Annotated in this window: 103 protein-coding genes and 1 pseudogene (2 of these 104 running past the window's edge); 50 read left to right on the forward strand and 54 right to left on the reverse strand. The window is 73.1% G+C overall.

Going from position 1 to position 111,460, the window contains the following annotated elements; genetic code table 11:
- Positions 1 to 2,075, forward strand: the 3' portion of a protein-coding gene (locus OG730_RS39195) for a CARDB domain-containing protein (RefSeq protein ID WP_327308763.1). It extends 1,318 nt beyond the left edge of the window; the window shows 2,075 of its 3,393 coding nt (coding positions 1,319-3,393); the start codon falls outside the window, past its left edge; the stop codon is at positions 2,073 to 2,075.
- A 12-nt stretch (positions 2,076 to 2,087) separates the two neighbouring features.
- Here OG730_RS39195 and OG730_RS39200 read toward each other — a convergent pair whose 3' ends face one another.
- Positions 2,088 to 3,935 carry a galactose oxidase early set domain-containing protein gene (locus OG730_RS39200; RefSeq protein WP_327308764.1) on the reverse strand — a complete coding sequence of 616 codons (1,848 nt, stop codon included), beginning with the start codon at positions 3,933 to 3,935 and terminating at the stop codon, positions 2,088 to 2,090.
- 215 nt (positions 3,936 to 4,150) lie between these two features.
- Here OG730_RS39200 and OG730_RS39205 point away from each other — a divergent pair, with 215 nt between their 5' ends.
- A complete protein-coding gene (locus tag OG730_RS39205; protein WP_442815151.1) occupies positions 4,151 to 4,822 on the forward strand; it encodes a DUF4360 domain-containing protein in 672 nt (223 codons plus the stop codon).
- 61 nt (positions 4,823 to 4,883) lie between these two features.
- Here OG730_RS39205 and OG730_RS39210 read toward each other — a convergent pair whose 3' ends face one another.
- The gene (locus OG730_RS39210; RefSeq protein WP_327308765.1) at positions 4,884 to 5,243 is read right to left on the reverse strand and encodes a DUF6204 family protein; all 360 of its coding nucleotides are present in this window, start codon (positions 5,241 to 5,243) and stop codon (positions 4,884 to 4,886) included.
- A 283-nt stretch (positions 5,244 to 5,526) separates the two neighbouring features.
- Between OG730_RS39210 and OG730_RS39215 the strand changes: the two genes are divergently transcribed.
- A complete protein-coding gene (locus OG730_RS39215; RefSeq protein WP_327308766.1) occupies positions 5,527 to 5,736 on the forward strand; it encodes an acyl-CoA carboxylase epsilon subunit in 210 nt (69 codons plus the stop codon).
- 125 nt (positions 5,737 to 5,861) lie between these two features.
- Here OG730_RS39215 and OG730_RS39220 read toward each other — a convergent pair whose 3' ends face one another.
- Positions 5,862 to 7,502 (reverse strand): FAD-dependent oxidoreductase, encoded by a 1,641-nt coding sequence (locus tag OG730_RS39220; protein WP_327308767.1) that lies wholly within the window; start codon positions 7,500 to 7,502, stop codon positions 5,862 to 5,864.
- A 285-nt stretch (positions 7,503 to 7,787) separates the two neighbouring features.
- Between OG730_RS39220 and OG730_RS39225 the strand changes: the two genes are divergently transcribed.
- The 9 genes from OG730_RS39225 (at position 7,788) to OG730_RS39265 (ending at position 16,031) form a co-directional block, all read left to right on the forward strand.
- Complete coding sequence (locus OG730_RS39225) at positions 7,788 to 8,909, forward strand: SchA/CurD-like domain-containing protein (RefSeq protein WP_327308768.1); 1,122 nt, start codon at positions 7,788 to 7,790, stop codon at positions 8,907 to 8,909.
- Between the two features lie 129 nt (positions 8,910 to 9,038).
- Entirely contained in the window at positions 9,039 to 9,485 is a 447-nt protein-coding gene (locus OG730_RS39230; protein ID WP_243333070.1) for a cupin domain-containing protein, read from the forward strand.
- Positions 9,482 to 10,765, forward strand: coding sequence for a beta-ketoacyl-[acyl-carrier-protein] synthase family protein (locus OG730_RS39235; protein WP_327308769.1), 1,284 nt, complete (start codon positions 9,482 to 9,484; stop codon positions 10,763 to 10,765). Before OG730_RS39230 ends, OG730_RS39235 begins: the two co-directional genes overlap by 4 nt.
- The gene (locus tag OG730_RS39240) at positions 10,762 to 11,997 is read left to right on the forward strand and encodes a ketosynthase chain-length factor (RefSeq protein WP_327308770.1); all 1,236 of its coding nucleotides are present in this window, start codon (positions 10,762 to 10,764) and stop codon (positions 11,995 to 11,997) included. Before OG730_RS39235 ends, OG730_RS39240 begins: the two co-directional genes overlap by 4 nt.
- A gap of 18 nt (positions 11,998 to 12,015) precedes the next feature.
- Entirely contained in the window at positions 12,016 to 12,273 is a 258-nt protein-coding gene (locus OG730_RS39245) for a phosphopantetheine-binding protein (RefSeq protein WP_112448182.1), read from the forward strand.
- A gap of 1 nt (position 12,274) precedes the next feature.
- Positions 12,275 to 12,754 (forward strand): SRPBCC family protein, encoded by a 480-nt coding sequence (locus OG730_RS39250; protein ID WP_327308771.1) that lies wholly within the window; start codon positions 12,275 to 12,277, stop codon positions 12,752 to 12,754.
- Positions 12,755 to 12,774: 20 nt separating this feature from the next.
- Complete coding sequence (locus tag OG730_RS39255; RefSeq protein WP_327308772.1) at positions 12,775 to 13,116, forward strand: TcmI family type II polyketide cyclase; 342 nt, start codon at positions 12,775 to 12,777, stop codon at positions 13,114 to 13,116.
- A gap of 361 nt (positions 13,117 to 13,477) precedes the next feature.
- Complete coding sequence (locus tag OG730_RS39260; RefSeq protein WP_327308773.1) at positions 13,478 to 14,971, forward strand: IMP dehydrogenase; 1,494 nt, start codon at positions 13,478 to 13,480, stop codon at positions 14,969 to 14,971.
- A gap of 223 nt (positions 14,972 to 15,194) precedes the next feature.
- A complete protein-coding gene (locus OG730_RS39265; RefSeq protein ID WP_327308774.1) occupies positions 15,195 to 16,031 on the forward strand; it encodes a S1 family peptidase in 837 nt (278 codons plus the stop codon).
- A gap of 66 nt (positions 16,032 to 16,097) precedes the next feature.
- Here OG730_RS39265 and OG730_RS39270 read toward each other — a convergent pair whose 3' ends face one another.
- The 4 genes from OG730_RS39270 to OG730_RS39285 form a co-directional block, all read right to left on the reverse strand.
- A complete protein-coding gene (locus OG730_RS39270) occupies positions 16,098 to 16,715 on the reverse strand; it encodes an RDD family protein (protein ID WP_327308775.1) in 618 nt (205 codons plus the stop codon).
- 294 nt (positions 16,716 to 17,009) lie between these two features.
- A complete protein-coding gene (locus tag OG730_RS39275) occupies positions 17,010 to 17,663 on the reverse strand; it encodes a fasciclin domain-containing protein (protein ID WP_327308776.1) in 654 nt (217 codons plus the stop codon).
- Positions 17,664 to 17,754: 91 nt separating this feature from the next.
- Positions 17,755 to 17,892, reverse strand: coding sequence for a hypothetical protein (locus tag OG730_RS39280; protein ID WP_327308777.1), 138 nt, complete (start codon positions 17,890 to 17,892; stop codon positions 17,755 to 17,757).
- 336 nt (positions 17,893 to 18,228) lie between these two features.
- Positions 18,229 to 18,468 (reverse strand): chaplin, encoded by a 240-nt coding sequence (locus tag OG730_RS39285; RefSeq protein WP_327308778.1) that lies wholly within the window; start codon positions 18,466 to 18,468, stop codon positions 18,229 to 18,231.
- 366 nt (positions 18,469 to 18,834) lie between these two features.
- Here OG730_RS39285 and sigK point away from each other — a divergent pair, with 366 nt between their 5' ends.
- Positions 18,835 to 19,458 carry an ECF RNA polymerase sigma factor SigK gene (gene sigK, locus OG730_RS39290; RefSeq protein WP_442815152.1) on the forward strand — a complete coding sequence of 208 codons (624 nt, stop codon included), beginning with the start codon at positions 18,835 to 18,837 and terminating at the stop codon, positions 19,456 to 19,458.
- Entirely contained in the window at positions 19,455 to 20,201 is a 747-nt protein-coding gene (locus tag OG730_RS39295) for an anti-sigma factor (RefSeq protein WP_327308779.1), read from the forward strand. Before sigK ends, OG730_RS39295 begins: the two co-directional genes overlap by 4 nt.
- Positions 20,202 to 20,246: 45 nt before the next feature.
- On the opposite strand, the gene OG730_RS39300 is transcribed toward OG730_RS39295, so the two are convergent.
- Positions 20,247 to 20,396, reverse strand: coding sequence for a hypothetical protein (locus tag OG730_RS39300; RefSeq protein ID WP_327308780.1), 150 nt, complete (start codon positions 20,394 to 20,396; stop codon positions 20,247 to 20,249).
- On the opposite strand from OG730_RS39300, the gene OG730_RS39305 reads away from it, so the two are divergent.
- Entirely contained in the window at positions 20,397 to 22,037 is a 1,641-nt protein-coding gene (locus OG730_RS39305) for an AMP-binding protein (RefSeq protein ID WP_327308781.1), read from the forward strand.
- Between the two features lie 172 nt (positions 22,038 to 22,209).
- Here the strand turns inward: OG730_RS39305 and OG730_RS39310 are convergent, their stop codons facing one another.
- On the reverse strand, positions 22,210 to 22,929 hold the full coding sequence (locus tag OG730_RS39310) for a PepSY domain-containing protein (protein WP_327308782.1): 720 nt from the start codon (positions 22,927 to 22,929) through the stop codon (positions 22,210 to 22,212).
- Between the two features lie 132 nt (positions 22,930 to 23,061).
- On the opposite strand from OG730_RS39310, the gene OG730_RS39315 reads away from it, so the two are divergent.
- Both OG730_RS39315 and OG730_RS39320 read left to right on the forward strand, forming a co-directional pair.
- On the forward strand, positions 23,062 to 23,739 hold the full coding sequence (locus OG730_RS39315; protein ID WP_243333090.1) for a response regulator transcription factor: 678 nt from the start codon (positions 23,062 to 23,064) through the stop codon (positions 23,737 to 23,739).
- A gap of 151 nt (positions 23,740 to 23,890) precedes the next feature.
- Positions 23,891 to 25,285 carry a sensor histidine kinase gene (locus OG730_RS39320; RefSeq protein ID WP_327309597.1) on the forward strand — a complete coding sequence of 465 codons (1,395 nt, stop codon included), beginning with the start codon at positions 23,891 to 23,893 and terminating at the stop codon, positions 25,283 to 25,285.
- Between the two features lie 62 nt (positions 25,286 to 25,347).
- Here OG730_RS39320 and OG730_RS39325 read toward each other — a convergent pair whose 3' ends face one another.
- Entirely contained in the window at positions 25,348 to 25,641 is a 294-nt protein-coding gene (locus tag OG730_RS39325; protein WP_327308783.1) for a hypothetical protein, read from the reverse strand.
- A 314-nt stretch (positions 25,642 to 25,955) separates the two neighbouring features.
- Between OG730_RS39325 and OG730_RS39330 the strand changes: the two genes are divergently transcribed.
- Complete coding sequence (locus tag OG730_RS39330; protein WP_327308784.1) at positions 25,956 to 27,857, forward strand: ATP-binding cassette domain-containing protein; 1,902 nt, start codon at positions 25,956 to 25,958, stop codon at positions 27,855 to 27,857.
- A 105-nt stretch (positions 27,858 to 27,962) separates the two neighbouring features.
- Here OG730_RS39330 and OG730_RS39335 read toward each other — a convergent pair whose 3' ends face one another.
- Both OG730_RS39335 and OG730_RS39340 read right to left on the reverse strand, forming a co-directional pair.
- Entirely contained in the window at positions 27,963 to 28,634 is a 672-nt protein-coding gene (locus OG730_RS39335) for a TetR/AcrR family transcriptional regulator (protein WP_327308785.1), read from the reverse strand.
- Positions 28,635 to 28,755: 121 nt separating this feature from the next.
- Entirely contained in the window at positions 28,756 to 29,577 is an 822-nt protein-coding gene (locus tag OG730_RS39340) for an SCO4651 family lipoprotein (RefSeq protein ID WP_327308786.1), read from the reverse strand.
- A gap of 182 nt (positions 29,578 to 29,759) precedes the next feature.
- Between OG730_RS39340 and OG730_RS39345 the strand changes: the two genes are divergently transcribed.
- The 4 genes from OG730_RS39345 (at position 29,760) to OG730_RS39360 (ending at position 34,166) form a co-directional block, all read left to right on the forward strand.
- A complete protein-coding gene (locus OG730_RS39345) occupies positions 29,760 to 30,251 on the forward strand; it encodes a GNAT family N-acetyltransferase (protein WP_327308787.1) in 492 nt (163 codons plus the stop codon).
- Between the two features lie 386 nt (positions 30,252 to 30,637).
- Positions 30,638 to 30,919, forward strand: coding sequence for a hypothetical protein (locus OG730_RS39350; protein ID WP_327308788.1), 282 nt, complete (start codon positions 30,638 to 30,640; stop codon positions 30,917 to 30,919).
- Positions 30,920 to 31,187: 268 nt separating this feature from the next.
- Positions 31,188 to 33,197, forward strand: a complete 2,010-nt coding sequence (locus OG730_RS39355; protein WP_327308789.1) for a peroxidase — start codon at positions 31,188 to 31,190, stop codon at positions 33,195 to 33,197.
- Positions 33,198 to 33,206: 9 nt separating this feature from the next.
- A complete protein-coding gene (locus OG730_RS39360) occupies positions 33,207 to 34,166 on the forward strand; it encodes an aldo/keto reductase (RefSeq protein ID WP_327308790.1) in 960 nt (319 codons plus the stop codon).
- A gap of 177 nt (positions 34,167 to 34,343) precedes the next feature.
- On the opposite strand, the gene OG730_RS39365 is transcribed toward OG730_RS39360, so the two are convergent.
- The gene (locus tag OG730_RS39365; RefSeq protein ID WP_327308791.1) at positions 34,344 to 35,234 is read right to left on the reverse strand and encodes an esterase/lipase family protein; all 891 of its coding nucleotides are present in this window, start codon (positions 35,232 to 35,234) and stop codon (positions 34,344 to 34,346) included.
- A gap of 128 nt (positions 35,235 to 35,362) precedes the next feature.
- On the opposite strand from OG730_RS39365, the gene OG730_RS39370 reads away from it, so the two are divergent.
- Positions 35,363 to 36,604 carry an RsbRD N-terminal domain-containing protein gene (locus OG730_RS39370; protein ID WP_327308792.1) on the forward strand — a complete coding sequence of 414 codons (1,242 nt, stop codon included), beginning with the start codon at positions 35,363 to 35,365 and terminating at the stop codon, positions 36,602 to 36,604.
- A gap of 37 nt (positions 36,605 to 36,641) precedes the next feature.
- On the opposite strand, the gene OG730_RS39375 is transcribed toward OG730_RS39370, so the two are convergent.
- From OG730_RS39375 to OG730_RS39385, 3 genes are all read right to left on the reverse strand, one after another.
- Positions 36,642 to 37,550 carry a glycosyltransferase family 2 protein gene (locus OG730_RS39375; RefSeq protein ID WP_327308793.1) on the reverse strand — a complete coding sequence of 303 codons (909 nt, stop codon included), beginning with the start codon at positions 37,548 to 37,550 and terminating at the stop codon, positions 36,642 to 36,644.
- Positions 37,551 to 37,604: 54 nt separating this feature from the next.
- The gene (locus tag OG730_RS39380; RefSeq protein ID WP_327308794.1) at positions 37,605 to 39,005 is read right to left on the reverse strand and encodes a L,D-transpeptidase; all 1,401 of its coding nucleotides are present in this window, start codon (positions 39,003 to 39,005) and stop codon (positions 37,605 to 37,607) included.
- A gap of 264 nt (positions 39,006 to 39,269) precedes the next feature.
- Complete coding sequence (locus OG730_RS39385; protein WP_327308795.1) at positions 39,270 to 39,785, reverse strand: FBP domain-containing protein; 516 nt, start codon at positions 39,783 to 39,785, stop codon at positions 39,270 to 39,272.
- A 71-nt stretch (positions 39,786 to 39,856) separates the two neighbouring features.
- Between OG730_RS39385 and OG730_RS39390 the strand changes: the two genes are divergently transcribed.
- The 3 genes from OG730_RS39390 (at position 39,857) to argG (ending at position 43,288) form a co-directional block, all read left to right on the forward strand.
- Positions 39,857 to 40,426 carry a TetR/AcrR family transcriptional regulator gene (locus OG730_RS39390; RefSeq protein ID WP_327309598.1) on the forward strand — a complete coding sequence of 190 codons (570 nt, stop codon included), beginning with the start codon at positions 39,857 to 39,859 and terminating at the stop codon, positions 40,424 to 40,426.
- 78 nt (positions 40,427 to 40,504) lie between these two features.
- Positions 40,505 to 41,680, forward strand: a complete 1,176-nt coding sequence (locus OG730_RS39395) for an SGNH/GDSL hydrolase family protein (protein WP_327308796.1) — start codon at positions 40,505 to 40,507, stop codon at positions 41,678 to 41,680.
- A 159-nt stretch (positions 41,681 to 41,839) separates the two neighbouring features.
- Positions 41,840 to 43,288: an argininosuccinate synthase gene (gene argG, locus OG730_RS39400; protein ID WP_327308797.1), complete on the forward strand. Its 1,449-nt coding sequence runs from the start codon at positions 41,840 to 41,842 to the stop codon at positions 43,286 to 43,288.
- A 103-nt stretch (positions 43,289 to 43,391) separates the two neighbouring features.
- Here the strand turns inward: argG and OG730_RS39405 are convergent, their stop codons facing one another.
- On the reverse strand, positions 43,392 to 43,631 hold the full coding sequence (locus OG730_RS39405) for a DeoR family transcriptional regulator (RefSeq protein ID WP_327308798.1): 240 nt from the start codon (positions 43,629 to 43,631) through the stop codon (positions 43,392 to 43,394).
- A 2-nt stretch (positions 43,632 to 43,633) separates the two neighbouring features.
- Here OG730_RS39405 and OG730_RS39410 point away from each other — a divergent pair, with 2 nt between their 5' ends.
- Both OG730_RS39410 and OG730_RS39415 read left to right on the forward strand, forming a co-directional pair.
- A complete protein-coding gene (locus OG730_RS39410) occupies positions 43,634 to 44,074 on the forward strand; it encodes a GntR family transcriptional regulator (RefSeq protein ID WP_327308799.1) in 441 nt (146 codons plus the stop codon).
- A 23-nt stretch (positions 44,075 to 44,097) separates the two neighbouring features.
- Positions 44,098 to 44,451 (forward strand): VOC family protein, encoded by a 354-nt coding sequence (locus OG730_RS39415; RefSeq protein WP_327308800.1) that lies wholly within the window; start codon positions 44,098 to 44,100, stop codon positions 44,449 to 44,451.
- 9 nt (positions 44,452 to 44,460) lie between these two features.
- Here OG730_RS39415 and OG730_RS39420 read toward each other — a convergent pair whose 3' ends face one another.
- From OG730_RS39420 to OG730_RS39435, 4 genes are all read right to left on the reverse strand, one after another.
- The gene (locus OG730_RS39420) at positions 44,461 to 45,768 is read right to left on the reverse strand and encodes an MFS transporter (RefSeq protein WP_327308801.1); all 1,308 of its coding nucleotides are present in this window, start codon (positions 45,766 to 45,768) and stop codon (positions 44,461 to 44,463) included.
- 58 nt (positions 45,769 to 45,826) lie between these two features.
- On the reverse strand, positions 45,827 to 46,417 hold the full coding sequence (thpR, locus tag OG730_RS39425; protein ID WP_327309599.1) for an RNA 2',3'-cyclic phosphodiesterase: 591 nt from the start codon (positions 46,415 to 46,417) through the stop codon (positions 45,827 to 45,829).
- Between the two features lie 23 nt (positions 46,418 to 46,440).
- Complete coding sequence (locus tag OG730_RS39430; protein WP_327308802.1) at positions 46,441 to 46,941, reverse strand: isochorismatase family protein; 501 nt, start codon at positions 46,939 to 46,941, stop codon at positions 46,441 to 46,443.
- 84 nt (positions 46,942 to 47,025) lie between these two features.
- On the reverse strand, positions 47,026 to 47,934 hold the full coding sequence (locus tag OG730_RS39435) for a GlxA family transcriptional regulator (RefSeq protein ID WP_327309600.1): 909 nt from the start codon (positions 47,932 to 47,934) through the stop codon (positions 47,026 to 47,028).
- A gap of 139 nt (positions 47,935 to 48,073) precedes the next feature.
- Between OG730_RS39435 and OG730_RS39440 the strand changes: the two genes are divergently transcribed.
- Entirely contained in the window at positions 48,074 to 48,739 is a 666-nt protein-coding gene (locus OG730_RS39440) for an MBL fold metallo-hydrolase (RefSeq protein WP_327308803.1), read from the forward strand.
- A 123-nt stretch (positions 48,740 to 48,862) separates the two neighbouring features.
- Complete coding sequence (locus OG730_RS39445) at positions 48,863 to 50,941, forward strand: galactose oxidase family protein (RefSeq protein ID WP_327308804.1); 2,079 nt, start codon at positions 48,863 to 48,865, stop codon at positions 50,939 to 50,941.
- 122 nt (positions 50,942 to 51,063) lie between these two features.
- Here the strand turns inward: OG730_RS39445 and OG730_RS39450 are convergent, their stop codons facing one another.
- From OG730_RS39450 to OG730_RS39490, 9 genes are all read right to left on the reverse strand, one after another.
- Positions 51,064 to 54,408, reverse strand: coding sequence for a S8 family peptidase (locus tag OG730_RS39450; RefSeq protein ID WP_327308805.1), 3,345 nt, complete (start codon positions 54,406 to 54,408; stop codon positions 51,064 to 51,066).
- A gap of 123 nt (positions 54,409 to 54,531) precedes the next feature.
- Positions 54,532 to 55,854 carry a cytochrome P450 gene (locus OG730_RS39455; protein ID WP_327308806.1) on the reverse strand — a complete coding sequence of 441 codons (1,323 nt, stop codon included), beginning with the start codon at positions 55,852 to 55,854 and terminating at the stop codon, positions 54,532 to 54,534.
- An 11-nt stretch (positions 55,855 to 55,865) separates the two neighbouring features.
- A complete protein-coding gene (locus tag OG730_RS39460) occupies positions 55,866 to 56,432 on the reverse strand; it encodes a carboxymuconolactone decarboxylase family protein (protein ID WP_327308807.1) in 567 nt (188 codons plus the stop codon).
- 5 nt (positions 56,433 to 56,437) lie between these two features.
- Positions 56,438 to 57,433, reverse strand: coding sequence for a 3-oxoacyl-ACP synthase III family protein (locus OG730_RS39465; protein WP_327308809.1), 996 nt, complete (start codon positions 57,431 to 57,433; stop codon positions 56,438 to 56,440).
- Between the two features lie 37 nt (positions 57,434 to 57,470).
- Entirely contained in the window at positions 57,471 to 58,739 is a 1,269-nt protein-coding gene (locus OG730_RS39470; RefSeq protein ID WP_327308810.1) for a beta-ketoacyl-[acyl-carrier-protein] synthase family protein, read from the reverse strand.
- On the reverse strand, positions 58,736 to 58,984 hold the full coding sequence (locus OG730_RS39475) for a phosphopantetheine-binding protein (protein ID WP_327308811.1): 249 nt from the start codon (positions 58,982 to 58,984) through the stop codon (positions 58,736 to 58,738). The genes OG730_RS39470 and OG730_RS39475 overlap by 4 nt, the downstream gene beginning before the upstream one ends.
- Positions 58,985 to 59,281: 297 nt before the next feature.
- Positions 59,282 to 60,331 carry a beta-ketoacyl-ACP synthase 3 gene (locus OG730_RS39480; protein WP_327308812.1) on the reverse strand — a complete coding sequence of 350 codons (1,050 nt, stop codon included), beginning with the start codon at positions 60,329 to 60,331 and terminating at the stop codon, positions 59,282 to 59,284.
- 421 nt (positions 60,332 to 60,752) lie between these two features.
- Positions 60,753 to 61,076, reverse strand: a complete 324-nt coding sequence (locus OG730_RS39485) for a putative quinol monooxygenase (RefSeq protein ID WP_327308813.1) — start codon at positions 61,074 to 61,076, stop codon at positions 60,753 to 60,755.
- A gap of 41 nt (positions 61,077 to 61,117) precedes the next feature.
- Complete coding sequence (locus OG730_RS39490; RefSeq protein ID WP_327308814.1) at positions 61,118 to 62,155, reverse strand: hypothetical protein; 1,038 nt, start codon at positions 62,153 to 62,155, stop codon at positions 61,118 to 61,120.
- A gap of 252 nt (positions 62,156 to 62,407) precedes the next feature.
- Here OG730_RS39490 and OG730_RS39495 point away from each other — a divergent pair, with 252 nt between their 5' ends.
- Complete coding sequence (locus OG730_RS39495; RefSeq protein ID WP_327308815.1) at positions 62,408 to 63,862, forward strand: purine-cytosine permease family protein; 1,455 nt, start codon at positions 62,408 to 62,410, stop codon at positions 63,860 to 63,862.
- A gap of 26 nt (positions 63,863 to 63,888) precedes the next feature.
- Here OG730_RS39495 and OG730_RS39500 read toward each other — a convergent pair.
- Both OG730_RS39500 and OG730_RS39505 read right to left on the reverse strand, forming a co-directional pair.
- Positions 63,889 to 64,083: pseudogene (locus OG730_RS39500) on the reverse strand (family 1 glycosylhydrolase); the annotation flags it as partial.
- 81 nt (positions 64,084 to 64,164) lie between these two features.
- Positions 64,165 to 64,689 (reverse strand): MarR family winged helix-turn-helix transcriptional regulator, encoded by a 525-nt coding sequence (locus OG730_RS39505; RefSeq protein ID WP_327308816.1) that lies wholly within the window; start codon positions 64,687 to 64,689, stop codon positions 64,165 to 64,167.
- A 116-nt stretch (positions 64,690 to 64,805) separates the two neighbouring features.
- Between OG730_RS39505 and OG730_RS39510 the strand changes: the two genes are divergently transcribed.
- Positions 64,806 to 66,311, forward strand: a complete 1,506-nt coding sequence (locus tag OG730_RS39510) for an MFS transporter (RefSeq protein WP_442815153.1) — start codon at positions 64,806 to 64,808, stop codon at positions 66,309 to 66,311.
- Between the two features lie 88 nt (positions 66,312 to 66,399).
- On the opposite strand, the gene OG730_RS39515 is transcribed toward OG730_RS39510, so the two are convergent.
- From OG730_RS39515 to OG730_RS39525, 3 genes are all read right to left on the reverse strand, one after another.
- Entirely contained in the window at positions 66,400 to 68,199 is a 1,800-nt protein-coding gene (locus OG730_RS39515) for a glycoside hydrolase family 6 protein (protein WP_327308818.1), read from the reverse strand.
- Between the two features lie 16 nt (positions 68,200 to 68,215).
- Positions 68,216 to 69,769, reverse strand: a complete 1,554-nt coding sequence (locus OG730_RS39520) for a cellulase family glycosylhydrolase (protein WP_327308819.1) — start codon at positions 69,767 to 69,769, stop codon at positions 68,216 to 68,218.
- 285 nt (positions 69,770 to 70,054) lie between these two features.
- On the reverse strand, positions 70,055 to 70,963 hold the full coding sequence (locus OG730_RS39525; RefSeq protein ID WP_327308820.1) for a LysR family transcriptional regulator: 909 nt from the start codon (positions 70,961 to 70,963) through the stop codon (positions 70,055 to 70,057).
- A 116-nt stretch (positions 70,964 to 71,079) separates the two neighbouring features.
- Here OG730_RS39525 and OG730_RS39530 point away from each other — a divergent pair, with 116 nt between their 5' ends.
- Together OG730_RS39530 and OG730_RS39535 are read left to right on the forward strand one after the other, a co-directional pair.
- Positions 71,080 to 71,877, forward strand: a complete 798-nt coding sequence (locus tag OG730_RS39530; protein WP_327308821.1) for an SDR family NAD(P)-dependent oxidoreductase — start codon at positions 71,080 to 71,082, stop codon at positions 71,875 to 71,877.
- Between the two features lie 79 nt (positions 71,878 to 71,956).
- Positions 71,957 to 72,169 carry a tautomerase family protein gene (locus tag OG730_RS39535; protein WP_327308822.1) on the forward strand — a complete coding sequence of 71 codons (213 nt, stop codon included), beginning with the start codon at positions 71,957 to 71,959 and terminating at the stop codon, positions 72,167 to 72,169.
- Between the two features lie 100 nt (positions 72,170 to 72,269).
- Here the strand turns inward: OG730_RS39535 and OG730_RS39540 are convergent, their stop codons facing one another.
- Positions 72,270 to 72,920, reverse strand: coding sequence for a helix-turn-helix transcriptional regulator (locus OG730_RS39540; RefSeq protein WP_327308823.1), 651 nt, complete (start codon positions 72,918 to 72,920; stop codon positions 72,270 to 72,272).
- Between the two features lie 109 nt (positions 72,921 to 73,029).
- Here OG730_RS39540 and OG730_RS39545 point away from each other — a divergent pair, with 109 nt between their 5' ends.
- Positions 73,030 to 73,554 (forward strand): GNAT family N-acetyltransferase, encoded by a 525-nt coding sequence (locus tag OG730_RS39545; RefSeq protein ID WP_327308824.1) that lies wholly within the window; start codon positions 73,030 to 73,032, stop codon positions 73,552 to 73,554.
- 39 nt (positions 73,555 to 73,593) lie between these two features.
- Here the strand turns inward: OG730_RS39545 and OG730_RS39550 are convergent, their stop codons facing one another.
- The gene (locus tag OG730_RS39550; protein WP_327308825.1) at positions 73,594 to 74,004 is read right to left on the reverse strand and encodes a RidA family protein; all 411 of its coding nucleotides are present in this window, start codon (positions 74,002 to 74,004) and stop codon (positions 73,594 to 73,596) included.
- A gap of 66 nt (positions 74,005 to 74,070) precedes the next feature.
- Here OG730_RS39550 and OG730_RS39555 point away from each other — a divergent pair, with 66 nt between their 5' ends.
- Positions 74,071 to 74,769: an alpha/beta fold hydrolase gene (locus OG730_RS39555; protein ID WP_327308826.1), complete on the forward strand. Its 699-nt coding sequence runs from the start codon at positions 74,071 to 74,073 to the stop codon at positions 74,767 to 74,769.
- Between the two features lie 21 nt (positions 74,770 to 74,790).
- Here the strand turns inward: OG730_RS39555 and OG730_RS39560 are convergent, their stop codons facing one another.
- A complete protein-coding gene (locus OG730_RS39560; protein WP_327308827.1) occupies positions 74,791 to 76,152 on the reverse strand; it encodes a helix-turn-helix domain-containing protein in 1,362 nt (453 codons plus the stop codon).
- A gap of 162 nt (positions 76,153 to 76,314) precedes the next feature.
- On the opposite strand from OG730_RS39560, the gene OG730_RS39565 reads away from it, so the two are divergent.
- A complete protein-coding gene (locus OG730_RS39565) occupies positions 76,315 to 77,676 on the forward strand; it encodes a M64 family metallopeptidase (RefSeq protein WP_327308828.1) in 1,362 nt (453 codons plus the stop codon).
- Between the two features lie 33 nt (positions 77,677 to 77,709).
- On the opposite strand, the gene OG730_RS39570 is transcribed toward OG730_RS39565, so the two are convergent.
- Positions 77,710 to 79,284, reverse strand: coding sequence for a hypothetical protein (locus tag OG730_RS39570; protein WP_327308829.1), 1,575 nt, complete (start codon positions 79,282 to 79,284; stop codon positions 77,710 to 77,712).
- A 111-nt stretch (positions 79,285 to 79,395) separates the two neighbouring features.
- On the opposite strand from OG730_RS39570, the gene OG730_RS39575 reads away from it, so the two are divergent.
- From OG730_RS39575 to OG730_RS39585, 3 genes are read left to right on the forward strand one after another with little or no spacing between them, the layout of a single operon-like run.
- Positions 79,396 to 80,631: a sensor histidine kinase gene (locus OG730_RS39575; protein WP_327308830.1), complete on the forward strand. Its 1,236-nt coding sequence runs from the start codon at positions 79,396 to 79,398 to the stop codon at positions 80,629 to 80,631.
- Positions 80,628 to 81,308 (forward strand): response regulator transcription factor, encoded by a 681-nt coding sequence (locus tag OG730_RS39580; RefSeq protein WP_327308831.1) that lies wholly within the window; start codon positions 80,628 to 80,630, stop codon positions 81,306 to 81,308. Before OG730_RS39575 ends, OG730_RS39580 begins: the two co-directional genes overlap by 4 nt.
- 52 nt (positions 81,309 to 81,360) lie before the next feature.
- Positions 81,361 to 81,753: a hypothetical protein gene (locus tag OG730_RS39585; protein ID WP_327308832.1), complete on the forward strand. Its 393-nt coding sequence runs from the start codon at positions 81,361 to 81,363 to the stop codon at positions 81,751 to 81,753.
- Positions 81,754 to 81,775: 22 nt separating this feature from the next.
- Here the strand turns inward: OG730_RS39585 and OG730_RS39590 are convergent, their stop codons facing one another.
- Genes OG730_RS39590 through OG730_RS39600 form a run of 3 tightly spaced genes read right to left on the reverse strand, consistent with a single transcriptional unit; the run spans position 81,776 to position 85,139 of the window.
- Positions 81,776 to 82,468: an aspartate/glutamate racemase family protein gene (locus OG730_RS39590; RefSeq protein ID WP_327308833.1), complete on the reverse strand. Its 693-nt coding sequence runs from the start codon at positions 82,466 to 82,468 to the stop codon at positions 81,776 to 81,778.
- A 34-nt stretch (positions 82,469 to 82,502) separates the two neighbouring features.
- Positions 82,503 to 83,567 (reverse strand): FUSC family protein, encoded by a 1,065-nt coding sequence (locus OG730_RS39595; protein ID WP_327308834.1) that lies wholly within the window; start codon positions 83,565 to 83,567, stop codon positions 82,503 to 82,505.
- 15 nt (positions 83,568 to 83,582) lie between these two features.
- A complete protein-coding gene (locus OG730_RS39600) occupies positions 83,583 to 85,139 on the reverse strand; it encodes a DUF6056 family protein (protein ID WP_327308835.1) in 1,557 nt (518 codons plus the stop codon).
- Positions 85,140 to 85,404: 265 nt separating this feature from the next.
- Here OG730_RS39600 and OG730_RS39605 point away from each other — a divergent pair, with 265 nt between their 5' ends.
- Positions 85,405 to 86,910, forward strand: a complete 1,506-nt coding sequence (locus OG730_RS39605) for a glycoside hydrolase family 15 protein (RefSeq protein ID WP_327308836.1) — start codon at positions 85,405 to 85,407, stop codon at positions 86,908 to 86,910.
- A 4-nt stretch (positions 86,911 to 86,914) separates the two neighbouring features.
- Here OG730_RS39605 and OG730_RS39610 read toward each other — a convergent pair whose 3' ends face one another.
- Both OG730_RS39610 and OG730_RS39615 read right to left on the reverse strand, forming a co-directional pair.
- Positions 86,915 to 87,379, reverse strand: coding sequence for a hypothetical protein (locus OG730_RS39610; RefSeq protein WP_327308837.1), 465 nt, complete (start codon positions 87,377 to 87,379; stop codon positions 86,915 to 86,917).
- Between the two features lie 177 nt (positions 87,380 to 87,556).
- Complete coding sequence (locus tag OG730_RS39615; protein ID WP_327308838.1) at positions 87,557 to 89,692, reverse strand: PIG-L family deacetylase; 2,136 nt, start codon at positions 89,690 to 89,692, stop codon at positions 87,557 to 87,559.
- 667 nt (positions 89,693 to 90,359) lie between these two features.
- Between OG730_RS39615 and OG730_RS39620 the strand changes: the two genes are divergently transcribed.
- The 3 genes from OG730_RS39620 to OG730_RS39630 all read left to right on the forward strand — a co-directional run bounded on the left by OG730_RS39620 (position 90,360) and on the right by OG730_RS39630 (position 94,623).
- Positions 90,360 to 91,589 carry a glycosyltransferase gene (locus OG730_RS39620; RefSeq protein ID WP_327308839.1) on the forward strand — a complete coding sequence of 410 codons (1,230 nt, stop codon included), beginning with the start codon at positions 90,360 to 90,362 and terminating at the stop codon, positions 91,587 to 91,589.
- Between the two features lie 103 nt (positions 91,590 to 91,692).
- On the forward strand, positions 91,693 to 92,583 hold the full coding sequence (locus tag OG730_RS39625; RefSeq protein ID WP_327308840.1) for a patatin-like phospholipase family protein: 891 nt from the start codon (positions 91,693 to 91,695) through the stop codon (positions 92,581 to 92,583).
- A 423-nt stretch (positions 92,584 to 93,006) separates the two neighbouring features.
- Positions 93,007 to 94,623, forward strand: coding sequence for an alpha/beta hydrolase (locus OG730_RS39630; RefSeq protein ID WP_327308841.1), 1,617 nt, complete (start codon positions 93,007 to 93,009; stop codon positions 94,621 to 94,623).
- A 30-nt stretch (positions 94,624 to 94,653) separates the two neighbouring features.
- On the opposite strand, the gene OG730_RS39635 is transcribed toward OG730_RS39630, so the two are convergent.
- On the reverse strand, positions 94,654 to 96,093 hold the full coding sequence (locus OG730_RS39635; RefSeq protein ID WP_327308842.1) for an FAD-dependent monooxygenase: 1,440 nt from the start codon (positions 96,091 to 96,093) through the stop codon (positions 94,654 to 94,656).
- 92 nt (positions 96,094 to 96,185) lie between these two features.
- Here OG730_RS39635 and OG730_RS39640 point away from each other — a divergent pair, with 92 nt between their 5' ends.
- The gene (locus OG730_RS39640) at positions 96,186 to 96,830 is read left to right on the forward strand and encodes a TetR/AcrR family transcriptional regulator C-terminal domain-containing protein (RefSeq protein ID WP_327308843.1); all 645 of its coding nucleotides are present in this window, start codon (positions 96,186 to 96,188) and stop codon (positions 96,828 to 96,830) included.
- A gap of 90 nt (positions 96,831 to 96,920) precedes the next feature.
- Here the strand turns inward: OG730_RS39640 and OG730_RS39645 are convergent, their stop codons facing one another.
- The 3 genes from OG730_RS39645 to nadE form a co-directional block, all read right to left on the reverse strand.
- Positions 96,921 to 98,441, reverse strand: coding sequence for an MFS transporter (locus OG730_RS39645; RefSeq protein ID WP_442815154.1), 1,521 nt, complete (start codon positions 98,439 to 98,441; stop codon positions 96,921 to 96,923).
- Positions 98,442 to 98,469: 28 nt separating this feature from the next.
- Positions 98,470 to 98,730: a hypothetical protein gene (locus OG730_RS39650; protein ID WP_327308844.1), complete on the reverse strand. Its 261-nt coding sequence runs from the start codon at positions 98,728 to 98,730 to the stop codon at positions 98,470 to 98,472.
- A gap of 176 nt (positions 98,731 to 98,906) precedes the next feature.
- On the reverse strand, positions 98,907 to 99,737 hold the full coding sequence (gene nadE, locus OG730_RS39655; protein WP_327308845.1) for an NAD(+) synthase: 831 nt from the start codon (positions 99,735 to 99,737) through the stop codon (positions 98,907 to 98,909).
- A 148-nt stretch (positions 99,738 to 99,885) separates the two neighbouring features.
- Between nadE and OG730_RS39660 the strand changes: the two genes are divergently transcribed.
- Both OG730_RS39660 and OG730_RS39665 read left to right on the forward strand, forming a co-directional pair.
- Positions 99,886 to 100,446 carry a PadR family transcriptional regulator gene (locus OG730_RS39660; protein WP_327308846.1) on the forward strand — a complete coding sequence of 187 codons (561 nt, stop codon included), beginning with the start codon at positions 99,886 to 99,888 and terminating at the stop codon, positions 100,444 to 100,446.
- A gap of 81 nt (positions 100,447 to 100,527) precedes the next feature.
- Complete coding sequence (locus OG730_RS39665; protein WP_327308847.1) at positions 100,528 to 102,264, forward strand: acyl-CoA dehydrogenase family protein; 1,737 nt, start codon at positions 100,528 to 100,530, stop codon at positions 102,262 to 102,264.
- A gap of 48 nt (positions 102,265 to 102,312) precedes the next feature.
- On the opposite strand, the gene OG730_RS39670 is transcribed toward OG730_RS39665, so the two are convergent.
- Positions 102,313 to 103,047: a TetR/AcrR family transcriptional regulator gene (locus tag OG730_RS39670; protein WP_327308848.1), complete on the reverse strand. Its 735-nt coding sequence runs from the start codon at positions 103,045 to 103,047 to the stop codon at positions 102,313 to 102,315.
- Between the two features lie 106 nt (positions 103,048 to 103,153).
- Here OG730_RS39670 and OG730_RS39675 point away from each other — a divergent pair, with 106 nt between their 5' ends.
- Complete coding sequence (locus tag OG730_RS39675) at positions 103,154 to 104,029, forward strand: NAD(P)H-binding protein (protein ID WP_327308849.1); 876 nt, start codon at positions 103,154 to 103,156, stop codon at positions 104,027 to 104,029.
- A 47-nt stretch (positions 104,030 to 104,076) separates the two neighbouring features.
- Here OG730_RS39675 and OG730_RS39680 read toward each other — a convergent pair whose 3' ends face one another.
- Positions 104,077 to 105,195 carry a glycosyltransferase gene (locus OG730_RS39680; protein WP_327308850.1) on the reverse strand — a complete coding sequence of 373 codons (1,119 nt, stop codon included), beginning with the start codon at positions 105,193 to 105,195 and terminating at the stop codon, positions 104,077 to 104,079.
- Positions 105,196 to 105,472: 277 nt separating this feature from the next.
- On the opposite strand from OG730_RS39680, the gene OG730_RS39685 reads away from it, so the two are divergent.
- Positions 105,473 to 106,456 carry a hypothetical protein gene (locus OG730_RS39685; protein WP_327308851.1) on the forward strand — a complete coding sequence of 328 codons (984 nt, stop codon included), beginning with the start codon at positions 105,473 to 105,475 and terminating at the stop codon, positions 106,454 to 106,456.
- A 39-nt stretch (positions 106,457 to 106,495) separates the two neighbouring features.
- Here the strand turns inward: OG730_RS39685 and OG730_RS39690 are convergent, their stop codons facing one another.
- From OG730_RS39690 to OG730_RS39705, 4 genes are all read right to left on the reverse strand, one after another.
- Entirely contained in the window at positions 106,496 to 107,332 is an 837-nt protein-coding gene (locus OG730_RS39690; RefSeq protein ID WP_327308852.1) for an SDR family oxidoreductase, read from the reverse strand.
- A gap of 189 nt (positions 107,333 to 107,521) precedes the next feature.
- Positions 107,522 to 108,058, reverse strand: coding sequence for a GNAT family N-acetyltransferase (locus tag OG730_RS39695; RefSeq protein WP_327308853.1), 537 nt, complete (start codon positions 108,056 to 108,058; stop codon positions 107,522 to 107,524).
- A gap of 49 nt (positions 108,059 to 108,107) precedes the next feature.
- Positions 108,108 to 109,769, reverse strand: coding sequence for an MFS transporter (locus OG730_RS39700; RefSeq protein WP_327308854.1), 1,662 nt, complete (start codon positions 109,767 to 109,769; stop codon positions 108,108 to 108,110).
- Between the two features lie 85 nt (positions 109,770 to 109,854).
- Positions 109,855 to 110,895 (reverse strand): NAD(P)/FAD-dependent oxidoreductase, encoded by a 1,041-nt coding sequence (locus OG730_RS39705; RefSeq protein WP_442815237.1) that lies wholly within the window; start codon positions 110,893 to 110,895, stop codon positions 109,855 to 109,857.
- Positions 110,896 to 111,002: 107 nt separating this feature from the next.
- Here OG730_RS39705 and OG730_RS39710 point away from each other — a divergent pair, with 107 nt between their 5' ends.
- On the forward strand, positions 111,003 to 111,460 hold the 5' portion of the coding sequence (locus tag OG730_RS39710) for a helix-turn-helix domain-containing protein (protein WP_442815155.1). 145 nt of this gene lie beyond the right edge of the window; only the first 458 of its 603 coding nucleotides appear in the window; the start codon lies at positions 111,003 to 111,005; the stop codon falls past the right edge of the window.

Here is a 111,460-nt window from a genome sequence, read left to right on the forward strand (position 1 = left end):
CTCCGGGCCCCGACCTGGAAGCGCTCTCCATCACCACCAACCCGGCCAACCCGGCCGTGGGCGCCCCGGTCTCCTTCACCGTGGCCGTCCGCAACCGCGGCACCGCCGCGGTGAGCGCGGGCAGCATCACCCGGCTGGTCGCCGGCTCCACCACCCTGAACGGCCCCACCCCGGCGATCGCCGCCGGTGAAACCGTCAACGTGCCGATCAACGGCACCTGGACGGCGGTCAGCGGCGGGGCCACCCTCACTGCCACCGCCGACGCGACCGGCCTGGTCGCGGAGACCAACGAGACCAACAACGGCACCTCCCGCGCCGTGGTCGTCGGCCGCGGGGCGGCGCTCCCGTACACCGAGTACGAGGCGGAGGCCGGCAGTTACACCGGCACGCTGCTGCAGAGCGACGCCAAGCGCACCTTCGGGCACACCAACTTCGCCACCGAGTCCTCGGGCCGCGAGTCCGTGCGCCTCTCCTCGGCCGGCCAGTACGTGCAGTTCACCTCCACCAACCAGGCCAACTCCATCGTCGTGCGCAACTCGATCCCGGACGCCGCGAACGGCGGCGGCGCCGACGCCACGATCAGCCTGTACGTCAACGGCAGCTTCGCCCAGAAGCTGAACCTCTCCTCGAAGCACAGCTGGCTCTACGGCAGCACCGACAGCCCCGAGGGTCTGACCAACACCCCCGGCGGCGACGCCCGCAGGCTCTTCGACGAGTCCCACGCCCTGCTCGCGCAGAGCTACCCGCCCGGCACCACCTTCCGCCTCCAGCGCGACGCGGGCGACACGGCCTCGTACTACGTCATCGACCTGATCGACCTGGAGCAGGTGGCCCCGGCGGCGTCCAAGCCCGCCGAGTGCACCTCGATCACCGACTACGGCGCGATCCCGAACGACGGCACCGACGACACGCTCGCCATCCAGAAGGCCGTGACGGCGGACCAGAACGGGCAGATCGCCTGCGTCTGGATCCCGCAGGGCCAGTGGCGCCAGGAGCAGAAGATCCTCACCGACGACCCGCTGAACCGGGGCCAGTTCAACCAGGTGGGCATCAGCAACGTCTCCATCCGCGGCGCGGGCATGTGGCACTCCCAGCTCTACACCCTGACCGAGCCGCAGAACGCGGGCGGCATCAACCACCCGCACGAGGGCAACTTCGGCTTCGAGATCGACGACAACACACAGATCTCCGACATCGCCATCTTCGGATCGGGCCGGATCCGCGGCGGGGACGGCAACGCCGAGGGCGGCGTGGGCCTGAACGGGCGCTTCGGCAAGAACACGAAGATCACCAACGTGTGGATCGAGCACGCCAACGTCGGTGTCTGGGTCGGCCGCGACTACGACAACATCCCGGCCCTGTGGGGTCCCGGCGACGGCATCGAGTTCAACGGGGTGCGGATCCGCGACACCTACGCCGACGGCATCAACTTCGCCAACGGCACCCGCAACTCCACCGTCTTCAACTCCTCCTTCCGCACGACCGGTGACGACGCCCTCGCGGTGTGGTCCAGCAAGTACGTGAAGGACCAGTCCGTCGACATCGGCCACGACAACCACTTCCGCAACAACACGATCCAGCTGCCCTGGCGCGCCAACGGCATCGCCATCTACGGCGGTTACGGCAACACCATCGAGAACAACCTGATCTACGACACCATGAACTACCCCGGCATCATGCTGGCCACCGACCACGACCCGCTGCCCTTCTCCGGGCAGACCCTGATCGCGGGCAACGGCCTCTTCCGCACCGGCGGCGCGTTCTGGAACGAGGACCAGGAGTTCGGCGCGATCACCCTGTTCCCGTCGAACCTGCCCATCCCGGGTGTCGTCATCCGCGACACCGACATCCACGACTCCACCTACGACGGGATCCAGTTCAAGACCGGCGGCGGGGTCATGCCCGACGTCAAGATCACGAACGTGACCATCAGCAAGTCCAACAACGGGTCCGGAATCCTGGCCATGGGCGGGGCGCGCGGCAACGCCGTCCTGTCCAACGTCACCATCACCGGATCCGCCCAGGGCAACGTCCTGATCGAACCCGGATCGCAGTTCCTGATCAGCGGCAACTAGCCGCGGGCGGGTTCACCGCTTCCCGAGCTTGACCCACCTCGCCGGACCGGGGACACCCTTCGCGTCGAGGAGGAACAGCAGGTAGTACCCGGGCGGGGCGTCGGCCGAAGTGGCCGGCGCCCGCAGCCCGATGGTGTGTCCGCGGACGCCCGTCATCCGCAGCTCCAGATGGCGCTGACTGGTGTTCACCGCATGGGTGACGGTGGTCGGCGCCAGCAGCACGGCCCGCCGTACGCCGGCGGCCGTCGGGCTCTCCACCGAGAACTCCGCGCCGTGGGCGATCTCGCCCCCCGGGACCCGGTCCAGCGCGGGCCGGGCGCCCCGGTGCAGGTAGGCGGGCTCGTAGATCTCGATCGAGCCGTCCATCCCGTCCTTGATGTCAGGGTCGTTGGCGATCTGCTGGAGCTCGTCCCCGGTGACCATGACCCGGCCGTCCGGCAGCACCAGGGCGTTGGAGTGGTAGCCCCGCGGCAGCCGCTGGGCCGGCCCCAGCCTCCACCGGCCGTCGGCGCCCCGCAGTTCGGTCCGGCGGAACTTCAGGTCGGCCTTCGGGTTGAACGGCCCGAACCCGTAATCCCGGGTGTCCTTCGCCCCGTTGACCGTCAGCAGCGTCCCGTCCGGCAGGATCAGCGTGTCGTCCTGGGTCCGGCCGAAGGCGCGCGGTTCCTCCGTGGTCCAGGCGCCGCCCGACAGCCGGTAGGTGTTCGGGTCCAGCGGATCCCCGCCCAGGACGAGGACCGAGTCGGGCCCGCGGAACCCCGCCGGCAGCGGCACGGCGGAGCCGTACCCCCGGAAGTCGGCGGGCCGCCTGGGCAGGTCCGTACGGGTCTGCGCGCGCGGGTCGAAGAGCCACTGCTGGTCGGCGTCGCGCCCCAGGCCGTAGATCATCCCGTCGCGCAGCGAGAACAGGTGCGGGTAGTCGTTGCGGAACGGCGCGTCGAAGCGCATCCGCTCCACGGGTACGTCCAGCGGGATGTCGTACGGGCGCCAGGGCACCGGCTGCCCCGGCGCGGGGAACCGCTCCACCACCGGGGTGGGCGTCCCCGTGCCGCGCTCCGACTGGCCCGACATGACGATCTGGCGGCCGTCCGCGCCGGTCACCACCGACGGGTACCAGCGGCCCACCGCCATGTCGCGGTTGCGGTACCAGCCCTCGGTCCACGGGTCGAAGACGAAGGACAGCTTCGCTCCGCTGCCGCCCTTGCCGCCCGTGTTGCCGCCGAACACGCCCAGCATCCCGTTGGGCAGGAAGGAGTGCCCGGCGCAGAAGAACGGCGCCGGGCGCGGGGCGTGCGTACCGTCGGGCATCAGCACGACGGGCGGGGTGACCTTCTTGAACGAGCGTGCCCCGGTGCCCTTCGCCGGATCCCACAGGTAGGCGCGGCCCGCGTTCGCCGGTCCGATCCGGTCCGTGGGACCGGTCTCCTTGGTGGGGTCGGTCTCCACCCGCGAGAAGGAGAAGAGGAGCACCTTGCCGGTGGGCAGCAGGGCGAGGTGCACGCCGAAGTCGGGGGAGGGGAAGTACTCGGCGAACCGGCCCGAAACCGCCGCCTCGAAAGCGGAGTTGGCCTCGCGCTGCGAGGCGGCGAGCGAGGCCAGGCTCGCGCTGCGCCGGGACTGGGGGTACTCCACGGCCCCCTTGGCCGCCCGGCGGAGCTCGGAGTGGGCGCGCGCGTGCCCGGCGCCGATCACGGCGGCCTCGGCCGCGTCGGTCCCGCCGTGTGTGCCGCCGTGCGTGCCGCCGTCCGTCCCGTCCGTGCCATGGCCCGGCGCCCCCGCGGCGGGCGGTGCGGTGGCGAGGACCAGGGCGGAGACGACCGCGGTCGCGGAGAGCAGGGCGGACCGGTACAGGCGGCGCATGGGGCTCCTCGGCGCGGGCGGTTCCGTAGGGCGCTCATCATAGGAAATACCGGGAGGAACCGGGTGGCACGACGTGCTCGCCATCCCGCCGATGCGCCGTTCGGCCCTCCCCGGAGCGCTGCCCGAACGTTTCTCCGGTGAAAGGCCCCGGCCATCCGAGTGAGGCCGCGCATCCGTTCACCGATCGGCCCGGCAGGGAGCGCTTCCATGGCCGGGTGATCACAACACTGCGCACCGCGCTCGGCACCGTCCTCGCGACCGGCGGCCTCCTCGCCCTCCTGCCCGCCTCCGCCGCCGGGGCGGCGGGCGGCCCCGGCGCACCCGCCGCGCCGGAGGACCGGGTGACCGTCGACGTCGGCACGGTCAACGGCTCGGGATGCCGGCCGGGCAGCGCCACCGTCGCCGTGGCCGAGGACAACTCGGCCTTCACCGTCACCTACAGCGAGTACCTGGCCATGGCCGGCGGCAACAGCGCCCCGACCGACGGCCGCAAGAACTGTCTGCTCTCCCTGGTCGTCCACGTCCCGCAGGGGTACACCTACGCCGTCGCCCAGGTGGACTACCGGGGGTTCGGCAGCCTCCAGCAGGGCGCGATCGGCACCCAGAAGGCCAGCTACTACTTCCAGGGCATGAAGCAGACCGACTACCGCACCCACAAGTTCCAGGGCAAGTTCGACGACAACTGGCAGGCCTCCGACAGCACGGGCATCGAGGCCCTGGTCTTCGCCCCCTGCGGAGAACAGCGCAACTTCAACATCAACACCGAGCTGCGCGCCGAGGTCGGCACCTCGGACCCGTCGACGACCAGCTACATGGCGCTGGACTCCACCGACGGCAGCATCAACAGCGTCTACCACTTCGCCTGGAAGAAGTGCCAGGCCCGCTGAGCCGGCCCTGAGCGCTCCTCGGGGGCGGCCGCGCGGGGCCTGTGCTCAGGAATGCCTGCGTTCAGGAATCCCCCCGCGCGGCCGCCTGCCGCTGCCGCTTGCTCAAGGGGGCCAGCGTGAGGTCCTGGGCCTGCGAGCGCATCCGCTTGAAGCCGTACCCGTGCTCCGTCAGCCAGCTCTCGGCGGTGAGCTCGGCCTGGGCGGTCGCGTCCAGGATGTCCTCCTCGGCCTCGCCCTCGGCAAGGAACCGGAAGGTGAAGGAGGGCCGGGCCGCCACGTCGTAGGTGAGGTGCCCCTCGGGAGTGAACTCGGCCGTCAGTATGTCGTGCCGGGCCGCGTCCGCGAGGAGCGTGGCGCGCTGCTCCTCGGTGAGGCCGTCGAAGGCCCCCCGGACGGTGATGCGGAAGGTGCGGGTGCTCATCCCCTCACCCTAGGCCGCCCCCCGAGCGGTCCGCACCGGGATTTCCGGGGGCCCGCCACTCCGACGGCCCAATCGCCGAGCGCCCGCGCGCCCCCGGTGTCACCCGGTCGGCGCGGCCGCGACCTGGGCTTTCGCGCAACTGCCCGGCGTGCCGGGCGTGTCGCGCCCCGCTAGCGTCGGCAGCGTCCGGAGTCCTTGGATTCCGCGAGGGGGGTCCCGCTATCCGCCTGTGCGAGAGGCCGAGCCGATGCTGAAGGACGCTCCGATAGCCCCGATAGCCCCCGTGCCCCCGATATCCAGCCTGATCCGTGTGGAGAAGGGCGTGGCGGCCCCCGAGGAACTCGCCGCGATCGCGGTGGTCGTCGCCTGCTTCGCCCGCCGCAACTCCGCCGGAGCCGGCGCGGGCACGGCCTCCGCCCGGGCCGCCGCCCGCCGCCCGCGTCCCGCGCACCACGGCTCCGGCTGCTGGTCCGGCTGCTGGGCCTGCGGCTGACGCGGACCGGCGAGGACCGGCACGGGTCGGCACCGACCGGCGCCGACCAGCACCACCCATGAACGCCCCTGCCCCCGGCCCGCTTACGGGCCGGCGGCAGGGGGACCACTCGGCGTACGGGCCGCTCAGGCCCGGCGCAGCACCGTGGACAGCGCCTCGGTCAGCGCGGCCTGCGCATCGGCCGCCGGACCCTGCGAGCGCCACGCGACGAACCCGTCGGGCCGCACCAGTACGGCGCCCTCCGCGGACATGGCGTGCACCTCGCTCCAGTCGGCGCCCTCCTCCTGCACCAGATCCGTGCCGGGAGCGCCCGCGGACCCGATGGCATAGGCGTCCAACCGGACCGACAGCCGCTCGGCCACCCGTTCGGCCGCGGCCCGCCAGGGCGAGCCCGCGCCGCACAGCAGCACGAACGCGCGCTCGTACAGGTCCACCGTGGAGACCCGCTCGCCGTCGGGCCGCGTCAGCCACATGTGGGGGGCCCGCGTGCCGGGGTCACCCTTCATGCGCATCCCCTCCGGGATGACGGGCCGGTCCGGAGCCCCGCCGACGAAGGCACCGCTCGGGTACGCGTAGGCCATCGCCGTCGTCAGGACCCCGCTGCCGGGTCCGCCGCCCATCGTGGGCGGGGGAGCGTACCCGGGGTGGCTGTGCTCCGCCGAACGGGCCGAGGCGCGCTGGGCGGTCGCCACGGCCACCGGGTGCCGCTCCTCCCCGTAGGTCTCCAGCAGTCCCGTGTCCGCCGATCCGTTCAGGACCGCCGCGATCTTCCAGGCCAGGTTGTGCGCGTCCTGGATGCCGGTGTTGGAGCCGAAGGCGCCGGTGGGGGACATCTCGTGGGCCGCGTCGCCGGCCAGGAACACCCGCCCGGAGGAGTACTGCTCGGCGATCCGTTCCGCCGCGTGCCAGGGCGCCTTGCCGCCGATCTCCACGTCCAGGTCCGGCACGCCGATCGCGGCCCGGATCTGCTCCCGGCACCGCTCCTCGGTGAAGTCCTCCAGGGTTTCCCCCTGGTCCGGGTGCCACGGCAGGTGGAAGACCCACTGGGTGTCGTTGTCCACCGGCAGCAGCGCCCCGTCCGCACCCGGCTTCATCAGGTAGCAGACGATGAACCGCAGGTCGCCCAGCACCTCGACGAGCCGGCGCGAGCGGAAGGTGACGCTGACGTTGTGGAACAGCTCGCCGCTGCCCGTCTGGGTGATGCGCAACTGCTCGCGCACGGGGCTGCGCGGGCCGTCCGCCGCGATCAGGAAGTCGGCGCGCACGGTGATGTGCTCCCCGGTCTCCCGGTCCTTGACCAGCGCGTTCACCCCGGTCTCGTCCTGATCGAAGCTCATCAGCTCCGTCGAGAACCGCACGTCGGCGCCCTGCGCGCGGCTCTGCGCGGCGAGGATCGGCTCGATGTTGTTCTGGCTGCACACGCACCAGCCGGTCGGGCTGAACTTGCTGAGCGCCCCGGCCGGGTCGATGGCCTTGACCAGCCATTTGTGCTCGCCGCCGAGCAGGGACTCGGTTTGCAGGATGCCCATGTTGTTCTCCAGGGCGGACGCCGCCTGCCGGATGGCACCCTCCGCCCCGGCCACCCGGAACAGCTCCATGGTCCGGGCGTTGATACCGCGCCCGCGCGGGTGGTCGGAGGTACCGGCGTGCTTCTCCACTACCAGGTGCCTGATGCCGTGACGGCTCAGGAACAGCGAGGTGGACAGACCCACGAGGGAGCCGCCCACGACGAGAACCGGTACGCGAACATCTGCCGTGTCTTCCATCAGCTGCGAGCTCCTGAGTCTGTGTGGGGGAAGTGCACTCTTTTATGCCCCCGATCGCCGGCCAAGCCCAGGAGATACGCCGGTTGTCACCCGCTTGATCCGGAGATGTAGCGCTACGTCCGCACCCGGATGACGATGAGCGACAGCGGTTCCCCCGAAGACACGCCGGCCTGCCGTCCCCGTGACGGCCGCCGGTCCGGGGCGGCCACCGCCGATGACGGACGAGGGTCCGTACGCGATGACCATCCCCGCCCTCCCCCAGGGCCCTCACGAAGGAGTGAGCAGATGACGACCACCCTGTCCGAACGGGTGTCACAGTCCGCCTTCGACGGATCCATGCTCCGGGTCGTCCTGCTGATGGACCTCCACGAAGGAGCCCAGCAGCGGTTCTTCGAGGCGTACGAGCAACTGCGCCACGACATCGCGTCCGAACCGGGCCACATCAGCGACCAGCTCTGCCAGTCCTTCGAGAACCCCTCGCAGTGGCTCATCACCAGCGAGTGGGAGAGCGCGCCCCAGTACCTCGCCTGGGTCAACAGCGAGCACCACGCCGAGCAGGTCCGCCCGCTCGGCGCCTGCGCCCGCGCCATGCGCCCGCTGAAGTACACCGTCCTGCGCGAGACCGGCCGCGGCTACCAGGACGCTCAGCGGCCCAGGGGCGCCCGGCTGCAGGAAGCGCCACGGCTAGGCGCCGACATCGTCCGCCACGCCCTGACCTTCACGGTCAAGCCCGGCAGCGAGAAGGAGGTCGCGGCCCTCCTCTCCAGCTACGCCTCCCCGGCGGCCGACGTGGACGGTCACACCCGGCTCTGCCGCACCACCCTGTTCATGCACGGCAACCGGGTCGTGCGTACGGTGGAGGTCCGCGGCGACCTGATGTCCGCGCTGCGGCACGTCTCCGAGCAGCCCGAGGTACGGGCCGTCGAGGAGGCCATCAACCCCCACCTCGAACAGGACCGCGACCTCGGCAACCCCGAGTCCGCCCGGATGTTCTTCATGAAGGCCGCGCTCCCGGCCGTCCACCACGTCGCCGCCCGCGAGGCCGGCGCCGCGGACCGCTCCGACGTACGGCGCCACGCGCTGTTCTACCCGGCCAAGCCCGGCTGTGGACCGGCACTGGCCCGGTTCCTCGCCCGGCAGGACGAGGAAGCGGCCCACCGGCCCGACGCCCCGACCGTGAGCAGCAGCATCTTCCAGCGCGACGACATCGTCGTACGCCTCATCGACGTGCGCAGCCCGCACGACGCCGGGCTGGAGACCGCCTTCGGCGTCAAGGGGCCGCGCAAGGCCGCCGTCCTCGCCCGCCTGATGGCCGGACCCGTCAGCGGGTCCGACGGGGCCGCCGCGTCGGCGGTCCGCCACACCATGAGCCTGATCACCGACCGCCGGGCCCCCGCCGAAAGCTGACGCGCGGCGGCATCCCCCGGCCGGCCCCCCGGCCCCGGCCGCCGGCCCCTGCCCCCCGGACCCCACATCCCGGGACCCCTCACCCACCAGCCCCGTCCAGGCTCCCCACTGCCAGGAGGAACCCCCGCCATGACCAGACAACGCCCACCGCACATCGTGGACCTCAGCGAGACGCAGCCCAACACGCGGCGCGGCGGCGACCTGAGGGCCGTCCTCACACCCACCTCGGTGGGCTGCACCAGCGGCTTCATGGGCCTGGCCGTCATGGCGCCGGGCGAGCACATCGCCGAGCACTACCACCCGTACTCCGAGGAGTTCGTGTACGTGGTCGCCGGCGAGCTGGAGGTCGATCTCGACGGCGAGGCCCACCCGCTCCTCACCGACCAGGGACTCCTCGTCCCGATGAACGTGCGCCACCGGTTCCGCAACGTGGGCGGCACCGAGGCCCGCATGGTCTTCCACCTCGGACCGCTCGCCCCCGACCCGAAGCTCGGGCACGTGGACACGGAGGAGGCCGTCCACCCGGAGGGCTCCGCCTGGGAGCGGCCCCCGGACCGCGCGGGAGCGGTCTCGTGACCCGCCGACGCGTGGCCGTCACCGGGGTCGGCGTCGTCGCCCCCGGTGGGATCGGCGCCTCCGCCTTCTGGGAGCTGCTCTCCAACGGCCGTACGGCGACCCGCGGCATCACCCTCTTCGACCCGACCGGCTTCCGCTCCCGGATAGCCGCGGAGGTCGACTTCGATCCCGCCGCACACGGCCTGGGCGCCGAGGAGGCGGCCCGCGCGGACCGGTACATCCAGTTCGCGCTGGTCGCCGCCGCCGAAGCCGTGCGCGACGCCGGACTCGACCTCACCACGGACCAGGCCTGGCGCACCGGAGTCTCCCTCGGCACCGCCGTGGGCGGCACCACCCGCCTGGAGAACGACTACGTGGCCGTCAGCCAGTCGGGCGACTGGTGGGACGTGGACCACCGGCTCGCCGGGGCCCACCTGCACCGCGCTTTCACCCCGGCCACCCTGGCCTCCGCCGTCGCGGAGAAGACGGGGGCCCGCGGACCGGTCCAGACGGTTTCCACCGGCTGCACCTCCGGACTCGACGCCATCGGCTACGCCTTCCACTCCATCGCCGAGGGCAAGATGGACGTCTGCATCGCCGGCGCCTCCGACTCGCCCGTCTCGCCGATCACCGTGGCCTGCTTCGACGCCATCAAGGCCACCTCCCCCAACAACGACGACCCCGCCCACGCCTCCCGGCCCTTCGACGCCGACCGCGACGGCTTCGTCCTGGGCGAAGGCGGAGCCGTCCTCGTCCTGGAGGAGCTGGAACACGCGCGGGCGCGCGGCGCGACCGTGTACTGCGAGATCGGCGGCTACGCCACCTTCGGCAATGCCCACCACATGACGGGGCTGACCACCGAGGGCCTGGAGATGGCCCGAGCCATCGAAACCGCCCTCGCCCAGGCCCGTACCGACGCCCGCGAGATCGACTACGTCAACGCGCACGGCTCCGGGACCAAGCAGAACGACCGCCACGAGACCGCGGCCGTCAAGAAGGTCCTGGGAGACCACGCCTACAAGACGCCGATGACCTCCATCAAGTCCATGGTGGGGCACTCCCTCGGCGCCATCGGGGCGATCGAACTGGCCGCCTGCGTCCTGGCGATGACCCACCAGGTCGTCCCTCCCACGGCCAACTACGAGACCCCCGACCCCGAATGCGACCTGGACTACGTCCCGCGCGTCGCCCGGGAGCGCACCCTGCGCAACGTGCTCTCCGTCGGCAGCGGCTTCGGCGGCTTCCAGTCCGCGGTCGTCATGACCCGCCCCGACGAGCGCAAGGAGGAGGTGGTCTCGTGAGCGTCCGTACGGTCATCACCGGCATCGGAGTCGTCGCACCCAACGGCATCGGCGCCGAGGCCTTCTGGAAGGCCACCCAGTCGGGTGCCTCGGTCCTGGGCCGGGTCACCCGGGAGGGCTGCGAACACCTCCCGCTGCGCGTGGCGGGCGAGGTACGGGGCTTCGACCCGGCCTCGATGGTCGAGGAGCGCTATCTCGTCCAGACCGACCGCTACACCCACCACGCCCTCGCCGCGGCCGACCTCGCCCTGGAGGACGGCCGGCTCGGCCGGGCCGACTACGAGGACGACCCCTTCTCCGTCGGCGTGGTCACCGCCGCCGGATCGGGCGGCGGCGAGTTCGGCCAGCGCGAGCTGCAGCACCTCTGGGGCCAGGGCCCGCGCTACGTCGGCCCGTACCAGTCGATCGCCTGGTTCTACGCGGCCAGCACCGGCCAGATCTCCATCCGCAGGGGCCTCAAGGGCCCCTGCGGGGTCGTCGCCGCGGACGAGGCGGGCGGGCTCGACGCCTTCGCGCACGCCGCCCGGGCCATCCACCAGGGCAGCAAGGCCATGCTGGTCGGAGCGACCGAGGCGCCCCTGGCCCCGTACTCCATCGTCTGCCAGCTCGGCTACGAGTCCCTGAGCACCCACGAGGACCCGGACCGGGCCTACCGGCCCTTCACCGACAAGGCCTGCGGCTTCGTACCCGCCGAGGGCGGCGCGATGTTCCTCGTCGAGGAGGAGCGGGCGGCCCTGCGCCGCGGCGCGTCCGTCCGGGCCCTGCTGGCCGGGCACGCGGCGACCTTCACCGGCCCGCACCACCCCGAACGGGCCGACGCGTCCGCCGAGGGCCTGGCCCACGCGATCAAGGGCGCCCTGCGGGAGGCCGGCTGCGCCCCCGAGGAGGTCGACGTGGTCTTCGCCGACGCGCTCGGCACCCCGGAAGCCGACCGGGCCGAGGCCGCCGCGATCCTCTCCGCCCTCGGCGCCCACGGGCGGAAGGTACCGGTCACGGCGCCCAAGACCGGGACGGGCCGCGCCTATTGCGCGGCACCCGCCCTCGACACCGCAGCCGCGGTGCTCGCCATGGAGCACGGCATCGTCCCGCCCACGCCGAACGTGTTCGACGTGTGCCACGACCTCGATGTGGTGACCGGCAGCGCCCGCCCGGCACAGCTGCGCACCGCGCTCGTGCTGAGCAGGGGCCTGATGGGCTCCAACGCCGCGCTCGTCATCAAGATCCCCTCCTAGAGACAGAAGGAGCCGCTCATGTCCGAACGACTGACCGTCGAGGAGCTGGCCGCCCTGATGAAGTCCGGGGCCGGCATCACCGTGGACCCGGCCGACATGAAGAACCGCCCGGACTCCCTGTTCGACGACTACGGCCTCGACTCGCTGGGCCTGCTCGGCATCGTCGGGCTGCTGGAGAACCAGCGCGGCCGGGCCCTGCCCACCGACGCGGACCGCTGCAAGACCCCCAAGGAGTTCCTCGAACTCGTCAACACCAGCCTGATGACCGGAGCTTGAGATGGCAGGACACACCGAGAACGAAATCGTCGTCAAGGCGCCCATCGACACCGTCTGGGAGATGACCAACCATCTCCCCAGCTGGCCGCAGCTGTTCAGCGAGTACGCCTCGCTGGAGGTACTGGAGGAGGACGGGCCCACCACCCGCTTCCGCCTGACGATGCACCCCGACGAGAACGGCACCGTGTGGAGCTGGGTCTCCGAACGCACCCCCGACCCCGTCAGCCGCACCGTCCGCGCCCGCCGGGTCGAGACCGGGCCGTTCGACCACATGGACATCCACTGGCAGTACTTCGAGGTCCCCGGCGGCACCCGGATGGTGTGGACCCAGGACTTCGCGATGAAGCCGCAGGCACCCGTCGACGACGCCTGGATGACCGCGAACATCAACCGGAACTCCAAGATCCAGATGGAACTGATCAGGGAGAAGATCGAACAGCGCGAACGCGAGAGCCGCACGCCCGCGGCCAGCCGCGTCTGAGACGAAAGGCAGCACACCGGATGCACCGCGCTCTCATCGTGGCCCGCATGGCGCCGCAGTCAGCCCCCGACATCGCCGAGCTCTTCGCGGCCTCGGACGCGGGCGAGCTGCCGCACCTCGTCGGGGTCACCCGCCGCAGCCTCTTCCAGTTCGGCGACGTGTACATGCACTTCATCGAGTCGGACCGGCCCCCCGGTCCGGCCATCGCCGAAGTCACCGGCCACCCGGAGTTCCGGGACCTCAGCGACCGGCTCACCGCCTACGTCAGCCCGCACAACCCGGAGACCTGGCGCAGTCCGAAGGACGCCATGGCCCAGGAGTTCTACCGCTGGGAGCGCCCCGGCGCCACCCGCACGGCTTGACCGTACGGACCACCCCGCGCGCGAACGGCAGGCCTCGGGCCCCGCACCCACCAGGGTGCGGGGCCCGCCGGCGTGTCGGGGCGGGTGTGGGCGCGGGTGGGCTTCGCGAGGGGGCAACCGACCGGTTGGCGCGCGGCGTTGGCCGTTGGCGAGGGCGGGATTTCGCGCGGTGGCGGGGCAGTGGATAGGGTGCCAGGTCACGACCGCCTCCGGTGCGAACCGCGGGCAGGTCAGGGCTCTGCCGCAGCGCGTGAACACCTCCGCGGCTGCCGCGCCGACACCTGCCTGCCCGGGTCTTGGAACACGGGGCGGTCTTCACGGCCGGGCAGTCGGGTTCCGGCCGACGGGGTAGGAGGAACGAGTGGCACAGGTCATCGCCGAGGTATCAAGGACGTTCAACGAGTTTCTGCTCCTGCCCAACCGGACCCGGAGCGACTGCTCGCCCGCGACGGTCACCCTGCGCACGCCCCTGGTGCGGCACGTCGTCGGAGAACCGTCGGCGATCGAACTGGGTTCGCCGTTCACCTCCGCGATCATGCAGGCCGTCAGCACACCGGAACTCGCCATCGCACTCGCGCGCAACGGCGGCCTGAGCTTCCTGCACCACAACCAGTCCATCGAGGACCAGGCCGCGGCCGTCCGTCAGGTGAAGAACTTCAAGGCCGGATTCGTCACCAGCGACACCAACGTCCGCCCCGACGACAGCCTGAGCCACCTCGTCGCCGTGATGCGGCGCACCGGGCACAGCACCGCCGCGGTCACCCACGACGGCAGCGGCACCGGCCGCCTGCTCGGTCTGGTGACCTCCCGTGACTTCCACCCGCAGCGCCACGACCTCGACGGACCGGTGAGCGGTCGGATGACCGCCGTCGCCGACCTTCCGCACGCCGCGGCCGACACCACGCTCTCCGAAGCCAACGCCCGGCTGTGGGACCAGCGGCTCGACTGCCTCCCCGTGCTCGACGCCGAGGGTCACCTGCAGTACCTGGTCTTCCGGTCCGACTACGCGGACAACAAGCGCTTCCCGAACCAGGCCGTGGACGCCGCGAAGCGCCTGCGGGTGGGCGCGGGCATCAACACCCACGACTACCGGGAGCGCGTTCCCGCCCTGTTGGAGGCGGGCGCCGACGCCCTGTGCTTCGACTCCTCCGACGGCTACAGCGACTGGCAGGCGCAGGCCCTGACCTGGGTCAAGAAGCACTACCCGGAGATCCCCACCGGCGGTGGCAACGTGGTCGACGGCGAGGCGTTCACCTTCCTCGCCGAGGCCGGTGCGGACTTCGTCAAGGTGGGCGTGGGCGGCGGCTCCATCTGCATCACCCGCGATCAGAAGGGCATCGGCCGCGGCCAGGCCAGCGCGGTCCTGGACGTCGCCGCCGCCAGGGACGCCTTCGGCGAGCGCACCGGCGAGTACGTGCCGATCTGCTCCGACGGCGGGCTGGTGCACGACTACCACACGGCCCTGGCCCTGGCGATGGGCGCCGACTTCGTCATGATGGGGCGCTACTTCGCCCGCTTCGACCAGGCGGCCGGCGCGAAGCTCCCCACCCGGGACGGTTTCGTGAAGGAGTACTGGGGCGAGGGCTCGAACCGTGCACGCAACTGGCAGCGCTACGGGCAGGGAGGCCAGGGCCTGATCTTCGAGGAAGGCGTCGACGGCTACGTCCCGTACGCCGGCGACCTCGACGAGGGGCTCGCCGTGACCATCGCCAAGCTCAAGACCACGATGGTGTCCTGCGGCTCCACCACCCTCGAGGAGTTCCGCTCCACGGCCCGGCTGACCCTGGTCTCCGACCAGAGCTTCCAGGAGAGCCACGCCAACGTCACCCTGCGCGACACCCCGATGTCGGTGTAGGCGCCGGGGTTCCCGGGCGGCGGGTGCGGGGGAGGCCCCCGGCCCGCCGTCCGCATACCGGTCGGGGCGCCCGCGCCGCAAGTCCGATTACGGTCGTTCCCCTGAAAAGCCCGAGAGGCCTGAACTGCCAAGGCCCTCTTGTGGGTTGAGGTCCACCTCTTAACAATGCGCATGACAACCGAAGGATCTTCGGTCGCATTGTCATCCAGAGGGGAACCCCCACATGAACAAGCCTCTCGCCGGCGCCGCGTTCGCCCTGCTCCTCACCGGAGCGGCGGCCTCGCCGGCCGTGGCCCAGGCACCCCGGGACACGGCAGCCCAGGCCGTCGCGGTCAACTTCGCCGGTACGGTCGCGCTCAGCAACTGCTCCGGCTCCGTCGTCCGCGTGCCGAACTCGCTGCCGTCCGACCCCGCACTCGTCCTGTCCAACGGCCACTGTCTGGAGTCCGGCATGCCGGCGGCGGGACAGGTCGTCAAGGACAAGGCCTCCAGCCGCTCCTTCTCGCTGCTCAACGCCTCCGGCTCCAAGGTCGCGACGCTGCGCGCGAGCAAGATCTCGTACGCCACGATGACCGACACCGACATATCGATCTATCAACTGACCAAGACCTACGCGCAGATCAGCAGCCAGTACGGCATCAACGCGCTCACCCTGAACGACGTCCACCCGGTACAGGGCACCTCGATCAAGGTGGTCTCCGGGTACTGGAAGCGCACGTACAGCTGCAACGTCGACGGGTTCGCCTACCGCCTCAAGGAGGGGGAGTGGACCTGGAAGGACTCCCTGCGCTACACCTCGTCCTGCAACACCATCGGCGGCACCTCGGGCTCCCCGGTGATCGACACGACGACGGGCAAAGTGGTCGCCGTGAACAACACGGGGAACGAGGACGGGGCGTCGTGCACGGTGAACAACCCGTGCGAGGTGTCCGAGAGCGGCGCCGTGACCGTCCGGCAGGGCATCAACTACGCGCAGCAGACCTACATCATCGTCCCCTGCGTGGGTCCCGGTAACGCGATCGACCTCAGCCGCCCCGGCTGCACGCTCCCCAAGCCGTAGCGAACGGGTCGGGGCCCGCCCGGAATCCGGACGGGCCCCGACGACGTCAGGCCGGTTCAGGCCGTGTCAGCCCTTGGGCACCACGATGACGACGGTGCTGCACACCTTGTCGGCGAAGGTCTGCTTCTTCTCGTCCCACAGCGGCCACAGGTAGCCGATGTAGCAGGAGATGCTGTCGAGGAAGTGCGCGATCTTGCGGACGAGGGCCATGCCGAAGCCGAGGACGTTGCCGTCGGCCTCGCGGCGCACGCTGATCCCGACGACCTTCTTGCCGATCGTCTGGCCCGTCGAGCCTTCCTTGTAGAGCAGGAAGATGAACATGCCGAGGGCGTAGAGGTTGCCGAACATGAGGAGGATGCCGGCGGCGGAGTTGCTCGAGTCGTCGCTCAGCGCGATGCCGATGAACATGAGGGCGTACATCGGGCCCGCGATGATCAGACCGTCGAGGAGGGTCGCGCCGAGGCGCAGACCCCAGTGTGCCAGCGGCGGCATTCCGGTGCCCGGCATGGGCGGCATGCCGGGCGGCGGGTACGCGCCGTACGGCTGCTGCTGGGGGACGCCCATGGGCTGCTGCGGGTAGCCGTACTGCGGGGGGACACCCTGCGGGGCCTGCTGCGGGTAGCCGGGCTGACCCTGCGGGGGCTGCTGCTGGCCGTAGGGGTTGTTCGGGTCGCCGAAGCTCATGGCGAAGTCTCTCCAGGGGTGTGGCGGGGACGAGCGGCACGTGCGGAGGGACGTGGAACGAGCGGGTTGCCCCCTGCGCAGCCGCGAACTTGCGGGGGCCATGGTGTTAGTAACATCGGCCACTTGTCCAATCCGCCGCCCCATGTGCCGATCCATGTGCGGACCAAGTGACGTTTCGGTGGGCACAGCATGGAGTCCCGGACCCTGAGGACGGGTCCGGGACTCCTGGGGCCACTTCGCTGACCGCTTCTACAACGACCGGCGCCCTCGCGGGTCACCGGTTCGGCGCCACGGCTACTTCGGCATCAGGACGGTGTCCACGATGTACACGGTGGCGTTCGCGGTCGGCACGTTGCCGCAGACCACGTTGGACGTGCCGTTGACCTTGTAGGACTCGCCGGAGCCGGCGGTGGTCACCTTTCCGGTCTCCAGCGTGGTGAAGGAGCCGTTCTCCAGCTGCTTCGGGGTCAGCTTCTCGCCGACCACGTGGTACGTGAGGATCTTGGTGAGGGTGGCCTTGTCGGCGAGGACCTTGTCGAGGTCGGCCTTCGGGATCTTGGCGAAGGCGTCGTTGGTCGGCGCGAACACCGTGATGTCCTTGGCGTTGTTGAGCGTGTCGACGAGCCCGGCCTGCTTGACGGCCGCCACCAGGGTGGACAGCGCCGGGTTGTTGGACGCGGCGGTCGCGACCGGGTCCTTGGCCATGCCGTCGAAGCTGCCCGCGCCCTCCTTGGGGACACCGGCGCACGCGGCGCCGAAGGGACCGTCCGCCGTCATCGGAGCCGAGGCGTCCGCGGCGGGCGTGGAGGCGTCGGCGCTCGCCTCGGCGGCCGCACCGGCGGCCGAGTCCTTGCCCGAGTCGGCGTCGGAGCAGGCGGCCAGCGCGAAGGGCAGGACGGCCGCGGTGGCGACGGCGAGGGCGGTGCGGCGGAAACGAAGGGCGCTCATGGTGTTCTCCAGAGAAGGGGTCGGGGAGTCGGCGCATGCGGAAGGAAAGGCGAAAAATGTGTGAGACGGCGATGAAACGGGCTCGGTTCGGTCAGTCGGCCGTGACGAAGACGCCGTGCCTGCCGCTCGCGCGGTCCGGCATGGCGGGGGCCGGGGCCGCGCGACCCGGCGGCAGGCCGCTCGTCGCGGCGGGGGCGCCGCGCTCGCTCGTCCTTCGGTCGATGCTCACGACTCTCATTCGGTGCGGGATCGCTGCCGGATGGGTCGGTCATCCGATCACGTGAAGATCTGTTGGTGGGTTGACCTTTGTGCGGCGCCCGTACGGCATCGATCCGTAGGGGATTGATCCGTACGGGACCGATTCCGTACACCGGCGCTCCCCGCGGATTCACCCCGCGGGGCCCCGCACGCGGGCGGCGGCGCCGACGGCCGCCGCCCGCGCGGGTCCTGCGGGTCCCGGCGGCGCTCAGGAGCGGCGACCCGCTCCCCGCCGGTCCGCGGGACCACCGGCCCGCCGCCGCCCCGTTGCCGGCGGCGGGCCGGAGACTGTGGCCCGGGTCCTGCGTCAGGCGTTGACGCAGGTGTTGCCGAACGCGGGGTTGAGCAGCCCGATCACGCTGATCGAGTTGCCGCACGCGTTGATGGGGATGTGGATCGGGATCTGGATCAGGTTGCCCGAGCCGACCCCCGGGGAGTGGGCGGCGATGCCCTGGGCACCGGCGTCGGCCGAGGCCGCGGAGGCCCCGCCCACGAGAAGGGCGCCCGAGGCGAGGGCGAGTACGGCACTCTTGAGGACACGCGACACGACAGATCTCCTTGCTGGCTGTGCGGCGCCGGACCGCGGGGCCTCTTCGCCCCGTGACCCGCCGCGCGGCGGCCCCTGAACCGGGCCCGCAGCCCTCCTTCGGCCCGGACCCGCGGCGCGGTTTGGTCCCGGGGGGACGGTTCCCCCGAATGGATGCCCTTTCGCGTGTATGTCGGCCAATCCGTTCGCGGGCCGGCTCCGAAGGCAGGGTGAGACAGCAAGGACCCGGCGCGCACCGCGACCCCGGCGGACGGGGAACAGGTGGGCCTGCCACGAAGGATCGTTCATGCGATGGATGGACCGGCGAGAACCACTCGCGGCACCGCCGTGCCCGCACGGGCCCGGCCGCACACGGGGGGAGCTCAGGTGAACCCCGAGAGGCTGCGCTTCCCCGGACCCGGCCCGGGCGGCGGCCCGGGCCCCGCCGCCGGGCCCGGATCGGCCGCGGCCGAGCTCGCGGAATTGATGGCGCGCACGGCGCAGGGCGACCAGGACGCCTTCTCCGCCCTGTACGACGCCGTGGCCGGAACCGTCTTCGGCATCGCGGTCAAGGTGGTGCGTGACCGTGCGCAGTCGGAGGAGGTCGCCCAGGAGGTGATGATCGACGTGTGGCGCCAGGCCGCCCGCTACCGCCCCGACCAGGGAAGCGTCATGGCCTGGGTGGCCACGATCGCCCACCGCCGGGCGGTCGACCGGGTCCGCTCGGCCCAGGCCTCGGCCAACCGCGAGCACGACATGGGCGTACGCGGCCAGGAACGGCCCTTCGACGAGGTGAGCGAACAGGTGGAGACCCGGCTGGAACGCGATCAGGTCAAACGCTGCCTGCGCCGGCTGACCGAGCTCCAGCGGCAGGCCGTCACCCTCGCCTATTACCAGGGGCTGACCTACCGTGAGGTCGCCGAGACCCTCCAGACTCCTCTTCCCACGATCAAGACCCGGATGCGCGACGGACTGATCCGCCTGCGCGACTGCATGGGGGTGACCACGTGAAGCACGACGAAGAACTGCACACCCTCACCGCGGCCTACGTACTGGACGCGCTCGGCCCGGGTGAACAGGAGGCCTTCTCCCGGCACCTGGCCCGCTGTGCGCCGTGCTCCGGGGACGTCGCGGAATTCTCCGCCACGGCCGGCCGGCTGGCCGCCGCCGTGGCCCTCGTACCCCCGCCGCAGCTGAAGGCGGAGGTGCTCGCCCGCATCGAGACCGTCCGCCAGGTGCCCCCGCGGGTCGGCGTCCGCAGGGCGGCCGGATTCCTGGACCGCCTGCCGCGCAGGGCCGGCGCCTTCGTGGTCGCCGCTTCCCTCGTCGGAGCGGCGCTGTTCGGCGGCGCCGCGCTCTACGAGAGCGGGCGGGCGGACCGTGCCCGGCAGGAGGCCCGGCAGGCCGAGGCGCGCGGCCAGGAGCTGCGGGCCGTGGTCACCGCCCCGGACGCCCGTACCGTCCACGGCCGCACCAGCGGCGGAGCCGCCGCCACGGTGATCACCTCCGCCGCGCGGGACCGGGCGGTGTTCCTCGCCGACCGGCTGCCGGCCGCCGGGGAGGGGCGTACGTACCAGCTCTGGCTGGCGGACGGCGGCGCGATGCGCCCGGCCGGCTTCCTCACCGGCGACGGGGCCGCCGTGCTCGACGGCGACCTCGGTACGGCCACGGCGGTCGGCCTGACGCTGGAGCCCGCCGGGGGATCCCCGCAGCCGACGACCAGCCCCCTGGTCCTGCTCGCCCTGCCGGCGTAGGCGGTACGGAACACCCGGGCGGGTGGCCGCGAGCGAGGGCTCGGGTCACCCGCCCGCCGGGGTCCCGGGCGGGCCGAGCAGCGCCGCCGCACCGCGTCCCGCCGGGGGCTGGCCCCGGCCGCCGGCCGCGTGGATCATGAGGGGGCGCCGGGGCGATGAGGCTCCGGCGCCCGCCACCGAGCCCTGGGGGTCCATGTGTCGTCCGTGCCGTCCTTCGAGCCGAGTTACGCGTCCGGGGCCTGCGAGGTGCCGCTGCTGGGCGACACCATCGGCGAGAACCTGGACCGCGCCGTCCGCAGGTTCCCCGGCCGCGATGCCCTCGTGGACATGGCCTCGGGGCGCCGGTGGACGTACGCGGAGTTCGCCGCGGACGTGGACGCCCTCGCGCTCGGCCTGCTGGACCTCGGGATCGCCAAGGGGGACCGGGTCGGCATCTGGGCCCCCAACCGCCCCGAGTGGACGATGGTGCAGTACGCCACCGCCCGCATCGGCGCGATCCTCGTCACCGTGAACCCGGCCTACCGGTCCCACGAGCTGGAGTACGTCCTGCGCCAGTCCGGGATCCGGCTGCTGGTCGCGGCGGACCGGTTCAAGACCTCCGACTACGCGGCCATGATCGAGGAGGTCGGGCCGCGCTGTCCGGACCTGGAGTTCACCGCCCTGCTCGACGGCCCGCTCTGGAACTCCCTCCAGGAACGCGGCCGCCGCGCCGACCGCGCCGAACTGCTGCGCGCCCAGGCCGCGCTGAGCCCCGACGACGCCGTCAACATCCAATACACGTCCGGGACCACCGGCTTCCCCAAGGGCGCGACCCTCTCGCACCACAACATCCTCAACAACGCCTATTTCGTAGGCGAGTTGTGCCACTACACCGAGCAGGACCGGGTCTGCGTCCCGGTCCCCTTCTACCACTGCTTCGGCATGGTCATGGGGAACCTCGCCTGCACCAGCCACGGCGCGGCCATGATCATCCCGGCGCCCGCCTTCGACCCGGGAGCAACCCTGGCCGCCGTTCAGGCGGAGGCCTGCACCTCGCTCTACGGGGTCCCCACCATGTTCATCGCCGAGCTGGCCCACCCGGACTTCGCGACCTACGACCTCTCCAGCCTGCGCACCGGCATCATGGCGGGCTCGCCCTGCCCGGTCGAGGTGATGAAGGAGGTCATCGACCGGATGGGCATGCGCGAGGTGTCCATCTGCTACGGCATGACGGAGACCTCGCCGGTCTCCACCCAGACCCGCGTGGACGACTCCGTGGAGCGCCGCGTCTCGACCGTGGGCCGCGTCGGACCGCACCTGGAGGTCAAGGTGGTCGACCCGGCCACCGGCCGGACCCTCCCGCGCGGCGAACCGGGCGAACTGTGCACCCGGGGCTACTCGGTCATGCTCGGCTACTGGGACCAGCCCGAGCGCACCGCCGAAGCCGTCGACGCGGCCCGCTGGATGCACACGGGAGACCTCGCCGTCATGGACGGGGACGGGTACCTGAGCATCACCGGCCGCATCAAGGACATGGTGATCCGCGGCGGCGAGAACCTGTACCCGCGCGAGATCGAGGAGTTCCTGCACGCCCACCCCGACGTCATGGACGTCCAGGTGATCGGCGTACCCGACCCGAAGTACGGGGAGGAGCTCATGGCGTGGGTGCGGATGCGCGAGGGCGCCGAGCCGCTGACCGCCGAGGCCGTGCGCGCGTACTGCGCGGGCCGGCTGGCCCACTTCAAGATCCCGCGCTACGTCCACGTGGTGGAGGAGTTCCCCATGACGGTGACGGGCAAGATCCGCAAGATCGAGATGCGGGAGACGGCCGCCAGGCTGCTGGGCCTGCCCTCCTGACAGGGGTCCACCGGCCGGCAGGAGCGCAGGCAGGGGTCACCGGCTGACCGGGGTCACCGGCTGGCAGGGGTCACCGGCTGGCAGGGGTCATCGGCGGCCCGCCGCCGTCCGCCCGGTGTCCCGTACCGCCGTCGCGGCCGTACGGGACACCGGGCGGGTGTTCGCCTCCGGCTCAGCGGGCCGCTCCGGCGCCCTTGCCCGCGACCGTGTTGCTCGTGACCGCGCCGTCGGCGCCGGCCAGGGTCACGGCGTGCCGGACCCCGTCGGAGCCGAGGACGACCACGCGCCAGGCGCTGCCGCCGCCCTCCTGGGCGACCACGCGCAGGGCCTCGGCCTTGCCGCCGGGAACGGCGGCCTCCGCCTTCTCCAGGGCCTGGGCCGCCGGAAGCGCCGGCAGCGGTACGGGGGCCCGGTCGGGCCCGTCCACGACGAACTTCTCCTTGCCTTCGGGCATCCCGTCCGCCATCTCGCCGGGCACCCCGTCGGGTCCGTCCGGCGGGAAGGCGAACCGCTCGCCCTTCTGACCCCGCAGGCCGGGCTTCCCGGGTTCGCCGGGCTTTCCGGGGTGCGCGGGCATCGGCAGCGCCATCTTGCCCCCGCCCTCCCGCTCGACGTCGAACCGGTCCCACACCCGCTCCGCCCGCGTGCGGCGGACGTCGTGCTCGTGGTCCGCCACGGCCACGACCGCGCCGCCCGCTCCGGCGGACGCCACCACCACGAGCCCGAGCGCCACCCAGCGGCCCCGGCCCTGACGGGCGAACCGGGTGAAGCGGGCGATCCGAGCGCCGCGCCCCGCCGGCTTGCCGGCCGGGTCGCCGGCGCCCTCGCCGCCACCCTCGGCGGGAACGGTGGCCGGGGGGAACTCGGGCGGCTGCGGACTGGACTGAGTCATCTGGATGCTCCTCGGGTTCTCCGGGCGTCGTGCCCGGCTCGGCAGATCCTGCGAGCAGGATGCTGAAGCCCCGCTGAAGCGAGCTGAAGAACCCTTCAGCAAGCCCGAGGCGCGACCTGCGAACCTTGCACCATGCGCGTACTGGTGGTCGAGGACGAGCGGCGGCTGGCCGCCGCCCTGCAACGTGGTCTGCGGGCCGAGGGCTTCACTGTGGACACGGCACACGACGGTCCGCAAGGCCTGTGGATGGCCGGCGAGCACGACTACGACGCGATCGTGCTCGACATCATGCTGCCCGGCCTCAACGGCTACCGGGTCTGCGCCCGGCTGCGCGCGGCCGGCTGCGAGTCCGGCATCCTCATGCTGACCGCCAAGGACGGCGAGTACGACGAGGCCGAGGCGCTGGACACCGGAGCCGACGACTTCCTCTCGAAGCCCTTCTCCTACGTGGTCCTCGTGGCCCGCCTGCGGGCGCTGATCCGGCGCACCGGCCGCCGCAGCCCGCAGGTCATGGAGTTCGGCGACCTCCTCGTCGACCCGGCCCGGCAGCGCTGCACGCGCGGCGGCGTCGAAGCCCGGCTGACCGCGCGCGAGTTCGCCGTGCTCGTGCACCTGGCGCGCCGGGCCGGCGAAGTCGTACCCAAGCGGGACATCCTCGAGCACGTCTGGGACGCCGCCTACGAAGGGGACCTCAATGTCGTGGAGGTCCACGTCAGCGCCCTGCGCCGGAAGATAGACGCGCCCTTCGGCCGGGCCGCGGTGGAAACCGTCCGAGGCGCGGGATACCGGCTGGCGGCCGACGGTGGCTGAGACCGACCACAACCACGAGACCGGCCGGGCCTACGAGACCGTTCAGGCCTGCGAGACCGGCCGGGCCTGCGAGACCGGCCGGGCCTGCGAGACCGGCCGGGCCTGCGAGACCGGCCGGGCCTGCGAGACGGGCCGGGCAGGCGGGTACCGGATGCGCCCCCGCGCGCTCGCGCACCGCCTGCGCCGGGCCGCGTCCCGGCTCCGTCCGCGGTCCGTCCGTGCCCAGGCCACCCTCGGCGCGTCCGCCGTGGTGGCCCTGGCCCTCGGGGTCGCCTCCGTCGCCCTGCTCGGGGCGCTGGAGACCAACATGACCATGAGCGCCCAGGACGACGCCGAACGGCGGGCCGTCAAGGTGGCCGCGCTGGCGGCCACCGGGGAGCTGGGGCCCGTACCGGTCCCGGGCCATGAATCGGACTTCATCCAGGTCGTGGACGGGCAGGGCCGGGTGCTCGCGTCCAGCCCCAACCTCACCGGCCGCCCCGCCCTGGTGCCCGAACCGCCCGCCGCGCCCGGCACGGTCCGCGACACCTGGAAGGGCGGCCGGGTCCGCCAGGAACACCGCCAGCGCGTCGTGCAGGTCACCACCGTCACCTCCAAGGGGCTCGTCACGGTCTACGCCGGCACCTCGCTCCGGGACGCCGACACCGCCGACGCGACGATCATGGCGGTGCTGGCCGTCGTGGTCCCGCTGCTCGTCCTCGTCGTGGCCCTGATCACCTGGCGGGTCACCGGGTGGGCCCTGCGGCCCGTCGAGGCGATCCGCGCCGAGGTCGCCGAGATCGGCGACCGCGAACTCCACCGCCGGGTGCCCGTACCCGCCACCCGCGACGAGGTGGCCCGGCTCGCCGTCACGATGAACGCCACCCTGGACCGGCTGGAGGCCGCCGGCATCCGCCAGCGCCGCTTCATCGCGGACGCCTCGCACGAACTGCGCAGCCCGATCACGGTGCTGCGCACCCAGCTGGAGGTCGCACAGGCCCACCCGGATCCCGAGCTGTGGGGCGAACTGGTCAGCGGCGCCCTGGAGGACACCGTACGGCTCCAGGACCTGGCGGCCGATCTGCTCCTGCTCGCCCGCCTCGACACCTCGGAGCCGCCGCCGGCCACCGCCGTCGACCTCACCGAGGTGGTCGGCGAAGCGGCCCGCGCGCGCAGGGGAGGGCGCGTTCCCGTCCGGGCGGACATCGCCCCCGGGATCGCGGTCCGCGGCAGCACGATCTGGCTGTCGCGCCTCGTCACCAACCTGCTGGACAACGCCGGCCGGCACGCCGAGCAGCACGTCACCCTCGTCCTGCGCGTGGACGGGTTCCGGGACGAGGCCGTACTCGAAGTGACCGACGACGGAGCCGGCATCGCGCCCGCCGACCGCGAACGGGTCTTCGAACGCTTCACCCGGCTCGACGACGCCCGCGCCCGCGACGAGGGCGGCACCGGTCTGGGCCTGGCCATCGCCCGAGACATCGCCCTGCGCCTCGGCGGCACCCTCGCCGTCCGGGACTCCCCGAAGGGGGCCCGGCTGGTCGCCAGGCTCCCGCTCGGCCCGTGACGGCGTCCGGCCCCTGACGGAGTCCTGCCCTTGAGGGCGCCCGGCTTCCCGGGGCAGTGCGCTCAGCACACCGGCCGGCGTCCCGCGTCCCGCGCGGCCTCCTCCTGCGCCGCGACCGGCGCGGGTACTCCCGGTACCGGGTCGAGCGGGGCGACCAGCCGGCCCTCGTGACCCGGGGGATCGAAGAACGCGGCGGGCTTCACGGAGACCCGGCCCGTGGAGACGGCCTCCAGGGTGCCCCGGGCCGCGACGTACGCCGGGAAGCCGTCCGTGTCCCGCCGGTGGCGGGCCGGCTCCCGGTAGCCGCCGAGGGCCGGGTGGCCGTCCTGCCCGGTGAGCGTGTACGAGGTGGTCACGACCCGGTACGCGGCCTCGCGGGCGAGCCTTGAGCACCGGCCTCCGGACTGCCTCCCGATCCGTCTCCCGGCGTGAGCCGGGGGCGTGCAAGGCATTTCCCCCGCGCTCCGTCGGGATCAGGCCGTTCTGGTCCCCGGGCCCGCTCCGGACCCCGTCCCCGCGTGCCTCGCGCGCCCGTTCCCGCCGGTCCGTGACGAAGGCCGGTTCTCGTTACTCCGCGCTCCGGGCTCGGATGTACTCCCTCACTCGACCACCCGACGGGGGTCCCCGGGACGGACCGCCGCCGTTCGACGACGACGTGAAGGAGCCGCACGTGGCTGAGAAGACGGCACGCAGCACCCAGGGCGGACCGGCGGCGCCGAGCGCCCCGGCGCCCGCCGACCCACCCGAGTTCACGTTCGCCTTCGGTGCGCACCAGAAGGTCATGGAGCAGCTCTCGCTCCGTGCGATGGCCGCGCGGCTGCCCGCCGCCCTGGCGCAGACCGCGCGGATGGCCTGGCGGCTCGACCGCGCCTCCGCGACCCGGCTGCTGGCGGGCCAGATCCTCGCCGGGGTCTGTACGGCCGTCTCCCTCGAGGCCGTCGCCGAGGCGATGGGACCGCTCCTGACCGGAGGCGGCGCGCATGAGCGCATCGTCGACGCCGCCTGGCCGCTGGCCGTGGCCGCCGTCGCGGCCGGAGCCGGTACGACCGCCCAGATCGTGTCCGGGAGCGCGGCACGCAGGCTCACCCCGCGCCTGGCCACCACGGCCGACCTCGACATGGTCGACGCCCACATGGACGTGGAGGTGTCCGCCTACGACGAGCCCGCGTTCTCCGACCGCTCGGAGGCCGCCGAGATCGGCGCGGCCCGCTCCTCCATGCTCGTGAAGGACGCGATGGCCTTCGTCAACGGCCTGGTCAACCTCGTGGCGGTGGCCGGGGTCCTCGCCGTCGTCCACCCCGCCTTGATGCCGCTGCTCCTGCTCTCCGTCGTCCCGCGCGGCGTGGGCGCCGTCATCGCCGCCCGTCTGGACTACGCCCTCCACAACGAGACGATCGCCTCCCGCAACATCCGCGGGATGATGCGCTGGTACCTCACCACCCACAAGCTCGGCGACGAGCTGCGCTGCAACTCCATGCGCCCCCACGCGCACGCCTGGTACGCCGCCGTCTGCGCCCGCATCGACTCCAAACTCGTCGGCTCCGCCCCGCGCTACCTCAGGGTCTCGCTCCTCGCCGCGGCCCTCGGCGGCCTCTTCCAGCTCGGTACCTGGGCCGCGCTGGGCGCGCTGGTCCTGGCCGGGTCCATGGCCCTGGCGGCGGCGGGCACCGCCATCGTCGCCATGCGGACCTCCGCCTCGGCCCTCTCCAGCCTGGTGGTCTACGGCGCCGCCATGTTCCAGCACGCCCTCTACCTGGAGGACTACCGCCTCTTCCTGGAGCAGGCCCGGGAACTGGCCGTCACCCGGGGCGCCGTGGAGGCGGGGCCGCCGGAGAAGGTCAGCCTGGAGAACGCCTCGTACACCTACCCGGGCAAGGACACCCCCGCGCTCGGCCCGGTCAGCCTGTCCCTGTCCCGGGGCGAGATCATCGCCGTGGTCGGCGAGAACGGCGCCGGGAAGTCCACCCTGATCCGCCTGCTGACCGGCCTTACGGTCCCCAGCGACGGGGAAGCGTACTGGGACGGCACCCCGACCCGGGCGCACGACCAGCGGACCCTGTGGACGCACGTCGGGCTGGTCGCCCAGTCCTACGCCCAGTGGCCGTTCACGGTGCGCGACAACGTCACCCTCGGCCAGCCCGACGCCCGCGGGGACGAAGCGGTGTGGGAGGCGCTGGACGCGGTCGGCATGCGCCAGTCGGTGCAGGGCTACCCGCACGCCCTCGACACGCTCCTGGCCCGCTCCCTGTGGGGCGGCCACGAACTGTCCGGGGGCCAGTGGCAGCGCCTGGCCTGCGCCCGCGCCTTCCACCGCAGGCCCCGGCTGCTGATCATGGATGAGCCGACCTCGGCGATGGACGCCCGCGGTGAGCACCGGATCTTCACCGGCCTGCAGGAGATGAAGGAGGACCGGATCACCATGATCGTCACCCACCGGATGGAGAACTGCCGGCTGGCCGACCGGATCATCGTCCTGGACAAGGGCCGGGTCACCGAGACCGGCACCTTCGCCGAACTGACCGCCCTCGGCGGCACCTTCGCCGAGCTGTACGGGCTCTCGCAGGACCGCTGACCCGCTGACCCGCTGACCCGCTGACCCGCTGACCCGCTGACCCGCGGGACCGCGGGACCGCGCGCCCCGCTCCGTACGCACGGAGCGGGGTACGTGGCCGTTCGGCTACGAAGCGGCGTAGCGGGCCAGGAAGAGGTCGACGCCCGAGGTGACGAGGCGGGTCAGCTCCGCCGGGCCGGTCTCGGTGCCGGGGGCGAAGGTGTGCTCCAGCTGCGGGACGCCGACGGTGGCGGCGACGAGCTGCCGGACGGCGATCACGGGATCGGGGACCTGGAGCCTTCCGCGCCGGCCGAGTTCGGCGAAGGCCTCGACGAGGGGCCCGTTGAACATGTCGTACGTGACCCGGTACCAGAGCCGGCCCAGCTGGGGGAAGCGGTGGATCTCCCCGATCACCAGGCGGCGGAGCGCCATGATGTCGGGGCGGAGCAGGAGGGTGGCCCAGTCGCTCGTGAGGGCGATGAGGGCGGCGCGCAGATCCGGGGCTTCCACGAGGGCGGAGCCGCCCGGTTCGAGGTCCGTGTAGGTCTCGCGCAGGATGCCGCCGACGGCGGCGAGGAACAGCCGCTCCTTGGTGCCGAAATGCTTGTACACCGTCGCCTTGGAGGCCCCGGAGCGGCTGGTGATCGCGTCCATGGAGGCGGCCGCGTACCCCTCGGCGAGGAACTCCGCGGACGCCGCGTCCTCGATCGCCCGGCGCTTGCGCCGGACGGCGTCGGAGGAAGCGGGAGGGACCGGGATGCCGTACGCGTCGGTGGCGTTCGCCGTCTCGACTTCCATGGGCAGTCCTTCGTACGTGTGGGTGGCGTGCGGGGGAGGTGCGTACCGGGGCCAGTCTAGGAACCGACCCCATCGGTACGCGCGCACGCCCGCACGCGCCGCCCGCCTCGTCCCGCGTGCGTCAGCCCTGCGCCGAGCGGCCGTTCTTGACGGCCTCGGTGATGTCGGCCGTGTCGGAGGCCGGCGGGACCGCGATGTCCTTCGCCAGGCCGAAGGAGAGGAAGTCGATGTCGACGACCACGTTCCCGAAGGTCTGGTTCAGCCGCGAGGGCATGCCCTTGTCGTCGACCCAGACGTCCGAGACGAGCTCGGTCGCACCGGCGCCGCCCACCGCGTCGAACACCGCTCCGGCATCGCCCATCTTGTCCGCCGGCACCGTGGCCCGGTAGTGGACGGAGCTCTTCCCGTTGACGTCCTCCCGGCCGACCTTGGTGACGTCGCTGGCCCACTTGAGCGACTTCAGTCCGGCCGTCGGGTCGTTGCTGCCGGTGTTCATCCCGGCGGCGCCCTTCTCGCCGAGCACGGCCGAGGCCTCGATCTTCAGCCAGGTCTTGCCCGCGAAGGGGCCGCTCGGCGCCGGGTCGATGCCGTAGTAGTACGCCCCCTGGACGACCCGGTAGGTGATCGTGCCGTCGGCGACCAGGTTCTCCATCTTGAGGTCCTTGGCCGGCATCTCCGCCTCCATCGCGAGGCCGTTGCCCCAGGAGTAGACGCCGTGCAGCTGGACCGGCTTGCCGCCCGTCTCGGGCATCGTCACGCTCATCTCGACCTCGGCCGAGCCCGCCTTGGAGGCCTCGTCGGAGGCCTTGGCGAGCGTCGAGACCAGCGTCTCCGCCGAGTCGGCCGCCTTCTTGCCCACGGCGGTGCCGGTCGTACAGCCGCTCAGGCCCGCTGACACGATCACGGCGGCCGCGATGCCCGTGGTAACCGTTACTGCCTTCATTTCCCCACCCCTTGGTCGGTTGTCGACCCCGTCCCCCCGGACAAGACCCGATCGCCACACGCTCGCACACTTCATCGACGGGGAGGGAGGATCAGGGCCTCCGCCGCCGACCGGGGCGCTCCCCGCAAGGCCCCCGAAAATGCGTGGGCGCGCATCCGAACAGCCTGTATATCCTGCCCGGCATGCTGCGACTCGAAAGCCTGCGGGCCGATCACGAAGCTGCCCTGCTGGCCTTCGAGCGGGACAACCGGGCGTACTTCGCCCGCTCCGTACCGGACCGTGGGGACGCGTACTTCGCGGAGTTCGCCGCCCGCCATCGCGCCCTGCTGGCCGAACAGGACACCGGCGCGTGCCGGTTCCACTTGGTGCTGGACACCTCCGGAGAGCTGATCGGGCGCGTCAACCTGGTGGACCTCGCGGACGGCGCCGCGGACCTCGGCTACCGGATCGGCGAACGGGCGGCGGGCCGCGGCGCGGCCACCGCGGCCGTCCGCGAGGTCTGCCGGCTCGCCGCCTCGGAGTACGGGCTCGGCTCCCTCACCGCGTCCGCGGCCCTGGACAACCCGGCATCGGCGGCGGTGCTCCGGCGGACCGGATTCACGGTGGTGGGGGAGACCGTCCTGAACGGCTGCCCCGGGCTGACCTACCGGCGGGCACTCACGGCCGAGGGCTGACCGGCGCGCCGCCCATTCAGCCGGGCGCTGCCTCCGCCTAGCCTGGTGCCGCCCTTGTTCAGCCTGGTGCTGCCTCCGCCTAGCCTGGTGCCGCGCCACCCGCGCCCCGCGCCCGCCCACCCCCGCGCCCCCGCGCCCCCGCGCAGCCGGGTGCCGCCCCCGTTGAGCTGGGCGCCGCCCCCGCCCGGCCCGGCTCCGCGCCCGGACCCCGCGACGCCCGGACTGGGCGACAGACCCCGTCCAGGTGCGTACGGGTGACGGACCGACAGCGCCGCATCACCCCATCGGGGCCCTCGGCGCGCGCGCTCGGCGTTGATCACCGAGTGTGTGGATCACCGGCAGCGCGTGCTGCCCGTCGGCCCCCGCACTGAGGAGTCCCCGGCCCCATGGCTGTCGCCGCCGTTCCCTCCGTCCCGTCCGCCCACCCGATCGCGGGGGATGCCGCGCAGTCCGGCCACCGTGCGGCCGCGCCGAATCCCGTCGACACCGGCCGCACGGTGGCCGGCCGGCCGCCGGCGCCGCGTCGGGTCCTCGCCACCGCCGGGCCCGGCGGCGCCCGCGGATGCGGAGGCCGGACGGCCCTCCGGCTCACCCGCGCCAAAGCGCGGGGCGTGCACGGGGACCCGTCCCCCCGCACGGGGCGCCGCCGCACCGGACGGCGTTCGTGACCGCGCGCGGCATCTGAGCCGGCCCCGCTCCCCGTGCCGTGCGGTGCGGCCCTGTCGGGTGCGGTGCAGTGCCGTGCGTACACGCCACCGGGACCGCGACCCCGCGGCCCGCGACCCGCCCACCGCGACCCGTGCCCCGCGACCGGTGCCCCGCGACCGGTGCCCCGCGACCCGCGGCCCGGCCCGGGGCCGTGGTGGCTCGTCCTTCCCCAGTCCGCTCCCTACGTGATCCCCCTTCCCGCCTCCCCACGCCACTTGGAGCAAGCCGATGGTCCTCGCCCCGTCGCCGCCCCCGGGCTGCCCCCACACCGGACCCGCCCGCAGGACCGTGGTCCAGGCGGCGGCCCTCGCCGCCGCCGGTCTCACCGCGGGCCTCGCGCCCACGGCGTGGGCGGCCGGGTCCCCGGCCCGCCCGGCAGCGGCCGGCCCGGGCGCGGAGCCCGCGCGGCGGGACACCGCCCACGCTCCCCTCCCGCTGCGCACCGACCGGGACTCCCAGGGCGACATCCTCGCCGGGTTCCGCAAGGACCACGCCTGCTTCCTGTTCCTCCACTTCGGCGACGCCGCGAAGGCCCGGCGCTGGCTGACCCGCCTGCTGCCCTCGGTCTCCACCACGGAGGAAGTGGCCCGCTTCAACCGGGCCTTCAGCAGGGCCCGCCGGCTCAGGGGCGGCATCGACCCCGAATCCATGGCCACTCTGTGGACCGGGATCGGCCTGACCCATCCCGGGCTGAGCCTGCTCTCGGGCAAGGAGCCCTTCCCCGCCGCCCCGGCCGGCTCCAGCGCCGAGGCCTTCACCCAGGGCTCCGCCGCCCGCGCGCAGCAGCTCGGCGACACCGGAACCAGCGCCCCGCAGTCCTGGCTGTTCGGCGCCGAGGAGCCCGCCCGCGCGGTGCACGTGGTCCTCACGCTCGCCGCCGACCAGCCCGAACGCCTTTCCGCCGCGGTCGCCGAACACAGCGCGGGTGCGGCCGCTGACGGCGCGACGGTCCTGTTCCGCCAGGACGGGGCCACCCTCCCCGGGGAGCTGCGCGGGCACGAGCACTTCGGCTTCCTCGACTGCATCAGCCAGCCCGGTGTACGGGGCTTCGACGAGCCCGACCCGGCCGACGCCTCCGGCGTGCTCGGCAAGCCCGGCACCCGGCTGATCCCCGCCGGCGAGTTCGTCGTCGGCCCCGAGCGGGTGAACAAGCGCCCCACGGGCCTGCCCGCCTGGGCCACCGGCGGCGCCTTCCAGGTGGTACGCCGCCTCGCGCAGGACGTGCCCGGCTGGTGGACCCAGGTGGCCCTGCGCCTCGCCGAACTCCAGCGCGCCGGCGCCGCGCCCGCCGACGCCGGCCGCGAATGGCTCGGCGCCCGCCTGATGGGCCGCTGGCCGGGCGGCATGCCCGTCTCCCTGTGTCCCGCGGCGGAGCAACTGCCCGCGCCGGGCAAGCACCCCGACGCCGGACTCGCCTACGGCCAGGACCCGCAGGGCTGGGGGATGCCGCTCTTCGCGCACATCCGCAAGGGGAACCCCCGCGACGGCCTGGTCCTCACCCCGGGCCGTCCCCCCGTCGCCCAGGCGGAGCTCGACGCGCGGCGCCTGATGCGGCGCGGAATCCCGTACGGCCCCGTCTACCAGCCCGAACTGGGCGAGGAGCACGGTCCGCAGACCTCGCGCGGGCTGGTCTTCGTCTGCCACCAGTCGGACCTGGTGGGGCAGTTCGAGCTGGTGATGCGCAAGTGGGTCAACGAACCCGACTTCCCGGCCGGCCGCAACCCGCGCGCCGGCTGTGACCCGGTGCTCGGCCCCGACTCGGCCATCGCCTTCGAAACCCCCTCGGCGGACGGCACCGGCAGCCGGGCCAACACCCTCCACTTCGGCCGGTTCGTCCGCACCGAGGGATCGGTGTACGCCTTCAGCCCCTCCCTCCCCGTCCTGCGCGCCCTGGCCAAGGGCGAACTCGACGTCTCCATCGAGTTCCACACCGGTTCGGTCCTGCGGCCCGGCGACGTCCTCGACGCGGGCAAGGCCCGGCTGACCCTCGAGGCCTCCGGCGACCTCGCCCTGCTCGACTCCCGGGGCACCCGCACCTGGCACACCTACACGAGCGGCGTCGGCCACGACGCCGTGTTCACCCAGGACGGCGAACTGATCGTGCGCGACGCCGAAGGCGCCACGGTCTGGTCCAGCGGGAGCGGCGGCCACCCCGGCGCGCGCCTCCTGCTGCGCCCCTCCGGAGAGCTGGTGATCCTGGACGGGATCCGGGTTCTGTGGAAGGCGTCCGCCTCGTAGGGTGACCGCATGGCGATCACGGAACCAGTGACAGGCGACACCCGGTTGATCTACGGCTGCATGGCTCTCGGCGGGAGCTGGGAGCGCGGCCCGTACCAGGCCGAGGACATCGACGAGGCCGAGGCGGTGATCGAGGCCGCCCTCGACAGCGGCATCACGATGTTCGACCACGCCGACATCTACCGGCACGGGAAGGCGGAAGCCGTCTTCGGCGAGGTGCTGGCCCGCACCCCCGGTCTGCGCGAGCGCATCACGCTGCAGACCAAGTGCGGCATCCGGCTCGCCGAAGGCGACCGCCCCGGCATCTACGACCTGCGGGGCGCGAGCATCCTCAGCCGCGTCGAGGAGAGCCTCACGCGGCTGCGCACCGACGTGATCGACGTGCTGCTCCTGCACCGGCCCGACCCCCTGGCGGATCCGGCGGAGATCGCCGAGGCACTGACCTCGCTGCACCGCCAGGGCCTCGTGAAGCGGTTCGGCGTCTCCAACATGAACGCCGCGCAGATCGCCAACCTGCAACGGCACCTCGACCTCCCGCTCGTCGCGAACCAGCTGGAAATGAGCCTGGACCGGCGGGACTGGCTGGAGGACGGGGTCCTCGTGAACACCCCGGCCGCGGCCGCCGTCGGCTTCCCGGCCGGCACCGTCGAGTACTGCACGGCGAACGGAGTCCGCCTCCAGGCCTACGGTCCCCTGGCCCAAGGACGCTTCACCGGACGGGAGTCGAGCGTCGGGGAACACGCGACCGCCGAGCACCTGCGGGCCCTGGCCAAGGCGAAGGACACGACACCGGAGACGATCCTGCTGTGGTGGCTGCAGCGCCACCCGGCCCGGATCTCCCCCGTCATCGGCACCGGCCGCCCGGAGCGGATCCGGGCCTGCCGCGACGCCGCGCTGCGGACCCCGGACCTCGGCCACGAGGAGTGGTACTCCCTGTGGCTCACGGCCCGGGGCGGACCGCTTCCCTAGCGGGGTTCCCGCCTAGGCCGTCTCTTTCGGATCGTGCCGGGCCCGCGACGCCTGGCACCGCGCCTGGCCGCACTGCCGAGGCGACCACGTACACCCAGTACGCGAGCGCCCCGACAGCACGCCCAGGCACGGCACCAGACGCCGCGGACTCGGCCGACAAGATCCGAAAGAGACGACCTAGCCGGGCGAGCCGACCGCGCACACCAGGATCGGGGTGGCGCGGCGCGGGTCGAGGGCGTTGCGGACCATGTGCCACACGTTGAGGTCGTAGGCCTCGCCGATGTGGCCCACCGGGTCGAAGGGGCAGAAGTCCTGCACGTACTGGTTCTTGACCCCCGGCTCGCGGACGAACGCCGTCTCGGTCGGGGTCACCAGCTCGTCGTAGCGCGAGGTGATCACGGTGTACGCGATCCCGGGCTGGGCCACCGGGCCGTCGTTCAGCGCGAGGATCGCGGGACCGCCGGGCACCTCGTCGGCGAGCACCGGGATGCCGATGGTGGTCACGATCTTTTCCATGGTCTCCCGGCCGATCAGCTTGTCGCCCAGGTCCAGCAGCCCGGCGGCGTTCGTGCCGTGGGTCGGGGGAGCGATGGCCACGACCGCCTTGATGTGGGGCTGGATCCCCTGCATCTTGGCGAGGTAGAGGGCCTGGAGCCCGCCCTCGGAGTGGCCGACGACCGAGACCTTGGCCGCGCCGGTCGCGCCGCGCACCTTCTCCACGTACTCCTTGATCTCCAGGTTGGAGACGGCCACCGGCTTGAGGCCTCCGACCAGCGGGAAGCCGTCGTAGGCGCCGTAGGTCAGGGCGAAGGTGCAGTAGCCGCGGGCGGCGAGGTCCAGCTGGAGGAAGTTGAGGTCCTCGTACCAGGTGGCGAAGGTGCCGTGGAGCAACACCACGGGCTCGGGGTGCGCGGCGCTCGGCCGGCAGGAGAAGTCGTTGACCCCGCCTCCCGTGACGCCCTCGCCGGCGGCGTGCGCCGGGAAGGCGGCGCCGAGCAGGAGGGCCAGCGGGAGGGCGGCCCTGGCGAGCAGGGTGCGGGTGCGCGACACACGGGTACGGCGAGCCATACGACATCTCCTGACGGGGGGTCATGCACTGGTCGGACTGCACAGAATGCTCTGGTGCGCCGCCCGTGTCCCCTGGCGGAACGCGCAGAATGCTTCCTCCCGCGTTTGTGCACGGTGACAATGCGGGGATGGACGACGCGAGCGGTACGGCGGGCGGTACGGCGGGGCCGGCATCGGGCGGTGCGCCGGGGCTCGCCGCCGTGCTGCTGCCCCGGGTGGCGGAGATGGCGGCCGAGACCGTCGCCCGGCTGACCGCCGACATCCCCGCCTACCGGCTCCTGCCCGACAGCGTCCTCGGCGGCGACCTGGTCGCGAACACCGAAGCCGTGCTGAACCTGTTCTTCACCACCGTCGCCGAAGGGCGGGCACCCACCGAAGCCGAGCTGGCCGCCCCCGTGGCCTGGGGCGCCGAACGCGCCCGGGACGGGGTCCCCCTGGAGGCGGTGCTACGGGTCTACCCGCTCGGCGCCCGCCGCGCCTGGGAGCTCGCCGCAACCGGCCCGGATCCCGTCGACGACCCGTACGCCCTGGTCACGGGCCTGTTGGCGTTCCTCGGCGAGGTCATGCCCAAGGTCGCCGAGGCCTACCTGCGCGAACAGGCCGACCTCGACTGGGAACAGCGTGAACACGGCCGCAACCTCGCCGGAGTTCTGCTCGCGGGCCGCCCGGCCCGGCGCGCGGCCGAACGGTACGGGCGGACCCTCGCCGAGCGGTACGAGGTGGTCGTCCTGCGGCTGCCGGAGGCACCCGGCGGGGCGACGAACCGCATCCTGCGCGCCCTGCGCTCCGAACTGGACGGAAACCCGGAGGTGCTCGCCACCTTCAAGGGCGAGGGAGGCGTCCTTCTGGTTCCGCTCGGCCCGGTTCCGCCCGGCCCCCATGCCCAGGCCGGCCCCGACGGCGCGACCCGGCGCCTGCTCGCCCGCCTCGACACGGCGGCCGAACTCCGGTGCACGGCGGCGGCCGCCGTCGCCGGGGACCACGAATCGATCCCCCGGGCCCAGGCCGAGGCCTCCGAAGTGCTGTCCCTGGCCGAGGACTTGGGACGCCCTCCGGGTCTCTACCGGCTGGCCGACCTGGCCGTGGAGTACCAGCTCGTACAGCCCGGCCCCGCACGCGACGCCCTGGCCCGGGTCCTGGCGCCCCTCGAGGACCAGCCCCATCTGATCGCCACGCTGCGGGAGTTCATCGCGGCCGGCTACCGGCGCGCCGAGGCCGCCGACGCACTCACCGTCCACCGCAACACGCTGACCTACCGCCTCGGCCGTATCCGCCTGCTCACCGGCCACGACGCCACCGACCCCACGGGAGCCCGCCACCTCGCGGCCGCCCTGACGGCACACGGCGCGGCCCGCCGCACCGGCGCCTGAGGCGCACCGGCGGGCCGGGTTCCCGTGGCCGGGCGGCTCAGAGCACCGGCGGCCGGCCCGCGGCCGTGAGGCGCAGTACGGTGCGCCAGCGCATGGGCCGCCGCGTCTGGGCGTGCCGGGCCGCCCATCCTTCGCGCAGCCCCTGGAGCGAGTCCCGCAGACCGCCGCCGCGCAGGCCGCGCAGCGCCGTCACGGCCGTCCAGATGCCGAGGTACGCCGGGATGAGGGGTGCGGGGAGGTTGCGGTAGGCGAGCCAGACGCGGTTGCGGGCGGCCAGCCGGTGGAAGAGCGCGTGCCGGGTGGGGCTGGTGACCGGGTGGTGCATCCGGACCCCCGCCGCGTACCAGCCGGTGCCGCCCTGCTCCCACAGCCGGTACGCGAGGTCGATGCCCTCGTGGTAGAGGAAGAAGTCGGGCCAGCCCCCGGCCGCGTCGAAGGCGTCCCGGCGGACCATGACGACGCCCTCGGTCATGGTGGCGATGGTGCCGGGCCGCCCCGGATCGCCGGTGCGCAGCCGGGGAACCCAACGGCGGGGCGTCGTGGTGTCGTCGGGTCCGGTCAGCCGCGGCTGGACGTACGCGGCCTCCGGGCGCCGGCGGGCCTCGGCCACCAGCCGGGACAGGACGTCGGGCCGCGGGAAGGAGGCGTCGTTGTCGAGGAAGAAGAGGAACTCGCTGCCCGTGTCCCGCAGGGCGAGCGCGCCGCGGTTGCGGCCCTCGGGGATGCCGAGGTTCTCCGGGAGGGAGACGACGGTGGCGCCGTCCACCGACAGCGAGGGGCGGCAGCCGTTGCCGACGATGACGACGCGGAGCTCGACGTCCTCCTGCGCGAGGAGTGTACGGACGGCCGCCGCCTCCTCGTCGGGACGGTCGTTCATCGTCAGCAGGACGACGTCGATCCCCGTGGTGGCGGCGGCGGGGGAGGGGGCTGAGGAGGAGGCGGGCACGGACCGGATGTTAGCGGAACGGCCGGGCCCGCCCCTCCGGGCAGCGGGGCCCGCTCAGGTGAGGGGGAGCAGCCGGGACGGTCCGTGCGCCGACGCGAGCGCGGCGGCGGAGGCCAGCGGGGCGTCGGTGGCGGCGCCCAGCGCGCTGCCGGCCAGCCAGGCGTTCCAGTCGAGGTTCCAGTCCCCGAACCCGTTGGCGAACGGGGCCATCGGCTCACCGCCGCTGTTGACCACCGACACCACGTCCCCCTCCCGCACCGTGTCGAAGAACCAGGCCGCGTCGGCGGTGCTCATGCCCGTGCAGCCGTGACTGACGTTCTCCTCGCCCTGCGCGTCGACCGACCAGGGCGCGGCGTGCACGTACTCCCCGCTCCAGGTCACCCGGGTCGCGTAGAGGACGGGCAGGTCGTAGAACTCGCTGGTGCCGCGCTTGATGCCCACGGTGTCCCCGCGCATCCGCACCTTGCGCTCCTTGCCGAGCACGACCTTGATGCCGCTGCGCGTCAGGAACCCGGCCTTGCCGGTGGTCACGGGGATGGTCCGGACGGTCCGGCCGTTGCGCCGTACGGTCATCTCGTGCGCGGCGGCGTCGGTGACGGCCTCGATCCGGTCGCCGATGGTGAGCCGCAGGGACTCCGAGGGGCCGCCGTACTCCCGGTCCCCGACCTCGACCCCGTCGAGACCGCTGACCACGTGCACGACGGCGTGGGCGGGCCAGTAGGTACGGGGGCGGTAGTGCAGGGTCGAGTCGTCGACCCAGTGCCAGGCACCCTCGGCGGCCGGTTCCGAGGTGACCTGCAGGGCCCGCTCCACCCGGACCCGCGCGGCGGGATCGGCGGCGGGTACGGGGCGGCTCAGGGAGGCCGTCACGATCATCCCCGCCCCGTACGTGCCGGGCCGCGGCCCGAACTCCGCGGTGAGCCGGTCGTCCTGCGCCGCCGCCGCGGTCCGGAACGCCATGGTCACGCCGACGGGGGTGCCCGCCGCGTCCTGGGCGCCGACCCGGACGGTGTAGGTCTCCCCGGCGCGCAGCGGTTCGGTGTTGCCCCAGTGGTGTCCCCGGGCGCCCAGGGCGCCGCCCACGTAGCGGCCGTGACCGTCGTGGACGGTGACGTAGGTGAGCAGCCCGGGGCCGGCGAGGGTGATCTCCAGGGGGCTGGCCGCGTCCGTGGGCAGGACGACCGTGTGCGCCGCCGCCCGGGCCGCGCCGCGGGACGAGGGATCGCGCACCACGGAACCGGCCCCGCTGGCGGTGGCCCGGACCAGCTGCTGTTCGAGCCCGCCGCACAGCCCGGCCCGGAAGGCGTCCATCGCGCACCGCCGGCCCCCGTCCTCCAGCACCCGGCCCACCAGCAGCTCGACGGAGCCGGCGTGCTCGCCGGGGTTCCGCGCCCCGTCCCCGGACGGTGACGCGGACTGTGGCGCGGCGGCGACGACGAAGACCAGGCCGGCCACCGCCCCTGCCGCGGTCCACGTCCTGCCCCGTCGCCCGAGTCCTCCACGGTGTGTCGATGACAGCATGCGCGCCACGCAGCCCTCCCAGATCGCCTTCGGCCGGATGGCAGCATCAAAACGATTTCCGGGCAGCCTGATGATCATGAACTCGGTTCGTGGGGCCGAATGGGCACCGAAGAGGGCTCGTACGGAGTAGGGGAGGGGCGCCTCGGGCGGTCGCGGTCAGGTCATGCCGGTCAGGTCATGTCGGTCGGGCCGTCGCGGTCAGGCCGTGGCGGTGGCCCTGTCGACGGCCGTGACGTTGGAGACGAAGCCGGCGAGGTTCGCGACCGTCCGCTGGATCTTCTCCTCCAGAGTGAGCGACTCGTGGAGCCGTCCGTCCGGGCCCGCGTTCTTCTTGCCCCGTACGTAGAGCGAGCAGGCGAGGTCGGCGCAGATGTAGGCGCCCACGGAGTTGCCCTGCTGTCCGGCCTTGCCCGCCTTCGGCGCGACCATCAGGGAGACGCCCCCGGTGTGGGTGGTCAGGCACAGCGAGCACATGCTGCGCCGCGCCTGGGAGGGGCCGGCGCCGGAGGAACGCAGGGCGAGGGCGACCGCGCGGCCGTCCAGTTCGGTGACGAGGTAGGCGCGCTCGGGGGCCTTGGGGTCCCACCAGCCGAGGAAGTCCAGGTCGTCCCAGGGGCGCTCGGCCAGATCGCGGGGGACGGACAGGCGCTTGGCCTCGCCCTTGGTGCAGTTCACGAAGGCGGTACGGATCTCTTGCTCGGTCAACGGCTTCATGAGTGGCAGGCTAATTTGCCTAAAGGTTTTAGGCAAACGCATAATGGCTATCGCCAGCTAGGAGGCACATGATGGTTCGAGCAGGACTGACCACCGAGCGGCTGACCCGGGCCGGCGCGGAACTCGCCGACGAGGTCGGCTTCGACCAGGTGACCGTCTCGGCGCTCGCCCGGCGGTTCGACGTCAAGGTCGCGAGCCTCTACTCGCACCTGAAGAACTCCCAGGACCTCAGGACTCGGATCGCCCTGTTCGCCCTGGAGGAACTGGCCGACCGGGTCGCGGCCGCGCTGGCGGGGCGGGCCGGGAGGGACGCCCTCGCGGCCTTCGCGGACGCCTACCGGGACTACGCCCGGGAGCACCCCGGTCGCTACGAGGCCGCCCGGCTCCGACTCGACCCCGAGACGGCGGCCGCCAGTGCGGGCGTCCGGCACGCCCAGATGACCCGGGCGATCCTGCGCGGCTACGACCTCGCGGAACCCGACCAGACCCACGCGGTCCGGATGCTCGGCAGCGCCTTCCACGGCTACGTCAGCCTGGAGCTGGCCGGCGGCTTCAGCCACACCGCCGTCGATTCCCGGGAGTCCTGGGACTGGATGGTGGACTCGCTCGACGCGATGCTGCGTAACCGCGTAACCGCGTAACCGCGTAACCGCGTAACCGCGTAACCGCGTAACCGCGTAACCGCGTACCCCGACCCCGATCACGACGAGGCCGATGCGATGACCACCGACCGAGACCGGATCATCACCCCGGTCACCGAGGGCCTCCTGCGCGGCGCGGCCGACGCGGAACGCACCGCGCGCGGCCTGCTGCCGCACCGGCTGCCCGCCCGGGTCCGCCCGCAGATTCCCGACGACCAACTGGCCACGGCCGAGTCCCGCCCGTCGGGCGTGCGCCTGGTCTTCCGTACCCGGGCGACCGTCATCGAGCTGGACGCCCTGCCCACGAAGAGGGCCTACCGGGGCTTCCCGGTCTCGCCGGACGGCGCGTACGACCTCGTGATCGACGGAGTGCTTACGGCCACGACCACCGTGCCCGGCGGCAGGCTCCGCACCCTCGATCCGGCCACCCAGGCGGTCGAACTCGAAGAGGGGCCGCCCGGCACCGCCCGCTTCGCGGACCTGCCCGCGCGGGACAAGCACGTCGAGATCTGGCTCCCCCACACCGAGACGACCGAGCTGATCGCGCTGCGCACCGACGCCCCCGTCACGCCGGCGCCCGAGAGTGGGCGCAGGGTGTGGCTGCACCACGGCAGCTCCATCAGCCACGGCTCGAACGCGGAGCGCCCGACCGGCACCTGGCCCGCCCTGGCCGCGGCGCAGGGGGCGGTGGACCTGGTCAACATGGGATTCTCCGGCAGCGCCCTGCTGGACCCCTTCACCGCCCGCGCGATGCGCGACACCCCCGCCGACCTGATCAGCGTGAAGATCGGCATCAACATCGTCAACCTGGACCTGATGCGGCTGCGTGCCTTCGTGCCCGCGGTCCACGGCTTCCTCGACACGCTCCGCGAGGGCCATCCGACGACTCCGCTGCTGGTCGTCTCGCCCCTCCTGTGCCCCATCCAGGAGGACACCCCCGGCCCCCTCGCCACCGATGTCAGTACCGGGACCCTGCGGTTCAAGGCGCTGGGGGACCCGGCCGAACGGGCCGCCGGGCGGCTGACGCTCAATGTCGTCCGCGAGGCGCTCGCCGGGATCTTCGCGCGGCGGGCGGCCGGGGACCCGCACCTGCACCACCTCGACGGGCGTGACCTCTACGGGGCCGCGGACCACGCCGAACTGCCCCTGCCCGACGACCTGCACCCCGACCCCGCGGGCCACGTGCGCATCGCCGGGAACTTCGTCCGGCACGCCTTCGCCGCCGGCAGGCCCTTCGCCCCGCCGGCGGCCTGAACCACCGCGTGGCGCCGGCCGGCGGGGGTGCCCTCCGGGTGCTCCGCCGGACTCGCCGCGGACCCGGCCGCGGGTCAGAATGACGGCACGCCGTCCGGTGCCCGAAAGTTCCCGAGCGCGGATTTTGCATGAACATGCATCATCGCGCATACTCATCCCATGTCAAAGGTTCTCACCTCCCTGCCCACCGGCGAGCGCGTCGGAATCGCCTTCTCCGGCGGCCTCGACACCTCCGTCGCCGTCGCCTGGATGCGCGACAAGGGTGCCGTCCCCTGCACCTACACCGCCGACATCGGCCAGTACGACGAGCCCGACATCGCGTCGGTGCCCGCGCGGGCCACGGCGTACGGCGCCGAGCTCGCGCGTCTGGTCGACTGCCGTGCGGCGCTCGTGGAGGAGGGCCTGGCGGCTCTCGCCTGCGGCGCGTTCCACATCCGCTCGGGCGGTCGCGCGTACTTCAACACGACGCCGCTCGGCCGCGCCGTCACCGGTACGCTGCTGGTCCGCGCGATGCTGGAGGACGACGTCCAGATCTGGGGCGACGGGTCGACCTTCAAGGGCAATGACATCGAGCGGTTCTACCGTTACGGCCTGCTCGCCAACCCGCACCTGCGCATCTACAAGCCGTGGCTCGACGCCGACTTCGTCACCGAGCTCGGTGGCCGCAAGGAGATGTCGGAGTGGCTGCTCGCCCACGAGCTGCCCTACCGCGACAGCACCGAGAAGGCGTACTCCACCGACGCCAACATCTGGGGCGCCACCCACGAGGCGAAGACCCTGGAGCACCTCGACACCGGTGTCGAGACCGTCGACCCGATCATGGGCGTCCGGTTCTGGGACCCCTCGGTCGAGATCGCCACCGAGGACGTGACCATCGGCTTCGAGCAGGGCCGCCCGGTCACGATCAACGGGAAGGAGTTCGCCTCCGCCGTCGACCTGGTCATCGAGGCGAACGCCATCGGCGGCCGCCACGGCCTGGGCATGTCGGACCAGATCGAGAACCGGATCATCGAGGCCAAGAGCCGCGGCATCTACGAGGCTCCGGGCCTGGCCCTGCTGCACGCCGCCTACGAGCGCCTCGTCAACGCGATCCACAACGAGGACACCGTCGCCCAGTACCACAACGAGGGCCGGCGCCTCGGCCGCCTCATGTACGAGGGCCGCTGGCTCGACCCGCAGGCGCTGATGATCCGCGAGTCCCTGCAGCGCTGGGTCGGTACGGCGATCACCGGAGAGGTGACGCTGCGCCTGCGGCGCGGCGAGGACTACTCGATCATGAACACCACGGGCCCGGCGTTCAGCTACCACCCGGACAAGCTCTCCATGGAGCGCACCGAGGACTCGGCGTTCGGCCCGGTGGACCGCATCGGCCAGCTCACCATGCGCAACCTCGACATCGCCGACTCCCGCGCGAAGCTGGAGCAGTACGCCGGCCTCGGCATCGTCGGCACCACGCACCCCGCGCTCATCGGCGCCGTCGAGGCGCCCGGCTCCGGCCTGATCGGCGCCATGCCCGAGGGCGGCGCCGAGGCCATCGCCTCGCGCGGCGAGGTCTCCGGCGACGACGAGCTGCTGGACCGCGCCGCGATGGAGTTCGGCACCGACTAGTCGCCGCCGGCGGCAGGACGTGACGCGACGCGCCGCCCGTGGTCCCCGTGGGGACCGCGGGCGGCGTTCGTCTTGTTCGTCTTCTTCGTGTTCTTCGCCTTCTTCACGGGGCCGTGGTCGGCCGGGGGGCGACCGCGCCGCCGCGAACCCGGCGCACCTGGCCCCGGGAGTCCAGGAGCCGCAGGTCGCGGTGGATGGTCATCGCGCTGACGTCCAGTTCGCGGACGAGCCGTTCGAGGGAGACGTATCCCTCGCGGCATGCCGTCTCGACGATGTGGTGCCGGCGGGAAGCGGCGGTCAGCTTGCCCGTGGCCAGACTGATGGAACCCCGACGGCTGTTCATCCGTGCGCGCCATCGCCGCCGCCCTCGCCGCCGGCGCCCTCGCCCCCGGCAAGTGCCACTCCGTCACCCTCGTCCCGGCCGAGCGTGCACCGGGCATCGGCGAGCCCGACTACACCACCGCTTCGCTCTACACCGAGCTCACCGCGCGCGGCGTCGCCCCCACCCGCGCGAGCTACACCGTCCACTCCGCCCTCGTCCCACCGGACGAGGCCCCCCTGCTCGAGCTGCCCGAGGGCGCGCCCGTCCTGCACATCGAGCAGCTCACCTACGACCAGCACGGCCGCCCGTACGAGTTCAACCGCGTCGTCTACCGCGCGAACCGCTACCGCTTCCACGCCACGCTGACGGCGGAGTCCCGGCGGGGACCCGAGCCCAGGCCGCTCCCGGAAGTCGAGACTGGAATCAACCCCGCGCTGCTGGGCGCGCTCGGCAAGGGATTCTGACGGCGTCCTGGCAGGATCGCGGCATGGAACGTGTGCTGGGAATCGGTGGGTATTTCGTGCGGGCCGCGGATCCGGCTGCCCTGGGCGCGTGGTACCGGGACTGCCTGGGGCTGGACTCGGACGAACACGGCCTGTGGCGTCAGGGGGCCGGCCCGACGGTGTTCGCGCCGTTCGAGTCCGGGACCGGCTATTTCGGGTCCCCCGCCCAGCAGACCATGCTCAACTTCCGGGTCCGCGACCTGGACGCGATGCTCGCGCAGCTGCGTGCCAAGGGCGCGGACGTGGCGCCCGAAACCCAGGACATGGACGGCGTCGGCCGTTTCGGCTGGGTCACGGACCCGGAGGGCAACCGGATCGAGCTGTGGCAGCCCGCCTGATCACGCCCCTCAGGCGGGAGCGGGAGCCGGAGTCGTGGCCGGAGTTGGCGCCGACACCGGCGCCGGGCGGACGGCGTGTACCGCCTCCGGCGGGAGGTGGCGCTCCAGCCGGGTCAGGGCGAGTGCGGCGCCCAGTGCGGCGACGGTCAGGAAGGCCCACGGCAGGCGCCCGTCGAGCGCGAGCAGCCCGGTGAAGAGGGACGGAGCCAGCGCGGTGGCCAGGGAGTACGACAGCTGGTAGGTGGCCAGGTAGCGGCCGCGTACGGCCTCGGGCGCGGCCGAGACCGACAGGGCGCCGCCCGAGGGGCTGTGGACCAGTTCGCCAACGGTGTAGACCACCACGATGGCCAGGAGGGCGACCAGTGTCGCGGTCTGTCCGGGCCGGACCGTGCCGAGCACGATCTGCCCCACGAAGGCGGCCGCGAAGAGCAGCGCCCCGAGGGCCGCGGAGCGGGTGCGGCGGGCTCCGGAACGCCGGACCCGGCTCGCGATCAGGACGCCGATCCCGGCGCAGAGCGCGGTGTTGACCGTGAAGGCCGCGCCCGTGAGCGAATCGGGTCCGTGTAGCCAGGTGCTGATGTAGAGCGGGAAGAGGACGGACAGCGCCGAGTATCCGAGCGCGGTCAGGAAGTTGGCGGCGGTCAGGCCCAGGAAGGGCCGGTCGGCGAGCACCATCCGGTAGCCCGCGGGCGGACGCTTGGCCGAGCCGGCCGAGCCGAGCTCGCCGTGCGCGAGCTCCCGTACCGGCTTCACGCGGCTGACGAGCAGTCCGGCGAGCGCGAAGGCGACCGCGTTGCCCCAGGCGGTGTAGGTGAACCCGTCCGTGCCCCACAGGGCCAGGACTCCCGAGACGACCAGGGCGCCGGCGCCCATGCCCGCGTTCTGCAGGGCCCGGATGGAGGCCTGGAGCCGGTCGCGGGCGCCGCCCCGGGCCACTTCCCCGATGAGCGACTGCTGTACGACGGGGAAGGAGCGGTCGGCGAGGGCCGTGATCAGCGCGACGGCGGCGAAGGCGGGGAGCGACCCGGCCAGCGGGTAGAGGGCGAAGCCGAGGGCCCGGACCGCGTAGAGCAGCAGGTTGGCCTTCCTGGCCCCGAACCGGTCGACGGCCGAGCCGGCGAGCGGCATGACCGCGAGGCCGGCCAGGCCGGTCGCCGTCAGCACGATGCCGACGACGGCGAAGGAGAGGCCGGTGACGTGGTGGAAGAAGACGAGCGAGAAGGGGATGTACATCCCGATCCCGATCGAGCTGATGCCCACTCCGAGGAGCAGCGAGCGTTCGCCCGCCACCCGTTCCTCGCGCTTGCCCTTGACCATGTCGCTCTCTCCCCCGATTAGATTGCCGGAAAGTAGCTTAGCGGTAAGCGGCTTAGCGTCAAGGGGATTCCTCGCCGCCGAGGTTCCACGCCTCGATGTCGCGGTAGTGGATCGGTCCAGGTCCGCGGCCGATGTTGCTCCCGACCAGGTGCAGACGCTCCGTCCGCCAGCGCCGGCCGGTGAACCCGGCGAGTCCGGCCGCGGCCTCCACCGCCGAGGAGGCGTCGTTGCGGCGGGCGCGCGCCAGCGTCAGGTGCGGTCGCAGCGGCCGGTCCTCGAAGGGGATGCCGCATTCCTTGACCACCGCCCGGACATCGGCGGCGAGCCGGTGCAGCCCGTCGAGGTCCCCGTCGATCCCGCTCCACAGCACCCGCTCACCGAAGTGGCCGCCCCCGCGCAGGGCCAGGCGTACGGGACCGCGCGCCGCCGCGAGTTCCGCGAGCGGCGGCCGCAGGGACGGGACGGCCTCGACCGGCAGCTCGCCGAGGAACGCCAGGGTGATGTGCCAGTCCTCGACGCGGTTCCACCGCATGTCCGGGTAGGCGGCGTACGCGGGGCCGAGCTCGCGCGCGAGCTCCTCCTTCGCTTCGTCGGGCGGGGCGAGGGCGATGAACACGCGAACGGTCGCGGGCCGGGTCTCTTCGGTCAAATCGTTCACGTCGTTCATGGTGATCAGGTGTAGTCGGCCGTGTCGTGCACGTCCCCGAAGCGGGGGAAGATCCGTTCCACGGTGAACTCGTGCTCGTCGGCGGTGAAACCGGACATCGCGTCGGCCACGAACTCCAGCTCGTAGCCGTGGTCGCTCGCGGCTCGCGCCGTGGACTCGACCCCCATCGTGGTGACCAGCCCGGCGAGCACCACCGTGTCCACGCCCAGGCCGCGCAGCCGCTCGTCGAGCCCGGTGCCGTGGAAGGCCCCGACGGTCTGCTTGACGATCAGGACGTCGCCCGCCCGTACCAGCCCGTCGGCGAATCCGCTGCCCGGAGGCTGCTCCGCGACGCCCGGCCGGTCCACCCGGACGAGCACCACGGGGCGCCCGGCCGCCCTGAAGGCCTCGGCCAGCCGCAGGCAGCGGGCCAGGACCTCTTCACCGGAGTGAGGGGCGACGGGCATGGCGATGATGCGGGGCATCAGGTCGATGAGGATCAGCGCGGAGGTCACGGGAGTGATCATAGGACAGCGGTGCGGCGGCGCCCGGGCGCCGGAAGCGGGTCCGAAGCGGGCCTGAGGCGGGCCTGAAGCGGGTCCGAAGCAGGGCTACGGCGTGCTCGTGAAGGAGCGGCGGTAGGAGCGGGGCGGAACTCCCCTGCGCCGTACGAACTGTTCGCGCAGCACCGCCGCGCTGCCGTAGCCGACCCGGCGGGCGATCTCCTCGACGGGCAGGTCCGTGCTCTCCAGGAGTTCCTCCGCGCTGCTCAGCCGCAGGTTCCGCAGCCAGGCGTGCGGGGTGGTGCCGGTCGCGGCGGTGAACCGGCGGGCGAAGGAGCGCTTGCTCATCACGGCGCGGCGAGCCAGTTCCGTGACGGGGAGCGGCTCGTGGAGGTGTTCGCGGGCCCAGGCGAGCACCTCGGAGAGCCGCTCGTCGAGGCAGTCCTCGGGGACGGGCGCGGCGAGGTACTGGGCCTGCCCGCCGTCGCGGTGCGAGGGCAGCACCATGTCCCGGGCGACGCCGTTGGCCATCGCCGCCCCGTGCTCCCGCCTCAGCAGGTGCAGGCACAGATCGAAGCCGGCGGCGGCTCCGGCGCCCGTGACGATCCTGCCCTCGTCGATGTACAGGGCGTCCGGTTCGACGGCTACGCCCGGATGGCGGTCGGCCAGCAACTCGGCGAACCGCCAGTGCGTGGTGGCCCGTAGACCGTCGAGCAGCCCGGCCTCGGCGAGCGCGAACGTGCCGACGCAGTGGGCCGCGAGCACGGCGCCGCGTCCGTACGCGGCGACCAGCGCGTCCAGCACCGCCCGACCGGGCGGTGTGCGGAAACCGGCCCCCGGCAGGGCGATCACCAGATCGGCGGCGGCCAGCCGGTCGAGGCCGTGCTCGATGGCGAGCGGCACGCCGATGTCGGTGGGGACCGGCCCGGGCCGCTCGGCGCACAGGGCGAAATCGAAGCCCGGCAGCCCCTTTCCGTGCGGGCCGAAGACCTCGCTGACGATCCCGACGGCGAGCATGCCGACACCGGGCGGGACGTACGCGGCGACGCTCTTGAAAGGAGGCACGGGAGCAGTCTGCCACCCGTGGCACGAATCCTGCGATCACTGGCAGATGTGCCACTCGTGGGCTCCCCGCCGACGCGGAAGGATTACAGCCATGACGAACACGAAGACAGACACGAAGACCGGCACGAAGACCGGCGCGAACGCAGGCGCCGCGCAGGGCCTCCGCGCCGACGCACCGCTCGGCCGCGGCGCCGTCTACAAGATCCTCACCACCGGCTACGTCGGCTCCACCGGCCCCGGGGTCGCCGCCACCGTCTCCTACGTGTCCGACGCCGGCCGGCACTTCATCTTCGACCCGGGCATGGTGGCGAGCCACGCGGACATCCTCGGCCCGCTCGCGGAACTGGGCCTCGGCCCCGAGGACATCACCGACGTGGTGCTCAGTCACCACCACCCGGACAACACCATGAACGTGGGCCTGTTCGGCGGGGCCCGGGTGCACGACCACAAGGTCGAGTACCAGGGCGACCAGTGGACGAACCGGGACGCCGAGGGCTACGAACTCACCCCCTCCCTGCGCCTGATCCGTACGCCGGGACACAGCCACGAGGACATCACCCTGCTGGCCGGAACGGACACGGGCGTGGTGGCGTTCGCCGGCGACCTGTGGTGGCACGCGCAGGGCCCCGCCGACGACCCGGTGGCCCCGGACCGCGAGGTGCTGCGCGCCTCCCGGCTGCGGGTGCTCGCCGCGGCGGACCTGATCGTCCCGGGCCACGGCGGTCCCTTCGCCGCCGACGGCGAGGTACCGGTCTGACCCCGCCCCACCGAATCGCGCCGGTGGCTGCGCTTTTGCGTCAACTCCGCTCTCATTTGGGTGAGTTGCTGCCGTACTGACCTATCTTCCATGGGGCATACCGGTTCGCCCCAGGAGGTCAGATTGCAGTCCAGGCGCTTCCTCGCCTTACCCCGCGCATTCCGTAGGTCCCGGCTGCTCATCGCCTTCGGCCTCGGCGCGCTGCTGATCGGCTTCACGCCGTGGCTCGGGGTCGCGAGCCCGACGCCCGCCCCGACCCCCGCGCCCCCCGCCGAGGAGACGGCGCAGCAGTCGCCGCACCACGGCGTGGCTCCGGCGAACGCCATGGAGCCGACGGCCCCCGTTCTCGACCGGACCGGATGGACGGCCGCGGCGAGCGACGAGGAGACGGCCGGCGAGAACGGCCGCGCGGCCAACGTCCTCGACGGCGACACCGGCACGCTCTGGCACAGCAAGTGGTCCGGCACCCCGGCCCCGCTCCCGCACAGCATCACCATCGACATGCACCGCACGAGCGCGGTCTCCGCGCTCGTCTACCACCCCCGCACGAACGGCCCCAACGGCCGGGCGGGCGCCTACACCGTCACCACCAGCACCGACGGCACCGCCTTCGGCGCACCGGTGGCCGCGGGCACCTGGCGCGACGACGACACCGTCAAGACCGCCACCTTCACCCGTACCGCGAACGCCCGGTTCGTCCGGCTGACCGTGACCACCGAGGCCGGCGCCCGCGGCCCGTGGACCTCCGCGGCCGAGATCCGCCTGAGCGGGCCGGCCGCCCCCGCCGTCCACGGATCCTGGGGCCGGATCACCGGATTCCCCCTGGTTCCCGTGGCCACCGCAGTCCTCCCCGGGGACAAGCTCCTGGCCTGGTCCGCGTACGCCGTGGACCGCTTCGGCGGCAGCAACGGCTACACCCAGACGGCGATCCTCGACCTGAAGACGGGCAAGGTCACCCAGCGCCGCATCGACAACACGGGGCACGACATGTTCTGCCCCGGCATAGCCATGCTGGCCGACGGCCGCGTGCTGGTCACCGGGGGCAGCAACGCGGAGAAGGCCAGCATCTACGACCCCGTCACCGACGACTGGTCCGCCACCGGCAGCATGAACATCCCCCGCGGCTACCAGTCCATGACGCTGCTCTCCACCGGCGAGGCCTTCGTCCTGGGCGGATCCTGGAGCGGACCCGCGGGCGACAAGGCCGCCGAGGCCTGGTCGCCGGAGACCCGGACCTGGCGCGGGCTCCCGGGAGTCCCGGCCCTCCAGGCCTCCACGGCCGACCCGGCCGGACCCTACCGCGCCGACAACCACATGTGGCTGCACGCCACTTCGGACGGCAAGGTACTCCAACTGGGCCCGAGCAAGCAGATGAACTGGATCTCGACCACCGGCACGGGCAGCATCACCCCCGCCGGCACCCGGTCCGACAGCGCCGACGCCATGACGGGCAACGCCGTCGCCTACGACATCGGCAAGCTCCTGACCCTGGGCGGCTCGCCCGCCTACCAGAACACCCCCGCCACGCGCCGCGCCTACACCGTGGGCATCACGGGCACCCAGGTCGAAACCGCCCGCACCGGAGACATGGAATACGCCAGGGCCTTCGCCAACAGCGTGGTCCTGCCCGACGGCAAGGTCATCGTCTTCGGCGGGCAGAGCTACCCGGTCCCCTTCAGCGACGCGACCTCGGTCCTGACGCCCGAGCTGTGGGACCCGGCGACCGGCGCCTTCACCCCGCTCGCCACCATGGCGGTCCCGCGCAACTACCACAGCGTGGCCAACCTGTTGCCGGACGGGCGGGTCTTCTCCGGCGGCGGAGGCCTGTGCGGCGACTGCGCCACCAACCACGCCGACGGGGCCGTCTTCACACCGCCGTACCTCCTGAACCAGGACGGATCCCCGAAACCGCGCCCCGAGATCACGGGGAACGTCCCCGCCAGAACGTCCCCCGGCACCACCCTCACCCTGTCCACCTCCACCCCGGCCGCGTCCTTCGTCCTGATGCGGGCGGCGGCCGCGACCCACTCGACCGACAACGACCAGCGAAGGGTCCCCCTGACCTCCACGGCCACGGGAACCGGCACCTACACGGTGTCGATACCCGCCGACCCGGGCGTGGTCCTGCCGGGCACCTACATGCTCTTCGCCCTGGACCCCCAGGGAGTCCCGAGCCCGGCCCGCTTCACGACCATCTCCTGACCCACCCCCCACCCCACCCCCCCACCGCCCCGCCGCCGGAACCTCCCCGGCGGGGCGGTCGGGAACGGGTCCGGCCCGGCCCCGCCTGGTGCGGGGTCGGGCCGGAGCGTTGTGCGGTCGGTTCAGGGGGCGAGCAGGTAGGCGTTCGTGATCGTCTCCCGCACCGCGTTGCCGGCCTTGTCCTTCAGGTCCACCCGGAACGAAACGGCCTTGGCCGACGCCGGGTGCCGCACGGTCACCGAACGCGCGCCCTCCGCGTCTGTCGCCACCGCGAGGAGCCGCCAGGTCGCGCCTCCGTCGAAGGAGACCCGGACCGTCAGCGCGGCGACCTGCGCCGCATCGGCGGCCACGCCGCCCAGCCGCAGCGGGACCTTCAGCGAGCTGCCCGCGGGCGCCGTTGCGCTCAGGCTCAGCTTCGGCGAGAGCCGTACCGAGGACAGCGGCAGCTTCACCGACCGGTCCGTGGCCGGGCGGGCCGAGGTGAACGTCCAACTCGCCCGCACTTTCGTGCTGGTGGCGGTGTCCTTGGCGGACCGGGTGGCCTCTCTGGTCAGCCGGTACACGGCGGATCCGGCCGGGAGCTCGGCGCTGAACCAGCCGGTGGACGGGGTCTCGGCGATGACCTTGCCGCCGGACTCCAGCCGGGTGAATCCCCCCGTGGGGATGGAGTAGCCCTCGTGGCCGCCGCCGTCGTTGAACAACCCGACGTTGGCGTCCATGTAGTTGCCGGTCCGCCACCCGCCCTGTTCGTCCCCGGCCTCGAGGTCGGGGCCGACCACGCCGGTGTTGAAGTTCAGCGTGTAGCTCTTGCCCGGCTTGTACGACACCCGGTTGTGCGTGTAGATGGTGCGCACCTCGCCTCCGGAGTCGAGCTGCGAGGCCGTCCAGGACCAGCGCACTCCCTCCGTGCTGACGTACTGGGTACTCGCCAGCGGCAGGCTCTGTACCGGCGGGTCCTGCACCCCGGCGGTGTACCCCTGGTCGTCCGTCGCTATCGCGGTGATCTGGCCCTTCGTCCCTGCGACCGAGGCCCCGAAGCCGAGCTTGACCTCGGCGACGTCGGCCCGGGTGACCTTGCGGTCGAGCCCGCTGAAGAACGTACCCGTACGGTTGAAGGCCAGCCGGTAGTCGACGTTCTTGCCCGCCGCGCCCGGTGTCTTCCACAGGCCGTTGTACTGCGCCCGCAGTGTGGGCGCGGCCGGGCCCAGGTGCTGGGTGAGGATCTTCGTCGTCCCGTCGGTGGCCCACATGTCGGACACCATCGCGGCGTCGTCGGAGAACCCGGCGTAGGCACTCACCAGCTTCGCGCCCGGATCCGGCGGGGTCACTGCGAACGGCTTGGCCTTGCGGGAGTCGAAGGTGACCGTGCTCTTCCCGGTGACCTTCAGCACCGGCTGGACGAAGAAGCCCAGGGTGGGACCCGGGCCCCAGACGACGCCCTCCAGCAGGTAGTCGCCCTTGGGCAGCCGCTGGACGACCGTGCCGCTCGGGTCGTACGGGACCTCGAAGCGGCCCTCCAGACCGGTGCCGAGCTTGGTGATGGTGGTGTAGTAGGTGGCCGGGCTCGCGCCGTTGACGTCCAGGTGCCGCAGGGTGATGTCGTACGACTCCACCTCGCGTTCGACCGCGAGGCCGGTGCGCACTTCCTGGCCGTCCCCTGCGGCCAGCACGGTGCCCCCGAAGGCGCCGTCCTTCGTGCCCTTGCGGGTGTCGGCGGTCACGGTGGTCTTCGCGGTGCCGCCGGCCGGGATCGCGAGCTGGGCGTCCTTGACCGTGAACATCCCGGCCGGGGCCGGGCGGCCCGACGAGTCGGTGCCGGCCGTGCTCAGCTTGAGCGTGACGGGCTTGGTGCCGTTGTTGCGGTACGTGAGGGTCTTGGTGACCGGCTTGTCGTCGGCGTGCGGCCAGGAGTGCGTGCCGAAGGCGAGGGACCCGGGTGCGGCGGTCACGACGGCCTTGACGGCGCGGGCGAGGTCGGTGCGGCCGGCGCCCTGCTCGTAGGCGTTGTTCGCCGGGTTCGGCTTGGCCGATCCGGTCAGCAGGGCCTTGATCCGGGCCGGGCTCCAGTCCGGGTGCTGCTGGCGGACCAGGGCCGCGGCGCCCGCGACGTGCGGGGTGGCCATCGAGGTGCCCGACATGCTGATGTAGCCGTCGGGTGAGGGGAACTCGCCCTGCGTGGTGGCGGCAGCGGTGATGTCGACGCCCGGGGCGGTGATGTCCGGCTTGGTCACCCCGTCGGCGTTCGGTCCGCGGCTGGAGAACTCCGCGAGCTGGTCCTGCTTGTCCACCGCGCCCACGGTGAGTGCGGCGGGGGCGCTGCCGGGCGTGCGCAGGGTGCCCGCCTTGGGTCCCTCGTTCCCCGCGGCCACCACGAACAGCGCCTTGCCGGAGAGCTGGGCGACCGCTTCCTCCTTGGGGTCGGTGCCCGGCTGGTCAGGAGCGCCCAGACTCATGTTGACCACCGTCGCGCCCTGGTCCACGGCCCACTGCATACCGCTGACGATCTCGGAGTCGGATCCGAAGCCGTCGTCGCCCAGGACCTTGCCGTCCAGGAGCTGCACCCCGGGTGCCACACCCTTGTAGAGACCGCCCGACCGCGCGCCCGATCCGGCGATCGTGGAGGCCACGTGCGTACCGTGCCCGTACCGGTCCTTGGAGTCGGGCGAACTGCTGAAGTTCTTCTGCAGGATCTCGACGCCCTTGAGGTCCGGGTGGGTCTCGTCGACCCCCGTGTCCAGGACCGCCACCTTGACGCCCTTGCCGGTGAAGCCCGCTTTCCACATGGCGGGCGCGCCTATCTGCGGCACGCTCTTGTCCAGGGTGGCGCTCACCTTGCCGTCCAGCCACAGGTGCGCGACCGGCGGTTCGGGCGCGGAGCCCAGGGTGCGGGCGTCCTTCCGGCCGGTGACCGCCGTCCAGAGGGCCGCGGCGTCGGCCTTCGGCGCGTTGAACGCCTCGCCCGCCACCGCGGGCAGCTCGCGACGGTCGCGGGCGACCGCCGCCAGCGTGTCGCCGGAGGCCCCGAAGGTCTTGGCCCCCGACGCGTCGCGCCGATAGCCGGCGATCAGGGGCAGCGTGGTGCGGTGCGCGTCGTCGTACCCGTCCCGGACCAGCCCCGCGACGTCGAACAGGCGCCGGTCGAGCACCCCGTCGGCGACCAGTCGCAGGGCGTCCTGCGGAATGACGTACGTGTACGCGCCCTCGCGGCGCACCGAGAAGGCGATCCCCTCACGGCCCGCGCCGCGCAGCAGCTGCTCGACGCTGCCGTCGCCCTTGACGACGACCCGGTCACCCGTGATCAGGGTCACCGTCGCCGGGGGCTTCGCATCCGTCTTCGGCCTTCCCGTCGCCGAAGCCCCCGTACCGTCCGGCGCCGGCTGGGCGCCGGCCGACACGGTCCCGGCGATCAGTGTCCCGGTCACCGCCGCGGCGAGCGCTGCGGTCCTGGCTCTCCCTACGAATCCCACCCGTGTTCCCCCGTGTTCGTGTACAAGCCGATCGTGTCGGCTATCACGCGGCCGAGCCCCGTTCGGTTCTCGGTCGCACGAACAAATTCCGGTGCAGTACACGGAGGTTGGCCGGAACCGGTGTCACCAGGTCACGGGCAGCTCCCGCAACCCGTAGACGATGGTGTCCCGTTGGAAGACGAGCCGCTCCTCGGGTACGGCCAGGCGCAGGCCCGGCAGCTTGCGCAGGACGGCCTCCAGCATGATCTGGAGCTCGACCCGCGCCAGGGTGTGGCCCAGACACTGGTGCGGACCGTGGCCGAATGCCACGTGCCGGCGTGCCGCGTCCCGGGTCACGTTCAGCTCGGCGGGGCAGGCCGGGACGCCGTCCGAGGCGGCGTCCGAGGCGGCGTCCGAGGCGGCGTCCGCCGCGGTGTCCGGGGCGGCGAAGAGTTCAGGCTGCCGGTTGGCGGTGGACAGCATGCAGATCACTCCGTCCCCGGCCCGGATCGGCGCCCCGCCGACCGAGACGTCCTCGGTGGCGGCACGGCCGAGCCCGAGGTGGATGATCGTGAGGTAGCGCAGCAGTTCCTCCACCGCTCCGGGGATCAGGGCCGGTTCGGCCCGCAGTCGGGCGGCCTGCCCGGGGTGGCGCAGCAGGGCCAGGACACTGAGCGCCGCCATGTTGGTGGTGCTCTCGTGGCCGGTGATCAGGAGCATGAAGCCGAGCGAGGCCGTTTCGCGCGCGGTCAGGTCGGGCCGGACCGCGAGCCGGCTGAGGATGTCGTCCCCGGGGTCCCGCCGCTTCCGCTCGGCCAGCCCGGCCAGGTAGCCCATCAGCTCGCGGTGGGCCTCGGAGGCCCGGCCGGGGTCGGTGGTGTTGTCGAGCAGGGTCCGGCTCAGCGACTGGAACAGCGCGTGGTCCTCGTACGGGACCCCCAGCATCAGGCAGATGACCAGGGACGGGACGGGCAGCGCGAAGTCCGCGACGAGGTCGGCGCTCCGGCGGCCGTCGGCGGTCATGGCCTCGACGGCGGCCTCCACCACCTCGACGATGGCCGGGCGCAGTTCCTGGACCCGGCGGGTCAGGAAGTCCTTGGCGACCATCCGGCGCAGCCGGGCGTGCTCCGGATCGTCCATCCGGATGAAACTGGGCTGAGCGGTGGCCAGTTGACGCTGGCCGGGGGAGAGGAAGGGGAATCCGGGGGTGCGTGCGTCGGCGCTGAAACGGGAGTCGGCGAGCACCGCCCGCACCTCCTGATGGCCCGTCACAACCCAGCAGGGGGTGCCGTCGGGGAGCTCGGCACGGCTGACCGGAGCCCCGGCCGCGGCCTGCGTGTAGCCGGGCGGCGGGTCGTAGGGGCAGGAGCCGTAGGGGGCGGGGAGGGTGAGCGCGGCCGCGGTGCCGGGAGTGGCGACGGCGGCGGCAGCGGTCGGCGTGGCGGTGGCGGCGGTGGTGACGGTCATGGTGGCGGATCTCATCCGGAGGGGGGTCGGCCGCCGTCGGGCGGGGTGTGGAGGGCGCCGAGCGTGGCGCACATGGTGGCGCACTGCCCGGCGAGGAGCAGCAGTTCGATCAGCTGGTCGGGGCGCAGTCCGGCCGACAGCCGGTCCCACAGCGGTTGCGGCAGCGGCTCACCGGCCGCGAGCGCGTCGGACGTCTCCAGCAGGGCCAGATCGGCCGCGGACCAGGGGTGTCCGGCGAGCGGTGCGGCCGTGGCCGCCACCTCCCCGGAGTCCAGCCCGGCGTCCGCGGCGACCGCGCGGTGACGGTCGAAGACGAAGGCACCGCCGCGGCGGTGCGCGGTGCGCAGGACCACCAGCTCGCGCTGGCGGCTCGACAAGGTTCCCTCGTGGGTCAGGACCCGGGCCAGGGAGAGCCAGGCGTGGGCGAGGGCGGGATGGTGGGCGAGGGTGCCGAAGAGGTTCACCCGGCCCGGTCCGTCCTGGGCGGATCCGGCCAGCAGCCCGCGCAGCGCGGGCGTCCACCGCTCGGGCGGCAGCGGGGCGATGCGTACGGGACGCTTCGGGGGTTCGGTGGTCATCGGGCTCACCACCGGCAGATGACGACGCCGGCGCTCGCGCCGCTCGCGAACCCGAACATGCCCACCAGGTCGCCCGGATGGAGCCGGTCCGATGTCAGGGCGGTGGCGAGCTGCAGCGGGATGGTGTTGGTCGCGACGTTGCCGTGCGCGGGGAACGTGGACAGGATCCGGGACGGGTCCACGCCCACCCAGCCGCACGCCACCCGGGTGAAGGGCACGGACGGCTGGTGCACGCAGACGAGGTCGAAGTCATCGACGTCCACGCCGAGTTCGCGCACCGCTGCGCGCACCTTGGCGGGCATCCCGTCGAAGGAGGCCACGAGCCGGGCCGAGTCGATCTCCAGGCGGCCCATCGTGCGGTGGTTCGCGTACGGATTGGGCAGCGTCGCCGCCTGCCAGCCCCAGGAGTTGGCGAAGAAGCGGCTCCCGAGGATCCCGGGCCGGGTGCTCGCGCAGACCAGGACCGCGGAGCCCATGTCGCCGGTGCTCAGGCTCGGCAGGGCGCCCATCACCTCGTCCGGGTCGGTGACGCTCCAGCGGCTCTCCCGGGTGCTGACCTCGGCGCTGGAGATCAGCACCCGCCGGTACTGCCCGGTCCGGATGAAGGAGTCGGCCACCTCCAGGGCGTTCAGTACGCCGTTGCAGGCGTTCTTCAGGTCGAACACCGGGCAGTCCAGGCCGAGTTTGGCGGCCACGACATGGGCGGTGGCCGGTTCCTCCATATCGGCGAGGATGCCGGCGTACAGCAGCAGGTCCACCTTCCCGGCCGGGGTGCCGCTCTCCTCGAGGAGGCTGCGGGCGGCGTGCACCGCCAGGTCGGAGGGCTGCTCCTCGTGTGGGGCCACCGTGCGCTGGGACAGCCCGTACATGTGCTGCAGCACGCCCCGGGACATGGGGATCCCGGGGCTGCAGGCCCGGAAGCGGTCCTCGACCGCGGACACGCTCTGGCGCCCCTCCGGTACGTGGACGGTGGCGTGGACGACGGCACTGTGAAGGGCCAAGGGTACGAAGCCTTCTGCTGGTGGGGGACGGCGGTGGTCAGGGCGCGGTGAGGAGGAGCACCACGTTGTGTCCGCCGAAGCCGAAGGAGTGGCTGACGGCGGCGGTGACCCGCTGCTCGCGCGCCGTGCCGGTCACGCAGTCGATGTCGTACGGAGATCCGGAGCCGACGCCTGCTCCGCAACCGGAGCCGCCCGCCGCGAGGTTGGCGATCGGTGCCACGCGGGAGTCCCGGATGGTGAGTGCCGTGAGGGCGGCCTCCACCGCGCCGGCGGCGCCGAGGCTGTGGCCGAGCACCCCCTTGGGGGCGGTCACGCTGGGGCCGTGCGGCAGGACGCGGGCGATGAGTTCCGCCTCGGTGCGGTCGTTGAGGGGGGTGGAGGTTCCGTGGGCGTTGACGTGGTCGACGTCGGCCGCGGACAGCCCGGCTTCGGCGAGCGCCGCCCGCAGGGCCGCCTCGGCGTACTCCCCGCCGGGGGACGGAGCCGTCGGATGGTGCGCGTCCGAGGTGAGGCCGGCTCCGGCGAGGTGCGCGTAGCCGCGCCGACCGCGGGCCGCCGCGTCCTGCGGCCGCTCCAGTACGAGCACTGCGGCCCCCTCGGCGATGACGAAGCCGTCCCGGTCCGCCGCGAACGGCCGAGAGGCCAGGGCGGGCTGGTCCGACCGCCCGGACAGGGCGCCCATCCGGGCGAAGCCGGTGGTGATCACCGGGGTCACGGCGGCCTCCGAGCCGCCGGCGATCGCGATGTCGCAGGCGCCGGAGAGCAGCAGGTCCCGGGCGATGGCCAGGGCGGTCGCCCCCGAGGAACAGGCCGTCTCGGTGGCCAGGGAGGGGCCGTGGGCGCCGAGGTCCGCCGACACCTCGCCCGCGGCCATGTTGGGGATGAGCATCGGGATGAGGGAGGGTGCGACCAGGTCGGGTCCCCCTTGGTGGAGGCGCAGGGTCTGGGTTTCCAGATGGGCGGCGCCGGCCAGTCCGGAGCCGATCACCACGGCCACGCGCGCCCCGTCCCAGGAGGCCGGGTCGAGCCCGGCGTCCGCCACGGCCTCGCGGGCCGCGAGGACCGCGAGCTGCGTGAAACGGCCCATCCGCCAGGCCTTGCGGCCGCCGATGCGCCCCTGGTCGGGGGTCATGGCGGGGATCCGGCAGGAGAAGTCGACCGGGCAGTCCTTCAGTTCGGGATCGGACTCGGCGGTGGAACGGCCCCGGAGCACACCGGCCCAGGTCTCCTCGCGGCCGAATCCGGCCGGAGTGATCAGGCCCAGGCCGGTGACGGTGACGGCGCGGCGGAGCGGGGAGCCCGTCACAGGGCGTCCCGTTCGGTCCGCTTGGAGTGGAGTACGGCCACGAGCTCGCCGATGGTGGTGCGCTTGGCCGCCTCGTGCTCCTCGACCTTCACGCCGAGTTCCTCCTGGAGGGCGAGAGCCAGTTCGGCGAGGGCGAGCGAGTCGAGGTCGAGGCTCTCCAGGGTGGCGTCGGGCAGGACGCTCTCGGGGGAGACTTCGAACTTCTCGGTGAGCACGGTGGTGAGCACGGTCTGGACCGGGGGCATGGCGATGTGTCCTTCCGGGACGGGAGTGAGCTGAAACAGGCCTGGGTCGGCTGCCGGCGGGTGACGGGCGGCCGGCAGCCGGGATTGTCGTGCGGGAGGGGATCAGGTCTCGGGGATCAGGCGGCGGAGTTCCGACGCGACCGGCCCGGTGCGACGACCGGTGAACGGGGCGGGGGTACCGAGGGCCGCCCGGAGCTCAGCGGGAGCCTCTCGGGAGAGGGCGCCGCGGTTGGTCGCGGCACAGCCGGGTACGGGCGGCCCGGTGGTGCGCGGGGAAGGGGTAACGGGGAACGGGCCTCAGGGCGCCGGTTCGATCCCGGGCACCGCGCGCTCCAGCCGCGGCCAGAGCACCGCCGCCGACCCCCAGGTGAGCCCGGCGCCGAAGGCGGTGAGCAGCACCCTTTCCCCGGCGTGCAGTTCGCCGCGCGAGGCCGCGTCGGCCAGGGCGAGCGGAATGGACGCGGCGCCGGTGTTGCCGACCCGCTCGATATTGGTGACCCGGCGCGGACCGGGTACGGGCAGACGCTCCCCGACGGCCTTCACGATGCGGGCGTTGGCCTGATGGGCGCAGAACCGGTCCACGTCCTCGGGCGACCAGCCCGCGTGCTTCAGTACGGTCTGCGAGGACTGGGTCATCCGGGTCACCGCGTGCTGGAACACCTCGCGCCCCTGCATGCGGAAGTGCCGGTCGCCGGGGCCGTAGGCCTGCGGATCGGACCGCTCCCGGGCACCGCCGCCCCGCACCTCGATCAACTCGTCGCCCGAGCCGTCGCTGCCGAGGTCGAAGGCCAGGATGCTCCCCGGTTCCCCGGAGCGGCCCCGGCGGAGCACCACGGCGCCCGCGCCGTCGCCGAAGACGATGCCGGCCGAGCGGTCCTCGGGGTCCAGGAGGGTCGAGTACAGGTCGGCCGCCACGAGCAGGACCCGGTCGGCGCAGCCGGAGAGCAGGGCGCCGGCGGCGGTGGCGAGCCCGTACAGGAAGCCGCTGCAGGCGGCGTTCACGTCCCAGGCCGCCGCGCCGCCCAGGCCCAGACGGGTGGCCAGCCGCGGGGCCATCGCGGGCATGGGCCGGTCCGGGGTCGAGGTGGCCACGAGCACGGTGTCCACCGGAGCGCCGCCCGCCACGGCCAGGGCGCGGCGTCCGGCTTCGAGGGCGAGCTCGCCGGTGGACACGCCGGGGTCGGCCCGGCGCCGCTCGCGGATTCCGGTGCGGCGGTGCACCCAGGCGTCGTCGATGCCCCATGCCGAGGGGAGTCCGGCGTTGGCGACCACCCGGGGCGGAACGTATCCGGCGATCCCCTCCAGCACCGCCGCGGGCGGGGCGGAGCGGGTGGCGGGGGATGTCAACTGGTCTTCTGGGCAAGGCAGGAGGGAAGTCACGCACGTCTCTCAGGAGGGATCTCGGGGGAGCGGCACGACTGTAGGGCGGGTCAAGATCACGGCGGGTGCGGAGGCGAAGGGGAACGGATGTGCTGGACGCCCGGTTCGACGGCATCGCCGCAGCTCAGGGGCGTGCAGGAAGAAACGTTACGGCCGCTGGGCCATCGGGGTATCGCCCCAAAGACTGAACCGGGTACGGCTGTCCAGGCGTCTTGCTGACGCCGGGGTGGTGCTGGTGATGCTGCTGTTGGTGGTGTTGGGATGGTGGTGTTGGGATGGTGGTGCCACTTCCGGACCCACAACCGCTTCGGCGGGCCGGGGGCAACGGCACGGGAGGGGTGCGCCTGTTGAACGTGTTGCGCACGCGCCCCTCCCGGCCGGACGGTCGTCAGTCGATCTGGAGCTCGCCCATCCGGCTCCAGCCGGTCGCGCCCTCGATGGTGGTGCTGACGATCTCCGGCGTCCGGGTGACGAGGGGCCGCATGGTCTCGAGGGCCGCGCGGAAGTGCGCGGAGGTGACGTGCGCTTCCGCGGCGTCGTCCTGGAACGCCTCGACCAGTAGGTAGGTGTCCGGCTCCTCCAGGCTGCGGGACCACTCGAACCACAGGTTGCCCGGCTCGGCGCGGGTGGCCCGCGTGAACTCCGCGACCAGTTCGGGCCACTGCTCGACGTACTCGGACTTGACGGGGAATTTCACCACAATGAAGATCATTCGAGCATTGTAGGCGCGAGCCCCCGCGGCCCGTGCTGCGCTCAGCCCTGCTCGGGGTCAGCCGACGGCGCGGGGAAGGCGGTGGCGGTGAGCGCCGCCGCGAGGTTCTCCTTGCGCATCCGCTGGTCGACGTAGATCAGGGCCACGACCAGTTGCGGGAAGCTGAACTGGAACAGCGAGCTGACGACACCGCCGAGGGTCAGGGTCGCCGCGTAGAACAGGAACGGGAAGATCAGCGCGCTGACCTCGGGTGAGGGATCGCCCGGCCCCGGCATGTTCGGGAAGAAGCCGAACATGCCGACGAAGCCGAACGGCATCTGGATGACGTACCCCACGACCATCGCCACCAGGTGTCCGAGCAGCCAGGTGCCGAACACCTTCCACCAGCCGTCGCGGACCAGACGCGCAGAGCGCCGCAGCGCCGCGACGGGGCCGAGGCCCTCGCACACCGCCGCGGCGGGAGCGAGGCTGAACCGGGCCGTGATCCAGATCGAGAAGGGGACGCACAGGAGCGTGCCCAGGAGGAGCAGGGGGACGGCGACCGGCGGGCCGGAGCCGTCCAGGTCCGCGGACATGATGATCAGCGGGACGCAGATCGCGTACAGCAGGATCGCCGGCCCGCCCGCCGTGAGCGCGGTGAGCAGTACGGTGCCCAGCACCGCCGGCAGCCGTGACCAGCCGCGGCGCCACAGCACGCCGAAGGTCACGGCGCGGCCGAGCACCGCCTCCTGGACCAGCGCGGGGCACAGCGCTGTGAACATCGCGGCGCCCACGGTGATCGTGACGAGCAGGACCACGCCCGCCGGTACGAAGGACAGGAAGAGGGCCGCCACGTCCGATCCCTCGGGGCCTGCTCCCGGGGCGGGACCGAAGAGGGCGGAGAACCGGTCGTAGGTGGCCGCGAAGGTGATCGCGAGCGCCGCGGCCACGACCAGGATCCCGATGCCCTGTACCGCGGCCATGACACCGATCAGGGGCTTCCAGTACCGCCCGAAGGTGGCGAAGGCTCCGTTCAGCACCTCGCCCGTGGTGAGCGGACGCAGGGGTATGACGCCCGGCTGCGGTGCGGGGGGAGGCATCCAGCCACCTCCCCACTGCGGCGGCACGGGCCGGTCCGGGTGTTGATTCCACCCAGCGTGGTGCGACATGACGGTTCCCCCTCGAATGAAGGGACACCGTAACCCGCCAGGGAAGAACGCCTCCCGGGGCCCCCTGCGGGGCCAGTGCGCCGCCCTCCGGCGCCGTGCCCGAGTGCGCTGATGTCGTCGCACGCCGGCCCTCCCCGGGTGCGTGAAGATCGCAGGTGGGTACGACCGCAGACGGAGGGCTCCATGGCATCCAGGGATACGGGCACCGGTACGGGAACGGACACGGACACGGGCACGGGCGTGGATACGGACCGGCCCGGCCGGATCGAGGCACACGGCATCGACCACGTCCCCGACCGGGAACGCCACGGCCGGGCCCGCGAGCTGTTCCCCGTCTGGGCCGCGGCGAACGTCAACTACCTGAGCATGGTGGTCGGCGGCGCCCTGATCCTCATGGGCCTGAGCCTGGGCCAGGCCGTCGCGGTCATCGTGCTGGGCAGCCTGTTCTGGGCGCCGATCGGCCTGCTGGCCGTCTCGGGACCGGCCTCGGGCACGCCGAGCGAGGTGATCGCGCGGGCGATGTACGGGATCCGCGGCAACCGGGTCAACATCGCCGTCAACGGCTGGGCGCTCTGCATCTGCTATATCGCGCTCAACCTCGCCGCCGCCGCGGTCGCCGCCTTCGTCTTCGTCGAGAAGGCGGGCATCGACACGAACAGCGGCGTCAAGGTCGCCGTCGTGGTGGTCATCGCCGCCCTCACCCTGGTCATCGGCGTCTACGGACACGCCACCATGGTGAAGCTCTACCCCCCGATCGCCATCGCCCTCACGGCCACCTTCGCCGTCGTCGCCGTGTACGTGTGCGCCCGCTCCGACCTCGGCCACCAGCCCGCGCGGCCACTGACGGGAGTCGACCTGTGGGCCACCCTCGCGGCCGGCCTCACCCTCATCGCCTCGGGCCCCCTCTCCTACACCAACAGCGCGGACTTCTCCCGCTACCTGCCGCGGGAGACCTCCCCGTGGGCCGTCGCGGCCTGGACCGCGCTCGGCGGGTTCCTGCCCGGCGTCCTCCTCACCTCGCTGGGCGCCCTCGCCGCGACCGTCGTGGACATGTCCGAACCGCAGGCCGGACTGGAGGGCATCCTGCCCACCTGGTTCTCACCCGTGTTCCTGCTGGCGATCGTGCTCGGTACGATCGCCAACAATGCGATGACCGCCTACAGTTCGGGCCTCGCCCTGCAGGCCGCCGGCGTCCGGGTCCGCCGCTCCCTGGGGGTCGTCGTCGACGGGGCGCTCGGGGTCGCGGTGACCCTGTACGCGCTCCTCGTCTCCAACTTCCTCGACACGGTCGGCAACCTCCTCCAGCTGACCGTCGTCGTGCTCGGGCCCAGCACGGCCGTCTACGCGACCGACATCCTGCTGCGCCGCTGCCGCTACGACGGCCCCGCGCTCACCGACGAGAACCCGGGCAGCCCCTTCTGGTACGCCCGGGGCGTCAACCCGGCGGGCGCGCTGGCCCTGACGGCGGGGATCGCGGCATCCGCGCTCTGCGTGGACACCCTGTACACCGGCCCCGTCGCCCGGGCCCTCGGCGGCGTGGACCTCTCCCTGCCCGTCGGCATCATCGTGTCGGCTTCCCTCTACGGACTCCTGATGCGCCGCTCCCTGCGAGGCCGGCCGACCGCTCCGCCCGCCTGACCCGGGCACCCGGCGCTCCGTACCCCCTACGACGGGGCGTGCAGTTTCCCGGTCTTCGCCACGCGGGCGTACCAGTGCGCGCTCGATTTGGGTGTGCGCTCCAGGGTCTCGAAGCCGACGTGGACCGCCCCGAACCGCTTGGCGTACCCGTACGACCACTCGAAGTTGTCGAGCAGCGACCAGAGGAGGTAGCCGCGCACGTCCACCGAGTCCCTGGTGGCGACCGCGGACTTCACCGAGGAGGGCGGCCGGCTCGCGATGCGGGTTCGCCGCGAAGCCGGGCTCTTGCGGAAAGCCCCTGATCAGGCGGTCCCGCTGGCAGGGGTGCGGGGAGGGTTCGGTGCCGGCGCGTCCGGTTCCGCGAGGTGGGTGTCCATCGCGGCGTTCAGGTCGGCCATGAACGCTTCGAACTGTTCCAGGAGCCGGGGCGGGTAGTGCGACATCGCGGTGTCGAGGCGGCGGGCGAGGGGGTCGAAGAACTCGTCCGCCCGTTCCTGGATGTGCGCACCGCTGCGCAGGGTGATGACGCGCCGGTCGGAGTGTTCGCGGGTGCGGGTGACGTGCCCTGCCGCCTCGAGACGGTTCAGGAGCGCGGTGGTGGCTCCCGTGGACAGGGAGATGCGTTCGCTCAGCCGCGCCGGTGACAGCGGCGTTCCGCGTTCTTCGGCGGCGGCGATCTCCAGTACGGCGGTCGCGTCGGTGGAGTGCAGCCCCAGCCTGGCGGCGAAGCGCCGGCCGAGCTCGGTGTAGTGGCCGCCGTAGGTCCTCAGCGATTCCATCAGCCGCTCGCGCTGCTCCGCGACGCCTTCGTGCACCGCTTCCTCCATGCCGGGCCTCCGCCTTCCTCCAGTGCCGTGCGGATCACGCGGTCACCGTGCTTTGACAACCTACCGCGATCACTTTACCTTCATCGTGGAATTACTTCACCATGGAGGTATCTAGCGTGCGCGACCCATCCCTCGGCCCCGACGAGCCGACCGAGCCCTACCGGTGGCGGTGGCTGATCCTTGCGGTGATGATCGTCGCGGAGATCATGGATCTCCTGGACGCCTCGATCGTCAACGTCGCGGGGCCGGACCTGGAGAAGTCCCTCGGTGCCGGTTCCGTCGGGTTGCAGTGGGTGATCGGCGGCTACGCCCTCACCCTGGGCGCGGGGCTCGTGCTCGGTGGCCGGCTCGGCGACCGCTACGGGCGGCGCCGGATGTTCCTGATCGGTCTGGCGGCCTTCACCACGGCCTCGCTGCTGTGCGCGATCGCGCCCGACATCGAATCGCTGATCGCGTTCCGCCTGGTGCAGGGCACCGCCGGCGCGATGCTGCTGCCCCAGGGGCTGGGTCTGCTGAGGGAGAACTTCTCCGGCCCCGAGCTCACCAAGGTCTTCGCGATCTTCGGCCCCGTCCTCGGCCTGGGCGGCATCATCGGCCCGGTCCTGGGCGGCTTCCTCATCGAGGGCGACTTCTTCGGTCTGGGCTGGAGGTCGGTGTTCCTGATCAACCTGCCCATCGGGATCGCGGCGCTGATCGTCGCGGCGAAGTTCGTGCCCAAGAAGGCGGGTGACCGCACCGTACGGGTCGACCTGACCGGCGCGGTCCTGGTGATGGCGGCGTGCGCCCTGCTCGTGCTGCCCCTGAACCAGGGGCAGGAGGACGGCTGGCCGCTGTGGACGTGGCTGTCCATGGCCGGCTCGGTGATCGGCTTCGCCCTGTTCGCCGTCCAGCAGCGCCGAAGGGCCGCCGCGTGCCGTGAACCGCTGGTGACCCCCGGCCTGCTGCGCAAGCCGGCCTTCACCGTCGGGCTCGGCGGCATCGCCCTGTTCTTCGGCGGGCTGATCGGCACGCAACTCGTGCTGACCCTCTTCCTCCAGCTCGGCCGGCACTTCACCGCCGGGGAAGCGGGACTCGGCAACCTGCCGCTCGCGGTGGGAACCGCGATCGGCGGCGCTGTCAGCGGCGCGTTCCTCGCGGACAGGATCGGCCGCAAGGTGCTGCAGATCGGACCGCTGGTCCAGTTGGCGGGCGCGGCCGTGCTGTGGTTCGAGCTCGACGGCCTCGACGCCGCCTCGTTCTCGATCTGGGACATCGTTCCCGGCGTGACCGTCGCGGGCGCCGGCGCCGGCATGGTGATCGCCGCCCTGTTCAGCTTCATCCTCGCCGCGGTCGACGACGACGAGATCGGCTCCGCCTCCGGCGTGCTGTCGGCGGTCCAGGCCGTCGGTGGTTCCATCGGCGTCGCGGTCTTCGGCTCGGTGTTCTTCGCCCGGGCCGAGACCGGTGACTTCACCGGCGGATTCCACCGCGCGCTGATCGTTCAGGCGGGTCTGCTGGTGGCCTTCCTCGCGATCACCTTCCTGCTGCCGAAGAAGGGCCGCCCCGAGGAGGAGCAGCATCAAGGCATCGCCCGCGAGGCGGTCGCGGGCGACCCGGGCACGCAGCGGCACCTCACCGTCTGAGACCCGGGACGGACGGCTCCGGCCGATGGGCCCGGGGCGGTACGGAAGCCGGATTCCGTACCGCTCCGGGGTTGTTACGGTCGGTGCGTCACAGTGCCGGGTGGGCGTTCTTCATGAGTTCCTGGAACTGGGCGGAGAACCACTGGCCCGCGAGCGGCGCGTCCGGGAGCGAGCCCGACATGCTGTTGCCGTTGCGGGCGTTGCCCGTGTATGTGGGGTCGCACATGCGGTCGAAGCCCTTGCCTTCGTTGTTCGGGATCTCCTTGCTCGCCCCGTCCGACTCGCCCGGGGGCTTGACCCACACGTACGCGTCGATGCCGGCGGCGGGCGCCGCCTGCGGCCGCTCGCCGAGGCCGGCGCCGGACTGGTTGCACCAGTTACCGAGGTGGATGCGGCGGTCGTAGCGGCCGCCGTTGACGTAGGTGTCCACGCTGGTCAGCGCGCCGGGTCCGGTTGGCCGTGCGGTGCCGCCCCAGCCGTTGCGGGAGGTGTCGATCAGCATGCCGATGTTGGCGTCGAAGCCGAGGGTGACGAGTTTGGCCCGCATGCCTTGGGCGTAAGACAATTCGTCGGTGTAGCGGTTCCAGTCGACCCACTTCGATTGGCGTACGGGGGTGCCGTTGATCGAGTCGTCGATCTTGAAGTGGTCCTCCTTCAGGGCGCTGTAGTTGGCGGTGTTCACGATGAAGCCGTGCACGTTGGAGAGGGTGGAGCCCTCGGCGGTGGCCGCCTGCTTGAACATCTCCGCGGAGGCGCCGAGGTTGTCGTCCCAGCCGAGCCAGCCGTGGTGGCCGGCGTCCACGTAGTTGTAGACGTTGGCGATGGAGCCGAGTTTGTTCAGGGCGTAGCCGACTCCCTTGATGTAGTTGCCGTTGGTCTTCATCACGTCGCAGTTGGCTGTGGCGGTGGGGCGGCCGGAGACGTTGGTGACCAGGTTGGGGAGGGAGTCGATCTCGACGGTGGTGACGATCCGCAGCCCCGCGTACTTGGAGTCGGCGAGGATGGCGGCGATCGGGTCGATGTACTGCGTCTTGTACTTGTCGATCTCCGTCGGGCCCAGCTCGCCGTTGGAGGCGAGCGCGGCGCAGTCGCGTCCGGGCAGGTTGTAGATCACGAACTGGACGACGAGCTCGCCGCTGCCCTTCTGGGCGAGCGCCGCGTCGAGGTGGGCGCGCAGTCCCATGGAACCGCTCGTGCCCGCGATGGCGGCGGTGCGGTCCAGCCAGACGGAGGTGGGCTGGTTCGCCACTCTGCTGCCGCCGGGCTCGGCGGCTGCCTTGGCGGACCATTCGGGGTTCACGTACATCTTGGCGCCGGCGTACGGGTTGTCGGCCTTGCCGCCGGTCGGCGGCGGAGTGGTCGGCGGGGTCGTGGGCGGAGTGGTGGGCGGTGTCGTCGGGGGAGTGGTCGGCGGTTGGGTCGGGTCGGTGGCGCCGTTGCAGGTGACGCCGTTGAGCTTGAAGGTGGCGGGGACGGTGTTCGTGCCGGTGTGCGAACCGTTGAACCCGAAGGACGTCGAACCGCCCGTGGCCAGGTTCCCGTTGTAGGAGAGGCTCTTGGCCGTCACCGCGGTGCCGGACTGGGTGATGGTGGCGTTCCAGCCCTGGGTGATCTGCTGGCCGTTCGTGTAGGACCACTCCAGGGTCCAGGAGGCGACCGGGTCACCGGTGTTGGTGACGATCACGTTGGCGCCGAAGCCGGTGTTCCACTGGTTGGTGATCTGGTATGCGACCTTGCAGCCCGCGGTGGCGGCGCCGGCGGAGGTGCCGAACACGGTGGCGGTCGCGCCGGCGGCCGTGACGAGGCTGAGGGCCGCGAACAGGGCGGTGCGCCGGGTCGTACGGGACGTGGTGCGGGGAGTCGTGCCGATTTCCGCTGTGCGGCTCATTTTCGTGGAATGCCCTTCAGTTCAGGGCGCGCAGGTGGTCGCGCAGCCCGGTGCCGAATGCGGTGGGGGTGCCGTCGTACGCGGTGATCAGGGCCGGCCCGGAGTTGCAGTTCCAGGTGTTCCAGGTCCAGCCGAGGTACGAGAGGGAGCGGTCGTCGAACCACTTCATGACGCGGTCGACGAACGCGTGCGCGCAGGTGTTCTCGCCGATCTCTCCCGCCACGAGCGGGACCCGGGCGGCGACCGGCGCGAGAGTGGAGTCCCAGCACGCCTCACTGGAACAGGTGTTGAAGTTGTAGACGTGCCAGGCCGCGGCGAGATTGCCCGTCGGGTCGGTGGGCGAGTGGGTGAGCCACTGGCTCAGGTCGTTGGAGTAGGCGATGCCGGGGACGAGGACGAGATTGCGGGCGCCGGTCGCGCGGACGGCGTCCACGAGGTCCTGCATGCCGGCGACCTCGTAGCCGATGCCCGGACACGTGCCGCCGTCGCGCCAGCAGGTCCATGCCTGGGCGGTGGTGGGGGTGGCCCGGTCCGGATAGGGCTCGTTGAACAGGTCGAAGACGACCCGCCGGTCGTTCTTGAAGGTGTTCGCCACCGAGGTCCAGAACGCCGGGCCGTACTGGGCGTCCGGCATCGGTTTCTGGCACGAGGCGTGCACGTCGGCGCACCCCGAGGAGTTGCCGGTGTACTGGCCGTACGTCCAGTGCAGTTCGACGACCGGGGTCATGCCGTGCGCCAGGACCCGGTCGACCAGTCCCTTGACGGCGTCGGTGTAATACGCGCCCCGGTACTCGGGTTTGATGGTGTCCGCGCCGAGCCAGCACTCCTCGTTGAGGGGAATGCGGACGGTGTTGGCCTTCCAGTCGGCGATGGCGCGCACCGAGGCGTCGTCGACGGGACCGTCGAAGATGCCGTGGCCCTGGACGCACATGAACTCGCCGCCGGAGCGGTTGACTCCGAGGAGGCGGCGGGTGGCACCGGACCGGTCGGTGAGACGGTTCCCGGTGACGCTCAGTTCCGGCGCCCCGGAGATCGGGTCGGTGGGGGTGGGTGTGGGTGTCGGGCCCGTGGGCGTGGGCGTAGGCGTCGGTGTGGGCGTGGGCGTGGGCGTCGGTGTGGGTGTGGGCGTCGGATTCGGTCCGGGCCCGGAGTCGGAGGCGCAGGAAGCTCCGTTGAGCGTGAACGCGCCGGGCGCCGTGTTCACGCCCGACCACGAGCCGATGAAGCCCGTGGTCACGCTCGCACCGGTGCCGAGCGTGCCGTTCCAGCTCTCGTTCGCCGCCGTGACGGCCGACCCGGTCTGGGACCACTTGGCGCCCCAGCCCTGGCTGAGGGCCTGGCCCGCCGGGAAGCCGAAGCCGAGGCTCCAGCCGTTCAGCGGGGAGGCGTTGTTGGTGACAGTGACCGAACCCTGGAAGCCGCCGGCCCATTGGCCGACGACCGAGTACGCCACCGTGCACGAGGGTGAGGCCGCGGCTCCTGCGGCCGTACCCGTGACGGCGAGCGCGCAGCTCACCATCGCCAATGCTGCCGCTGTGAGCAGCGCGGACGTGCGTGGGGGGTGTCGCATGAGCGAGTCCTTGCAGCGAGGGCGCGCTGTGACGGCGCGCCGACTGACGGATTCGCTCCCACTGGTTGGGGCCAGACCGTAGCGGCAACTGATGCCAAGCAACAGAGGAGTTGAGGAAATTTCCGCCGGAATGGCTTCGACTCTTCACGGACCTTGACGGCGTTGAGTCCCGTCTGCACAGTGGGAGCGCTCCCACTGGTTCAGGGCTTGTGCCCATCCTCCCCGTACGCCTTCATTCGAGCCGAAAGGAGAACCATGGCCGTGCCGGTCCCGCGCCGCGCCCCCTCAGTCCACGCGGGGAGTTTCGAGGCGGGCGACGAGTTCCTCGACGAACGCCTCCAGGTGAGGCGGGCGCGGGCCGGTCCGTGTCGCGACGAACCAGGTCCGGGTCAGCGGCTTCGCGCCGATCCGGACCAGGGCGAGACCGTGCGAGGCGACGTACGGGGCGGCGACCCAGTTCGGCAGCACCGTCACGCCCTGGCCGCCCGCCACCATCTCCACCACCAGGTCGGTCACCACCGGCATGGTGGTGATGCGGGCGGGACGGGCGCCGGCCGGGATCGGCAGGGGCATCGACGGGATGTGCTTCTGGTCGTAGAAGTCGTAGAGGACCAGGTCCGCGCCGTCGAAATCGCGGGCGGTCAGATGCGCACGAGATGCCCAGCGGTGCCCAGCGGGCACCACGGCCATCATCTCGTCGTCGAACAGCCTGGTCAGCGACACCCGGTCCATCTGCAGATCCGGCTTCGTGACCAGGGCTACGTCGACCAGATCGGCCAGCAGTGCCGGAATCGGCGCATCGTCGACGACGGTCTCGATCCGTACCTCGATGTCCGGCTCGCGCACGCGGAAGGCGCGCAGGACCGGTGGCAGCCACGGGAAGGTGGTGCTGCACTGCGCGGCGAACCGCACGCGCCGGTCGCGCCCGTCGCGGAGCTCCCGCAGGTCCCGCGAGGCCGATTCGAGTTCGCCGAGGACGTGGCGGGCGGCGACCAGGAGCCGCCGGCCGGCGGCGTTGGGGATCAGGCGGCGGCCCTTGCGGTCGAACAGCTGCATGCCGAGACGGGCCTCCAGCCGGGTGAGCCGCTGGCTCAGCGCCGGCTGGCTGACGTAGAGCCGCTCGGCGGCGGCGGTCAGGGAGCCCGCTTCCGCGGTGGCGTCCAGGAGTTCCAGGTCACGCAGATCCACATCCATAACGCTGGATTATCACATGCTCCAATTTCCGTCGTGGTCTTATGGATTGAGGGCCCATAGCTTTCTGGAGTCGGCCGCGGGACTCCCCGGCCCCACCCACGAAAGGCACGAGCCACATGACGACCAACCAGACCACCGCGCCCACGACCGCCACGGCCACGACCGCCACTGCCGCGGCGACCACCACCACGGCCATCGTCACCGGATCCTCCAGCGGCATGGGCCTCGACATCGCCCGCGCCTTCCTGGCGGCCGGCGCGAACGTGGTGCTCAACGGCAGGGACGCCGACCGCCTGGCCAAGGCCGCCGCGGGCCTCGGCCACCCCGAGCGCACCGCGTGCGTCGCGGGCAGCATCGCGGCCCGGGAGACCGGCGAAGCCCTCGTCCGCACGGCACTCGATCGCTTCGGGCGGATCGACGTCCTCGTCAACAACGCGGGCACCTTCGAGCCGAAGCCCTTCACCGAGGTGACGGAGGACGAGCTGGACGGCTACCTGACGGGCAACCTCAAGGGCACCTACCTCACCACGCAGGCGGTCGTACGGGCCCTGCGCGCCCAGGGGCGGGGCGGCAGCATCGTCAACATCGGCACCGTGCTGGTGGACCACGCGCTGGCGGGCTTCCCGGCCACCGCGCCCGTGGTCAGCAAGGGCGGCGTGCACGCGCTGACGACGAGCCTCGCCGCCGAGCTCGCCGCCGACGGGATCAGCGTCAACCTGGTCGCGCCGGGCATCATCCGCACCCCCCTGCACGAAGGCTCCGACGTGGACTCCTACGGCGCTCTCGCCCTCCAGGACCGGGTCGGCGAGGTCGCCGAGATCTCCGACGCCGTGCTCTACCTCGCGGGCGCCGGGTTCGTGACCGGGCACGCCCTGCGGGTAGACGGCGGCCACGTCACCGGCCGCCGCATCTGACACCCCTGCCCCTCGTTCCCGCCCGCGCTCCTTCCCGAGCGGGCGGGCCTCCGTCACCACCGCGATCAGAGGAGTCCCCGTGCCCTACGTCAACGTCAAGATCACCCGTGAAGGCGCCACCGCGTCGCAGAAGGCCGAGATCATCGCGGGAGTCACCGACCTGCTGGTCAAGGTCCTTGACAAGGACCCGGCCACCACGTTCGTCCTCATCGAGGAGGTAGCGCTGGAGGACTGGGGCGTGGGCGGCGTCCCGACGGACGAGTACCGCCGCCGCAACCGCGCCCGCGACTGACGCCGGCCCCGCACGGAGGCAGGATGCCGCGCACACCGGACGCCGCGCACACCGGGCGCGGGGCACACCGGGCGGTGCACAGGGCCGGGCGGCCTGCGGGTCAGGTGCTGCGCAGGTCCAGCGCGCAGAGGTCCGGGCCGATGAAGGGCAGCAGCCGCACCGTGGTCGCGTCGGCCTCCAGCAGGCCGTCCAGGACGCCTTGATGGACGGCGCACACGACCTCGGGCCGGGCCCGGGCCAGCTCCCGGTACGGGCACGCCTCCAGCAGGAGCCGCCGGGTGCCGGGGTCGGGCCCCGGTGCGGCCCGGGGCGCGAAGCCCATCCGGGCGGCCGCGGCGAACACCCGCTCCGCCGCGGGCCCGCTCCCGGCCAGTCGGCGGCCCCAGTCGAGACCCGCCTCCCGGGACGCGCCGGGACCGCCCCCGACCGCCTCGGCCAGGGCCCGGGCCAGCTCCCGGAACGCACTGTCGGCCGGTTCCCCCTGGGGATCGGGCCAGGTGGCCGCGTACCGGAGTCTCGGGCGGCCCCGGCCCGGCCCGGCGGAGGCGGTGGCCGTGACCAGCCCCGCCTCGGCCAGGGCGGCCAGATGATGGCGGACGGTGGCGACCGAGAGCCCCGTGGCGGCGGCCATGTCGGCCACCCCCAGCAGCCCGTCCGCCTCCCGCAGCAGGGTCATCAGACGCCGGCGGGACGGTACGGCCAAGGCGTGGTGGACGCGCTGGGCATCCACATCGCGGGGCTGGTCGGGCATGGCCCCAATATAAACGACGCCCATGGCCTAAAAGAGGAGGAAGCCCAGGTCGCCGCCGCCCCCAGGTGCTCGCCGGGGGGCGGTTTCCGTGGACTGTTATCGTCCGTTCATGCCCGAACTGATCGCTCCCACCCCCCGTCTGCACGCCTCCTGGCTCGCCGCGCAGGAGGAATGGGGGCTCGATGCCCACATGGACGGCGCCGGGCTCTCCTCCGACGACGACGTGGACAGCGCGGAGGGTTTCGCCGCGTGGACGGAGCGGCTGCGGACGTACGGGGACCACTCGGTCCCGCCCGCGTCCGGCCGCGTCCACGCCACGTACTGGTGGATGGCCGAGGGCGACGAATACCTGGGCGCCATCGACCTGCGCCACCACCTGAACGGGTTCCTGCTCGACGCCGGAGGCCACATCGGCTACAGCGTCCGCCCCTCGGCCCGCCGCCGCGGCCTGGCCACCTGGGCCCTGGGCGAGGTCAAGTACGAGGCCCGGCTGCTGGGGATCGACCGCGTCCTCCTCACCTGCGACCCAGGGAACCAGGCCTCGATCCGCACGATCGAGGGCCAGGGCGGCGTCCTGGAGGACGTCCGCGAGACCCTCATCGGCCCCAAGCGGCGCTACTGGATCGACCTCTAGGCCTGTTCTCGGCCACCCGGGTCGAGGGGCCGTTCGAAGTCAGTCGGGCAGCGCCACGGTGAGATCCACCTCGACGAGCTGTCCGGAAAAGCCCAGCTGTGCCACGCCCAGGAGCGTGCTGGCGGTGGTGAACGCCGGGCCCAGGGCAGAATCGGTGAGCCGACGCCATGCGGCTCCGAGGATGTCCCTCTCCTCGCTCCGCACGTAGATCACCGACCTCACCACGTCTTGCGGCCGGGCACCCGCCGCGGCCAGGGCGGTGAGCGCGTTCGCGATCACCTGGTCGGCCTGCGCCTCGAGGGAACCGGCGCCGACGAGGTCACCGTTCCGGTCCAGCGGGCACTGTCCCGCCAGATAGGCCGTACGCCCTGCCTCCACCACCGTGATGTGGTGGTAGCCGGGCGTCTCGTGCAACTGCTCGGGGTTGATGCGGGTGATCTTCTCGGTCATGTCCGCGAGTCTGCCCAGCGTGGTGCCGGCACGCACCGCAATTTCCGGAGCGGTTACGGTGTGGCCATGGCGAACTTTGTGCTCGTCGCGGGTGCGCGACTCGGAGCGTGGGCGTGGGACGACGTCGTGCCGTACCTGCGTGCGGCCGGCCATGGCGTTCACCCGTTGACGCTGTCCGGTCTCGCCGAGAAGCGCGGCGTTCCCGCCGGTCAGCAACGACACGTCCAGGACATAGTCGACGAGGTCGAGCGCCAGGACCTGCGTCAGGTGGTGTTGGTGGGCCACAGCTACGCGGGCATCCCAAGTGGGCAGGCCGCCGGGCGGATCGGTGACCGGCTGGCACACACGGTCTTCCTCGACTCCAGCATTCCGGCCGATGGCGAATCCTTCGTCGCCGAGTGGCCGGACGGCGGGGCGATGATGAGGGCGGCGATCGCCGAGAACGGCGGGTTCTGGCCGGTCGCGCCCGCGGCCCACTTCGAGGGCCACGGCCTCACCGAGGACCAGATCGCACGCATCGTCAGCGGTTCGACGCCGCACCCGGGTGCCACGCTGACCGAACCCGCCGTGGTGGACCGCTCGCTCGGCGACCTCCCGACGACCTACATCAAGTGCACGCTCGGCGACCCCGAGCCGGCCGACGACGTGGCCGAGCTGTTGACCGGCGAGAGCTGGCGCCTGATCGAGATGGACACCGGCCACTGGCCGATGTTCTCCCGGCCGCGCGAATTGGCGCAGGTGCTCCTCGGCGTAGCGGGGCTGTGAGTTCGCGGACCACGAGTGCGCCTACCGTGACGCAGGACGCTGCGGGTGGGGCGGGAACGCCGGAGTCGCGGGTGCCGGGCCCAGGGTGGTGGTGCCCGGGGCCGCCCGGTGGCCCAGGCCCGTGCGGTAGGCGTCCAGTGCCGCCTCGGTGCGGCCGGCCCGGCGCAGCAGATCGCCCAGGAGGCGGCACAGATCCGCGAGGTCGCCCGTCGCCCCGCTGCGTTCCAGCAGCGCCAGGGCCTGTACGTAGTGCTCCTCGGCCGAGTCGGGCTCGCCCCGCTCCTCGGCCATGAGCCCGAGGAGCCGGTGGGCGCCGCCCGCGTGGACGGCTCCGTGGCTGTCTCCGAGTGCCAGCAGCGCCGAGAGCAGCCCGGCGGCCTCCTCGTACCGGCCGAGCCGGCGCAGTACGTCGGCCAGTTCGACCTCGACCTGCGCGGTGTACAGGGCCGCCCGCCCGGCCGAGAGCATGTCCCGGGCCGTGCGCAGTTCCCGCTCGGCGGAGGCGAGGTCGCCGTTCTGTGCCTGTACGTAGCCGCGCATCCAGTGGCAGTGCGCCAGATCGGTCCGTAGCTGGAGCTGCCCGTAGATCGCCTGGGCCTTGGCCAGGGAGGCGTCGGCGTCGGCGACCCGCCCCTCCGTCAGGAAGGTCCGCGCGACCTGCCGGTGCATGCCCGCCACCAGGGCCGGGTCGGTGACCCGGGGGGCCAGGGCCAGGGCGAGTTCGGCGGCGTGGGCCGCCCGGGCGTGGGCGCCCATGTCGATGTACGGCCCGATGACCGCGGCGTAGAGCAGGAGCAGCGCCTCGGGGTCGGCCAGTCCGCTCGCCCCCAGCTCGTCGATGGTCGATTCGAGCAGGTAGCAGGCGTAACGGAGTTCCCCGGCGAGCAGGTGCGCCACGGCGCGGCCCCGGATCGGGCGGGCACGGCGGGGGAGCGGCTCGTCGGCCAGGAGGCGTTCGGCCGACTCGAAGTAGCCGATGGCCGTGGGTAGTTCGCCCGTCTCCAGGGCGCAGTCGCCCAGTCCGAGCAGCGCCCCGACCCGCTCCTCGGCGAGCCCGAGCTCCTCCGCCTCGGCGAGCAGCCGCCGGTAGTGGACGGCGGCCTCGACCGCCGCGCCCGAGGCCAGGAGCTGCTGGGCGTCGGTGAGGGCCAGACGCAGCTCGGTGGCCAGGGCGGCCGGGCGCCCGGTGGTCAGTTCCTCGTAGGAGGTGCCGAGCCGTTCGGCCAGGAAGCGCAGGGCGGCTTCGGAAGGGCGCACCTTGCCCGACTCCAGCGTGGAGACATAGGCCGGGGTGTACGCCGGCTCTGCCAACTTGCGCTGTGTGAGGCCGAGTTCGGTGCGCATGCGCTGAACCCTGCGGCCGATCTCGGCCGGTTCGTCCATGAGATCCCCCTGGTTGCTCGAACTGCCCAGTATTCAGGGGGAGCAGGGGATTGCGCACCCGTCGTGCGCCACCTAATTTAAGCAACCGATTCAATCTGCTTACATCTCTGCTTACGTCTCTGCTTCGCCTCTGCTCAACTCCCGTCATCTCAGGAGGACTTCATGCACCACGTCAGACGCCCGGCCGCCGCCCGGGTGGTCCTGCGGGCAGCCGTCGCGGCGGTCTGCGCGACCGCCGCGCTGCTGGCCGCCGGACCCGTCCGCGCGGCAGACGCCCCGGTCGCGCCCCGGCTGGTGGTGGAGATTCCCGGCCCGGAGCAGGGGGGTGACGCCGGATCGGGTCACACCCGCGTTCCCGCACACGCCGGCCGGCCGGCCGGAACCGGCGCCCGGCTCTCCGAAGCCGAGCGCGCGGCGGACGGCGAAGTGGCCAAGATCGTCGACAACGGCCCCACCGCCGACAGGCTGGACCTCGTCGTCATCGGCGACGGCTACACGGCGGACGAGCTGGCGAAGTTCCACGCCGATGCCCGGGCCAAGTGGGCGGAGGTGACGGCGGTGGAGCCGTACGCCACGTACCGGAACCTCTTCAACGTCTGGACGGTCGACGCGGTGTCCCGGGAGTCGGGCGTCTCCGGCGACCCCGACCGGGGAGCCGTCCGCGACACGGCCCTCGGCGCGTACTTCTGGTGCGAGGAGATCGAGCGGCTCCTGTGCATAGACCAGCCCAAGGTGGACTCCTACGTGGCCAAGGCGCCCGAGGCCGACCTGGTCCTCGTCCTGGCCAACAGCGCCAAGTACGGCGGCGCCGGCTACAACGAGCCCAGCGCCACCCTCGGCTACGAGGGCATCTCCACCGCCTCGGCGGACAACGCCAAGTCCGGCCAGGTCGCCATCCACGAGACGGGTCACTCCCTCGGCAAGCTCGCCGACGAGTACTTCTACCCCGGCGTCCCGGACTACGAGAAGTACACCGGTCCCGAGCCCGCCGAGTCCAACAGCTCCACGCTGTCCGCCGATCAGATGTCCGCCCGGCGCACCAAGTGGCACCGCTGGCTCGGCGAACCCTCCCCGGACGGCGGCACCGTCGGCGCCTACGAGGGCGGCGGCTACTTCGTCACCGGGCTCCAACGGCCCACCGACAAGTCGCTGATGCGGGTCCTGGGCAAACCCTTCAACCTGCCCGGCGTCGAGGCGATGATCGCCGGCTTCCACCAGCACGCGAACACCGTCACCGCGCTGACCCCGACGGACCGCACCCTGCGGACGCGGCACACCGCGAAGGCGGCCGTACCCCGGCTCACCGGCGCTGACGGCAGGCAACTCCTGGTCCGCTGGTACCTCGACGGCCGGGAGGTCAGGCGACTGGCCGGCCGGACCGACGTGCCGGTCGCGGAGCTGAGGCTCACCGACGCGCGCACCCACACCCTGTCGGTCACCGCCGAGGACCGGACCCCCTCGGTGCGCGACCCGGAGATCGCCCGCACGCTGCGCTCCACCGTCGACTGGACCGTCCGCCGGTAGGCGGTGGCCGGGCCGCGCGGTGCCCGCGGCGACCTAGACCGCCTCGCCCACGGGGGCCTCGGCCGGGGAGCCGGGGCCCGCACCGCTCCGCGGCAGGCGCCGCAGCGCAAGGACCGTGGTGGCCGCCGCGTACGCGCAGAGCACCGCGGCCCCGGCCCACCAGGGCAATGGGAAGTACCCGGCGGAAGGCGCGTAGTGGGCGGTGACCCGCGGGTACTCCATCAGGGTCTGCTGGACGGCGAAACCGGCGGCCGGAGTGACCCGGAGCAGCCACTGCGCGAGACCGTCGCTCAGCAGGGGGACGGTACTCACGGCGTACGGGACCACGATCGCCGAGACGGCCACGAGCACCGCGAGCCAGCGGCGCCGAAGCGCCGCGCCGAGGGTCAGGGCGAGCACGGCCGTGAGGGCGAGCACCGCGGAGACGCCGACGACCACCCGGGCCCCGGTGAACACGGAAAGCCCCACGACGGGAACCCCGTTGGACGTCAGCACCGCCACGCCGACCGGCACCACGATGCCCATGGCGAGCAGCCCGGTCACGAACGTCACGGCCCCCACCACGACGGCCCGCGCCCCGAGCACCGCACGGGTGAGCGGTACGCCTTCCACCGGCGGCCGGCGGCCGGACCCGTCGCGGCCGGACCCGTCACCGGCGAACCGTACCGCCACCACGAGCACGATGAGCAGGGCGAGGCTCAGCCCGGTCAGCATCCCCTCCACGGGGCGGCCGCCCGAGGTCGCCGCGGGCGAGATGTCACCGGTACCGGTGACGGTGATCCCGCCGTCCTTCTCCACGGCCCCGGACGGCTGGTGGTGCTTCTCCCAGTCGGTCGAGTTCATCTCGCCCCCGACCATCCCGGCCCGCCAGCTCCCGCCCACGGCGGCGCCCTCCACAGCGACGCGGTCGAAGGAACCGGCGGCCTGGGTGAAGCGCACCTCCTCCGTGGCGCCGCCGAGGCCGACCGGACGCAGCGTGAGGTCGCCGGGGGAGGTGGCGAACATGCCGACCTGTGCGGTCCCGGACAGCCCCGCGAGCTTCACGGCGGCCACCTTCGCCCACCGCTCGTCGTCGGAGGACTCGTAGCCCGTGATGGTGTCGCCCGCCCTGGTCAGCCGCAGCCACACCGGCGAGGCCTGCGAGAGCGCCGCGCCGTTGACGGCGCTCCCGGCGATGTCGTGGCCGTAGTCGTACTGCATCCGCACGCCGTGCGCGCCGGTGACCATCAGGGCCGCGTACGAGGACCCCGGGCCGAGGCCGTCCTTGACGATGATCCCGGCCTTCGCCCACGGCACCAGGCTCGGGACGATCTGGTCGTGGTGGGGCGGCGGATAGGTGATGGTGCCCGTCATGGACGTCATCCGAACCGTGATGCCGCCCTCGCGCCCCAGGTCCCGGTGCATGAAGGCGAACTGGTCGCTGACCGCGGCGCCGTCCGGGCCGGTGGGATCGGCCGGGCAGGTGCCGGCGCAGGACGCGTGGTTGCCGAAGGCGTAGAGCAGGCCGAGGGCGAGGACCATCAGGGCCGCGGTGACCAGGGCGATCAGCCGGGCCGGACGCAGGAAGCGGGTCCACTCCCGCCGGAGGAGTTCGCTGTGTGTGAGCATGCTTCGGTTCTACGCAGCCGCCCGTAACGCGGGCCGAACCGTCGCTGTCATGACGCTGTTAGGTGCCGGCGGGCATGCTGGACGCCATCGGACGGGACGGGGAGAGACGCCATGGCCAGACTGCGGAACGGGACCGTCGGACGGCGGTTCACGATGCTCTACGCGATGGTGTTCCTGCTGTCCGGGATCGGCCTCATCGCCCTGATCTACCTGCTCTCCCGTTCCGACATGATCCGGTCCGTCCCGGGGCAGGCGCCGCCGGGCGAGCCGGCCACGGGCGTCGCACAGCACGTCCGCGACCTCGAACGGCAGCTCGCGGAGGTGCACGCGCAGCAGTCCAGGCAGCTCCTGTTCGGCTCGCTGATCGCGATCGTGGTGATGGCGGCCGTCTCGCTCCTGCTCGGCCGGATCCTCGCCGGGCACGTCCTGCGCCCGCTGCGCCTGATCACCGCGGCCACGCGGCGGATCTCCGCGGACAACCTGGACCAGCGGCTCGCCGTGGCCGGACCCGCCGACGAGGTCAAGGAGCTCGCGGACACGGTGGACGGGCTCCTGGCCCGCCTGGAGGCCTCGTTCGCCGCGCAACGGCGCTTCGTGGCCAACGCCTCGCACGAACTGCGGACCCCGCTGACCACGATCCGGGCCTCGCTCGACGTGGCCGTGGCCAAACCGCAGCCCGCGGCGCAGACCGTCGCGCTCGCCGGCCGGGTGCGCACCGAACTGGACCGGGTGGACCGCCTGTTGGAAGGCTTCCTCGTGCTCGCCCGCGCGCAGCACGGCGTCCTCCCCGACCGCGTCCCCGTATCGCTCGCCGAGCTGGCGGGGGAGGCACTGGCAGCCCGGGCCGGCGCCATCGCCGGGAAGAACCTGACCGTCGAGGCCGAGCTGGCGTCGAAGGCGTGGACGCGGGGCAGCCCGGCGCTCCTGTCCCGGCTGGTGCAGAACGTGATCGACAACGCGATCGTGCACAACCAGGAGGGCGGCTGGATCCGCCTCGCCACGCAGGACGGGGCGGGCGCGGGTGACGCCGGTACGGGTGACGCCGGCTCGGGTGACGGCGGCTCGGGTGACGCCCCCTGGGCCCGACTCGTCGTCGAGACCGGCGGGAACGTCCTCGACCAGGACCAGGTGGACCGGCTGACGCAGCCGTTCGAGCGGCTCGGCACCGACCGGACCGGATCGCAGGAGAGCTCCGGACTGGGGCTGTCGATCGTGGCCGCCATCGTGTCCGCGCACGGCGGCAGCCTCGACCTCCGGGTCCGGGCGGAGGGCGGACTGAAGGTGACGGCCGCGATGCCGCCGGCGGACCCCTCCCGCCCAGACGGTCCGCACGGGGGGACGGCATGAGGATCCTGGTCGTCGAGGACGCGCGCTCGCTCGCGGAGGTCGTCGCCGAAGGACTGCGCGACCAGGGCATGGCCGTCGACCTCGCTCACGACGGGCTGGCCGCCGCCGCCAAGCTCGACGTCAACGCGTACGACGTGGTGGTCCTCGACCGGGACCTGCCCGGCATCCACGGCGACACGCTCTGCCGGATGCTCACGGAGCGGGAGGACCGCGCGATGGTGCTGATGCTGACCGCGGCCGGATCGCCAGGCGACCGGGTCAGCGGCCTCACCCTCGGAGCCGACGACTACCTCGCCAAACCCTTCCACTTCCCCGAACTGATCCTGCGCATCCGCTCCCTGGCCCGCCGCAGGCCCGCGGCCCGGCCCCGCACCCTGCGCGCCGCCGGAATCGAACTCGACCCCGTGCACCGCACCGCCCTGCGCGACGGCGCCCGCCTGGAGCTCTCCGTCAAGGAGTTCGCCGTACTGGAGGCCCTGCTCCGGGCGAGTCCGGGCTTCCTGAGCGCCGAGGCCCTGCTCGAACAGGTCTGGGACGAGAACGCCGACCCGTTCACCAACACGGTCGCGGTCACCATGGGCCGCCTGCGCCGCAAACTGGGTGCCCCACAGATCATCACGACGACCCCCGGCGTGGGCTACCGCATCGGCGCGCCCGGGACCGGCGGGATGGCGTAGAGGGGAGACGGATAATGGCACCGCACGTACCGAGCGGAGAGTTGAAGACACGATGACGCTGAACGAGGGCCTGCGGGTGAGGCTGGCGGCCGACACCCGGCTGACCGACTGGGTCGCGATGACGGAGGACCCTTCGGGGTCGGCGGGGGCCGTCGCCGGTTCGCTGTCCCTGGCGGCGGGCACCGAGGGCACCGTCGTGGAGGTGGTCGAGCACGACCGGCAGACCGAGGAATCCCGCGAGTACGAACGGCTCAAGTCGCTCCTCGACGCCTACGGCGCGGGCATGCCGGCGGAGAGCAGGAAGCAGCTGGAGGAGAAGGTCGCCGGGCTGGAGCCCGCCTGGACCGCCTACCGCGCGGAGCCGCTCCGCGTAACCGTCCGGGTGCGCTTCGACAACGGCTTCATCCTCGACGACGCGCGCGAGGACCTCTTCGGCCCCGCCTGACGGGCCCTTACGGGGCCTTGCGTTACGGGGCCAGGGCCGCGTCCACCGCCGCCTCGGCGTGCAGGCGGGCGGTGGGGAAGAGCGGTACGGGGCTGTCCGCGGGACCGATGAGCAGCTCGATCTCCGTGCACCCCAGGACGATCCCCTCGGCGCCCCCGGCGACGAGTTCCCCGACGACCCGGCGGTACGCGGCGCGCGACTCCTCCCGGACCACGCCGAGGCAGAGCTCCTCGTAGATCACCCGGTGTACGAGTGCACGCCCCTCGGGACCCGGGACGCTGACGTCGAGCCCGCCCGCGGCCAGGCGGCCCCGGTAGAAGTCCTGTTCCATCGTGAACGCGGTGCCCAGCAGCCCCACCCGGCGCAGTCCGGCGGCCCGGACGGCGGCGGCCGTGGTGTCCGCCAGGTGCAGGAGGGGTACGGAGACGGCGGCCTGGACCGGGTCCGCGACCTTGTGCATGGTGTTGGTGCAGATCAGCAGGAGCTCCGCGCCCGCCGCTTCCAGCGAACGGGCGGCATCGGCCAGTACCTCGCCGGCTTCCTCCCAGCGGCCCTGGACCTGCAAGCGCTCGATCTCCGCGAAGTCCACGGAGTAGAGCACGCAGCGGGCGGAGTGGAGTCCGCCGAGGCGTTCGCGGGTCCGCTCGTTGAGGATCCGGTAGTACTCCGCCGTGGACTCCCAGCTCATGCCGCCGATCAACCCGATGGTCTTCATGCGTCGATCATAAGGGGAATCTCTCTATGCCCGTTCATCCATAAGGCGGGCTTTGGGTGGCTGTGGACGGGACCTCCAGCGCGTCGAGGACCCGGTGCAAGGGCCGGCGCAGGGCGACGGCGACGGGCCGGGCGTCCGCACGTGCGTAGTCGGCCAGCGCGGCGCGGGCGGCGGTCACGGCGGCCCCGGGGTCTTCGCCCGACAACGCCTCCTCGACGGCCCGCGCGGTGAGCGAGGCCGGTTCGGGCAGCCGGATCCGGGCACGGGCGAGGTCGGGAGCGAGGTCGTCCCGGCAGGTGAACGCGTCCACCTCCCCGGCCAGCGTCGCCACGTGCGCGGCGAGCCCGTCGGCGGCGGCGACGCGCTCGGCCAGGAGACGTACGGTGCCGCGCTGACGGCGGCGCAAGGGGTTGAACCGCAGGGCGCGTTCCGCCTCACGGGCGCGTGCGGCGCCCGCGTGCACCGCGTCGACGTGGAGGTGCACCCGGGTGAGGTTGTCGCGGGCGGCGGCCGGGCCGCCGCCCAGCACGGCCGAGGTGGCGGTGAGGGAGCGGCTCAGCCGTGCGGCGCATTCACCGGCGATGGCCGTCAGGAGGCGCTGCGGGTCGGGCGGCCACAGCAGCGGAGCGAGGAGGATGGTGACCGCCGCGCCCGCGACGGTCTCCCAGACCCGGTCCAGTCCGTAGGAGTCGGGGGAGGCGTTGGCGAAGACCAGCAGCGAGGACAGCGCGACCTGGATGTTGAGCGCGCCGCCGGCCCGCAGGACCATGCCGGCGCCCAGGCCGAGGGCCACGACCAGGGCCAGAGTCAGGGTGGAGGGCTGCCACAGGTTCAGGACGCCGATCGCGAGCAGCACCCCCGCCACGACCCCCAGGATCCGCTGCAGCGAGGTGCCCAGGGCCGTCATCGGATCACCGCGCAGCGCCACCAGGGGCACCATCGCCGCGAACACCGGCGGCTGGTCGGCGCCCAGCCACAGCGCGGCCTGCCAGGCGGCGGCCACGGTGACCACGATGCGGGCGGCGGCCGGACCCTCGGTGCGCAGCAGCTCCCGGGCCCGCCCGGCCCGGTGCGCCGCGGAGGAGGCGAGATCGGTCATCCGTGGCCAGCCCGCTCAGCCGCGGTGGATCCGGTCGATGCCGTACCACTTCGACACACAGGCGGCGACCCAGTCCCGCTCGTAGGCCTGCGTGTAGAAGGGCTCGGCGAGGTCGCCGATGTACAGCGGCTTGTACGCCACGTCCGTGGAGCCCCGCCCGGCCTCGGCCCGGATGCGCGCGTCCTGCGCGTCCCAGGCCACCGAGCGGGTGACCGTGGTGGTCGTCAGCCGCCGGACTTCGGGGACCAGTACGGCCACCGAGGCCAGCGCCAGGCAGCCCGCGACCACGGCGCAGGCCAGGAGCGCCGTGCCGGCGCTCCGGTGCGCCCGGAGCCGCCGCCCGCCCCAGGCCCCCAGCAGGGCGCCGTAGCCGCAGAGGGCCAGCTCCATCGGAACCAGGTAGCTCGTCCAGGTCCGGGCGTACGTCCACCCGGCCGGCCCGTAACCGCTGCGCAGGCCCGCGGCCACCGCGAACGAGCCCAGCACCACCACCGGCACCGGGAGCAGCAGCAGGGCGACGAGCGTTCCGCGCGGTACGGGCCCGCGCGCCTCCCGCTTCCCCGGCACGGGCCCGCACCGCCCGCCCCTCCCCAGGACCGCCGCCAGCCCCAGCAGGACGCCGACGGCCGCGGCTCCGAGGTAGGCCGGCCGCCCGGCGACGGAGTCCCACATGCGCAGCCAGTCCTCGAAGGTGGCCCGGAGTTCGCCCGGGGACAGCATCGACTCCTTGGGCGGCTGCTGGGCCCGGCGCCACCGGGCACCCGGGGAGGTGTAGAGCACGACCAGGCCGCAGACCAGTCCCGAGCACCAGACGAGGCACCAGGTGAACGGCCGCCAGTCCCGCGCCAGTCCGAGCCGGGGCAGGCAGAGCAGCCCGAGGAGCGCCGCCAGGAGACCGCTGACGAGCGTGAACGGCTCGCTCAGGGTGCCCATCGCGAAGCCGATGAGGAACGCGCCGGCCAGCCCGGCGACCCGGACGGCGGTACGGGGATGGCCGGCGGTCCGCAGGGCCAGCAGCAGCACCCACACGCCGACGACGCTCGGCACGGTGTGGGAGATCGTGGCGGGCGCCCACAGCAGCACCTGATAGCTGCGCGGTCCCGCGAAATAGACCAGTGCCTGGACGACCAGGGCGCAGGCGGTCAGGGCCGGCACCCGGGGCCCGCCGCCGAGGAAGCGGACGAACTCGCGCCCCAGCAGGACCAGTCCGAGGGTGAAGCAGACGGCGATCACCGTCGGCAGGATCTTGGCCCCGGCCAGTCCGTCACCGTAGACGAGACCGCTCAGGAAGGCGTTGGTGATCCGGCCGTTCTGTGTCGTGTAGAAGTCGGAGGTGATGCCGAGGACGCCCATGTCGCGGGCCTTCCAGCCGGCGCACCAGTCGTCGGACGTGGGCCTCACGTACAGACCGAGGAAGCAGCCCACGGCGATCAGCGCACCGGCCGCGGCGACGAGGACCGCACCGGCAGCGGGGAGCACCCCGCGCGGGAACGTGCGGGGGCGTCCGCCCCCGGCGCCCTCGTGCGGGTTGCGTTCGCCCTTGTCCTCGCCCTCGCCCGCAGCCGTGCTCATGTACCCGCCCTTCGCAGCGGAACCCGGCCGGGAGGGGCGGCCGACGCACCCGCCCACCCACGTGACCGACCGGCCCGCGGACACCCATGGTGTGCACGGCCCGCGGCCCCCGGCATCCCGGGAGCGCCAGGCCGGTGACGCGGCCGCGTGGCCCCGGGACTCCCCGCTCACCCGCGCGGCGCGCGCTCCGTGGCAGCCTTCGCGCGGCTCGCCCAGGATGGGGGCCAGGGTCCGCGCGCACGCGGGCCCGGCGGAGGGAGCGGCGATGCCCGGTGTCCGGACCGGTCGTTGGGCGGTCGTCACGGCGGCCTTGGCGAGCGTCGCCGTACCCGTGTGCGCCCCGGGACACCCCAACGCCCGGCACCCGACCCGCCATGAGGCCGGGCACCCCACCCGCGACGGCGGCCCGGCGTCGTTCGCCGTGCTCACGGGCCACCGGGGCCGGGGTGAGCCGGAGCCCGGCCAGGCACGGCCGGCTGCCCTCACGGTCCCCACCGCGGGCCTCCTGTCCAACACGACCGCCGCCGAGGGCGTTCCGCCGTCCCTCGCCGCGGACGCGCGCTACGTCCGGGGGAGCCACGTCCTGCGGCTGGCCTCGGGCCGGTGGATGTACCTCCCCTACGCCAAGACGGCCTCGGCCGTGGTCGCCCCCGGCCATCCGGCGGCCCGGCGGCAGATCGGGGCCAGCCGCGCCTGGCTGGCCTCCGGCCGGATCCCCGGCGCCTCGCCCGAACGGCGCGCGGCCGCGGAGCGGGCCCTGCTGGCCATGCGCGCCCTGCTCCGGCCGAACGGCGCGGTGGCGGCGGGCTGGAGCCACGGCTGGAAGTACTCCTGGCCGCGCGACTCCAGCTTCGCCGCCGCGGCCTTCGCGCACACCGGACACGACGCCGAGGCCTACCGGATCCTGCGCTACAGCGCCGCGACCCAGCGCGCGGACGGCGTCTGGGAAGCGCGTACGAAGCTCGACGGATCCGGGCCGCCCGACGCCAGGGCCTGGCAGCTCGACGCCAACGGCTGGGTCCCCTGGGCCACCTGGCAGTGGTACCAGGCGGCCCCCAGGGCCACCCGCGGGGCCCGGCTGGCCACCCTCTACCCGATGATCCGCAAGGCCGCCGACCACGCGGCGGGCTCCCTGCGGGCGGACGGGCTGCCCCCGGCGTCCCCCGACTACTGGGAGCTGACGACGCCCACCGCGAACATCGGTACGGCCGCGCCTCTCCTCGCCGGGCTCAACGCCTCGGCCGACCTCGCCCGGGAGGCGAACCGGCCCGAGGAGGCGGCCCGCTGGGCCCGGGCCGCGCGGCGGCTGTCCGCCGGGATCTCCGCACACTTCCTCCCCCTGGGGTACCAGCGGACCGTCGACGGACGCCACGGGCACGACAGCGCCGTGGCCTTCATGGCGCCCCCCTTCAACGAGGCCCCCGCCGGCCTGGCCGGGGCACTGGACACCACCTACGGGGAACTGCTGCTGCCCAACGGCGGGCTGAGCCCCGGGAACGATCCCGGCGCGCGCTGGGGCGCGTACGCCTGGACGCCCAGTACGGCCTTCTTCGCGCTCGCGTGGGCCGGCACGGGCCGGCCCGAGAAGGCCGGACGGGTCATGGACTGGGTCCTCTCGAAGCGCAACGCGCTCGGCGAACTGCCGGAGAAGGTGGACGGGTCGGGCCGGCCCTGCTCGGTCGCCCCCCTCGCGTGGACGGGATCCCTCGCCGTCCTGGCCCTGGTGGCGCTGGACGGGCCGGGGCTTCCGACCCCGCCCCTGACCCCCTAGGGGGTCAGACGGGCCGGGTCCCCTCGTCCGGCGGCGGCACGGCGCGGACGTGTTCCAGCGCGGCCAGGAGCGCGCGGCAGGCGAGCCTTTCGGCCGCCAGCGCCTCGTCGAGCGGGGGGTGGTGCGGATCCCGGAGCGCGCGCGCCCGGACCGCGGCGGCGCGGCGGAGCCCCCTCGTACGGTCCACCTCGTCGCGGGCGTCCACGGACGCGGCATCGACGAGCCGGTGGTCGAGGACCTGGGCGAAGGCCCGCTCCAGCAGGACGTCGAGCCGGTCGAGATCCTCGGCGCAGCGCTCGGGGGCGGCCCCCGAGCACCCTTCGTCCAGGGCCCGGGACAGCGAGCCCAGGGTCGCCCCGAGCTCCGGGTACCCCCAGGCCGGCGCAGTGTCGTTCCTGCATCCGGTGGCGAGGAACACCAGAACGGCGACCGAGGCCGCGGCACGGACCGGCCACGGCCCCCGGCGCACGCGCCCGCCGCCGGGACGAGGCCGTCTCTTTTGGATCTTGCCGGGCGGCGCGGGCCAGGCAAGATCCCAAAGAGACGGCCTAGGAGCCGCGGGGTCCCTCCGCGCGGGGGAGCACGAGGTCATGGGAGCCCCGATCGCAGGTCGAGTGGGGTGGGCCGCCATCGTCGCCCGCAGCGCTCAGCGCTGCCACCCGGAGCCCGTGCGGTCGTCCGCCGCGTCCGCCTCGTCCGCCGGCTGCGGGACCGCCGGATACCAGGGGGAGGAGGGCGGACGGCTGCCGGGCGGCTCGGTACCGGCCGGGGGAGCCGTCGTGACGTGCAGTACGGCGTCGAGGCCGAGCACGGCGCCGAAGGCCGTACCGTCCAGCGCGGTCAGGGCCGTCGGGGCGCCCGTGTAGTGCATCTGGGACTCGTACCAGGCCGGTCCGCCGTCCGTGTCCGAGACGCCGACCGTACCCGCGCCCGCGCGGCCCGTGAGCAGGCCCCCCGCGACGCCGACGGAGCCGTAGCCGCCTTCGCCGCCCTCCTCGGTGACCGGGGAGAACCGCGGTGCGGTCCCGCCCGCGGTGACCAGGCTCGTGGCGACGGTGCCCGTGCCGGGGCGGCGGAAGTACAGGGAGACGCCGTCCCCCCGCGGGCTCGCGGAGAGCGGCCCGGTGGTGGCCGGCAGCCCGGTCGGGACGGGGGCGCCGAAGGGGGCGTCCGGAGTCTGCTGGATCCAGGCCAGCACGCTCTGGGCCGTGGCCGCGTACACGTGGCGCCGCCCGGCCGGATCCGTCGCGGTGACCGGGTCGCCCTGCAGGCCGGAGCCGCCCAGGGAATCCCATGCGCCGAAGGCGCCGTCGGGGGCCGACTGCTCGCTGACGCGCAGGGTGCGCCGGGAATCGCGTACGTAGACGGTCATCCGGCCGGTACGGTCCACCGCGACGGCCGGTGCGCTGATCGCCGAGGTGCCGGACACGTCGTCCGTGTCCGGGGTGCCCAGCGACACCCAGGGGCCGAAGGCGCCGTCGGGCGCGACCTGGACGGAGTGCACGAGCTCGCGCCGGTATTCCTGGGGCGTGGCGCCCAGCGTGGTCCGGGTGCCGAAGACCGCGACCCTGCCGTCGGGGAGCCGTACCGCCGTCGCCCCGGTGTCCATCCCGGACCCGGCGAGGAACTCGGGCCCCTGCCAAGGGGCCTTGTCCGCGCCGCGGGTCCAGTAGGCCATCCGCCCGTCCAGCACGGTGAAGGCCCACGGCCGGCCGGAGGCGCCCTCGGTCATCCAGGAGGTGACATCGCCCCGGCCGTAGCGGATGGTCCGGCTCCAGCCGGCGCCCGCGGGCCGGGTCGCCGTCTTGCGGTCGCCGCAGCCGGCGGGGCTGCCGCACCAGTCCTGGTGGTCGGACCAGGCGTAGGTCTTGAGGTAGCCGAGCTTCTCCTCGCCGGCCTGCGGGTCGAGGACCGGGGGCAGACCGCTGTTGGGATAGCTCACGTAGTTCTGGACCGAGAAGTGCGGCCGGTCCGTGGACTTCGCGTACCGCTCGGTGGCGGCCTGCACGAAGCGGGCCCCGTACATGTGGTCCTGGTGGTCGAGGAAGGCGCCGCTGCCGCGCGACCGGCCCGGCGTCGGGTCCTGCGTCCGTATGGTGGTCGGCCGGTACCGCGCGAAGATCGCCGCTATGGCCTCGACGACCTGGTCCTTGTCGTACGAGAACGGGGTCTCGACCGGCGTCCCCGAGGTCAGCTGGGAGCCCAGCGCGGGGACCTTGCCGTCCCACAGTCCGCGCAGACTGTCCGGATTGTCCCCGGAGATGCTGCGCGCCTCGCGCAACTGCATCCATACGAGGTTGACCTCGGGCCGTGCGACGAGGACGTCCACCTCGGCGCTGCCCCCGCCGACGGTGGGTATGGAGCGGCGCTGCCAGGCGCTGGTGCGGTCGCCGGTGGCCATCTGCGCGTAGGCGGCCCGGATGCCGTTCTGCCGGGCCTCCGCGTAGGCGGCGCGGTCGGCGGGGGCCGTGGGGTCCTGCAGGTGCGGGCTGTGGGCCTCGTTGCGGCCGTCGGCCTCGCCGGAGGTGAGGTAGACGGTGGCGACCTTGATGCCCGTCGATATGGAGCGGCTCAGGTCGGGGTTCATGAAGAAGAGGTCGTCGTCGGGATGCGCGACCACCTGGAGGACCGTGCCCTCGGTCACGCCCGGGCGGAGCGCCGCCCCGGGCGCCGCCGACTCGGGCGTGGTCCCGTACCCGTAGGCCCAGGTCGTCACGCCGACGGCGCCGACGGTGAGCGCGGCGAGCAGGCCCGCGAGGCGGGTGCGGCTGGCCAGGGACATCTGCAACGCCTCGGGGGATTCGGTCGGACGGGTGCGGAACTGGGTTGCGGGGCGGGTCGGTGCCCCGTTGGCCCCACCGCTTGCCGGAGACGACCGGGCCAGATTATGCCTCGCGCGTGTGCGCCTGACACACCGTCGAGTCGGCTATCTGGCGATAGGTGATCTTTTATCGGAATAACCCGAATTGATCGAGTTTGTCCGTGTGGAACGGAAGTGGAATTCCGCTCCGGCCCGGTCGGCCCGGGCGGTCCGTTCCGAAGCCGCGGAGCCGGCGCGGGCGCTCGTGTGCACCGCAGAGGCCTTGGCGGGCGCGGTGCGAGCCCCTGCCTTGGCACCTGACGCGGAGTCGGCGTCCGGGGGCGAACCGTCCGGTGCGGTCGCGCGCAGGGGAGTGCCTCCCGTGTGAGCGGATCCACACGGCTCACGTCGGGCAGGGGGCTGCCGGGGAGGGGGTGTCGGTCGGGGCGGCGGCGGACGTGCGTCCCTCGCGCGGCGGCGCGTACCCCGCCACGACCGATACGGCGGGGCTCCATGATCAACATACAGCGCGCAGGGGGGCTTGCGGCAAGGCCCGGGTGGTGGCGAAGAATCGCCGACCGAAGCCGGAACCCGGGCGCCCCGCCGTGGAACCCGAGGCCGGGCGCCTCTACCGAAAGAGAGTCGCCGCATGCGTGTGGTGTTGTCGACGTACGGGTCGCGCGGAGCCGTGGAGCCGATGGCCGGGCTGGCCGTACGCCTGAGGCGGCTCGGCGCGGAGGTGCGGATGTGCGCACCGCCCGACGAGGAGTTCGCGGTACGGCTGGCGGCCCTCGGCGTCGAGCTCGTGCCGGCCGGCAGCCCGGTGCGCCCGCTCGTGACCTCGGTGACGCCCGGATCGGCGGAGGGCCTGGCGCGGCGGGCGGCGGATCTGATGGCCGCACAGTTCGCCGCGGTCGCCGGGGCGGCCGAAGGCGCGGACGCGCTGGTGGCGACGGGCCCCTTGCCGGTCACCGCCGGTGCGCGTTCGGTGGCCGAGAAGCTGGGTCTGCGCTACGTGCACGCGAGCCACCAGCCGGTCAGCCTGCCGTCGCCCCACCGGCGGCCGCCCGCGCGCCGGGGCAGTCCCCTACCGTCGGACACCACCGACAACCAGGCCCTCTGGGACCAGGACGCGGCCCTCGCGCACACCATGTTCGGCGGACCGCTCAACACCCTGCGTGCGGCTGCCGGCCTGCCGCCCGTGGACTCCGTACGGGACTACGCCTTCACCGCCCACCCCTGGCTGGCCACGGACCCGCTCCTCTCGCCGTGGCGGCCCACGGGTCTCGGCGTGGTGCAGACCGGGGCGTGGTACGCGCCGGACGAACGGCCCCTCCCCGCCGAGCTGCTGGAGTTCCTGGACGACGGTGACGGCCTGCCGCCGGTCTACGTGGGCTTCGGCAGCACCCCCCTGAGCGCCCCGGGCGAGGTCGCCCGGGCTGCCGTCGAGGCGGTCCGTGCGCGGGGCCGCCGTGCCGTCGTCTCCCGGGGCTGGGCCGAACTGGCCCTGACCGACGGCCGGGACGACTGCTTCCTCGTCGACGAGGTCAACCACCAGGCGCTCTTCCGCCGGGTGGCCGCCGTCGTGCACCACGGCAGCGCCGGCACCACGACGACCGCCGCCCTGGCCGGCGTGCCCCAGGTGGTGGTGGCCCAGGGGGCGGATCAGCCTTACTGGGCCGGCCGGGTCGCGGACCTGGGCATCGGCGCGGCCCACGGGGGCCCGGCCCCGGACGCCGAGTCCCTGTCGGCCGCGCTGCGCACGGCCCTGGCCCCCGCGACCCGCGCCCGGGCCGCCGAGGTGGCCGGCGCGGTCCGCACCGACGGGACGGCGGTGGCCGCGCGGCTGCTGCTCGACGGGGCCGGCCGGACCGCTTGACCTCAACTCCGGTCGAGGTCCTACCGTCGGTCCCGTTGGTCACCGGTCACCGACCACCGGTCACCGACCACCACCTGACGGCAGCAGACGAGGGGCGGACCCAGTGGACCTTGATACCGGAGCCATCGCGGAGCGGGCACTCGTCCTGGGACCGGGCGGCCCGGTCGGTACGGCTTGGATGGCGGGCCTCGTCGGCGGACTGCGCCGCGCCGGGGTCGACCTGGGCGGCGCCGACCTCGTCGTCGGCACGTCGGCCGGTGCGATCGTCGGAGCCCTGCTGGCCACCGGCCAGGACCCGGGACGGCTCGCCTCCCTCGGAGCCGCCCCGCCGCCGGCCACCGGACCCGGTGGCGGCGGGGCGGACGCCGCCCGGCCGGGCTCCGTGTTCGCCGTGCTCGGGGAGGCCGGCCTGGAACCGGGGGAGGCCCGGCGGCGGGTGGGCCGGATCGCCCTGGAGCACGCCGACTCGGCATCGGGCCCCGAGGCCGCGCGGAGGCTGCTCGCGGGGCGGGCCGCGCTGATCGGAGCCGGCGGCTGGCCGGAGCGGCGGCTGCTGATCACCGCGGTGGAGGCGGCCACCGGCGAGCCCGTGGTGTGGGACCGCACGAGCGGTGTGCCGCTGGTCCGGGCCGTGGCCGCGAGCAGCGCCTTCCCCGGAGCCGAGCCGCCCGTCGCGGTCGCGGGGCGGCGGTACATGGACGGCGCCCTGCGGGCGGGGACGAACGCGGACCTCGCGGCCGGGGCCCGGACGCTCGTCGTCGTGGAGCCCATGGCGCACCTGTTCCCCCGCGAGCCGCTCGACGGGCGGTCGGGGGCCGACGGGGCGCGGACCGTCGTGACCCTCGGGCCCGATCCGGACGCCGTACGGGCCTTCGGGCCGGACCTGCGGGACCTGGCGCACTGGGAGCCGGCGTACCGGGCGGGCCTGGCCCAGGCGGGCGCCGCGGCCGAACGGCTCCGCCCGGTGTGGAACCCGGGATCCGGCACGGCCTGACACCGGTCCCCACCCCCGTGCGGGGCCCACTCGCCCGAGCCGATGTCACGCACCCGGCGACCCGGCGACCCGGCCTGCCGGGCAGGCCCGGCAGGACCGGCCGGGCCGTCATCCGGCCGGCCCACCTTGACGGCGGGCCGTCCGGGCCGAACCCCGACCTGGTGACCGGGCGACCCGGCAGGCCCGGCAGGACCGGCCGACGCGGCCGGCCGTCATCCGGCCGGCCCACCCCGACGGCGGGCCGGCCGGGCCGAACCCGCAGGCCGGGGCGGTACGTTCCGCATCCCGCAGGGCACGCCGTCTATCCCGGCCCGACCCGGGGATGGGAACCTGACCCTGCCGCTCAGCCGAGCGCGGGCGCCCGCTCACCCCCGATCCGGTGTGCGCCCTTGCAGCCGACCTTCCATCAAGGGAGTTCACCGCATGCAGACCCGTTTAGCCGATGATGCGCGCAAGCGAGTGGTGTGGGGGATAGCCCTCGTCCTGATCGCCGTCACCGCGCTCCTCGGAGCCGGCCCCGGGGCCGCGGGGGCCGCCACCGCTCCGCCCGCCCCGCCCGTACCCGTACTGACCTGGGGTCCCTGCGCCGACGACCCGGGAGACGGCTTCGAGTGCGCGACCGCCCAGGTGCCGCTCGACTACCGCCGGCCCACCGGAAGCACCATCCCGATCGCCGTCACCCGGAGGCTCGCGGCCGACCCGGCCCACCGCACCGGCGTCCTGGTGCTGCACCCCGGCGGACCCGGCAACTCCGGCGTGAACTTCGCCCGCAACAGCTACGCCGCACTCCCCGCCGCCCTCCGGGACGGCTTCGACGTCGTCGGGTACGACATGCGGGGCGTGGCGCGCAGCGGCCAGGTGGAGTGCTGGAACGACGCGGAGTACTCGGCCGCCGTCGACGCCGCGCGCGGAGTCCCCGGACCGGGAGCCCTGCAGACCGCCCTCCGACAGGGCCGGGAGTTCGCCGCCGCCTGCCGGGAACGCGCCGGCGGGCTCGTGCCGTTCATCGGCACCGGGTCCAACGCCAAGGACCTCGACCTGCTGCGCCAGGCCCTCGGCGAGGAGACCCTCACCTTCTACGGCCGTTCCTTCGGCAGCTACGTCGGCACCGTCTACGCCGCCCAGTTCCCCCGGCGCGTGCGCGCCATGGTCCTGGACGGCGCCTACGATCCGCGCCGCTACGCCGACGTGCCCTACGCCTACGACGCCGCGCAGTTCACCGCCCTGGACTCGGCGGTCGGCCGGTTCCTCGACTGGTGCGCCCAGAACGCCACCGCCTGCGGATTCGGGGCGGGCGAGCCCCGGCAGGCCTTCGAGCGGCTCAAGCGGGACCTCGACGCCGATCCCGTCATCACCGCGAGCGGACGCCCGGCCACCGGCTACACCCTCGCCTACCGCCTGATGTTCAACATCAACTCGGGCAAGGAGATCTGGCCCTACCTGGGAGAGGCGCTGGCCCTGGCCCAGGCACACAAGACGTCCTTCCTCCTCTCACCCCCCTCACCGGGCTCCTTCGACTTCCTGAACGTCAACCTGGCCGTCGAGTGCGCCGACCGCGTCTACCCGAGCAGCCGGCTCCTCCTGGGCGCCCTGGTCGGCGCGGAGTCCGCCTCGGCGCCGCTGCTCGGGCCGCCCATCGGCCTGGGACCGCCCACCTACGACCACAACCACGCGCCCGCCTGCGCACAGTGGCAGGCGGAACGCCCCAGCCGCTACGAGGGCTCCTACCGGGCGGCCGGTTCCGCCCCGATCCTGGTCCTCGGCACGACCGGTGACCCGGACACCCCGTACCAGGACGCCGTGGCCCTGGCCGGGACGCTGGACGCCGGCCGGCTCCTGACCTTCGACGCCGAGGGGCACACCGGCTATAACCGGAGCGAGTGCGTCAGCGCACTCGTCAACTCCTACCTGGCCACCCTGGCCCTGCCCGCACGGGGCACCGTCTGCGCGGACGAGACGCCCCCGGAGGCACTCGGCCGCCGCACCGCCGCTCCCGCGCCGGTCGACGAGACGAACGACGTGATCCCCACCCTGCGCTGACCGGGGATCCGCCTCGGTTTCGGATCCGCCTCAGCGCACCACCACGGGTGAGCCGGGGCGGGCCAGGCGGGCGAGGTAGCGGGCCAGTCCGGTCGCGTCCTCGCCCGCCCAGCCCACGTACCCGTCGGGCCGGACCAGGAAGAGCCCCTTGCCGTAGGGCTCGTACGCTCCGATCCGGTGCGCCTCCAGGAACTCCAGCTCCAGGGAAGGCAGTTCGGCGTCCGTGCCGACGGCGAGCAGGGTGAAGTGCGGTCCCCGGAACAGGTCGAAGAGCCTGCGCCCGTCCGGCAGCGGGCCGTCGGGGGCGCGGTCCCCGGCCTCGAGGGCGCCCGCGGCCCCCTCGGAGAGGGGGCCTCCCCGGTAGCCCAGGCCGAGCTGGCGGGTGGCGTCGCCGCGCTCCTCCTGGCCGCGGTGGATCCGCGTGGACAGGCCCAGTACGTGCGCGGCGACGGGCCGGCGCTCCTGCTCGTAGGTGTCCACGAGCGCGGGATCCGCACCGTGGAGCAGCACCTGCCCGAGCTTCCAGCCGAGGTTGTAGGCGTCCTGCACGCTGGTGTTGAGCCCCTGGCCGCCGGCCGGGGAGTGCACGTGCGCCGCGTCGCCCGCGAGCAGCACCCGGCCGGAGCGGAACCGGTCGGCCATGGCGGCGCGCGGCCTGAAGTCCGAGGCCCACCGGACCTCGGTGACGTCCTCGGCGCCCAGATGGGTCAGCGCGGCGACCGCGGCGGGGATGTCGAGACTGTCGGTCCGCGCGACGAACTGGTGCTCGTCCGTGCCGGGCAGCGGGCACAGCGCGGCGAAGCCGCCCGCCGGGCCGGGGAACAGATGCCAGTGGTCGCGGTCCAGGGCGCCGGGACGCAGCCGGACGTCGGCCACGACCATCGGGGCGGGATCCACAGTCTCGCCGGTCATTGCGATGTCCAGGGCCTTGCGCACCGTGGAGCGGCCGCCGTCTGCGGCGACCAGATAGGCGGCGCGCAGCGTGCTGCCGTCCGAGAGGTGCGCGTTCACCGAGTCGGTGTCCTGGTCGAAACCGGTCAGGGCGACGCCGAAGCGGACCCGGCCGCCCAGCCCGGTGAGGCGCTCGAACAGGATCTCCTGGGTGCGCCACTGCGGCAGTAGCCGGGACCGCGGATACGGCTCGGTGTCCGTGGGGCCGCCGACCCCGGCGTCGCCGAGCATGTCGTGCTCGCCCACGGACAGGCCGTCCTGCCAGATCAGGCCGATGGGCGCGTGGGCGCTCGCCTCCTGTACGGCGTCACCCACGCCCAGGTCGTCGAAGACCTCGAGGGTCCGCGGCTGGAGGCCCTTGCCCCGGGAGCCGGGGAAGAGGGTGTCGGCCCGCTCGACGACCAGGGCGCGGACGCCGCGGCGGGTGAGGTCCAGGGCGAGGGCCAGTCCGGTGGGGCCGGCGCCGACGACGAGCACGTCGGGACCGCCGAGTTCCTTAACGCTGTTAAGTGCTGTCATGGGTACGAGAATCCGCTTAACGCTGTTAAGTTGTCAAGGTGGTGAGAGAAGAACGAGAGAGAAAACCCGAAAGGCCCCGCCTGGACCGGGCGATGGTGGCGTCCACGGCCCTGCGGCTGCTCGGAGACGTGGGCCTGGAGGGCCTGACCCTGCGGGCCATCGCCAAGGAGCTGGACGTCAAGGCACCCGCCCTGTACTGGCACTTCAAGGACAAGCAGGCGCTGCTCGACGAGATGGCCACCGAGATGTTCCGCCGGATGACGGCGGACCTGGACGCGGCCCGCCCGCCCCGCGACTGGTCCCAGGCACTGGAGGCCGCGATGCGGGGGCTCAGGGAGCACCTGCTGCGCTACCGGGACGGGGCCAAGGTCTACAGCGGTACGCACTTCACCGACATGAGCTACGCCGCTCCGATGGAGGCCCATCTGCGGACGCTCGTCGCGGGCGGCTTCACGGCGGCGGGGGCGGCCCGGGCCTGGTTCACCGTGTACAGCTACACCATCGGGTACGTGATCGAGGAGCAGTCGATGGGCCCGCTGCCCGGCTCGGACGGCGAGGGATACGACCTGGAGGCCCGCGCCGAACGGCTCGCCGGCTACCCGCTGACGGCCGAGGCGGGCCCGGAGATGTTCCGCGATCAGGACGCCGGCTTCGAAGCGGGCCTCGCGGCGGTGCTCGCGGGCATCGCCTCGACCCTGCTCCCGCCGACCGCGCGGCCGGCGCCGCAGGGCCCGTAGGCCCCACCGGACCCGCCCGCCCCGCCGGATCGAGCGGCCCCACCGGATCCGCGCGCCCCGCGGACCCCGCGGGCCCTGCGAGCGTCCCCGTCAGGGCGCCGGGGCCGCGACCGCCGCGCCCCGCACCTCGCGCCGGGGCGCGGGCGCCGGTGCGGTGACCATGACGGCGGCCGTGGCGGCGCCCAGGAGCATGATGCCGGCCGCCCACCAGAGCGCGACCCCGAAGCCGTGCACCGCGGCCTGCGCCGGTCCGGCGGGGTGCGAGGCGGCGTAGGCCGTCGCGGCCGTGCTCGCGATGGTGTTGAGGAGCGCCGTTCCGATCGCCCCGCCCACCTGCTGGGCCGTGTTGAGCGTGGCCGAGGTGATCCCGGTGTCCTTGCGCGCCACCCCCTGGGTGGCCGTAGACATCACGGGCATGAAGACCAGGCCCATGCCGAACCCGAGGACCAGCATGGCGGGGAGCACGTGGGTCGCGTACGAGGAGTCGACCCTCAGCCGCGTGAGGAGGACCAGGGCCAGGGTGGCCAGGAGGAGCCCGGGGACGATCAGCCGGCGCGGGGCGAGCCGGTCGAGGAAGCGCGCCGAGACCTGGGTCGCACCGGTGATGATCGCCAGGGTCATGGGGAGGAAGGCCAGCCCGGTCCGGACGGGGGAGTAGCCGAGGACGAGCTGGAAGTAGTAGGTCATGAACAGGAACAGGGCGAACAGGCCGACGGTGGCCAGCGCCATGGTGACGAGGCAGCCGGCCCGCGTGCGGTCCCTGATGATGTGCGGGGGGAGCATGGGGTCGCTCGCCCGTGTCTGCCACCAGCCGAAGGCGGCGAGCAGGGCGGCCCCGCCGGCGAGCAGCCCGATGACCGGGCCGTCGGACCAGCCGCGCGGTTCGGCCTCGCTCAGCCCGTAGACGATGGCCGCGAGTCCGCCGCACCCGAGGACCGCCCCCGGGACGTCGAGCCTCGCCCCCGTGCGGCCCGAGCCGCGCAGGACGGCGAAGGCGCCGATGACCGCGATCGCGGCGATGACCACGTTGACGTAGAGGCACCAGCGCCAGTTCAGGTACTCGGTGAGCAGGCCCCCGGCGATCAGGCCCACGGCGCCGCCGCCGCTCGCGATCGCGGCGAACACGCCGAAGGCTTTGGCGCGTTCCCGCGGGGTGTCGAAGGTGGTGGCCAGCAGCGACAGCGCGCACGGCGCGAGGAGCGCCGCGAAGACGCCTTGCAGCGCCCGGGCCGCGAAGAGCATCCCCGGTCCGCTTGCGGCGCCGCCCAGGGCGGAGGCGAGGGCGAAGCCGCTCAGGCCGATCACGAACGCCCGTCTGCGGCCGATGAGGTCGGCGATCCGCCCGCCGAGCAGGAGCAGCCCGCCGAACGCCAGCGAGTAGGCGGTGATCACCCATTGCCGGTTGCCGTCCGACATCCCCAGATCGCGCTGGGCGGAGGGGAGCGCGATGTTCACGATCGTCGCGTCGAGGACGACCATCAGCTGGGCCAGTCCGATGACGGCGAGGGCCCACCAGCGCCGGGGGTCGGGCGGAGCCGACGGTGCGCCGTCGGCGGGCCGGGCTGCGGCGTCGGGCATCGGGCCGGATGGGGTTCCGTGGGCGGACGTCATGCAGTCAGCCAAACACGGATCGTGACGTTCAGCCCGCCTGGAGGTCCGCCGGTGGGACCCTGCGGTCCGCGTCGGAGCGGCCGGGCCCGCGGCCGGACCGGTGAGCGGGCCGGAGGGTTCGCCGACGACGGCCGTCGCCCCGGGCGGCACCCGCGCCGACCGGCGCGGACGCCGCAGCCCGCTGCCGCCGCACGTGGAGGCCGCGCACGGCGGCGTACGCGGCGACGGTCGCGAGACTCGCGGCGCACCAGGCACCGAGGACCAGGAGGATCGTACTGAGGACGGCCACGGGGACTCCTCCGGTGTGGGCTGGACCACCACGGCGAGCCGGGCAAATTGTTGCTCGCCGTGACCGTCCAGTACCCCGGGGAGACCGAGTTCACGCGCCCGTCATGCCCGCTTCCGTCCCGCCCGCTTCGGTCCTGGCCCCTTCGTCCTGGTCGGCACCGGCCTGGGGCCGTGCCGCTACGGCGCGATCGGCAGCTGCCGCTTGTGCTCGGTCAGTCGGTAGCGGCGGACGATGGTGTCGAAGGCGCGCTCTCCGACCGGCTTGCCCTCCAGGAAGTCGTCGATCTCGTCGTACGTGACGCCCAGCGCGTCCTCGTCGGCCTTACCGGGGTCGAGGGTCTCCAGGTCCGCCGTCGGCGTCTTCCAGACCAGCTCGGCCGGTGCGCCCAGGGCGTCGGCGCAGGCACGTACCCGGCGCTTGGTCAGCCCGGTCAGCGGCACCACGTCGGCCGCGCCGTCGCCGAACTTGGTGAAGAAGCCGGAGACCGCCTCGGCTGCGTGGTCGGTGCCGACGACCAGGCCGTCGTGCGCGCCGGCCACCGCGTACTGGGCGATCATGCGCTGGCGGGCCTTGATGTTGCCCTGCACGAAGTCCTGGTGGTGGGCGTCCCGGAAGACGGTCCCGCCGGCCAGGGAAGCGGCCAGCGCCGCGTCGCTCGCGGACTTCACGTCCACGGTCAGCACCCGGTCGGCGTTGATGAAACCGAGGGCGAGCTGGGCGTCCCGCTCGTCGGCCTGGACCCCGTAGGGCAGTCGCATCGCGTAGAACACCGCCTCGTGCCCGGCCGCCCGGACCCGCTCCACGGCGAGCTGGCAGAGCCGGCCGGCCGTGGTGGAGTCCACCCCGCCGCTGATCCCGAGCACCAGGGAGCGCAGGCCGGTGGAGGTGAGCCGCTCGGCGAGGAACGCCACCCGGCGCTCGATCTCGCGCTCGGCGTCGAAGCTCTCGGCCACCAGGAGCTCCCGGGCGATCTCCTGCTGCAGGGCGGTGGACGCCGGCTGGCTCACGGCTGCTCCTCGTGGTGGTTCGTCGGTTCGCGAGGCGACGGGATGCGCCGCGCTGTCCCGCCGACCCTAACCGAGCGCGCGGGTGAGCCGTGTCTCACCCTGGTGGCGGCGCTTGTCTATGCAACGAGTTGCATAGAAGGATCAGTGCATGGCACTTGAGCACGCGATCCTCGTCTCCCTGCTGGAGCAGCCGGGATCCGGATATGAGCTGGCCCGCCGGTTCGACCGGTCCATCGGCTACTTCTGGACCGCGACGCACCAGCAGATCTACCGCGTGCTGAGCCGGATGGAGGGCGACGGGCGGCTCGACGTCCGCGAAGTGCCGCAGCGGACCCGGCCGGACAAGAAGGAGTACTCCGTCACCGGGGCCGGCCGCGCCGCCCTCTCGGCCTGGCTCCACGAGCCGATCCAGGCCGACACCGTCCGCCACGAGCTCGCCGTGAAGATCCGCGGCGCGGCCTTCGACGATCCGGCCGCCCTGATCCGCGAGGTCGAGCGGCACCACCGGACGCACGCCGAGCGGCTCACGCACTACCTGGCGGGAGAGCTCCGCGACTTCACCGGGCCGCAGGCTCCGGCTCCGGATCCCTCCGACGCCGGACGGGAGCTCCAGCACGTCGTGCTCCGCGGCGGCATCGCCTACGAGCGCATGCAGCTCGCCTGGCTGGAGGACGTACTGGCCACCCTCCACCGCCTGGCCTCCCCCTGACCCGGCGCCGCCGCGCCCTCCCTCCCTCCCTCCTCCCACTCCCTCGTCACCCCTCATCCTCCGACCGGAAGGCGAACGCCCATGAGCGACCAGCTGCTGTTCAACCCGCGCACCTACGACCCCGCGCACTTCGACCCCGAGACCCGCCGGCTGCTGCGCGCGACCGTCGACTGGTTCGAGGAGCGCGGCAAGCGCCGGCTGATCGAGGACTACCGCACCCGTGCCTGGCTGGGGGACTTCCTCGCGTTCTCCGCGAAGGAAGGACTCTTCGCGACCTTCCTGACCCCGGAGCCGGCCGCCGGCCAGGACGGGCCGGACAAGCGCTGGGACACCGCGCGCATCGCCGCCCTCAACGAGATCCTCGGCTTCTACGGCCTCGACTACTGGTACGCGTGGCAGGTCACCATCCTCGGCCTCGGCCCCGTCTGGCAGAGCGACAACGCCGCCGCCCGCGACCGCGCCGCGCAGCTCCTCGACGCGGGCGAGGTGTTCGCGTTCGGCCTGTCCGAGAAGACCCACGGCGCGGACATCTACAACACCGACATGCTGCTGGAGCCGTACGTCGACGGTGCGGGTTCCGGCGGCTTCCGGGCCACCGGCTCGAAGTACTACATCGGCAACGGCAACGCCGCCGGCCTCGTCTCCGTCTTCGGCCGCCGCACCGACGTCGAGGGCCCGGAGGGCTACGTCTTCTTCGCCGCGGACAGCCGCCACCCCGCGTACGAGGTGGTGAAGAACGTCGTCGACTCCTCCAAGTACGTCAGCGAGTTCCGCCTCACGGACTACCCGGTCGGCGCCGAGGACGTCCTGCACACCGGCCGCGCGGCCTTCGACGCGGCCCTCAACACCGTCAACGTCGGCAAGTTCAACCTCTGCACCGCCTCGATCGGCATCTGCGAGCACGCGATGTACGAGGCCGTCACCCACGCGCAGGGCCGCATCCTCTACGGCCGCCCCGTCACCGCCTTCCCGCACGTGCGCCGCGAGCTGACCGACGCGTACGTCCGCCTCGTCGGGATGAAGCTGTTCAGCGACCGCGCCGTCGACTACTTCCGCTCCGCGGGCCCCGACGACCGCCGCTACCTCCTCTTCAACCCGATGACCAAGATGAAGGTGACCACGGAGGGCGAGAAGGTCATCGACCTGATGTGGGACGTCATCGCGGCCAAGGGCTTCGAGAAGGACACCTACTTCGCCCAGGCGGCCGTGGAGATCCGCGGCCTGCCCAAGCTGGAGGGCACCGTCCACGTCAACCTGGCGCTCATCCTCAAGTTCATGCGCAACCACCTGCTGGAACCGGCCGGCTACGCCCCCGTCCCCACCCGCCTCGACGCGGCCGACGACGCCTTCCTCTTCCGCCAGGGACCGGCCCGCGGCCTCGGATCCGTACGGTTCCACGACTGGCGTCCGGCCTACGAGGCGTACGCCGCCCTGCCCAACGTGGCCCGCTTCCGCGCGCAGGCCGACGCCCTCTGCGCGTTCGTCGAGACCGCCGCACCCGACGAGCGGCAGAGCCGCGACCTCGACCTCCTCCTGGCGGTCGGCCAGCTCTTCGCCCTGGTCGTGCACGGCCAGCTCGTCCTGGAGCAGGCCCGCCTGACCGGACTGGACGAGGACGTGCTCGACGAGCTGTTCGGCGTCCTCGTACGGGACTTCTCCGCGCACGCCGTCGAACTGCACGGCAAGGACTCCGCCACCGAGGACCAGCAGGCCTGGGCCCTCGGCGCGGTCCGCCGCCCGGCCGTGGACGCGGGCCGCTCGGCGCGCGTGTGGGACCGGGTGGAGGCCCTGGCGGGGGCGTACGAGATGAAGCCCTGACAGCCGGTGTGAAGTCCTGAGGCCCGGGCCTCCCGGGCCTCCGTCGCGTCAGACCGAGGTCGAGGCCGGGTCGGCGATGCGGGCGAGCAGCTCCCCGAGCAGGAGCCGCTCGCCCGGCGTCAGCCCGGTGGCCTGCGGAAGCAGCGCCCGCAGCGCGATCGCCGCACCGGCGGGACCGGGGGCCGGCGCCGAGGGGGCCTCGGTCGTGATCGCGGCGATGACGGCCTCCCTCGCCAGCCGGGAGACGCTCAGGTCCCGGCGGTCCTCGGGGGTGGCGATGAGCGCGAGCGTTGCGCCGCCGCCCACCGCGTACACCAGCCGGGTGGCCCGCTCCTCGTCGACGCGGAGCCGGCCCGCCTCGGCGATCCGGTGGATGTGGGCGCCCAGGATCTCCAGCGCGGCCAGGGCCGCAGCGGGCGGCTCCCCGGGGCGGGGATCCCCGTACATGAGGGCGTAGAGGGCCGGGTGGGCGAGCCCGAAGGACAGGTTGAGCTCCCACCCGGTCCGCAGGTCCTCGACCGGGTCGCCACTGGGTTCCAGTACGGCCTTCTGGTCGAGATGGACCGCGAAGCCGTGGGCCGCCACCGCGTCGAGGAGGCCCTGCTTGTCGCCGAAGAGCCGGTAGATGGTGGGGGCCTGGACCCCCGCGGCGGTACTCACCGCACGGGTCGACACGGCCTCCCGGCCGCCTTCCGCGAGAAGCGCGGCGGTGGCGGCGATGATCCGCTCGCGATTGCCCTCGGCCGGGGCGGGGCGGCCGGTGCCGCGGTCGGTGCTCTCCATGTTTCCAACGATAACAGCATCACGTTAGCGATTTGCTTCGCTCTCGCTAACGTGTTTTCGTTATCAGTGGAAACAAGTGGAAGCAGTGCATCCCCAGGAGGTCCCCATGATCGTCATCACCGCGCCCACGGGCCGGATCGGCCACCAGGTTCTCGGCGCGCTGGCCCAGGGCGACCACCCCGTCCGGGTGATCGCCCGCGACCCCTCCCGGCTGGATCCGGCCGTCCACGAGCGCGTCGCCGTCGTCCGGGGCTCGCACAACGACCCCGAGGTGCTCGCCGAGGCGTTCGAGGGCGCCGACAGCGTCCTGTGGCTGGTTCCGCCGGACCCCCGGGCCGAGGACGCCCTCGCCCACTACCTCGACTTCACCCGCCCGGCCTGCGAGGCCTTCGAGACCTCCGGCGTCGAACGGGTGGTCGGCATCACCAGCCTCGGCCGCGCCTACGGCAGGCCCGCCGGACTGCTGTCGCCCGCGTTCGCCATGGACCGGCTGATCGAGGACACCGGCGTCGACTACCGGGCCCTGGCCATGCCCTTCTTCATGGAGAACCTCCTGAGCCAGGCCGCGGCGATCGCGGAGGGCGGCTTCCTCACGGCGAACGCCGTGGACCGTCCCCTCGCGACCGTCGCCACCCGCGACATCGCCGAGGCCGCCGTCGGCCTGCTGCTCGACGGCTCCTGGAGCGGCCAGGACGAGATCCCGCTGATCAGCGGCGACGCCCTGACCCCCTCGGACATGGCGCGGATCATGTCCGAGGTCCTGGAGCGGCCGGTCCGGGCGCGGCAGACCGACCTCGACACGTACCGGACGACGATGGCCGGCTACGGGATGAGCGACGCCTGGGCCCGGGGCCTGGCGGAGATGGCGGCGGCCCAGAACGACGGCATCTACGACGCCGACCACGCGAACCCGGGCCGGCCCGCGCCCACGACCTTCCGCCAGTGGTGCGTCGAGGTTCTCAAGCCCGCCGTGACCGCCTGAAGCCCGGCACCGCCTGAAGCCCGGCGGCGCCGGACGGGCCTCCCGGGCTAGCCGATGGCCTCGAAGGAGGCGACGAGGCCGGCCGGGGAGGGGAGCGCGGCGATCTCCGCCCGGGTGGCCGCGGCCGCCTTGCGGAGGGGTTCGTAGGTGAGCAGCCGTCCGAGCAGGTCGGCGTCCACATCGTCGCCGGTCGTACGGAGGGCGAAGCCCCGGTCGGTGGCGGCATCGGCGTTGATGAAGTGGTCCGCGCCCTGCGGGAGGATCAACTGCGGGACGCCGAGAGCGGCGGCGGTGAGCATGGTGCCGGAGCCGCCGTGGTGCACGATCGCGTCCGCGCCGTCCAGGAGCTGTGCCAGGGGCACCCAGGGCAGCGCCCGGACGTTGCCGGGAAGCGCGCCGAGCGAGCTCAGGTCGGTGTCGCCGACCGCGAGCAGGAACTCCGCGTCGACCGAGGCGGCTTCGGAGACGACCCGGGCGACCGGGTCGACGCCCGCGAACGCGGGCACCACGGTCCCGAGGGTGATGGCGATACGGGGCCGGGAGCCGCGGGCCAGGAGGTCGCGCGGAACGGAGCCGCCACCGTTGAACGGGGTGTACCGGACGCGCCAGCCGGTGCCGTCCCCGCCCAGCGAGGGGGGTATGACGTCGAGGACGGTGCGGGTGGCCGGGCCTTCGACCCCGCGGGCCTGGTATTCGTCCGTGAGCAGGCCGGCGAGCCGGTCGACCATGCCGAGGCCGGACATCACGCCGAAGTTGTGGACCACGGCCGGTATGCCGAGGGCCGCGGAGACCAGGGGCGCGGCGGCCTGGAAGGCGGCGTGGACGATGACGTCCGGCCGCCAGGCCGTGGCGAGGGCGAGGAGGTCGTCGATGGTGACCCGCCCGTGTTCGGCGAAACCGGCCGCGGCCTGGCGCTCGGTCTCCTCGAAGCTGTCGCCGTCCGTGACGAACTCGAGGTCCGCGCCGTTCGAGGCGCGCTTGAAGGCGTCCATCAGCGTCGAGCCGTCGCCGATCTCGACGGTGGGCAGGCCTGCCTGCCGCATCTGCTCGTACGGGGCCGAGACCGCGAACAGCACCTGGTGCCCGGCGGCCTGGAGGGCCTGGGCGGTCGGCACCATCGGGAACAGGTGGCCCACCGAAGCGGGGCCGGTGAAGAGGATGCGCACGCTATTACTCCTTGGGTGGACCCCCGAATTACCGCGTGGTCGGGGCTCCTTGAGGGTTCTGGCACATGGTCGAACGAACCCGCTCTCGCCTCGGTTTCCATGGAGATGATCGAATTTCGGACGATTCTGGCGGCCAACCCACCTTCCGGAGCTGGACGTTGAGCATTCGTCCAGTGATCTGTCATCACTCCGGGTCATGGTGGGGCGGTGGGGTGCGGCGAAAAGGATCCGGCCGCCGGCCGGGTCGCGGCGTACGCCGGGACCGAGTGGGGGGCCCATGACCACGGCGGCATTCAGGAACAAGGCGCGACTGCGGTACTCGATCGCCTTCGTCGGGTACGCCGACCTCGAGGGGGAGCTCGAGAGCCTCTCGCACCAGGACCTGCGCGGGGACAACTACTACCAGGACCTGCCCGAGCCCTCGGACTGGACCGGAGCCCTGCGCGGCAACCAGCACCGCAAGGACGCCGAGCGGCAGGTCGTCAACCTGCTCGCCGACGCGATCTACCGCCACCTCGGCTGTCGGAGCTCCGCCGAGTACCGGACCCGGATCGCCGCCGTCCGCAAGGGCACGGTCGATCTGTCCTCCGACATGGGTCCGTGCCACTCCTGCCGGTCGGTGATCAAGGACTTCCGCCGTGACTTCCCGGCCCTCGCCCTCAAGGTCCGCTACCGCAACGCCCTGTTCGGCGGCGGCACGGCGCAACTCCTCCAGGCCGGCGAGGGACTGTACGGGAGCTACGGCATCGGCGACGCCGAGCAGGGCGACGGCGGCCAGTGGGTCAAGAGCTACCCCGGCAGCCCCGTGGCCGCGGTCACCGCGACCTTCGACGCCAAGGTCGCCGGCCGCGACGGCTACCGCTTCCAGGGCACGGTCACGGCGGTCGACCAGCAGCCGCGCGCCCCGTTCCTGTACCCGGCGCCCAGCGGCACCGAGGCGCCGCTCGACGAGGTGGCCTCCGCCCTGGACCAGATCGCGGACCAGATCCGCGACGCGATGGCGCCGGGACAGCAGATGCGCCCGCAGTCCTTCCGCCAATGGATCCGCGGCATCGACCAGGGCACCGTCCGGCTCGTCGGCGAGCGCGGGCCCGGCCAGGCCGGCCGGGCCGCGGTGGCGGCCTTCGTCGCGGACTTCCCCAAGGTGAGGATCGAGGTGTCCTACGCCGCCGCGTCCGCGCAGGCCGACGGGTGCGGCTACGCCGACGCCACCGGGGGTCCGGGCGGCACCTGGCTGAAGGTCTTCCCCGCCGCCCGCTGATCCCGCCGCCCGCCGATCCGACCGCCTCGCGGGCCGCTGTCAGGCCTGCGGCGGCGGGCCCTGTACGAGCAGGCGGGCCGCGGCGTGCTCGGCGCGGTCCACCTCCTCGGCCGCGTCGATGTACCCGTAGGCGTCGTCGCCGACGGGGATCCGCAGGGGGGTCGGGCCCTCGGCGGCGACGATGTCCAGGACCCGTTCGGCGAAGTACTCCGGGCGTCCGGTCTCGGGGCTGTCCGCGAGGCCCCGCGCCCCTTCGAGCATCTCGCGGTTGGTGGCGTCGTAGGCGGGGACCCGAAGGGCCGCCTCGGCCATGGAGGTTCCGTAGCGCGTCGCGAACATGCCGGGTTCGACGACGGTGACGCGGATGTTGTGGGGAGCCGCCTCCATGGCGAGGGTCCGGCTCATGCCTTCTAGGGCGTGTTTCCCGGCGGTGTAGGCCGCGAGTCCCGGGAAGGCCATCCGGCCGACCACGGAGGAGACGTTGAGGATGTGGCCGTGCCCCTGGGCTCGCATCAGCGGCAGGACGAGCCGCGCGAGCCGCCAGGGGCCGACGACCAAGGTCTCCAGCTGGTCGCGGAGTTCGGAGTCCGAGACCTCCTCGACCGCGCCGAACAGCCCGACGGCGGCGTTGTTGACGAGGATGTCGATGCCGCCGAGGCGCTCCGCCGCGGTGCGCACCGCCTCCTCACAGGAGGCCTCGTCCCGCAGTTCGAGGGGGATCGGGACGATCCGGCCGGGCCAGGCGGCTGCCAGGTCCTCCAGGTCGGCGGTCTTGCGGGCGGTGACGGCCAGTTCGTCCCCGGCCCGGGCCGCCGCGGTGGCCAGCGCGTGTCCGAGCCCCGAAGAGCATCCCGTGACCAGCCAGCGTCGTCCCATGGTTCCCCCGTGATGGCCGAATTGCCGCGGATGATGGCGGCAGTTCATGTTCGGGGCGGCCATGGCCCGGGGTCATCCCCGCTGCGGGGGCGCGCGGAGGCGCGCGGGCGCACGTCACGGCGCGCGGACGCGCCGGGCGGGGCCGACGGTCGGCGGGGCCCGCAGCCCGGCGGGCTGCGGGCCGGACGCCTACGTGGCCGGGCCGCGGCTCGCCCGGGCGGCGCGGCGCAGCATGGAGCGGGCCGGGTCCTGGGCGGAGTGCGAGGCCGCGGCCGTGTGCTCCCGCGGGTTCGGGCGGACGAAGAGGGTGACGGTGACCTTCTCGGCGAACCCGTTGCGCCGCATCATCGCGGCCGACGCCGCGTTGCCGCTCTCCACGTCGGTGATGATCCGGGACGCCCCCGCGGCGAAGAGCGCGGTGCAGCAGTGCTCGACCAGGGAGCTCGCGACCCCCCGGCCGCGGGCGCGCTCCTCCAGCGCGATCCATTCCAGGTAGCCCCAGTCCTCCCGCTCGTCGTAGGACAGCGACCCGAGGACGAAACCGAGCAGCCCCTCCTCGTCGCGGGCGATCCAGCAGGCGTCCGGCTGGGCGTCCCAGTGCGCGGCCACGGAGGACAGCGACCAGGAGGTGTAGGGCATCGCCTTGACGTCGAAGGACCGGTAGCCGAGATCGAGAACGGCATCGAGGTGGGTCAGTCGCAGCGGGAGGATCTCGACTTCACTCATGCAAGGGATGATGACATAACCGGACATCTGCCCCCGTGATCCCTCCCCGTCACTTCGCGGCGAGGACCTCGGGGTCCGCCGTAGGATCCGCGGCCGCCTCGATCGCCGGCTCGGTCGCCGGCTCGGTCACCGCCTCGGGAGCGGGCACCGGGGCCGGGCCCTTCGGGCCGCGGGCGAGGACGTAGAGGAACAGGACGGCCATCACGGCCACCCCCGCCCACATGGCCTGCTGCCAGCCCTCGACGAAGGACTGCCGGGCGGCGTCGAGGAGGGCCCGCGCCCCGGCGCCCGCGCCGTCCGCGGCCCCGACGGCGTTGGCGACGCCCTCCCTCGCGGCGTCCGCCGCGCCCTGGGGGACGCCGTCGAGGCGTCCGTCGATGGCGCTGCGGTACCCGGCGGACAGGAGCGCGCCGAGCAGGGCCACGCCCAGCGCGGTGCCGAACTCGCGGGTGACGTCGTTGAGCGCGGAGGCCACGCCCTGGCGTTCCGGCGGCAGCGAGCCGGTGATGGCCTCCGTGGAGGGCGTCATCGCCAGGCCCATCCCGAGGCCCATGGCGAGCATCCCCGGGACCACGGACGGGTAGCCGCCGTCGACGGAGACGGTGCCCGCCATGAGGGCGAGGCCGGCGCCCGCCAGCAGGATGCCGGTCGCCATGGTCGCGCGCGCACCGATGCGCGGGGTCAGCCGGGGAGCCAGGCCGGAGGCCGCCATCATGGCCACGGCCATGGGCATCAGCGCGAGCGTGGACTTGAGGCCCGACCAGCCCAGCACGGCCTGGAGGAAGGGGAAGAGCACCACGAAGATGCCCGCCTGTACGCCGAAGACCGTCAGGAGGGTCAGGGAGCCGCCGGCCAGTCCGCGCTCGCGGAACAGCCGCAGGTCGAGCAGTGCGGCGTCCCGGAGCCGCAGTTCCCAGACCACGAAGACCGCGCCGGCGAGCAGTCCGGCGGCGAGGCCGGTCAGGGTCGCGGGATCGGACCAGCCGCGCTCCGGCCCTTCCTGGAGGGCGAAGATCAGGCCGGCCGCGGCGACGACGGAGGTCAGTGCGCCGATGGTGTCGAAGGAGTGCCCCGGGGCCTCACGGGAGTCCGGGATGGCGCGCAGCGACATGGCCAGCGCCAGCAGGACCAGGGCGACGGGAAGGACGAAGAGGTAGCGCCAGTTCGCCACGTCGACGAGCGCGGCGGAGAGGAACATGCCGAGGATGCCACCGCCTCCGGCGACCCCGGTCCAGACGCCGATGGCCCGGCCGCGCTGTTCCGCGGGGAAGGTGGAGGTGATCACGGCCAGGGTGATGGGCATGATCATCGCCGCGCCCACGCCGCTGAGCAGCCGGGCGGCGAGCATGACCTCCACCGACGGGGCGAGACCCGCGAGGGCGCTCGCGATTCCGAAGACGGCCAGACCGGCGATCAGCGTGGGCTTGCGGCCCAGCCGGTCACCGAGCGCTCCGAGCGGGAGCAGCAGCGCGGCCAGGGTGAGGGTGTAGAGGTTGATGATCCACAGGACGGTGCTCTGCGAGGCGCCGAACTCGACGGCCAGGTCGGGCTGCGCGACGTTCAGCCCGGAAACCGAGGCGATGACGGCCATCAGCGCGATGCACACGGTGATCAGAATGGTGCGAAGCCGGCGCGCGTCCGGGCCGCCGTCGCCTTGGGCGGGGCCGGGCACTTCGGTGGCTGCCACCCGTGGGGGCTGGTTCCTGCTCATGGGTTCCTCTTCGAAAAGGGCATGCGGAAGGCAGCGCCGGACCAGGTCCGGCGCTGCCGGGGAGGAAGGGGGGCGGTCGCCCGCGTCAGGCGCTGGTGGCGGCGCCGGTGTTGCCTGCCGCGGCGAGGGCCTCGACGGCCGCGCCGGTGTCGGCGACGGCGAGCACGGCGTTGATGTGGGCGCCGGCCAGGGCCCCGGCCGCGGCGGAGGCCCCGACCTGGGCCATCGGGTCGGTGACGTTGCCGGCCACCCACACCCCCGGTACGTCGGTGGCGCCGGCCGCGCCGGAGGCGAAGCGGCGGCCGCCGCCGGGCACGTTCTCCATCCGCAGGCCCAGCCCCGCCAGACCCTCGGTGCGGGCCAGGAGCGTGGTCGCCACCGCGAGGACGCGGCGCTCGACGACCCGGCCGTCGGCCAGGCGCACCCCGCGGATGCCTCCGTCACCGTCCCCTACGACCTCTTCGACGGGCGCGTCGACGACCTGGATGCCGCGCGCGGCGAAGCGCGTACGGGTCTCCCCGTCGAGTTCGGTGCCGTTCGCGAAGTAGACCAGGTCCTCGGTGAGCTGACGGAACAGCAGGGCGTGGTGGAGCGACGCGGGGCCGGTGGCGAGGATGCCGATGGGCTCGTCGCGCACCTCCCAGCCGTGACAGTACGGGCAGTGCACCACGCGGCTGCCCCAGTGCTCCGCCAGTCCGGGGAGCTCGGGCAGCACGTCGCGCAGACCGGTGGCCACCAGCAGGCGGCGCGCCGTCAGGACGCGGCCGTCGGCCAGGGTGACGGCGAAGCGCAGGTCGCCGTCGGCGGACGGAGCGGCGTGTTCGGCGGCGCTGACCTCGCCGGAGACGACCAGGCCGCCGTAGCGGCGCACTTCCTCACGGCCCCGTCCGTACAGTTCCGCCGGCGGGGTGCCGTCCAGGCCGAGCAGGCCGTGCACGCCCTCGGCGGGCGCGTTGCGGGGGGTGCCGCTGTCGATCACGACCACCGAACGGCGGGAGCGGGCGAGCATCAGGGCGCCGTTCAGACCGGCGGCGCCGCCGCCGATCACCACGGCGTCGACGGTCCCGTCCGGCAGTGCGTCGGTCGGGTGTGCGGTCGGGTGTGCGGTCGGGTGTGCGGCAGTCATCGCGGACATGTCGTCGGATTCCTTCCTGGGTGTTCCTTCGTACCGGCCCGGTGGTGCGGGGCCTTCTGACACACGACGCTAACCCCGACTTGCAGAGCAGGCATACAATGTTGCCTATGACGCAAGAAGACGGTGACCTGGACAGCCTCGTACGCAAACGCATCCGCGCTCTGCGCGTCGCGCAGGGCTGGTCCCTGGAGGAACTGGCCGTGCGGGCCCGGCTCAGCCAGTCCACGCTCAGCCGCATCGAGAACGGTCAGCGCCGCTTGGCGCTGGACAGCCTCGTCACGCTCGCCCGCGCGCTGGATACCACTCTGGACCAGCTCGTGGAGACCGCGACCGACGACGTCGTCATCAGCCCGACGATCGACGCCGCCCGCGGGCAGATGCGCTGGCCGATCAAGGGCGAGCCGGGCATGACCGTCATTCGTCAGCGCATGACCGAACCGCCGCCGGACAACCCCTCCCGGATGCGCGCACACCCCGGGCGCGAATGGCTCGTGGTCCTGTCCGGCACCGCGGTTCTCCTGCTGGGGCACCGGCGCTTCCGCATCGAGACCAACCA

This window comes from Streptomyces sp. NBC_01298 (genome assembly GCF_035978755.1).
Lineage (GTDB): Bacteria > Actinomycetota > Actinomycetes > Streptomycetales > Streptomycetaceae > Streptomyces.

What these genes read in the sequence shown, in the direction of transcription:
- OG730_RS39200 (WP_327308764.1), bottom strand. Translation starts at nt 3,935, where the DNA reads ATGCGCCGCCTGTACCGGTCCGCCCTGCTCTCCGCGACCGCGGTCGTC.
- OG730_RS39210 (WP_327308765.1), bottom strand. Translation starts at nt 5,243, where the DNA reads ATGAGCACCCGCACCTTCCGCATCACCGTCCGGGGGGCCTTCGACGGC.
- OG730_RS39220 (WP_327308767.1), bottom strand. Translation starts at nt 7,502, where the DNA reads ATGGAAGACACGGCAGATGTTCGCGTACCGGTTCTCGTCGTGGGCGGC.
- OG730_RS39225 (WP_327308768.1), top strand. Translation starts at nt 7,788, where the DNA reads ATGACGACCACCCTGTCCGAACGGGTGTCACAGTCCGCCTTCGACGGA.
- OG730_RS39230 (WP_243333070.1), top strand. Translation starts at nt 9,039, where the DNA reads ATGACCAGACAACGCCCACCGCACATCGTGGACCTCAGCGAGACGCAG.
- OG730_RS39245 (WP_112448182.1), top strand. Translation starts at nt 12,016, where the DNA reads ATGTCCGAACGACTGACCGTCGAGGAGCTGGCCGCCCTGATGAAGTCC.
- OG730_RS39250 (WP_327308771.1), top strand. Translation starts at nt 12,275, where the DNA reads ATGGCAGGACACACCGAGAACGAAATCGTCGTCAAGGCGCCCATCGAC.
- OG730_RS39255 (WP_327308772.1), top strand. Translation starts at nt 12,775, where the DNA reads ATGCACCGCGCTCTCATCGTGGCCCGCATGGCGCCGCAGTCAGCCCCC.
- OG730_RS39265 (WP_327308774.1), top strand. Translation starts at nt 15,195, where the DNA reads ATGAACAAGCCTCTCGCCGGCGCCGCGTTCGCCCTGCTCCTCACCGGA.
- OG730_RS39270 (WP_327308775.1), bottom strand. Translation starts at nt 16,715, where the DNA reads ATGAGCTTCGGCGACCCGAACAACCCCTACGGCCAGCAGCAGCCCCCG.
- OG730_RS39275 (WP_327308776.1), bottom strand. Translation starts at nt 17,663, where the DNA reads ATGAGCGCCCTTCGTTTCCGCCGCACCGCCCTCGCCGTCGCCACCGCG.
- OG730_RS39300 (WP_327308780.1), bottom strand. Translation starts at nt 20,396, where the DNA reads ATGGACCCCCAGGGCTCGGTGGCGGGCGCCGGAGCCTCATCGCCCCGG.
- OG730_RS39310 (WP_327308782.1), bottom strand. Translation starts at nt 22,929, where the DNA reads ATGACTCAGTCCAGTCCGCAGCCGCCCGAGTTCCCCCCGGCCACCGTT.
- OG730_RS39315 (WP_243333090.1), top strand. Translation starts at nt 23,062, where the DNA reads ATGCGCGTACTGGTGGTCGAGGACGAGCGGCGGCTGGCCGCCGCCCTG.
- OG730_RS39320 (WP_327309597.1), top strand. Translation starts at nt 23,891, where the DNA reads ATGCGCCCCCGCGCGCTCGCGCACCGCCTGCGCCGGGCCGCGTCCCGG.
- OG730_RS39335 (WP_327308785.1), bottom strand. Translation starts at nt 28,634, where the DNA reads ATGGAAGTCGAGACGGCGAACGCCACCGACGCGTACGGCATCCCGGTC.
- OG730_RS39340 (WP_327308786.1), bottom strand. Translation starts at nt 29,577, where the DNA reads ATGAAGGCAGTAACGGTTACCACGGGCATCGCGGCCGCCGTGATCGTG.
- OG730_RS39345 (WP_327308787.1), top strand. Translation starts at nt 29,760, where the DNA reads ATGCTGCGACTCGAAAGCCTGCGGGCCGATCACGAAGCTGCCCTGCTG.
- OG730_RS39350 (WP_327308788.1), top strand. Translation starts at nt 30,638, where the DNA reads ATGGCTGTCGCCGCCGTTCCCTCCGTCCCGTCCGCCCACCCGATCGCG.
- OG730_RS39355 (WP_327308789.1), top strand. Translation starts at nt 31,188, where the DNA reads ATGGTCCTCGCCCCGTCGCCGCCCCCGGGCTGCCCCCACACCGGACCC.
- OG730_RS39360 (WP_327308790.1), top strand. Translation starts at nt 33,207, where the DNA reads ATGGCGATCACGGAACCAGTGACAGGCGACACCCGGTTGATCTACGGC.
- OG730_RS39365 (WP_327308791.1), bottom strand. Translation starts at nt 35,234, where the DNA reads ATGGCTCGCCGTACCCGTGTGTCGCGCACCCGCACCCTGCTCGCCAGG.
- OG730_RS39370 (WP_327308792.1), top strand. Translation starts at nt 35,363, where the DNA reads ATGGACGACGCGAGCGGTACGGCGGGCGGTACGGCGGGGCCGGCATCG.
- OG730_RS39385 (WP_327308795.1), bottom strand. Translation starts at nt 39,785, where the DNA reads ATGAAGCCGTTGACCGAGCAAGAGATCCGTACCGCCTTCGTGAACTGC.
- OG730_RS39390 (WP_327309598.1), top strand. Translation starts at nt 39,857, where the DNA reads ATGGTTCGAGCAGGACTGACCACCGAGCGGCTGACCCGGGCCGGCGCG.
- OG730_RS39395 (WP_327308796.1), top strand. Translation starts at nt 40,505, where the DNA reads ATGACCACCGACCGAGACCGGATCATCACCCCGGTCACCGAGGGCCTC.
- argG (WP_327308797.1), top strand. Translation starts at nt 41,840, where the DNA reads ATGTCAAAGGTTCTCACCTCCCTGCCCACCGGCGAGCGCGTCGGAATC.
- OG730_RS39405 (WP_327308798.1), bottom strand. Translation starts at nt 43,631, where the DNA reads ATGAACAGCCGTCGGGGTTCCATCAGTCTGGCCACGGGCAAGCTGACC.
- OG730_RS39415 (WP_327308800.1), top strand. Translation starts at nt 44,098, where the DNA reads ATGGAACGTGTGCTGGGAATCGGTGGGTATTTCGTGCGGGCCGCGGAT.
- OG730_RS39420 (WP_327308801.1), bottom strand. Translation starts at nt 45,768, where the DNA reads ATGGTCAAGGGCAAGCGCGAGGAACGGGTGGCGGGCGAACGCTCGCTG.
- OG730_RS39430 (WP_327308802.1), bottom strand. Translation starts at nt 46,941, where the DNA reads ATGATCACTCCCGTGACCTCCGCGCTGATCCTCATCGACCTGATGCCC.
- OG730_RS39435 (WP_327309600.1), bottom strand. Translation starts at nt 47,934, where the DNA reads ATGCTCGCCGTCGGGATCGTCAGCGAGGTCTTCGGCCCGCACGGAAAG.
- OG730_RS39440 (WP_327308803.1), top strand. Translation starts at nt 48,074, where the DNA reads ATGACGAACACGAAGACAGACACGAAGACCGGCACGAAGACCGGCGCG.
- OG730_RS39455 (WP_327308806.1), bottom strand. Translation starts at nt 55,854, where the DNA reads ATGACCGTCACCACCGCCGCCACCGCCACGCCGACCGCTGCCGCCGCC.
- OG730_RS39460 (WP_327308807.1), bottom strand. Translation starts at nt 56,432, where the DNA reads ATGACCACCGAACCCCCGAAGCGTCCCGTACGCATCGCCCCGCTGCCG.
- OG730_RS39475 (WP_327308811.1), bottom strand. Translation starts at nt 58,984, where the DNA reads ATGCCCCCGGTCCAGACCGTGCTCACCACCGTGCTCACCGAGAAGTTC.
- OG730_RS39485 (WP_327308813.1), bottom strand. Translation starts at nt 61,076, where the DNA reads ATGATCTTCATTGTGGTGAAATTCCCCGTCAAGTCCGAGTACGTCGAG.
- OG730_RS39490 (WP_327308814.1), bottom strand. Translation starts at nt 62,155, where the DNA reads ATGCCTCCCCCCGCACCGCAGCCGGGCGTCATACCCCTGCGTCCGCTC.
- OG730_RS39495 (WP_327308815.1), top strand. Translation starts at nt 62,408, where the DNA reads ATGGCATCCAGGGATACGGGCACCGGTACGGGAACGGACACGGACACG.
- OG730_RS39505 (WP_327308816.1), bottom strand. Translation starts at nt 64,689, where the DNA reads ATGGAGGAAGCGGTGCACGAAGGCGTCGCGGAGCAGCGCGAGCGGCTG.
- OG730_RS39515 (WP_327308818.1), bottom strand. Translation starts at nt 68,199, where the DNA reads ATGAGCCGCACAGCGGAAATCGGCACGACTCCCCGCACCACGTCCCGT.
- OG730_RS39520 (WP_327308819.1), bottom strand. Translation starts at nt 69,769, where the DNA reads ATGCGACACCCCCCACGCACGTCCGCGCTGCTCACAGCGGCAGCATTG.
- OG730_RS39525 (WP_327308820.1), bottom strand. Translation starts at nt 70,963, where the DNA reads ATGGATGTGGATCTGCGTGACCTGGAACTCCTGGACGCCACCGCGGAA.
- OG730_RS39530 (WP_327308821.1), top strand. Translation starts at nt 71,080, where the DNA reads ATGACGACCAACCAGACCACCGCGCCCACGACCGCCACGGCCACGACC.
- OG730_RS39540 (WP_327308823.1), bottom strand. Translation starts at nt 72,920, where the DNA reads ATGCCCGACCAGCCCCGCGATGTGGATGCCCAGCGCGTCCACCACGCC.
- OG730_RS39545 (WP_327308824.1), top strand. Translation starts at nt 73,030, where the DNA reads ATGCCCGAACTGATCGCTCCCACCCCCCGTCTGCACGCCTCCTGGCTC.
- OG730_RS39550 (WP_327308825.1), bottom strand. Translation starts at nt 74,004, where the DNA reads ATGACCGAGAAGATCACCCGCATCAACCCCGAGCAGTTGCACGAGACG.
- OG730_RS39555 (WP_327308826.1), top strand. Translation starts at nt 74,071, where the DNA reads ATGGCGAACTTTGTGCTCGTCGCGGGTGCGCGACTCGGAGCGTGGGCG.
- OG730_RS39560 (WP_327308827.1), bottom strand. Translation starts at nt 76,152, where the DNA reads ATGGACGAACCGGCCGAGATCGGCCGCAGGGTTCAGCGCATGCGCACC.
- OG730_RS39565 (WP_327308828.1), top strand. Translation starts at nt 76,315, where the DNA reads ATGCACCACGTCAGACGCCCGGCCGCCGCCCGGGTGGTCCTGCGGGCA.
- OG730_RS39570 (WP_327308829.1), bottom strand. Translation starts at nt 79,284, where the DNA reads ATGCTCACACACAGCGAACTCCTCCGGCGGGAGTGGACCCGCTTCCTG.
- OG730_RS39575 (WP_327308830.1), top strand. Translation starts at nt 79,396, where the DNA reads ATGGCCAGACTGCGGAACGGGACCGTCGGACGGCGGTTCACGATGCTC.
- OG730_RS39580 (WP_327308831.1), top strand. Translation starts at nt 80,628, where the DNA reads ATGAGGATCCTGGTCGTCGAGGACGCGCGCTCGCTCGCGGAGGTCGTC.
- OG730_RS39585 (WP_327308832.1), top strand. Translation starts at nt 81,361, where the DNA reads ATGACGCTGAACGAGGGCCTGCGGGTGAGGCTGGCGGCCGACACCCGG.
- OG730_RS39590 (WP_327308833.1), bottom strand. Translation starts at nt 82,468, where the DNA reads ATGAAGACCATCGGGTTGATCGGCGGCATGAGCTGGGAGTCCACGGCG.
- OG730_RS39595 (WP_327308834.1), bottom strand. Translation starts at nt 83,567, where the DNA reads ATGACCGATCTCGCCTCCTCCGCGGCGCACCGGGCCGGGCGGGCCCGG.
- OG730_RS39600 (WP_327308835.1), bottom strand. Translation starts at nt 85,139, where the DNA reads ATGAGCACGGCTGCGGGCGAGGGCGAGGACAAGGGCGAACGCAACCCG.
- OG730_RS39605 (WP_327308836.1), top strand. Translation starts at nt 85,405, where the DNA reads ATGCCCGGTGTCCGGACCGGTCGTTGGGCGGTCGTCACGGCGGCCTTG.
- OG730_RS39615 (WP_327308838.1), bottom strand. Translation starts at nt 89,692, where the DNA reads ATGTCCCTGGCCAGCCGCACCCGCCTCGCGGGCCTGCTCGCCGCGCTC.
- OG730_RS39620 (WP_327308839.1), top strand. Translation starts at nt 90,360, where the DNA reads ATGCGTGTGGTGTTGTCGACGTACGGGTCGCGCGGAGCCGTGGAGCCG.
- OG730_RS39630 (WP_327308841.1), top strand. Translation starts at nt 93,007, where the DNA reads ATGCAGACCCGTTTAGCCGATGATGCGCGCAAGCGAGTGGTGTGGGGG.
- OG730_RS39635 (WP_327308842.1), bottom strand. Translation starts at nt 96,093, where the DNA reads ATGACAGCACTTAACAGCGTTAAGGAACTCGGCGGTCCCGACGTGCTC.
- OG730_RS39640 (WP_327308843.1), top strand. Translation starts at nt 96,186, where the DNA reads ATGGTGGCGTCCACGGCCCTGCGGCTGCTCGGAGACGTGGGCCTGGAG.
- OG730_RS39645 (WP_442815154.1), bottom strand. Translation starts at nt 98,441, where the DNA reads ATGACGTCCGCCCACGGAACCCCATCCGGCCCGATGCCCGACGCCGCA.
- OG730_RS39660 (WP_327308846.1), top strand. Translation starts at nt 99,886, where the DNA reads ATGGCACTTGAGCACGCGATCCTCGTCTCCCTGCTGGAGCAGCCGGGA.
- OG730_RS39665 (WP_327308847.1), top strand. Translation starts at nt 100,528, where the DNA reads ATGAGCGACCAGCTGCTGTTCAACCCGCGCACCTACGACCCCGCGCAC.
- OG730_RS39670 (WP_327308848.1), bottom strand. Translation starts at nt 103,047, where the DNA reads ATGGAGAGCACCGACCGCGGCACCGGCCGCCCCGCCCCGGCCGAGGGC.
- OG730_RS39675 (WP_327308849.1), top strand. Translation starts at nt 103,154, where the DNA reads ATGATCGTCATCACCGCGCCCACGGGCCGGATCGGCCACCAGGTTCTC.
- OG730_RS39685 (WP_327308851.1), top strand. Translation starts at nt 105,473, where the DNA reads ATGACCACGGCGGCATTCAGGAACAAGGCGCGACTGCGGTACTCGATC.
- OG730_RS39690 (WP_327308852.1), bottom strand. Translation starts at nt 107,332, where the DNA reads ATGGGACGACGCTGGCTGGTCACGGGATGCTCTTCGGGGCTCGGACAC.
- OG730_RS39695 (WP_327308853.1), bottom strand. Translation starts at nt 108,058, where the DNA reads ATGAGTGAAGTCGAGATCCTCCCGCTGCGACTGACCCACCTCGATGCC.
- OG730_RS39700 (WP_327308854.1), bottom strand. Translation starts at nt 109,769, where the DNA reads ATGAGCAGGAACCAGCCCCCACGGGTGGCAGCCACCGAAGTGCCCGGC.
- OG730_RS39705 (WP_442815237.1), bottom strand. Translation starts at nt 110,895, where the DNA reads ATGACTGCCGCACACCCGACCGCACACCCGACCGCACACCCGACCGAC.